Below are 115,343 nucleotides of genomic sequence, written 5' to 3'. Positions count from 1 at the left end.
AGTGTGGTCGCAACGTAATCAGCTGTCTTTAGGTTAATAATTGCTGACTCGTTAGGCTCGGCCAACGCTTTTTCAAAAAACGCTTGCTCGCTCATTTCACACGTAATTTTGTCAGTGCAACGATAGGCGTGATTTAGCGGTTGATAAGCTAACCCCATAATTCCGTCAGCTTTTTTAAAACAAGATTCTTTTGTCTCTTGCGATTCTTTCGCTATTGCCACATAAGTTTGCGGCAACGAAATGCTGTGACCGAAAATGCCCAGGCGCACCGTGGTCTTAACAACAGGGCCATGCCAACTTCCTGCAGCATATTTAATTGATTGAGAGTAGTAGGTGGACCTCACATCACCATCACGTTCAACATGATAATGAATGTCGCCTAGTACTAAGGTTGAGCTTCCCGTATCTAAAATAAGATGAACGGTCTGCTGATGCGCGCCTATATGTGCTCTCACACAATAGCCGCCATCAGCGAAGGTATTGGTAATTGGCAAACGTAGAGAGCGAGTCACGTTGGCTACCTTAAATTAGCTATCGCTATAAACAGTCGGTCAAAACTACTTGTCTCTTAAAAGCTGACCATCATCCGCTTTTAACAACATCTGTTTGCTGTCTACTAAACACTTCTTCGCATAATCTCCGAACCACGCGCCGACCTTCATGAACTGTTCTACAAAGCCTTTTTTGTCGCCATTCTCAAGTAATGACAATGCAATCCCAAAACGTTCGTAAAAGCGACGTAGAAGTGCAAAGTTATCAGGGTTATTGAAAATAATATCGGCATAAAGTTGTGGTGACTGAGCGAATAACCTGCCTACCATTGCGAGTTCTAAACGATAAATAGGTGAGCTAAACATGGTGAGTGATTCCAGATTAGGATCTTCACCTTTTAAGTGTTGCCCGTACACAAACGTGTTGAAGTGACGCATTACCTGAATATAAGCCATGGCTTGGTCATGTTCTTGTGCGCTGGAGTCGTGAATGGTAGCACCCCAAATTCGCATTTGCTCAATGAGCCAACTGTATTTCTCACTGCCACGTCCGTCGCACACTACCACTACCTGTTTAATCATGCCAGGCGCGTCAGGACCAAACATGGGGTGCAGTCCAACAACCGGACCATTGTGTGCGGCAAGCATCGCCTCAAGTGGCTTAGCTTTAATACTGGTTATATCTGCAAGCACGCAATCCTCTGGCAGCATAGTAAGCTTGCTAATCACGGCTTCGGTTAGATTAATAGGCACTGCAACAACAACCAGTGAAGCACAGCTCAATAACGATGTTGCTCTACCACTTTCCCAGTCGTCTTTTTCCACAACTGAAACGTTGTAATTACTTCGTTCGAACAAGCTCACAAACACACGGCCAAGTGCCCCTGCTCCACCAATTACAACAACGTTGTCGACATCAGGTTTCACACAGCGATATTTGTTGTTTTGCGTGTGATAAGACTCTCGCATTACTCGACGTAATAAGTCTTCGGTGAGATCGGGCGACACCCCAAGTGCTTCTGCCTGAGCACGGCGGGAGGCTATCAACGCTTTTTCACGCTCTGGTACATAAACGGGCATACCAGCTTCAGCCTTAATTTGACCGACCTGGGTTGTAATTTGATTGCGTTTTGCGAGTAATTCGACAAGCTGGGTATCCAGCTCGTCGATACCTTCACGCAGCGTATCTAACTTTTTTAAGTGCTGCGATAAATCGGCCATTCTGTCTTATCCTTGAATCAAATGGCACGGGGCTTATTGGCAAATTTTTACTTGCCACATTAGGCGTTGCTTGGATTTATGCCACCGTGCGCTTATTTTGGCGTAAGGGTAACACAGTTATTAACTTATCTCTGGTTTGAGATATTAAGTTCTCTGTTGTTTCCCAATCAATACATCCGTCTGTGATTGAAACACCATACTCAAGTTCTTCTGGCTTTTTACCTTCAGCTTTTTGATTACCGGGTTTCAAGTGACTTTCCAACATAACGCCAATGATAGACTGATTGCCTTCTAGAATTTGATTGACCACGTTCTGTGCAACCAATGGCTGACGGCGATAATCTTTTGAAGAGTTCGCATGGCTGCAATCTACTACTAAGCCCGCTGTTAAACCAGCATCCTGCAACTCAATCTCGCACTCTGATACGCAAACCGAGTCGTAGTTAGGCTGCTTTCCACCGCGCAAAATAATGTGGCCATCTGGATTACCGCTGGTCCCGATAATACTTACCTGGCCTTGCTTATTGATTCCCATAAAGCGGTGACCCGATGCCGCCGATTTAAGGGCGTTTATGGCAATATCTAGGCTTCCATCTGTACCATTTTTGAATCCTACAGGCATAGACAGGCCGCTGGCCATTTCACGGTGGGTTTGCGATTCAGAGGTACGCGCACCGATAGCAGCCCAGCTAAATAGCTCAGCAAGATATTGTGGACTAATTGGATCCAGTGCTTCTGTTGCAACAGGCAGCTCTAATTCTGCAAGCCAAATTAACAACTCTCTTGCCTTACGAAGACCTGTTTCAATATCAAATGTACCGTCGATATGCGGGTCGTTAATTAAACCTTTCCAACCTGTTGTGGTACGCGGCTTTTCGAAGTACACACGCATAACGATAAATAGTGTGTCTTTGCATGATTCATGAAGCTCTTTAAGCTTAAGTGCGTACTCTTTCGCGGCTTCAACGTCGTGTATAGAACATGGTCCACACACTACAAGCAATCTATGGTCGCGACGATGAATGATATCTGAAACAATCTTTCTAGACTCAGAGATAGCCGCTAACGCTTTGTCTGACACAGGCAATTCAGCACTAAGCGCTTCAGGGGTTATAAGTACATCTTCGGTACTTACGTGAACATTATTTACGGTGTCCTTGATCATGGGAGCTCTCTTACTCTCTTAACTACAAATAAAAAACGGAAAATTAAACGCCAAAAGAGTGTGCAATCTGCATGTAAACTTTATTGTACAACCAGCTTTTTCTATATTTCTTTAACGTCATTGACTTTTTAGCAACTCAAGCGTAATAGCGCAAGTAATAACGAATAATACTTTAATCTAGGGTAGATTCGAAGCGAATGAGCATGACTGAATGGCAATAGTGCATAGGGATAGCACAATTTTTAATCGACAGTGAGGCTTGTTCCGAATTACCTCATTAGTCAAACGCTTTGTAGTGACATCCCGCCCTTACGTTTTCAAATGATCCACGAATTTAATGGCGTAATTGACCAACATAAATAAGCTAAATTTCTCATTTATTGTCAGGATTTTGTATCATTGCGACAACGGAATAATAATGAGAACACAATGCAAAATTTAGCCCTAACCTACACTGGCGACGTCGCCATTCTAACCATGCAAAATGGAGAAAACCGCCACAATCCTCTCTTCGCAAAGGAGATGCTTTCAGCGTTAAATACCATTAAAAGTAATGAAAGCAGTAAAGCACTAGTGATCACATCAAATGATGAGAAATGCTTTAGTCTAGGTATAGACACAGACTGGCTAATGCCAGCGATGAAAGCAGCTCGCACTGAGGAAATAAAGCAATTTATGTACGGTATGGATGACGTGTTTAAAGCGCTGCTTCTTTTCCCTCTTCCCGTTATTGCTGCAATCAACGGACACGCCTTCGGAAACGGAGCAATTTTGGCGTGCGCTTGTGACTTCAGATTTATGCGCGCAGACAAAGGCTTCTTCTGTTTCCCTGAAGTAGATTTATCAATCCCCTTTCTGCCCGGTATGATTGAGTTTGTTAAAAAAGCGATGCCGTATTACAGATTTAATGAAATGAAGCTTTCCGGAAGGCGTGTATCTGGTAAAGAATTAGAGCAAGATCACGTGGTAGAAAAGGCGTACGATACACAAGAAAGCTTGATGGAAGGTGCGCTGAATTACGCTAAGACCTTTGATAAAAAGCGTGGCATTTTTGGCGAACACAAAAAGCGTCTACACAAACATATCATCCACACTATCGATAACGAGAACAAACCGTTAATAGAATCGCTTTCACTCATGGCATAACAATAATAGGCACTATGGTGAAGCGTCACTTAAGACGCTTCACCGATATTTGCTAATAAGTCTTTTCATGGGCATATCGATGTTGGGCTCTACACTGTTAGTTAGGCCTTGGTGTTCTCTTCCTAAAAAGATCGACTTTAACCCCCCAGTGCAACGATGCAATTCTCATTAAAACTGTTACAGAGATAGAACCTAAAATGCACCAAATGTAAGGGATGTCTAGGGCAAAAAAGGCGGCGTAAGTGAGACCACCTGCAAAACATGCACTCGCGTAAACATCTCCACGCATAACGTAAGGTACTTCTCTGCAAACCACATCGCGCATCAAGCCCCCGAAGATACCGGTTGTCATACCCATCGTTAGGGCGACAATCATTCCGGTTCCACTAATGAGTGCTTTCTCGATGCCTATGACATTAAAAATAGCAAGCCCTATGGTGTCGATAAGTATAAAGTAAAAATTGGAAGGAGAAGGCATATAGCGAATGAATAAGACTGTCGCGAATATAGCTGAGTAGGTTGCTAGTAGATACTCTGAGGTTTCTACCCAGAAAATAGGTTTTCCTAATAGGAGGTCTCTTAAAGTACCTCCGCCAAGGGCTGTCATCACGCCGACAACGACGATGCCAAACCCATTGATACTTTTGTCATGCCCCAGTAATGCGCCCGATACAGCAAAAAATGCGACGCCAACAACGCCTAACACGATAAAGTATTCTGTACTCATCCTTCTCTCTATTAAGAAACCTTAATGTTTGTATTAAAAAACAGGTTGAATGGATCGAATTTCAGGCACAAAAAAGCCCGCTTAAAGCGGGCTTTTTCGAAGTTAACAATAACGCAAGGATTAGTAATCTTAGTTAAGCTTCTCTTTGATACGTGCAGATTTACCTGAACGCTCACGTAGATAGTAAAGCTTAGCACGACGAACCGCACCGCGACGTTTCACTTCAATTGAAGAAACTGCCGGGCTGTGTGTTTGGAACACACGCTCAACGCCTTCGCCGCTAGAAATTTTACGCACGGTAAAAGACGAGTGCAGACCACGGTTACGTTTAGCGATAACAACACCTTCATAAGCCTGAAGACGCTCTTTGTCACCTTCGGTAACGCGAACTTTAACAACTACTGTGTCACCTGGACCAAACGCAGGAACATCAGTCTTTAGCTGTGCTTCTTCGATTTTTTTGATGATATCTTGACTGACTTTGCTCATCATATCCTCTCGTCCTAGTTAACTGTCATCTTGCTGCAGTTGCGCTTGGAATAATTCAAGCAAACGCTGCTGCTCCTCAGTCAGAGCTAGGTGATTTAACAATTCAGGGCGACGCTGCCAGGTTCTACCTAATGATTGCATCAATCGCCACTGCCTAATTTTTTCATGGTCCCCACTTAACAACACATCAGGTACCTTTTGACCATCAAGTATTTCGGGCCGCGTATAATGCGGACAATCCAAAAGACCGTCAGTGAAAGAATCTTCAACTGCTGAGGCTTTATGCCCCAACACGCCAGGAACTAATCGAGCAACCGCGTCCATAAGAACCATTGCTGGCAGTTCACCGCCGCTTAGCACGTAATCACCAATAGAGACTTCTTCATCTACATGGCTTTCGATTACTCGCTCGTCGATACCTTCATATCGGCCGCAAATTAAAATTGTGCGGTCAATGTTAGCAAGGCGCTGTACGCCTGCTTGGTCAAGGGGTTTCCCTTGTGGTGATAAGTAGATCACCTTACTTTTTTCGCCACCAACTTTCTTGGCAGCTTGTATTGCGTCGGTTAGCGGTTTTACCATCATCAGCATACCGGGTCCGCCTCCGTAGGGGCGATCGTCTACTGTACGATGGCGATCATGTGTAAAGTCACGGGGGTTGAAGGTGTCAACCGATAACGTTCCAGACTTAACTGCTCGACCTATAACACCCTGTTGGGTAAAAGGGGCAAACATATCTGGAAACAGGCTAACAACGCCGAACCACTTTTCCGGTGTCACTTAAAACCCCGGGTCCCAGTCAACTTTAATGACCTTCGCTTCCTTATCCACCTCTTGTACGACTTCGTCGAACACAAAAGGTAATAGTCTTTCTTTTTGACCAAAAGCATCGCCTACATTCGCTTTAACGTGAATCACGTCGTTAGCACCTGTATTAAACACTTCTTTCACCACACCCAAGTCGTAACCTTGCGTTGTTACTACTTTCATGCCGGTGAGCTCACGCCAATAAACCCCTTCGTCGCCTAAATCAGGCAGCTGTGAAGCATTTATGTTGATATCCAAGTTTTTGATGCGCTCAGCATCATCTCGACTATCAACGCCCACAATTTTTGCAACGAGGCTTTTACCGTGCGGTCGCCACTGGTCAATTTGGTATTCTTTTTCATCGCCAAGAAACCATGGCGCGTAATCAAAAATACCTTCTGGCGTTTCTGTATAGCTGTTGATTTTGACCCAACCTTTAACACCGTACGGTGCACCAATTTTGCCAACAATCACTTTGTCAGACGCTAGACTCATCTATACCACCAGTTAATAACAGCTTACGCTGCAGATTTTTTCGCTTCTTTTACCAAGCTAGAAACGCGATCTGATAAGCTCGCGCCTACACCAACCCAGTATTCAACACGTTCTAGATCTACGCGAAGACGTTCCGCTTGACCTTGTGCAGTTGGGTTGAAGAAACCGATGTTTTCAATGAAACGACCGTTTCTTGCACGACGGCTATCAGCCACCACTAGTTGATAAAATGGACGCTTTTTCGCGCCACCACGCTGTAAACGAATAGTAACCATAAATGCCTCAAACTCGTTGTAGCGTTACCGTTAACTTAAGCCTTCAAACTACGACTAAAAATTAGACGCCAATTAGAAGGCCGCCGAATTATACGGATATCGCCACTCAATGCAAGTAAAAGTCTTGCTTAACTTATAATTAGCGCGTGCTCGGTGACATTACTTTAATCATTGTCGATAGCAGCACTTTAATCATCGTCGAAAGGAGCACCACAACTAGCAAGGCTCAACAAACAAACAATTAACGGCAGCGTTTTTGTTGTCTTCGTATTGGGGAAAGGTAATCTCGTGAAATTTAAAGACGAAGCAGGGTTACACTTGCGTCGTTATAGTCGTAGGGAACGTTTTGCCATTGTGGCTTTTTAAGCTCTTGTGATTTTGTCTCTTCTACCCCGGCAAATTTGTTTGATTTGAGTATTAAACTGGGAAAGCCTTGGGCGCCGATGCTGCGTGACATAGTGATTTCATTATTTAACTTCTTTTCTGTGCTTTCACTATTGAGATCCAATTCGAATTGCTCGGCATCAAGCCCTATTTCTTTAGCAAATGCTATCAAGGTATCAAAATCCGAAGGGTTTCTTGCATTCAGGTAATACCCTTCTTGAATTGCTTTGATCATTGCCTTCTCTAATGCTTTTGCTTCATCGCTATCTCTAGCCTGCGCTTTTGCTGCAAGAACTGCTCGACACGAAGGATAGGTCGAACGACGAGGCTGACACTTTGTCCAAAAATCATAGTTGAATTGTGTTCCAGGCACACGATCTTGAATAGTTTGCCAATAGCCTGCAATAGTAAGTTTCATTTGTTCCGGCATAGGTAAATCACTATCCGGTGCGAGCCCGCCAAGCAAGTAGACAACCTCAATGTCGTTGGGTAACTCACGCTGTATTTGCTCCCAAGTAGGAACGAATGCCCAACACCAACTGCACATTGGATCATGAACATAATACAAAGTACGTGTTTCACTCATCGTTATTTTCCCGTTTTAACTATTTTGCTTTGCTTCTGCGACGTTAACTTTCATCCCAGCGTAAATACTGCCGCTGTAATCGCATTGCCTACGTCCAATGTACATGCTTTGCCGTATAATCCAAATAATGAATTTTAATAAGCGTAGCGAAATCAACGCTATGAATTAGTTATGCGCATGAAGAGGTAATTTTGACAACACCACTCGCTAGTGTATCAACCAAACAAGTCTTACAGTGGATTGGCTCACATTTACTTCGCTACAAAGCGCGCGTTGTAGGTGCAGTTATAGCACTTTTCACGGCCGCAGTTGCATGGCTTTTACTTGGGCAAGGCATTAAGTACGCTATCGACAGCGGCTTCATAGAAAACGCAGCGGATACGTTAAACAAAGCCACAGTATTGGTGCTAGCCATTACTATCGTGGCCTGTTTAGCGACATATGCGCGCTTTTACTTAATGACTTGGCTTGGCGAGCGGGTTAGTGCTGATATCAGAAACCAGGTATATGCGCACTTGCTGTCTCTTCCGCCTTCATTTTTTGCAGAACTTAGAACTGGCGAGGTCATTTCTCGATTTACCAGCGACACTACAATTATCCAGACTGTAGTGGGAATGAGTTTGTCGATGACCCTTCGCTCGGTCGTGACTTTCGTTGGTGCACTGGCACTTATGACGTTTTCTAGTCCCCTTCTTACCTTCTGTGTAATTGTTGCAGTACCCGCTGTGCTGGTTCCTATCAAAGTACTGGCGCCTCAAGTGCGCCGTTATGCCAAAGAAAGCCAAGACAAAGTGGCAGACTTGGGTGCTCGCATTGATGAAAGTCTCCATGAAATTATGACCGTACAGGCCTATACCGCTGAAAATGCCGAACGAATGCATTTCTCTAAAAAGGTAGAGCTTGCCATGGACGTAGCTAAAAAGCGTATTCACTATCGCTCACTACTTATTGGCTGCATCATGTGTATCAGTATGACGGCCATCATCTTTATTGCTTGGGTGGGGGCAAGACAAGTATTAGACGGCACTATGACCGTAGGTGAACTCTCCGCTTTCCTTTTCTATGCCGTAATGGCTGGCGGCAGTGTGGCCACAATCAGCGAAGTCATTGGTGAAGTACAGCGAGGTGTTGGTGCAAGTGAGCGTTTGTACGAGCTATTTACCACTGAGCCTTCTATTCGATCTTTGAATGGTGACACAGCTGAAGCCTCTGCTTCTTCAACGTACTCAGCATTAAAAGGAGCAAGCGCTAAACCGATAATCTCCAAAGCGGCACCAAAAATAGAATTGGAAAATGTCAGCTTTGCTTACCCCAACAGCAAACCTTTGTTTGATAATTTAAACATTAACATTCAAGCAGGAGAACGTCTTGCTCTGGTAGGAGCAAGTGGCGCAGGCAAAACAACGCTATTTCAATTATTAATGCGCTTCTACGACCCAAGTGCCGGACAAATACTGTTCAATGGTGCGCCTATCAACAAAATGCCTGTAGACGTTCTGCGCCAACATATTGCGATAGTTACCCAAGAGCCCGTCGTCTTTGCTGATACCGTGTTGGAAAATATTCGCTACGGCAGCCCACATGCAAGTGACGACGCCGTGATAAATGCAGCGAAGCAGGCATTTGCCCACGAATTTATCGATAACCTAGATGAGCGCTACAACACACAGTTAGGCGAACGAGGCGTAAAACTTTCTGGCGGTCAAAAACAACGTATTGCTATTGCTCGCGCTATTTTGGCCGACCGCCCAATTTTACTCCTCGATGAAGCAACAAGTGCGCTTGATGCGATGAGTGAGCGTATGGTTCAACAAGCGATAGATAGATTAATGGTAGGTAAAACCAGCATTGTGATTGCTCACCGACTTGCGACGGTGCAGCACGCCGATCGCATATTAGTTATGGATAAAGGTCAGGTCGTAGGAAGCGGCGACCATGCATCGTTAATGAAAAGCGATACCCTGTACAGGGAATACGCCGAACTGCAATTGCTTAGCTGAACCGCCTGTGGTGCTATACGGTACAAACAACGAGGTCGACCAATCGACTACAAAACATACGTTTTGGTAATACAAAAATAAAGGGCCAGCAGCTTTTTCTGCACAGGTTCCAATAACGCTACGGGTTTAAAATGAAAAATTCATTCTATGGTGCAATGAAGACATGGACAGGTCTTTGCGCTCTTTTTTTAATGATGGTGCCAACTGCAAATGCGCAGTTTATGGGAGACAGGCAAGCAAAGCTTGTAGTAACCAAGCCCATTGAATTTATGAACGAAACGCGAAAAGTGGAAGCAGTAGGTAGTGCTGAAGCCGTTCGTTCAATTGTGTTGTATCCTGCCGTCGCTGATGAAGTAACAGAAATTAACTTTGTCCCTGGGCAAACAGTAGAAAAAGGAAAGGTGCTTGTTCGTCTTGATGATAGACGTCAGCAAACGGCATTAAAACGCGCCAAACTCACTTTGGAAGACGCTCAGCGCACCGTAGAACGATTAGCATCAAGCTATAAGCAAGGCGCTGTGCCGGTCAGTGAATTGGACTTAGCACGCACTCAACGTGACCTTGCAGAAGTTGCATTGGAAGAAGCTCAAGCCGATTTACAAGACAGACACATCGTTGCGCCTTTTGACGGTGTGGTGGGCATAACTGACGTTGAAGTAGGCGATCGCATTAACGAGCAGACGGTTATCACTACACTGGATAACAGAAGCAAACTCTTTATTAACTTCAGAGCGCCTGAAGCAGCATTGCCCGTTTTACTGAATGCGCCAAACGTAACGCTTGAGCCATGGAGTGACAGAGAGAAACTAGTAAGAGCCGAAATAGCTCAGGTTGATTCTCGTATCAATGAGGCAGATAGAACGCTTCGCGCTAGAGCATTACTCGACAACTCTTCTGATCAATTTCGCCCTGGCATGAGCTTTCGGGTTAATTTAAGCATTGAAGGCGATCGCTTTGCTGCCATTCCAGAAGCCGCACTTTTGTGGGGAGCTACTGGCGCTTACATATGGCTTGCCGAAGACGGTAAGGCTAAACGTGTTGACGTGAGTGTTCACCAACGTCTTAGAGGAACTATCCTTGTTTCGGGCGACATTGAAGAAGGTGACACACTAATTTCTGAAGGTGTACAACGCTTACGTACCGGACAAGAGATTACTACCGAACTGGCCGGAGGGCCTCAAGGTGAGTGATCCAAACCTATCTTCGTCAGTTAGCGACTTACCATCGCTATCTATTCGACGCCCGGTTCTTATTGTTGTACTAAATCTACTTATTGCTATCGCTGGGTTTGCTGCATTGAGCGGTCTTGAAGTGCGCGAACTGCCCGATGTAGATACACCTCAGGTAACCGTTACAGCAGAATTTCCCGGCGCATCTCCTGAAACAGTGGATGCCGAAGTAACTGGTCGCCTTGAAGGTGCGGTTGCACGTGTGAGTGGCGTCAAAGACATCTATGCGCAAAGTGAAGAAAACTCGGCCCGTGTTCGGGTTGAGTTTCGCCCCGGCGTTAACTTGGAAGACGCGGCTAACGAAGTACGTGAGTCGGTCAGTCGAATTCAGCGACAGCTTCCGGAAGATGTCGAACAAGTATCGATCATTCGAGCCGACAGCGACGCTCAGGCGGTCGTAAGCCTTGCTATTTCAAGTGATACCTTGGACATGGAGACGCTCACCGAACGTGTCGACACCGATGTAGCACCATTGTTTTTAAGCATTCCTGGCGTTGCCGACGTTATGTTAGATGGAGAAAGAGAGCGTGTGCTGCGCGTTTCTGTAGATCCTCTACGATTAACCAGTTTTGGCCTATCGATGAGTGACATTGCTAATGCACTATCGCTTGCGCCTTTTGATGTACCCGCTGGCAGTATTCAATCTGCCGAACAAGCCTTAATCGTGCGAGCTGATGCAACTTCGGTATCGGCAGAAGATGTGGGTAACATTGTTGTAAGCGGTGACATTCGCATTAATGATGTTGCCAGTGTGTACTTCGGCCCTGCCGACACCACCAGCGTAGTTCGTTTGGATGGAACGCCAGTCATAGGCGTTGGCGTAATACGTCAAGCAAGCTCTAATACGATCGAGATTTCAGATGAAGTGCTGGCCATGGTCGCAGACCTCGACAAGCGTTTTACTGATATGCATATCGTAGTAACGTCCGATGATGCAGAGTTTATCCGCGACTCGGTTAAAGAAGTAGTCGTCTCTCTCAGCCTGACCGTGGCGTTAGTCGTGGTCACACTCTTAGTGTTTATTGGTTCATGGCGTGCCACCATCGTCCCAGCCCTTTCGATACCCGTTTCGCTAGCGGGTGCACTGGCTATTATTTGGGGCATGGGCTTTTCCATTAATATTCTTACCCTCCTCGCTCTTGTATTGGCCACGGGTATGATAGTAGACGACGCTATTGTGGTTTCTGAAAATATACAGCGTCGTAGAAGTATGGGTCTAGGTGCCCGTGCGGCTGCCGTGGTGGGCACACGAGAAGTATTCTTCGCAGTGGTAGCAACAACCGCTGTACTCGCCTCAGTATTTATTCCCATCGCATTCCTTCCTTCTACTGCAGGGCTTTTATTCAGGGAGTTTGGAGGCGTATTAGCTGGCGCTGTTATAATCTCATCTTTCGTCGCCCTTTCCTTGGTTCCTGCACTTACCGCCCGACTTAAGGTGAAAGAAGCGAAAGAAAGCGGTTTGTTTAGCAGGACCTTTGGCCGTTTTGGCAACGCTTGTTTGCGCCTGTATCAGGCGTCATTATTAAAAGCGCTCAAATATGGCTGGGTAGTTGGTGTGTTAAGCTTAGCAGCAGGCGGTGGCGCTTATATTTTATCGCAAAATATCGATAATGAATTACTGCCAAGCGAAGACAGAGGCACAATTCGTATTTTTGCACGAGGTCCAGACGGTGCTGGCCTAAACTTTATGGACAGACAAGCTGAAAAGATGGAAGAACTGCTGCTTCCCTATGTGGATAACGACACCATAGATTCCATTTACACGGTAGTCGGTTCGTGGGATCCCAACATCGTCTTTATCACAGCGCCTTTGAAGCATTGGGATGACCGAGACAAATCTCTGCAAGAAGTAGTAAATGAAATACGCCCTAAGCTTCAGCAAATTCCTGGTGCGCCAGGCAGTGCCTTTGGCGGCAATAGTTTGAACCTTCGCGGTCAAAGCGGCGGGCTTGAAATAGCTTTAACTGGCGACACTTATGAAAACATTTTCGAAGCTTCACAAGCGTTCTCTCGTCAGATTGAAGATGCACTACCCGAACTAGGTAGACCGAGAATAAGCTACGACCCTACCCAACCTCAGATGAGAGTAAATATTGACAGACGCCGTGCTGAAGAACTGGGCGTGCCGCTTACCGATATAGCAAGTACCCTGCGCGCCGCTGTGAACGGCGATGATATCGCAGATTTGAATGTGGGCGACCAATCTATCCCTATCATGCTGCAAACTAATAACCGCAGTACATTAGATCCATCTGAGCTTACTAGCTTATATGTGAAAAGTACCGACGGAAACTTGGTGCCTCTTTCTAGCGTAGCTTTCATCAGTGAAGAAGGTGTTGCCGCTGAATTAGAGCGTCAGGCACAGCGCCGCGCAATTAAGCTGGAAATGGAATTGCCCGAAGACGTAGCGCTTAGTAATGTAGTAGAGAATATTCGCAATCTAGCGGCAGAATCATTACCGAACGGTATCGGACTTGTGTTTCTTGGCGAAGCACAAACTTACGAAGAAACGTCTAAGCAAGTAGCGCTTACCTATGTGTTGGCTTTTGTTATTGTACTGCTTGTATTGGCTGCACAATTTGAAAGTGTGAACAGTGCGGTTGTGGTTATGCTTACCGTTCCTTTTGGTATTGCAGCCGCGGTCTATGCCCTGTTTTTAACGGGCACCAGTATCAACATTTACTCTCAAATTGGCTTAGTAATGTTGATAGGTCTTCTTGCTAAAAACGCTATCCTACTGATTGAATTTGCCGACCAGCTTCGCGATAAAGGTTATGATATTTACGATGCTATCGTTGAGGCTGGTAGAGTGCGATTACGCCCTATTATGATGACGCTGGTTTCAACAATCCTAGGTGGCCTGCCGCTCATTCTGTCCACAGGCGCTGGCGCAGAAGCTCGTAATGCTATTGGCTGGGTCGTATTTGGTGGGTTGGGTATAGCCGTGGTATTTACTCTATACCTCACGCCAGTGTTATATCTCGCTCTTGCCCGCTTCACCAAGCCTCGTGCAGACGAAAGTGCTAAACTTGAAAGGGAAATGGAAGAAGCGAACGCACAGCATTCCTAGGATTTACCCGCTTAAGTAGGCGCTATGCCTATTTAAGCGGCACCTAAACGGCGACTGTGCGCTAGGTTTGCTTTGAGAATTAAGAGAGACGCCCAAGCTACGTGTGTTGTAACAACAAGTGTTACTACCCGCGTTAAGGCTTGGGCGTTTTTTTATTAAAAAACGGCTGATGCTAGAGCTTTCAAATGGATTAAGAACCTACTGCCCTAGTAGGTTTTACAGAACGCTTTGACTTTGGCTTTACCTGTAAAGGCGAGTAGTTGATCGACCATCCTATCAAAGTAAGGGTTGTAGGTTAGCCTTGCATACACCTTGTCTTTCTTATTAGTTGCTAACTCTTCATCAGCGTTATCGGGCTCAAATCCCCACGGCCCATACCACACTTCTTCGCCGGCTTTGCAGCGCGCTTCAGCGTCACTACCTTGACCGTTATCACATATGCGAAAGTCACTCGCAGTACCATATAGCGGGTTCTTATCTGAAAAAAGTGTACTCATATGAGAGGCTGCGCTAATACGCTGCTCCGGGACTTTCATGGTTTGCATGATGAGTGTATTTTCAGGTACATCGGGTTCGTCCTCACCCTGCCACAATAAACACTTGTGTGGATGAGTAAAATTATCTCTAAACTGTTCAGCTACTTTTTTTGTGTCAACCACACTGTCTTTTTCTGCCACCACCATAAGCACAGGTAAATTCAACGCACGCTTTTCTTTTTCCGATTTAGAGAATAAATCTTGAAGCACATTTACGCTTTCTTGATAGGCAGCGAACCCTGGCATTGCAGTGGAGTTATAGCGGCTTGGGTTATCTTCTTCTTCAACATTAGGCCAGGGAAATAATGAGTCAATATAAGGCGCTAAACGGGACACAAAGAAGCGTGATTTAAAGGCTGGTGAAAAATGCATTAGCCCTTTTATATCAAGCTCTTCAGCCATCGAAAAACTTGCTATTGTGGTCAAGTTAGCGCCCGTCGAAAAGCCACCAATGTAGAGGTTGTCTACTTCTTCGGAAAATAGTCGTATGTGATGATTAGTTTCTGTCTGCCACTGCTGATAGCTAACATTTAGCATGTCTCCGGGTTTTGAGCCGTGTCCCGGCAACAAGATGGTTCTAACGTGAATGCCCTCACTGCACATGGCGTTGGCAACATCACGAAAAAAGTAAGGTGAATCGCCCAATCCATGAACTAACAAGGCGCCAATATTGCGGTATTGTGTGCCGCATTCAAATGGCATATTCATGGACATTTCTTGTGCTTTGTCGTCAGAAACAAATGCCCTATGTTCAAGCAAGTAACGTTCAACTTCATTTAGGTAATTATCGAAAGGCTGCACACCAACCGGGAAGGCCTGTGCACTGGCGCTAAACTGAGAACTGTGCGACGAATGGCAGCCGCTCAATAAGAACAGCGCGAGAGAAGCAGCACATGCGTGTGCTGCTTTAACGGTAAAATTTGGCATTGTTAACGTTTAGGTCTGTGGCAATAAAAAAGCGATTATTGCAGTGTATCTTTACCCGAAACTAAAGCTTTGGCGAGTAATTTATGGGTAAGTAATGATAGCAGTTCGGTTTCTTCCTCGCTTCGCTCGCCATCAACGCCTGTGATCGCCATCGCCACTTCTAGTGTTTTCTCAGCATCAAACGACAAGTCATGTTTTAAGCTGCGTAAAAACGTAATGGCATCACCGGTGTCAATGGCCTTTCGGGTTTGGTAGATAGTATCGTTAAGAAATGCTTCGCGGCAGATTGGACTTTGCCAGTCTAAAGACTCAACCATTGCATTCAGGTAGTCTTGTTCAGACAGCGTGACCATTCCATCGACTTGATAAAGTAAAACTGAAAGCTTGATAAGGGCTTGGTTAAAACTTTGTTGTTCTGATAATTGCATAACACTCTTCCTCTTCGTACTGTACGCGGCAGTACCACAACATGCTCTGCATCCTAGCAGTAGCGATAATTTTCAGTGTCTACATTGCGCTATTAAACATCGAAAACACTTTAGCCGCTGATTAACTGCAATAGGACCTGTAAACCTTTACTTTGGTTCCAAGGATTAACTGGACCAACAATGTAGACCGCAGAATTGACGGTAACATTACGCAGCGATGAAGCTTTTAGTTCACAATGTTAAATAAGTGTAAACACCTATTGCATTATAGGTGTTTTTTGACAGGTTCCAAGTGTCATACATCTCAAAATCTTGTGTGATGATGATGTAAACATGGGTTAAAAAAGGCAGTAGCTTATGTTTAGATTTGAACAACTAACGTTGTATGAAAGCCTGGCACACCCTTAATAAACGTGGGCCAGACTTACTTTTACAGGCGATGGGTAAAATTAAGAAATGACGTTAACGCAAGCCCAACGTGATGTCGTTGATGTAGAAATTACCAGTATAGACTTTATCGTTATTACCGTGGGATTCTAATGCAAAAAACTGCTTATCTTCATCGTTTAGGGCTTGATACCCCCCGATCACCTGATAAATCCACACTTCAGGGTCAAAGTCTAAAGCCCGTTCTTCAAAGTAATCCAGCGCCGTTTTAGGCTGACCAGAATCGATGACTTCACAGAAATACGCTTCTACCGCTTGCTGCAATGGATCTTTTTCAAGTGACAAGGTCGATTGCTCAGTCACATCAATGTCGACTGGTTTCGTGTCTTCGTGCTTAGTCTGACGTTTGTGTACGTGGGTTAACGACGCCACTATATTGTGGTAATCGGCTTCATGCTCAACGTTGTTCACGTCTGGAGCAGCGTTAGCAATAATCGCGTCCGATTGGTTAAACAACACAGGTACGTTAGTCAGGTTAGCGTAGTTGCCTGGCGCAAAATCAGGCTGCTGCTCCATGTGTAGCAAGAAGCCTTTAAGCAAGCGTGTTCGACCTTGGAACTCTCTGAACCGACCCAACAAGTCTAATAAGCGTGCTTGTACTACTGACAGCTCCTGTGCGGCCTTGGCAAATCGCTGTTGTAGCGACACCACCAGCAAGTGACGAAGTTCGCGGTTAGAACCTGCCAGTTCACTTAATTCATCGAAGCGGAAACACTCAAGCTGGGCAAGTAAGTCGGTTACCTGTCCTTGCGCTAGCTCATTTTCGCGAATTTTAGCTTCAACCGAAGACACGTAGCCAAACTCATTGTTAATACGGCCAAACATGACACGCACGCTATTACTCAATGATTCTGAAAGTTGATAGACATGCTCGGTCAAATCGCCCATGTGGGCTGCCGCTTCATTGTACTTGTTGTAGTGAAGGGCTTCTTTATAGTGCTCGGTTAGGGTTTTAAGGCTTGCCAGCGACGCACCGATATTAGCGTTGATAGTCCGGTTGCGCTCGTCTTGTAAGCTCCCCTCTAAAAGCGTTCTCACCGCGCTTTTCAAACGCAGTTCGCTTTGCGCTTCCGGACGCCACAATACGCCTAGTTGAACAAGCTGTTCCAACACCTTAGGGCTGTGATCGCGCTCTTTTACTGAACCATTAATATACGCCTGCATGATCAGGTCGCTGTGACGACCCAATGCGTTTAATAGTTTAGTTCCTGCCTGAATTAACACCTGACTCATATCAAGCTACCTTGCGAAATAGCGGCCTCCGCCTGCTCAGATAAACTCAGCGCTTCGGTTTCATCAATGAAACGTAGCATTTCGTAAAGGTGTTCAATTTTGCCAGTGCCCAAATAAATCTGTTTATCTGGGTTTGGCTTAATCAGATAACCCATTTCAGTTAAGCGTTTAAACACCTGCTTTAGCTGACCATCCAAATTCACACTGGTAGAACCAAACATGCGATAGCGCGATATTTTCTCTAACTGCTCAGCATAGGCGGGGGTGTCTTCAATGGTAGTTTGCAGCTCGTTTAATCGAATCGCGCTACCCATGGTAATGGGCATATCAGATTCATTGGCTTGCTGAACTAGCAGCAACCACTCTACCAGAGGCACTAGGTTAGATGCTGTATCTTGGAACTGCTGTGTAAGCACTTTGCGCTCGTTCTCACCAATGGTAAGAAAGCTAGCAAAGAAAACATCACCTTCTGCAGTAGTTGAAAGTGTGCGGTTCAGCAAGGCTAGGTGAGGCTCTAGCTGAGCTGCGTTATCTCTTGATTTAAGAAAACGCCACGCTTCTTCATCGGTCACCTGACAAATAAACGCGCCTTGTAAAAGTGCACTTAGTACACGGCCTTGTTCTGTCATCATGCTGATGTCTCCTTGCCTGCTACTTCATTGTTCTTGTCTGCTTCTTTTTTGAGTTTTATGCGGGCGCCTATTGAGCTTGCTTTCGGCTGAACCACCTGCAATTGACGCGTTACCTTATCTATCAAGTAGCGGTTTTCAAACAACGTCAATACTTCTGACTCTGGGTTAGGGAATGCGCCGACTACACTAATGTTATTGTTTTGACACGCTTCAAAGATTTTCTTCACGTTGTTTTGGTGAAGTGTACCTAGTTCATCGATCGGCCAATGCACTGTGGCGTCGGCATCGCCGCGCAGCAGACGGGTGAAAGCGAGTAAGAATTTACACAAAATTAGGTAGGCCATACCGTGGCTTGATGACTCGTTAAGCTGACGGTCGGTACGAATAACAAGGTCACTTTTACCCTCACGTAGGTGTAGCTCGATATCAAGTAGCTTGCTAATGCCGCCCGTAAGCGCTGCACGGCCAAGAATATCAAGAACCCGACGCATACTTTGACCGTATTCTTCTTCCGGTAACTCGTTAGCCCCCTCTTCCATCCAGTGTTCATAGAGCTTTCTGAATTGCTCAAGTTCAGGCCAGAATTCAAGTTCACTAATACGTGAGCGAATTTTAACAGCCGAGTCTGATACACCATCAAGAGAAAGGTCGCCGTCGACCTCTTGGGTAATACGGCGGCTTTGCGACACAATGCGTTTGTCGATATCGGCAAGTACAAAATAGTATTGCGAAAGATCGGCACCAAAGATACGACCTTGCTCACGCAAGCCCTGTAGCTTCTGCGGAACAATCACGTTTAGAAGCTGTGCTAGATGCGACACCATACGGCGATGATCAAAGCTCTTCACGCCGTGGGCGTTCAGCGTTGCACACTCTTCACGGGCGCGCTCCCACGTATCAGATAGCCCTGTGCCCGCTTGCGCGGCAATAAGCTGATCGAACCGCTCTACATAGGCGCGAATATCGCTTAGTAAGTTTTCGCGCTCTTGAAGCTGGCTTTGCACTTCTGAAATACGCTGACCAATACTTACATCGTCGTGCTTAATTTCAGCCGTTTCATCACCTGCCTGAAGCGTAAGCTTGGCAAGAGATTTACTTAAGGTTTTAACCTGTTCCAAGTGCTCACTGGCAGTTTTAAGCGTAGTTTCGAGCTGCCCGTGCTGCTCTTGAAGCTGTTCGCGGTTAGCTTTATAGGTTGCTTGTTTGCTGGCTAAATTACGCTCAGATTCGCCCAATAACTTACGCGACTTAGACAAGCCTTCCTGCCATACCACTTTTTGCTTGGTAAACACGTTAGTGTACCAACGCTCGTAGTCGGCTACTTTATGACGGTGGGTTTCAGTGCGCGTTATGTCTTCTTTAAGCTTATTGATTTGCTTTTTAAGCTGACCTATTTCATCAACATCCACACCGCGATTGCTCAATTCGCTTTCTAGCCAATCCTGCATATCTTTGCGATCTTGGGCAGCATTGTCTTTCGCCTTACGCATGTCGCTATCAAGCTGAGATATACGTGCTTCACTGTCAGCGATAAGCTGCTGCCAATGGAATTTGTGTTCGGTTTCCGCTTCGCGCTGCTGATCTTTGATTTCGTCACGACTAAGCTCAAACTGAGCCTTCGCTTGCTTTTGCGACTGCTGATTCGCTTCAAGCTTAGTTTTGGCTTTTTGCTTACGTGCAGAAAGCGCCTGCTGATATTCGCTAAGTACCGTATCGCGGTCTTGCTGTGCACGTTTACGGCTGGCTTCGGCACTCTTAACAGCGTTGTCTTTTTGGGTAACCACAAGCTCGGCGTTGCGCACATCTTCGTTCGCTTTCGCCAAGCGCTGTTCGCATTCGTTTTGCGCAGCAAGGGCAGCGGCTTGACGAATTTCAGCTTCTTGCAGTTGCTGCTTAAGCGCTTGCTCGGTAAAGGCATAGTCTGGGGTATCAAGTTCAGTAAGTGCTAACTTAACGCCCATAAAGGTATGGCTGTCGCCTTGTGCATCCTTTGCCATAGCAGGCGCTAAATCAGTGCGCTCTAGTAGCTCAGGACGCACAACTTTACCTAAGGATAACTCCCAGTCATCGACATTGGCGCGCAAGAACTCAAGTAGCGAGCCTTCGCCAGGGTAAAGAAGCGCATTAATCTTGTTAACCGCTTTTTCTTCTTGTTGAAAGGCGTTGCGTGCTTTATCTAACGCATTTGAACATTCTTTGCGAAACTCAACTGATTTACTGTGCGTCTGCTGCGCTTGTCGCAGCTCACCGCGCGCTGCATCTTCATTGATAGATGCTTCTTTAATGGCCGCATCAAGAATATCTAGCTGAGATTGTTCAAACTCGTTGTAGCCTGCATTGCTAAGTGACGCTTTAAGTTCAGCTTCAGCAACTTTTAGCTCGTTCAAACTATTTTGGAAATCGTTCTGAAGCGCGCTTAGCTGGCTATTGTAGTCGCTCTGAATGCGACTTAATGCTTCACGCTCGCTCTGCTGCTGCTCAGCTTTATTTTCTGCGGCTTCTTGGCGTGCGGCTGACATTTCTTCCAGGGTAATTGACAGCTTTTCACCTAGCTCAGCCAAGCGCTTGTTGTAGGCCGACTCAATATCTTGGTGTTTTTCAGTAAGCAGTACATAGCGACTATCGGCCATGGCCTTTTCATTTTGCCACTGCGCTAGATTTGCCACGTCTTCTTTAAGCTGCTCAATATTTTCGTCTTGCCATTTATCGAATTCACGCTCTACCGTATCAAGTTCACTGGTGAACTTCTCAACATCAGCGCGAGCAGATGAAATTACCTGGTTTAGGTGATCACGGGTATCACCCCACTCGCTGTCCGTTTGTTTGCGCTGGAAGCTATTCTCATCCAGTTCATTCTTTGTGGTTTCAACGCGCGCAGCCAAGTAGGTCTTATCAAGCTCGAAGCTATGCTTAAGGTTAGCAAGCACTTGCTCTGTTGTGGTTAGCGCCATGTCAGCTTGTTCGAGTTTAGAAAATTCAGGGCGAATTTTGTCGAACTGTTTAATTAAGTGACATTCTTTAATCCAGTCATCGACGCGGTGGCGGCTTAGGCCTGAAGTAGGTGGCGTAACACCATCCTCTTCTAAAATGGCGGCAATCATGGCCTTGATAGTTTCCATCTTGCCTTCTTTAGAGTGAACCGCTTTAGCCAACTTCTCAATGTGGCGCATGTGTTTCGACGGTTCGCAAAGACTAAAGATTTTGGCGTAACCTAATAGCTCACGGGCATTGTTACTCTGGTTTAGCACACCGTGATCGTTTTGAATGATTGCACGGAAGTCTTTCGTATTAAGTAAGCTCGTAACCAATATGTTGTTACGCTTCATGGCACGTGCAAGCTCGGCGCTGCTTACACTGGCGTGTTTGCCGTTCTTTTGCTCTATCAAATAATCACTGATTTCAAATGGCTTGCCAATTAAACGATAATTAACGCCAGTTCCATTTGAGCTTAACACTGCTTGGCACAGGTCACCTTCGGCACGCGTGTATTCATAAATAATAAAGCTAGATAAACGAGGCAAATACCAGCGTTCAAAGCTGTCACGGGTTGCCGGTACCACGCGGCTAGGATATTCACCGTAAAACACGGGAATAAGTCGTTGAAGCGTGGTTTTACCCGACGCATTGGTACCACAAATATTGGTGTGTCCATCAAGCTTTAGCTCGACCACGCCTGGTAAATGCGTGTCGATAAGAATAATACGTTTTAAGCCTGCCATAGTGTTCCTGTATTAATAACTCTGCCGCGTGAACGCTCACACAGCACAAAACTGTACCTGCTTTGATAGGGTAAAAGTTGCATACCTGAAAGAAAGCGAGCACATGCGCACGATGTAGCCCGTCAGTGTATTATGAATTCACGAATTTGCACAGATGCGCGGTGATTTGTTGGTTATAAAGCATGCTATTGTTTAAAAGTTAGTTGGCAAAGCTTTTGAATATCCCAAGAACGCCAAATAAATATAAAGCGGCACGTACTGATTAGGTACGTGCCGCTTTAGCGAAAGCATTGAGGTTTCATAGAACAGCGATGAAATGAACTGTTTCTACAAGGCTGTTCATCAGTTGTTTTACTTCACTGACAATACATTTACCGACTCTGGTGCGGGATACATAATGCTAAAGCTGGGCGTAATATCACCCGAGGCTGCATTTAGAATATTGTCAAAACGCAGGATCATGCCATTTGATTTTTCAGCAACATATACATGACCATTGCTGAGCATCAAGTCTACCGGATTACCCAACATTGAGTTCGGTCCTGCAATATTGACGGATACATCCGTTATGCCATCGGCACTGCCTGCGCCAGGAATCACGTACAATTTACCGTCAGTAGCATCCGCTGCGCTGCCTACATCAGAAATGACCAAACTATCGCTTTGGCTATCATAGTCTATGCCATGGATGTTGGTTGGCGCGGCAAATGCTGTCCCACCACTTGCAGGGACAATCAGCCTATCTTCACCCGTAATTACGGTTTCACCGCTTTTCATTTTGCGCATCACTTCTTCAAACACGGCAACCGAACCGTTAGTTAACGCCAGATACGCGCTATCAGTTGATGGGTCGTAATCCACATCCCAAGGGCGCGCCCCGTTGGCCGCTTCAAGTGTTAATAGAGGCGCAACATTGCCTGACGCACAAGGCGAGAATACGCGAACGGCAGGAGTAGCTTCGTTAACATCTGCCACAAATACCACACCTGCTTCTGAGGCAATATCTAACCCTTTAGGTGCAATCAAGCCTGTATCGCCACCCGCAATCATGTGGTCGAAACTATCGCTATACATCATACCGTCTCGCATGGTTTTGAGGCGATTAATCACGAGTAAACCACCCGTTGAGGTTTCAACATCATCGAAAGTAATGACGCCATCACCGCTAGCCGTGAAAGCGGCACTCTCAATGCTCATACCAGCGTCAAAAGTGCTTAGCTCACTGGAAAGTACAGCGCTGTATTGCGCTACTTGCCCCGTGGTTGCACCTTCGCTTGCAGGGTTACTTGATACCGAAAGGCCCATAATAGGCATGGTAGTTATGCCATCGTCCGATGCGTCTTTCATCTCGTTCAGCTGAGTTAACTCGGCCAACGACTCTGGTTTTACTGAAGGCGTTGATAGCGTTGGTGCAACGTCGCCGCTCGCACCGTTAAATATGTTTGAGAACACCAAAATGGCGTCATTGGATTTTTCCGCCACGCGAAGATCAGAACCGGTTAAAACAATGTCTACCGGATTACCAAGCTGGGTCGATGCGCCGCCAATAACTCTGCTTGGTACGACAGCGCCATCAGCTGATGAAACATTTTCTAAAACAAAAATTTGACCATCATCAGCAATTGCAGCATCGCCAACGTCTGACAATACCATACGATTAGACATAGGCTCGTAAGCGATACCGTGCAGATTAATCGATATTTGATTTCCGTCTGCATCTGAAGGCACCACTGAACGCATAACTGCGGGCGCAAAATCAGAACCAGCGACATTATCGTAAACCGCAAGTGTCCCATCGGTCAGTGCAACAAACAATCTATCGCTTTGTTCGTCATAGGCCACATCCCATGGTTTTGCTGAGGTCATTATTTCTGCAATCGGTGCAACATTGCCTACTGCTTGGCTACCGAATACGCTAACCTTTTGACCGTTAAAGTCAGCCACCATAACTAAACCTGCATTTTCAGCAAAGGCAATACCTTTCGGGTTAACAAGGCCCGTAGCTGCGCCCGTTATCTCGTGCCCTGCACTCATCATGTAGTCGGCTTGAGCTTCAAAATTACAAAGCGTTCTTAATAACGGTAAATCACTGTCGCCAGCTTGTACTAAGCTTCCGCTTTGCGTGAATACAATCCCCTCATTGGCTCCTGTGGTTACCGTGGATAAGACGTTCGCGTTTTGGTCAATCGAGGTAACAGTATTGCGGTTGTCATCGCCATTGTTTGCGACCAAGAAAGTCGCTGACGCAAAGCCTGGGGCTCCATCCTGACCGGGTGCACCATCTTGGCCAGGCGCGCCATCAGTCCCATCGACACCATTTGTTCCGTCGTCACCGTCGCAGGCACTTAGCGCGAGAACCATTGCCGTCGCCAACAGTGACAGTTTTAATTTTTGCTGTGATGTTTTATTGAATTCCATCTTCATCTCCGTACTTGTTGATTCGTGAAGAGACGTCACTTAAACGCGCGATGCGATTAGTACTGCTCACGTCCTGTTCAACAAGCCAAACGATTGATGAGTGATACTGGATGCAAAAAAATAAAAAAACCTCAATGCATTGCTGCGATTGAGGTTTTTAAGCATTGCTAAGTAATGCGACAGCCTTTTAACGAGGTGGGAAGCCACCGCCTCCGCCAAACCCGCCAGGACCGCCGAATCCACCCGGGCCGCCTGGGCCACCAGGGCCTCCAAAACCGCCACCCGGAGGCATCATGCCTTTCATCTGGCGCATCATCTTCTTCATGCCGCCGCCAGACATCTTTTTCATCATTTTCTGCATTTGCGTAAACTGTTTAAGTAAACGGTTTACATCTTGAATTTGGGTTCCTGAGCCTGCTGCAATACGGCGCTTACGCGACCCTTTAATCATATCTGGACGTGCGCGTTCGGCCGGTGTCATTGAATTAATGATGGCTTCCATTTGGTTAAACTGCTTGTCGTTTGCCTGATCTTTGATTTTATCAGACATACCGCCCATGCCAGGCAGCTTATCAAGCATTCCCATCATGCCGCCCATGTTCTTCATTTGCTCAAGCTGATCTTTAAAGTCTTGCAGGTCGAAGCCTTTTCCTTTCTGTACCTTCTTGGCCAGCTTTTCCGCTTTCGACTTATCTACTTTACGCTCAACCTCTTCGATAAGGCTAAGCACGTCACCCATGCCCAAGATTCGAGACGCAACACGCTCAGGGTGGAAAGGCTCAAGTGCATCAACCTTTTCGCCCATACCGATAAACTTGATAGGTTTACCCGTGATGTGACGAACCGACAGTGCAGCACCACCTCGTGCATCACCATCTGCTTTGGTCAGTATTACACCGGTTAGCGGTAGCGCGTCGTTAAACGCCTTTGCCGTATTCGCAGCATCCTGACCGGTCATGGCATCAACCACGAACAGAGTTTCAATTGGCTTAACAGCAGCGTGAAGCTCTTTAATTTCGTCCATCATGTCGTTGTCGACATGCAAACGACCTGCTGTATCCACTAATAGTACATCGAAGAAATTCTTCTTCGCTTCAACAATGGCATCGTTAACGATATCAATGGGCTTTTGTAAAATCGTTGACGGATGAAAAGCGACATTCACTTCACCGGCAAGGGTTTCAAGCTGCTTGATAGCGGCCGGACGATAAACGTCGGCACTCACTACCATTACTTTCTTTTTCTCGCGCTCAGTTAGGTATTTCGCAAGTTTACCTACAGACGTAGTTTTACCCGCACCTTGTAAGCCCGCCATAAGCACAACAGCCGGAGGTTGAGTTGCGAGGTTAAGCTTTTCGTTCGCCTCCCCCATCACCGACTCTAGTTCAGACTGAACGATTTTAATAAATACTTGGCCAGGCTTGAGGCTTTTGGTTACTTCGGTACCAACTGCACGCTCTTTTACCTGTGCAACAAACGCTTTTACTACGGGTAGCGCAACGTCGGCTTCAAGTAGCGCCATACGCACTTCGCGTAGCGTTTCTTTAATATTGTCTTCAGTAAGACGCCCTTTACCGCTGACATTTCGTAATGTCTGGCCTAAGCGTTCTGATAAATTCTCAAACATAGTATGAAACTTCTTTTTATTTCAGACGTAATGCCCGCATTGTAACGTAAAAGCGAACGGTAACGTACCCACAATTGCGGTTAAATTTTTAAACTTTTGCGTCAAGGGTTGTCGAAATCTGATGTACGAATTTCGAAGTCGATATGGAGTAAAAATTGTCCTTCCATGATCCTATACCCACACTAAAAGTGGGTGTGAAACAAACAAAATCAAGGAGATGGTTGAATTTACTTGCAAGTTGCAGTATCAATACCGACTCAGTCGGTGAAGACGTCACCTACCTATTACAGGACGCATCATGAACACCCTTTTCGCCATTTCTGCTGCTTTACTCTACGCATTAGCTGCGGCAGTACTTATTGGCAAATTCGTACACCAAGACGGCCCGAATAAGCGATTAGGGCTATCCATCGCTAGTGTTGGGGCAATTGCACATATCGCTTTTCTCACCAACGTTATTATTGTCGCGCCTGGGCAAGACATGAGTGTAACCAACGTGCTTTCATTAGTGTCGTGGATAATCACCGTTTCCATGCTTATATTTGCCCGCGCCATTCCTAATCTTATTTTACTACCTGTTGTTTTCGGCTTTGCAAGTCTTACGGTACTCGCCTCACAGTTTATTCCCGTGTCGTACATCATGCACATAGAGCTGCAGCCGGGCTTAGTTATCCATATTAGTTTGTCATTGTTTGCTTACTGCACTTTGGTCATTGCATTCTTATACGCACTGCAAATGTCCTACATTACCTACCGGTTAAAGCAAAAAGGTGCTGCGCTACTACATTCATCACTACCGCCTTTAATGCTTGTAGAAAACATTTTGTTCAAGCTGTTGCTTGCGGGAACTTGTTTACTAACCGTCTCACTAATTAGCGGGTTTGTTTTCTTAGAAGATATGTTTAACAAAACTTACGCGCATAAAACGGTGCTATCAGCGGCCGCTCTCGTTGTTTTTCTCATTCTTTTAATAGGCCAGAAACTTCGGGGTTGGCGCGGGCGACAAGTTATTGTGATGACAGTCTTGGGTGTGACGCTACTGTCCCTTGCCTATTTTGGTAGCAAATTAGTTCGCGAATTTCTTCTTTAAAACTCCCTGTATTTATTGCTGAGCTCGCTGCCGGGCTTGCTTTTTAGGCGGCTCGGCGGCGCTTGTCACTTTTTGGTGTTATCTAGTTAATTAGGGGCATATCAACAATTTTCCCTTGAAACTCGCACCTCAAATCAATACATTTGAAGCCTAAGTTAAGACAGGAACCCATTAATTGGACGACATATCAACGAGTACGCTGTTTATCGCGCTCGGCGTACTCATATTACTATCTGCGTATTTCTCTAGTTCAGAAACTGGCATGATGTCGATTAATCGTTATCGACTCAAGCATTTGCAAGGAGAAGGCAACCGCTCAGCTATACGTGTTGCTAAACTTCTAGAACGACCTGATCGCCTTATCGGCCTTATTCTCATCGGAAACAACTTAGTGAATATTGCAGCATCCTCGCTTGCAACCATACTTTGTATTCGTTTATTCGGTGACTACTGGGGGCTGTTTGCTGCTACCTTTGGCTTAACGCTGGTCCTACTTATTTTTGCAGAAGTAACGCCGAAAACACTGGCTGCGCTGTATCCAGAAAAAGTGGCATTTCCGAGCTCCATTATTCTGCTTCCACTGCTTACCTTGCTGTACCCTTTTGTGGCAGCGATTAACGGTATAACAAACGGCATTCTAGCTTTGCTAAGAATTAGTCCTGCAAGTGGAAGTGACGACTCGTTAAGTCGAGAAGAGTTAAGAACCGTGGTTTTTGAAGCTGGTGCCATGATCCCTAAGCGACACCAAGATATGTTGGTGAGTATTTTGGACTTAGAAAGTGTAACGGCCGAAGATATCATGGTGCCACGTGCTGAAATTTTTGCTATCGACATTAACGACGATTGGAAGAAAATTCAAAAAGCGTTAACCCATGCTCAACATACCCGTGTTTTATTATACCGAGACAGTGTCGACGATGCGGTAGGCTTTGTGCATGTGCGTGACGCCCTGCGCCTACTATCAAAAGACCAGTTTACTAAATCAAGCTTGCTTCGCGCTGTTCGTGAGATTTACTACACGCCTGAATCTACCCCGCTGCACACGCTGATGTATAAGTTTCAAGCGGAAAAAGAGCGCATTGCTTTGGTTGTTGATGAGTATGGAGACATTATGGGTCTAGTCACTCTTGAAGATATTCTTGAAGAGATTATCGGTGACTTTACCACCAGTATGGTTCCAGACCACAGTAAAGAAGCACACGTACAACAGGATGGTTCAGTATTGGTTGATGGTAGTGCCAACGTCCGGGAATTGAACAGAGAAATGGATTGGAACCTGCCTACGGAAGGCCCTAAAACCCTTAATGGTTTATTACTTGAGTATCTTGAAGATATTCCTGAGAACAAAGTAAGCGTGCGTTTGGCGGGTTATCCGTTAGAAATTGTAGACATTTCAGAAAGCATGATAAAAACCGTCAGAATCATGCCGGAATACTATGTTGCACCTAAAGAGTCGAATAACGACCACTAAGCGTTTTGGTGGTTAACCTGCCTTTCGGCCTTATCAGCTAACCTTTTGATTCGTCAGCTAGACGCTGTGCTCTATTTGCCAGCGCTCTAGCTTTCGCAGCAGCGACCTTATCTGACAATTCAGATAATTTGGCAATAATATCCTGCGTCTCCTTATCTTCACGTAAATCAGCCTCCGCCATATGCGATTGCAATGAACGTTTAAGGAGCTCAGGAATAGATTTGCTGTCCATTTCCCAACCCTTCAATAGAATAAACTTTGACACTCTCAAAGAGTCTATCGACCATGTGGGAATATACTTAACGATTAATTGTTCAATTTCCGAAATTAATCGCTAAGAAGGAGCAAGGCGTTTACAGTCCTTGATAATGCGTTACCAGCGTGCCTTTGTGCTCTTTTAAAGAATACTTGATAACAGCAATTGAGGCCGTAGAAAACAAACTTGTGGTGTAAGACTGGCACAGTTCATCAACGAGATAGCTAACTAGCGGCATGTGACTAACAACAAGAAGTTTTTTGATTGGTTTTTTGGAATTGACCGCGGCGTGAAGAAGTCCATCAATATAATCACTCACCAGTCTTGGCGAGCCTTCCGGAACGATATCTTCATTATTTTCAACTTTGTTCGCAATGATATCAAGCGATACCATATCATGGGTCTGTTTGGCTCGACGATAAGGGCTCACAAGCGCTAAGTCCACAATGCCTTTCTGGCAATACTGATCTTTTAACCATAAAGCTGCTGTTTTGGCTTGCTCTCTACCTAATGGTGTAAGTTGCCTGCTTTTATCATCGAGTCTGGGCGCTTCTGCTTCACCGTGACGCATAATGAAAAGATAAATGTCGTCGTTGCTACTTTGACCTGACATAACATTGCGCATAGTATTAATGAAAGTATGCTAACGATATCAGAGAGCTGATACTACGCCTAGCGCTAAACCGCGAATAGTGAGAATTTTCGTACATTATTTAACGTTTTGTGAAGTTTCTCTTTATAGACGCTCCAGCAGTAAGGTGCTCTTGACCAAAAACGAGACAATGTGAACAACACCATAAATTTAGAAAACGCACATCACGTTACTTTACCTAATGGGTTGCGTGCCATGTTATGTCACACGCCAGAAGCAAGTGAATCTTTTGTTTCAATGGCGGTAAGAGCCGGACACTTTTATGACCCAAACGATTGCCAAGGGTTAGCCCACCTTCTTGAACACATGCTTTTTATGGGTAGCCGTCATTTGCCCAAACCCAATGCTATAAATGGATTCATTGAGCAACACGGCGGCACAATCAATGCGTGGACAGGTACCGAGTACACAAATTACCATTTCAATTGCAGCGGTGACGCTATTGCGCAAACATTGCCTGCATTTGCAGATATGCTTAGGCAACCCTTATTTGAAGAAGACGCACTAACCAACGAAATAAAGAACATTCATGCTGAATTTGAGTTTAAGAAAAAAGACGACCTTCGCCGCCTTTATCAAATTCATAAAGAGACATGTAATCCAGAGCATCCTTTTGCAAAATTTTCTGTAGGCAATTGCGATACCTTTTCTCAACACGAATGTACAGAGCTTAAACGTCGCCTGAAGTCACTGCACCAATCGTATTACTGTGCGCTTAATATGCGCTTGTGTATAGCCAGTCCTATGCCAATACGTCAACTAGAGGCGTTAGTGAATCAGTGTTTTGGGACATTGCCAAGTGGACAGTTAGCCTCTGACGACTGGCCTTCGCTTTACACAGAAAATGAACTGGGCATTCAAATCAACATTCATCCGCTGCAATCTGCTAGACGTATGATAGTGACATTTGCCCTCCCCGCTTTACAGAACGACTACAAAACCAAACCGCTGAACTACATCAGCCATTTGATTGGTGACGAAGGTGAAGGAAGCCTACTTGCCTATTTAAAAGAAAAAGATTGGGCGTTAAACCTGATAGCGGGCTCTGGAATAGAAGGCGATAAATTTAAAGATTTTAACGTGAGCTTTCAGCTTACCCAGGAAGGCCTTAAACACAAAGCGCAGGTGTTAGAGGCACTATTTAGCTACATCGAATTAATTAGAGAAGCATCGACTGAAGAGTGGCGCTTTCACGAAAAGTCGCAGCTAAACGCGCTGGCCTTAGAGTACGAAGAAAATGTGAAGCCGCTTGGGATCATAACTGAGTATGCACAGCATCAATTTATATTCGAACCTGACGAATTAAATAGACTTCGCTCTACTATTGGTAGTTATGACAGAAGCATAATTGAGCATGCATTATCTTTTTTCACGCCCAAGAACCTTCGTTTAAAGGTTATATCAAAAGATGTTAAAACCACTCAGGTTTGCGCATTTTATGAGGCTGAATATAGCGTTGAAGACATCGACGATGCGCTAATACATTCACTTGAAAGCGCAAAGAAAATCCCAGAATTGTGTCTTCCCCCACCCAACCCTTATTTGGCGAGCGAATACACGCTTATCCTCCCTGAAACGGGGTTTAATGTTCCAAATAGGTTGGTAGATAATGGTGGCTATCGGTTTTGGTTCGCTCAGGACCAACAATTCCATAGCCCCAAAGGCGATATTTATATCTCTTTCGACGCAGCTCAGTTTTCAGACTCTTTGACCTCTGTTGCGGCCAAGCGAATTTGGCTCGGCGCACTTAACGATCATCTCCAAGCTAAATACTACCGAGCTGAAATAGCAGGACTTCACTATCGGATTTATGGGCATCAAGCTGGATTTACCCTACACACCCGTGGTTTTACGAATCAGCAGACATTATTAGCAAGTCAACTTCTTGACGCCGTTCTCGGTTTTATTCCTGACGAAAGAGCCTTTGAACATCACAAAGCACTTCAAATTCAAAGCCTTCATAATTCACTGTTAAATAAGCCGACTAACCGTTTATTCTCTCGTTTAAGTGTTCTTATTCAACGCAACACGCAAGCGCCAGTTGAATTATTAGACGTGATAGAAAACATCTCTTATAACGAGATGCTAGGCTGTCGCAGTGCAGCCTTTGAGCATTATTTTGTAGAGGCATTTATGCATGGCAACTGGGCAAGCGAAGAAGCAAAGGCGTTTTCGACATCGCTTCATAGCCATTGTAAAAATGCAGGGGGAGCTCCTCTTTCTCGTGCGGTATCTAAGCTGCCTGTGGGCGGCACTCTTTATCACGAAGTGTTGTGTAATCACGATGACTCAGCGGTCGTACTTTATTTACAAGCACCTTCTCCTAGCCTCACCGACACCGCATTATGCATGGTTCTTGAACAGATGCTGGCAGCACCGTTCTTCAATTCGTTAAGAACAGAACAGCAATTGGGATACATAGTCGGTACAGGCTATGTGCCACATAATCAACACCCCGGAATGGCATTCTATATACAAAGCCCGCAATGCAGTCCAAAGCAGTTGCTAGATGCAATGACCGCCTTTTTATTCCAGCAACTCAATGAAATAGAGTTCTATCGTTTTTATTGGCCAACTATCCAACAAAACCTTATTAAGCAGTTAGAAGAGAGAGACCTTACTCTTTCGATGAAGTCACAGCGTTTATGGGTAAGTTTGGGTACGCAAGATTTAGAGTTTAATAGAAATGCAAAGCTTGCTGAAAGAATCAAAGGCTTGAGTTTCGAAGAGATTCAAGACTTCGCGCATCAACTCGCTAAACGAGAGCGCTGCGGGGAATTGGTGCTGTTCTCTCGAGGAAAATTTGAGAGTATTCCCACGCAGGAAAAACGAACGATTAACAGTATTTCTGAATTCAAAAAAGAAATTCCTTACTACTAAAGCTGCATGATAGGCACGTGCCACGGTCGTTAAGATTTTAATCAATCTGCCGATACCCAGTGGTATTCGCAGACAAGGTTGGTTAATAAGTAAACCATCATTCTTGTTATTACTAAAAAGTCCTTGTAGAGGCTTAGTTAATTCGGCATATTTATTATTCTGGCTGTTAGGGATGCCGCCAGTGAAATAAAAAAATAATAAATGGCGTATGCCAAAGGTGTGTAGGTGCGCTCAACCCTAATTTATTCAATTTCTCTTCTTTTGTTGGCTTTGTCAGGAATTCTTTTTTCTTCTGCAAAGGCGATAGAGGTTTCTGATCTTCATTTCAATGAGCTAAATAAACAGCAAGGACTCTCTGACACTGCGGTATTGGATATCGTTGAAGACAATAAAGGATATATTTGGATCGCGACCTCCAATGGTTTAAATCGCTATTCTGGTTATGAGGTGAAGCAATACCACCCTTCAGATGTTGACCACAATTCACTTCCGTCCGGCTATACTCAAAATCTATTCTTAGATTCTCATGGCGAGTTATGGGTGGGAACACAAGCAGGTCTTGCCAAGTATCAACCTGAAAGCGACAACTTCAAAGTTTTCAATAGAGAAAATAGTGTAATTAAAGTTGATTTTATTACTGGCATCGGAGAATCGTACGATGGTGACATTCTATTCGCTGATCTGAAGTTTCTTTACAAGTTATCGAAAGAGAGTCATCAAATTGAGGTTGTAAAACAGATACACAAAGACCAGAGTTTTATAAAGGTCATTTATGATGAAGCGAACCGCACCTGGTTAGGTTCAAATGAGTTTGGGCTTTCGCTTATAGACAAGGCTGACGAGTCACTTTATTCCGCAACAAAAGTAAATCCATGGGGAATCAACTTGGATGTTCGTTCTCTTCACGACATCAAAGTAATCAACGGTAACTATTGGCTTGCAACCAATGAGGGCATCTATGTCATAACTGCTTCGGGTAAAATACTTCAACATTTTAAAGACGCATTCACTTCTAAGTCTGATGAAGCGCTTAATACCCTAACAATCTATGAGAAAGATGACGACATCTGGATTGGCACTCAAGCAGGCCTATTCATATTTAGTGATGCAGCAACGTCAGAGATAAATGGCAGCTTCCAGCCGAGGGTCATCTACCTTGATCACGACAATCAAGAGCTGACAGGCTTGCCTACAGCAACAATCATGAACCTAGTAACAGATAGAGTCGGTGGTATCTGGGTTACGACAATAAAGAGCGGTGCATTTAGGTATCACCCAGACTACGCTACAACTAGGTATAAATCTGTTTTTAATTCTTCGAACTTATCCGAGGATGACTACTCCTCAATATGGGGATTTGCAGAAGACTCCGCCAACGACATATATGTTGTTTCTCAACAAAGAGGACTTGGCGTTATTAATAGCTCTAGCGGAGAAGTAAAGTTCTCAGAAACCTTCTCTGATTTTGCGAACTCAATAACTTACTGGGATGTTGAAATAGATACCAAAGGTACATTCTGGGTTGCATCCTCTAATGGCATCTATGTTTTGAGGCAGGTGGAAGGAAAGCTTCAATTAATAGATCATGTGTTCGAAGGGTTATTTATCGATTTTCTCTATACCAAAGGGGACGAAGTTTGGATCTGGGAGGATACACAGGGACCGGTAAAACTATCTCTTGGTTATGATTCGTCTAAAGCATCCGTTGAGCCAATAAAAATAGAGATAGACTCATCTCGTTTAGTTCCGATCTATAAAGATAATGATAATCGACTTTGGCTGAGAAGCGAGTCAGGTGTAAGTATATACTCGCTGAAGAACAGGGAGTTGATCAAAAACTTAGATCAGAGCAATGGTTTCGATTCACTCGTTTACGGCGTTTACGAAACACCAGACTCATACTGGTTAACTACTCGCTCGAAAGGAATTTTGCAGGTCGACAAGCATTCTCTTGAATTTGTCAAAAGGCAAGTTCGTACAGAAAACTCTGGGCTAATAATATCATCCGTAGGTATCGATAACAGTATTTGGTATGCAGATACTACGGGAGTTCACCAAATCAAACTTCCCGAACTTGAAGAAGTAAGTTCGGTTCCAAATTCAGAGCTTAACTACAATTCTTTAGGCGAGAGCTCAGCTTTCGCATCCTCAGAAAAAACTATCTATTTTGGTGGGATGACTGGTTACAACATAATAACGAGTAAGAAAACTAGCTCAAAAGATGATTTGACGAAAACACTTATCCCAGAGCTTTCTGAATTAAAAGTTTTTGGGGTATCTAACAATAGGTCAAATGTAATTCAGAGGGAAAGCAGTGGCGAAACAAGTTATTTCTCATCGGCACAAAATATAGGAACTAAAAAGTCGATTGCGCTAGATTACAATGAGTCTAGATTCAGCATATCTTTCAATTTACTCAACTCTGTTTACCCGCAACACGTGGTTTACCGATATCGGTTAATCGGTTTTGACGACAACTGGATTGATAATGGAGACGACAGAGTTGCTCAATTTAATAATATAAGCTTTGGAAACTACGTTTTCGAGGTACAAGCAAAAGCGCCAGGAAGGTTGTGGTCTGACAGCAGAAATCTTTCAGTTCAAATCGCAAGACCACCTTGGCTTCATACTGTTGCTATTGTTTTTTATTGTATTGTCGCATTCGCTATTTTTGCATTCATCGTTCGCCAATATCAGATAAGGAAGGCAAACCAGCTTGCCATTAAAGAGTCCGAAGAACGCCTTAAACTGACGCTATGGAGTTCTGGAGATGAGCTGTGGGACTGGGACGTATACAGAGGCCAAGTTTACCGTGCAAATACGTGGGGCACACTTGATTTTCCACAAGATGATATACGCACTACAGGCGCTTACGATGCAAACATTCATCCTAACGACGTAAACCGTGTTAAAACTGCCCTAAGAGACCATCTTGAAGGTAATAGCGACTTCTACGAGCTTGCATACCGCGCAAAGACATTTAAGAATCAGTGGATTTGGATACTTGACCGCGGAAAAGTGGTTGAAAGAGACCACAATGCTCAGCCGGTACGAATGACTGGTACGCTTAAGAATATTCATCACTTAAAAGAAGCTGAAGAGCAGCTGAATCTATTTAAGCGTTCAATTGAGAATATTTCTGAAGGTGTATTCATAACTAATACCCAATTTAAATTCATAAGTGTAAACAATGCATATTGCGGTTACACCGGCGAGACCCGCGATCAAGCGTTAGCAAGCTATATGCACTTCCATCTATATCCAGACGCGTTTACCGAAGAAATTAAGAAAACGCTAAAAGCAAAAGGTAACTGGTCAGGTGAAGTAGAAAGTGTGCGAGTGAACGGCGAGCGCTATGAAATGGAATTAAATATAGACGCCGTCCATGACGATGACGGAAAAATAAGCCATTTTGTAGGCGTATTTAGTGATATCACGTCAAGAAAAAGTACTGAAAAAGAACTATTGAAACTAGCTAATACTGACCCGCTCACAGAGCTTCCGAATCGTTCGTTCTTCCAAGCTAGCCACCAGAACTTGGTGCGGAAAGGAGCACAACATACTCTGCTCTGTTTAGATATGGATAACTTTAAGAAAATAAACGATTCTTTAGGCCACCAAACGGGCGATATATTAATTAAACAAATAGCAAAGCGCTTACAGAGAATTACGGGTAAGAGTGCGACCTGCTATCGTTTAGGTGGTGATGAATTTAGTGTGTTAATGGAAGACAATGCCGATATCCACACGGTAACGCATTACGCACAGAACCTATTAGACACATTATCTCGCCCCTTTATCATTAATAAGCAAGAGTTTGTATTGGGTGCCAGTATTGGAATCGCATTCTTCCCTGACGACGGCACTTCTCCCCAAGAAATGCTGAAAAACGCCGACACAGCCATGTATTTCGCTAAAAACAATGGCGGTAACAGCTATCAGTTCTTTAGCGGAGAGATGAATCAAAACGCCGTTAGGCAACTGCAAATTGAAAACCTTATAAGACAAGGTATTAAAGATGACTTGTTTACGGTTTACTACCAGCCGAAAGTAGATATAGCCTCAGGTAAGCTAGTTAGCATGGAAGCTTTGGTGCGCTTTGAGCACCCCCAAAAGGGCATAGTAAGCCCTGGGCAATTTATCCCTCTGGCAGAGCAAACAGGCCAGATTATAGAAATTGGTGAACAAGTGCTAAGAAAGGCTTGTGCAGATACCAAACGCTGGGTAAACCAAGGTTTGTTTAGTGGTCGTGTAGCTGTGAATATATCTGCGAAGCAGTTCGAATTACCTGACTTAGACGACAGAATAAACAAGATTTTAAGCGATATCGGTTTGTCACCACTACATTTAAAGTGCGAAATAACTGAAGGTACGCTAATGGAAAGTCCTGAAAACGGCCTTCAAATGATGACTCGCCTTCGCGAAAGAGGTATTCACCTAGCGCTAGACGATTTCGGTACAGGTTACTCGTCCCTAGCCTACTTAAAGCGATTCCCGCTAAACACGCTAAAAATTGACAAAGCATTTATTGACGATATTGCAAAAAGTAATGTAGATCGTCATATGGCGGCTGCCATTATAAATATCGCCCACAATTTAGGCTTAAAAGTTGTAGCGGAAGGCGTTGAAGAAGAAGCTCAGCTAGATATTTTACGTCGCTACGATTGTGAGATGTTGCAAGGCTTCTTATACAGCCGACCATTAAATGCAGAGCGCTTCGAGAAGCTTCTCACCGAGAATCAAAAGCTTCATACGCTGCTTGGCCACTCTAACTTTTAATAGCCCTTACCTTTTACTTGCGTATAGGGCGCGTGCTTTCCCCTGCCTAATGCCGCTCATTGCAGCTTTAGGCAAAGTCATGCCTATTCAACCTTAGTTTATTAGACTTTAGTGCCATTAAAATGGCGCTTGTGAACATCGACAATCCTCCGCATTAAAACGAAAAGCTAACCGACTGATTATATTGGATATTTTAAAAAATATTATTTTTGGCACACATTTAGCTAAGTATTAGATACCGATGACAAATATAAAAAATCGGTTTTGTTTGTTCGTTCAAAATAATCAGAGGAAATTAACATGTTAAAAGAGTACGCAGTTGCACTAGTACTTTCTACCGCTACCCCAGTTGCTGCCGACAAGCAAGAAGGCGCTAAACAAGCTCCTGAGTCGCAAAAAGAGACAGTAACTCAACCACAAACAGTTCGCCCTAAGACGGGTGGTGGCGGTTACGGTATTGGTCTTTAAGAGATACCTTAGAATTTCCAAAAAAAGAGAGCAACGCTCTCTTTTTTTATACCTGTATTTTACGCCACACTTACTTATTTCAGCAGACCGCTAGGAAAGACTACGCAGAAATATAAAGGTTATTAAACCCTACTGCATTTCGCCAATGTATATGGCGAGAGATGGAAAACATAGGCAGTAAGACTGGACCTAACACAAAACCCGCTATCGCCCACTTTTTCGCGCTCATTCCCCATTTAAACGCTTCTACATAAAAATATAGAGAAAAGATAACGCTTAATACTACGAGTGAAATCACACTGCCTCCGCCTATTTGACCTAATTACGTGGGATTACTTTTCCCCATCAATTATTCAATTTAACTTACTGATAATTGACGCCAACAATTTGACACGTTCATTTTTTAACCGCAGGAATTCTACCCAAAATAGAACAATAAACCAGCAAAAATACCCATTAGACATAAAAAAACCGGGCAATGCCCGGCTTTTAACATTTTATAAACTTAGATGTAAAACTTTTGATCGTTTTCTGCCATTTTTACTAACACTTCAGCAGGTGCAAATTTATCACCTACAGCAGTAGCATAATGGTTTAAACGAGCAACAACGTGTTTAATTCCCAGTGTATCCATATAGCGGAACGGGCCGCCTAAGAATGGAGGGAAACCAATACCGAAGATAGCACCGATATCGCCGTCACGGGCACTGCGGATAACGCCCTCATCCAAACAGCGTGCCGCCTCGTTAAGCATCATTAATACACAGCGTTCAGCAACTTCTTTTTCGCTTAACTTTGCAGAAGGTGAAAGACCCAGTAGTTCGTAGATTGACTCGTCCACTTCTTTACCTGGTTTTTTGCCTTCATAAGAATAAAACCCTTTTTGGTTTTTCTTACCCTTTCTGCCGTCTGCAAGTACTTTATCGAAAGCACTTGGCGCAGTGAAGCGCTCGCCGAATGCCTCTACAAGAAATGGGATGATCTTGGTGCCAACGTCAATGCCCACTTCATCAAGTAGCTTCACAGGACCTACAGGGAAGCCAAACTTAACCAACGATTTATCGATATGCTCAATAGGCTCACCGTCAAGAATAAGGTTTGCCGCTTCATTCATGTAAGGTGCCAAAATACGGTTTACGTAGAAACCCGCACCGTCTTTAACAACAACCGGTGTTTTGCCTTGCTTTTTAGCAAATTCAACCGTCGATGAAATGACTTGGTCAGACGTTTTATCGTGAGCAATTACTTCGGCCAAAGGCATTTTGTCTACTGGAGAGAAGTAATGCAGACCAATCACGTTTTCAGGACGTGCTGCTTTAGCTGCAATTTGTGTAATTGGAATAGACGACGTATTAGACGCGAAGATCGTGCTTTCTTTGCAGTTCTCTTCAATATCCGCCACCATTTTCTGCTTAAGGTCTAGATCTTCGAAAACCGCCTCAACCACGATATCAGCATCTTGGTAGCCGCTATAATCTAGCGTACCGGTAAGAAGCGCTAACTGTTTCTGCATTTCACTATTGCGCATGAAACGCTTCTTCACTTTTTTATTTAAGATGTCATAGCTATATTTCATTGCATTGGCAATGCCTTCAGCACGCACATCTTTGATACGGACAGGTACACCGGCTTTGGTCGACGTTACATAGGCGATACCACCACCCATTAAACCACCGCCAAGCACACCGACTTTCTTCATTTTTTCAGGTTTAACACCTTCAACGCCGTTTTCTTTCTTCATTTCTGTCGTAGCGAAGAAAATCTGACGTAACTGGAAAGATTCCGGCGTCATAACAAGCTTACCAAAGGCTTCAGCTTCGGCTTTAAGCCCCGCTTTCATCCCTTCGTTCATGCCCGTTTCAATTACATCAATAATGTAACTTGGCGCTGGATAATTACCTTTGGTTTTGGCAAATGTCGCTTCGCGCGCTTTTTTGAACATCATGTTACGGCCCGGGCCGGTCTTCTCTAACACTTTGTCCATCACACTCTTTTGCGGCGCTTCCCTTTCTGGTTTGCGTTTAAGCGCAAACTGTTCAGCTACCTTCAACAAAACACTGTGAGGTACCACATCATCTACAATACCGTACTTTTTAGCTTGCTTAGCGCGTGCAGGAGACCCAGTAAGCATCATTTTCATCGCTTGCTGAATGCCAATTAGGCGAGGAAGGCGCTGAGTACCACCGCTGCCTGGCAACAAGCCAAGCTGCACTTCCGGTAGACCTACCTGAGTACTAGGTGAATCGGTACATACGCGATAGTGACATGCAAGCGCAAGCTCTAAACCACCACCTAGCGCTGGGCCATGGATAGCCGCAACGAAAGTAACCTTCATGTTCTCGATTCTATCGAAAATAGCTTGGCCGCCAGCGGCGATAGTTGTGGCGTCTTCCGCAGTTTTACACGCTGCTAGCATGGTGATATCGGCACCTGCTACGAATGAGCTTGGCTTGCCGCTTGTTAACACCACACCTTTGATGCTGCTGTCGCGTTCAATATCATCAAGCATGGCAGATATCTCATCGCCAAACTCAGCTTTAAGCGTATTCATGCTCTCGCCAGGTACGTCCATGCTAAGAATAGCAACGCCATTATCTTGCTTGGTTAACGTAAATGCGCCTGATGTTGGCTGAACTTCATTTGTCATTTCTTGTTCCTGACTCATATTATTCTGTCTCCACAATCATTGCGGCACCAAGACCACCCGCAGCACATGCAGTAAGAAGGCCTGTACCACCGCCACGGCGATTTAGTTCGTTAAGCATTTGCGTAATCATACGTGTACCGGTTGCGGCAAAAGGGTGACCGTAGGCAATTGAACTACCCATCACGTTGAACTTGTCCATGTCAATTTCGCCCGTCGCTTTGTCGCGGCCGAGTTTCTCTTTGGCGAACTTGTCACTTGCAAACATTTTAACGTTTGCCAAGGTCTGCGCTGCGAACGCTTCGTGCATTTCGATTAGCGTTAAGTCGTTTAGCGTCATGCCTGCGCGGTCTAGCGCAATAGGTGTCGCGTACGACGGCCCCATTAGCATGTCTTCCCACACGTCGATTGCCGAGAACGCGTAGCTCTTAATGTAACCAAGCGGCGTATAACCTAGCTCTTTCGCTCGGCTTTCTGTCATCATAAGCACTGCAGAAGCACCGTCAGTAAGCGGTGTAGCGTTTGCCGCAGTTACCGAGCCGTACTTTTTATCGAATACTGGGCGAAGTTTCGCGTAGCCTTCAAGCTTAGAATCGAAACGTACGTTGTTATCGCGCTCAAGCGCACCTTTATACGGTTCAGCATAAGCGGTCATCACTTCGCTAGACAGCTTGCCTGCTTCCCAGCTTTCAGCAGCTAGACTGTGCGAGCGATGTGCAAGTTTGTCTTGTTCTTCACGAGAAATTTGATGCGTTTTCGCCATTTGCTCTGCTGTCTGTCCCATCGACAAACCGGTAGAGTACTCTGCTACCGCAGGAGGAACAGGCGCTAGGTCTTTTAAGCTTAAACGCTTGAAGATGTTTAGCTTTTGGCCAAGGGTCTTGGTTTTCTGTAAATCAACCAGCGCACGCGCAAGATTCTTAGAAACCCCAATAGGTGATACCGACGTTGAATCAGCACCACCAGCAATGCCTACCTGTACCGTACCAGCCATCATGCTTTCTGCGATGTTTACCGTTGACTGGAAGCTCGTCGCACATGCGCGAGATACGCTGTAAGCGTCGGTATGAATATTCATGCCCGTGCCAAGCACGATTTCGCGCGCAATGTTAGGCGCTTCAGGCATTTGTACTACTTGACCGTAGACAACCTGGTCAACCCACTCTTTTTGAACACCATGGCGAACGAGAAGTTCGTTTACGACCATTTTACCTAGATCAACAGCCGGAACACCGTGGAAATATGTAGCCATTTTCGCAAACGGAGTACGCAACCCCGCGACAATGGCGATGCGATCACCCTCTCGGGTAGTAACTGATTGTTTTGTTGCCATAATGCACCTAAATTAATGACCGACTTCCGTTTGAGCTTATCGCCCCAAAGTGGTCTGACCTGTAATAAACCCGATTTTTACAAACAATGAACAAAATAGCAAATAATGCAGGGTTAAGGGCAACATAAATGAAACTAAAGTTTGCCCTGTTTACAAATTTTGACCGTTTTATGCTATCGAAATTTAAAAAGTTTGCTTTGCATCCAACCGCATATCGCATTTTTATTACTGTTTGACGACTTGAAGAAAGATAGAATGAACCTTATATGGAAATGAAAGTCTGTTTTGTGTCATTGTGACGGGCTAGAGCTATCTAAATTAATATGTAATTTACTTTTTAGCTAAGCGATCACTTTATAAGATATTTAATAAATCTATCGTTCAAATGACACTTCCTGATAACGAGAACTCAAACGGAAATTTTGCATTATGGCAGCAGCGCAATTTCAACAGTTACACGCTTATTTAGACCAACAGATTATCGGTCAGCATGCGTTAACCAAAAGCCTTCTAATCGCTCTTTTGGCCGACGGCCACCTTCTGGTAGAAGGTCCTCCAGGGCTTGCAAAAACACGCGCAATCAATGCACTTGCTAATGGTATTGACGGCGACTTTCATCGCGTACAATTTACCCCAGACCTTTTGCCTGCCGACTTAACTGGGACAGACATATACCGCCCCGAGACTGGCGAGTTTGTTTTTCAAAAAGGGCCGCTTTTTCATAACCTAGTGCTAGCCGACGAAATCAACCGTGCACCTGCAAAAGTGCAGTCGGCCCTGCTCGAAGCCATGGCCGAACGTCAGATTACGGTAGGCAGTAAAACCTACCCTCTTCCTCCGCTATTTTTAGTAATGGCGACGCAAAACCCGCTAGAGCAGGAAGGAACTTATCCATTACCTGAAGCACAGCTAGACCGATTCTTGATGCACGTGGACATCGATTATCCTGGCGCTGAGACAGAATTGGAAATATTGCGCTTAACGCGAGGTGAGGCTCTCTCTGAGCCACCCGTTACGCCACCAACGCTAACTCAAGACGATATTTTTACGTCGCGTAAAGAAGCGTTGTCTTTGTATATGGCGCCTGAGTTAGAACAGTATTTAGTTCAATTGATTATGGCCACACGTCAGCCTGCAAATTTTGACGCGGAATTAGGCCAGTGGATAGCGATGGGAACAAGCCCTCGAGCAACCATCAGTCTAGATCGCTGTGCACGCGCTCACGCATGGCTTAGCGGCAGAGATTTTGTTGGACCTGATGATATTCAAGCTGTGGTTCACAACGTGCTTCGCCACCGTATTATTCTGTCATATCAAGCCGAGGCTGAAGGCGTAACGATTAACGACGTACTTGATAAGATTGTTGCAACTGTCGCAGTCCCTTAAGCTATGGTGAATGTACAAGCGCAGCTAAACAAGCTGCAAAGTAATGGCGTCTCGTTGTCTACAGCAGAATTATTACGCTACCAGCAGTTAGCTAAGCTGTTTAGTTTGGCGCCTAAACGTATGCCACAAGCTAAACTCGCTGGAAGTTATCTCACCAAGCACAAAGGCCGAGGCATGGAGTTTGATGAGGCCCGGCATTATCAGCCCGGTGATGATATTCGCGCTATTGATTGGCGCGTTACTGCGCGCACGGGTAAAACTCACACTAAAGTGTATCGGGAAGAGCGAGAGCGCCCGGTTTTTCTATTCTGTGACTACCTACCTTCAATGGCATTTGGCACGCAGCTGCTTACTAAAGCGGTGCAAGCCGCTCATGTATCTTCATTAATTAGCTGGTCTGCTGCCGCTCGCGGCGATAAGGTAGGCGCGCTAGTATTTAATCAGCAACAGCACAAAGAAATTAAACCACTAACACGCAAAAAAGCCGTGTTGCACGTGTGTCATGAACTTATGGCATTGCACGAACAGAGCGCGCAATCTGAGCCGGACAAAGACAAAGACGAACAAGCTTTTGCCGATGCGTGTGCTAGGGCAAGGCGACTAGCAAGGCCGGGGAGCCTGGTTTATCTCGTGTCAGACTTTCAGCATTTAAGTACCCAAGCTATTCAACACTTAAGTCACTTAACTCGACACTGTGAAGTGAGGGCTATCGTGATTAACGATCCAATAGAACACGCTTTGCCGCAAACCAGTTCATTACAAACCGTCAGCGTTTCTGATGGTCGAAACCAACAACGTTGGGTGTTAGGCGACAATACCGAGCAGCAGCACTATCAAAAATGGCGCAGCGAACACAACAGCGCGATTTATAGCACCTTGCGCAAAAACAATATCGCTCGATTCAGTGTTTCAGCGGGTCTTCCCCTAGACGAACAGCTTCAAAGTATGCAGCAAGAACAACGGTTGGAGCTTAATTAATGCAGAGCAACAATCTTTTATCAAGCCTTTTATCCAGTTCAGCTCAAACGACATCGGCTAATCAAATGCCAGTGCCACCTCAGCAGCAAGACCCACTTGCTCAGCTGCGCGATATACACGTACCTACAGAGGTCAACGTTTGGCCATTAGATTGGGGTTGGTGGGTCGCTATCGCAGTGTTTTTACTTGCCCTATTTTGCCTGTATAAAGCTATCACTGCTCACATACGTCACAACAAGGCGCGTAAGCAAGCTTTAGCCTTGCTTGAATCGATTTCAGCACAACAAAGTAATTGGCCCGTGGCGTTAAACTCAATTCTAAAACGCACGGCTATGAGCTATTACCCAACTCAGCAAGTAGCCGGGTTATACGGTAAACAGTGGCAAGCGTTCTTAACCTCTGCATTGAAAAGTAGTGATAGCAAACTTGAAAGTGATTTAGGTTTGTTAGTAAGTAATGTTTATCAAGCCACCCCCAGCCCTAGTGATTTTGAAACCTGCAAAGGGGCAGTAAAAAACTGGCTTTTAAAAGCCAAACTGCCAAAAAACAAGGGGGCTTACGGCGGTGTGAATGATGGCGGTCTAAACGATGGTAGCGCTCATGATAAGCAAACCAAGGAGCCGCATCATGCTTAATTTTGCTTGGTGGTGGGTCTTTTTCGTACTCCCCTTGCCTATTATCGTACGCCTGCTTTCTAAAAAAGCACAAGACATGCCCATGGCTGCATTGCGGGTACCAAGTTTACGACCTGGCGATGTGTCAGAGCAAATCCAGTTGAAACAAACCAAAATACCGCTGTTGGTAAGTAGCTTGATATGGCTGCTGCTAGTGACGGCTGCCGCGCGCCCTCAATGGTTAGGAGAGCCTGTCAGCATACCGAATGAAGGTCGAGAAATGATGTTAGCGGTGGATTTATCTGGCAGTATGAAGATAGATGACATGCAGCTTAATGGCCGACAAGTTAACCGTTTAACCATGACTAAGTCGGTGGTTTATGACTTTATTCAGCGTCGCGTTGGCGACAGAATTGGCCTTATCTTATTTGCCGATACCGCGTACGTTCAAGCGCCGCTTACCTATGACAGAGATACCGTTTCCACACTTCTGAGTGAAGCTGTCATTGGGTTGGTTGGCGAACAGACGGCCATTGGCGATGCGATAGGTTTAGCGGTGAAGCGCTTTGACGAACGGGAAGAGTCTAATAACGTGTTAATTCTTCTTACCGATGGGCAAAATACTGCAGGGAATATTACACCCGAACAGGCGAAAGAGTTGGCAATTAGTAAGGGTGTGAAGGTATACACTATAGGTGTGGGCGCAGATAAAATGCTGATCCAGAGCTTTTTCGGCAGCCGACAAATAAACCCATCGCAAGAACTTGATGAAGGCATGTTAACCGACATTGCGACTAGCACTGGCGGCCAATATTTTAGGGCTCGAAACGCCCAGGAACTTCAAGCTATTTATCAACAACTTGATGCGCTTGAGCCTATTGAAGGTGAAACGCGTAAGATGCGTCCATTGAGCGCACTGTTTTACTATCCCCTTGGTGCGGCAATATTACTGTCAGCACTATGGGCATTCTTGACGGTTCTTTTATCAACATTTCGTTGGTTCGCACAAAGACGAATTAACTCGTCCCAGCCACACCCGAACTCAGCTGATTCTATACAAGCAGCTCAAACAAATAGGGAGACGAAGTAATGGAATTCGACTTCTTAAACCAATTTCATTTTTTACGCCCCGAATGGTTTATCGCGCTCGTTCCCCTGATGCTGCTTGTGTTTTTAATTAGAAAAACCACGGCTAAGCAATCTGGCTGGCAATCTGTGATCCCTTCTCACCTATATCAATACATGGTGATTGGAAAAAACGAAATGGGCGCAAAACCTCCAATGTGGATGCTTGCTTTTGTGTGGATTATAAGTGTGATAGCACTCGCTGGCCCAACGTGGGAGCGCCTGCCGCAGCCGGTATACCAGTTAAAAATGGGACACGTTATTGTCATAGATATGTCGCTTTCAATGCGCGCTACCGATATGACGCCAGACAGGCTAACGCGCGCTAAATATAAAGCGATAGACCTAGTCAACGCTATTGGTGAAGGTGAAATGGGCTTGGTTGCTTACGCTGGCGATGCGTTTGTCATTAGCCCTTTAACCGAAGACGCAGGAAATATTACAACCCTTATCCCAAGTCTTTCACCGGAAATTATGCCCGTGCCGGGCAGCGACCCACTCCTAGGCATAGAGAGTGCGTCTGAGCTTCTCACGAATGCCGGATATAACTCAGGCATGATCTACTGGATTACTGACGGTATAGAGTTAGAACAACAACAAGAACTTCAAGAGTATGTGGCCTCTATTCCTTTTACAGTAAATGCACTTACCGTTGGAACGTCTGAAGGCGCGCCTATTCGCCAGCAAAGCGGCGAGCTCTTAAAGGACTTCACTGGCAGCATAGTTATACCCAAGTTAAACGAAGGCGCAGTGAAAGGCGTGGTTAAAACCAGCGGCGGACGCTTTGAATCCTTTACATCAAACGACGCCGACATTGATGCCCTCGCCTCGGTATCTCTACTAGATAAAAGCGACAGCGAAGAGAACGAAGAAGAGAGTAATTTACAAGGAGACCAGTGGAAAGAAGTTGGCCCTTACTTGCTGCTTATACTTCTTCCGTTTGCCGCTTTTGCATTCAAACGCGGGTTAGTTTTCATCGTGTTAGTGGGTTTACTTAGCCCCTCTATGATTAAAAACGCCCATGCTTTGCAACGTGCCCAACCCTCAGAAATTGCTGGAACGTCACAAGACATAGACGCACCGGAAAGCGCAAAGGAGATGGCAAATAAACCCGATTCACTTTCATGGTGGCAAATGCCATTTATGAATGACAACCAAGAAGCATTGAACAGCTACCAAAGAGGTAAATACAAAGACGCCGTTAACAAGTTTAATGATGAAGCGTGGAAAGCATCATCACTTTATAAATCAGGTGACTACGAAGGTGCGTTAAATGCCTTCAGAAGCATTCCTGGTCCCGAGAGCCTTTACAATCAAGGCAATGCACTGGCAAAACTCGGTAAGCTTGAAGACGCTATTAATAAATATGATCAGGCGTTAAGCGAAGCCCCCGATTTTGACGATGCAAGAACCAACAAAAAGATCGTCGAGGATTTGCTGAAACAGCAGCAACAGCAAAATCAGGAGCAAAACCAGAACGAAAATGGCGATGATGGCGAACAGAGTGACTCGCAGGATAATGGCCAAGATAACTCTGATAGCCCTAATAGCAAACAGCAATCAGGGGACCAGAACAATCAGGAAGGTTCAAATGAGCAGAATGGTCAGCAAGACGATAATGAGGGTCAACAGTCTGACCAAAGCCAAGCTAACGATGAACAGCAAAGTGGCGGAGATAACTCACAACAGCCTGATGATTCCGAGATAAACAAACAGAACGAGTCATCAGACTCTCAGCAGCAAAATGCAGAACAAGAGCAGTCTGACCAAGGTGATGGTGCGCAGCAAGACGGCGCGCAAGCACAAAAAGATGAACAGCAAGCAGAGCAGGAAGCACAGGCAATGCAAGGTCAAGAAACCGAGCTTACCGACGCAGAAAAAGAAGAGCTGCAGCGAATGGAGAGTTTAATGCGCCGCGTGCCAGACGACCCTGCATTCCTACTAAAACGAAAAATGCAATTAGAAGCACAAAAACGTCAGCGTCAACGTATGCCTTCAAACCGGAGTGATTGGTAGATGAGAGCCTTATTACAGTCTACACGTATAGTTTTTTTATTAACCCTACTCTTAAGTACGGCGGCTTATGCCGATGTAAATTCGCTGGAAGCCACCATTGATAGAAACCCTGTTATGTTGGATGAAGCCATTCGCTTAACGGTTACCGCAGACGGCAGCGCGGACAGAGATGCATTCGACAGCTCTCCTCTTCTTAAAGACTTTGTGGTAGGAAGAACATCAGTAAGTAGCCAAACCTCAATCGTCAATTTTGACACCAAGCGCACCACCGTTTGGACCACTACGTTATTTCCTCGTAAGGAAGGCACGTTCACCATTCCTTCATTAACCATTGAGGGAAAATCTACCCAACCTATTCAGGTCAAAGTTATTCCGGTTCAAGAAAAAAGTAATGTCGCCCGAGACTATTTTGTTACCACTGACATCGACGTGAAAGAGGCCTATTTAAATCAACAGCTGCTTTACACGGTTAAGCTGTTTCTTTCTAGCAATATTGAGCGCGGCAGCCTACAAGCGCCAGAAATGCAAAATGCGGAAATCACCCAGCTAGGAGAAGATAAACAGTATACAGATATAGTAAATGGAAGACGGTATCAAATTATAGAGCGTCAATTTGCTGTTGTGCCTCAAGCATCCGGTGAATTTACGCTAAGAGGCCCTATTTTCACTGGCGAAGTTATGGCTGCCAATACTAACCAACGTTTTGGCTTCTTCAACCGCACCCAGCAAATTAATCGGGTTGGGCCCGACATTACGGTGAACATTAAGCCCATTCCTCAGGGGATAGATTACCCTTGGTTGCCTTCTGCAATGGTGCGAGTGGATGAAGAATGGCCACAAGGTGATAGTTTTGTAGCAGGTGAACCAGTCACCCGTATTGTTACGCTAACCGCATTGGGCGTAGTAGAAGAGCAGCTTCCTGATATTCCTGAGTTTTATCCGCCAAACTTTAAGCTGTACCCTGATCAATCTAATACTACGACAGTCGAAAAAGACCAGAGCTTAATTTCACAGCGCCAAACGTCGCTGGCGATCATTCCAACGCAGCCTGGTAACTTTGTCTTACCTGAAATTACTATTCCTTGGTTTAATACGCTTACTCAGCAAACAGAGTATTCCACTATTCCCGCCCGTTCAATTACGGTAGCGCCAGCGTCTGGCGCAAATAATGCCAATACTCCGAATAGCTTAGACACTCCATCAATCAGTAGTGCAAGCAATGAAGATATTCAAAATGATATACCGACAACTGCGAAACAGCCTAACGCTAGTGCTAGCAATGAGGATAAACCATTAGACAGCGCTTCAGGTGACGTCAGTACTGACGAAAGTACCCAGCTTAATTGGATGGTAACTTGTGCATTACTTGTGCTGTTCATCATTGCGCTTACAGGATGGTTAGTTACCTACAGAAAGCTTAAACAGGCTCAGTTTATGGGACCTGGGCTCACTAACAAAACCGGTTCTGCACAGCGCCCCCACTCTTATGCTCAGTGGGATGAAAAAGCACAGTTTCAAAACCTAATGTCAGTAATAAAGGCAAAGGACACACGTTTACTTACGCCTGCTCTTAAGCAGTGGATAAACGCGTTAACTTCGGGTAAAGCGCAACTTTCGCAGTTTGAAGGAATCAACGCAAGTGTTAATGAGCTCTATGCACTGCGCTTTTCAGCCAATAAAGCTGACGCTAACACCCAATCTAAACAGGTCATGAAAGCTTTAGATAAACTTTCACATGAAGCTAAGCTTGCCCGCAGCGAATGGAAGCAAAAAAGTGAAGGGAACAATAACACGCTATCTGCCTTATATCCTGCTTCATAAAACGCATTTCATTTGCCAATACACTAGAATTTGCGTAATGAAAGCCCTTGCAACTAGCTAAATCTCAGTGGCAAGGGCTTCGTAACAGAAATGTTTGCGTTTGAGAAACAGTCGAGCCTTTGGGCCTTATTGTCCTCTTTAAGGCTTATTAATCTTTGAAGCTTTAGCTTATAAAAATAATCAATTAAACGCGACGGGGAATATAATGAAGAAAACACTAGTAAAGCTAACGCCAATTGCGTTGGCCATTACCACGCTTACGGCTTGCTCTCCTGCAAGTGAAACCGCTAAAACAGCGCCAGAACCTATTAAAACAGAACAGCCAGCCGGGCAGTCTGAATCAGAGCGCCTTAATGCGTTCTTCGAACGTACTTTTGAAGAAGATCTTAAGCGTTCGCCATTATTTCAAAGTTACTTGGGTAAAAAATGGGACTATGACAAATGGGATGACATCAGTGACGAAGAAGCTGATGCTCGCATTGCCATCGCCAAAAACCGACTAGAAAAGCTTAATAGTTTTGACACCAGTCAGTTAAGTGAACAGGAACAGCTAAGCTTGCGCCTGTACAAACTAGGTATTGAGCGCGATTTAGCTAACGACGAATTTCGACATCACCGTTACATTGTACATCAGTTCCGCGCCGCACATACACAGGTGCCTAGCTTCCTTATCAACATTCACAGCGTAAAGAGTAAAGAGGACGCTAAGGCATACATTGGACGACTAGACAATGTACGTACGTACTTTGATCAAGTTATCGAACAAATGAAAGTTCGCGAAAAAGCCGGCGTATTCCCCCCTGCATGGGCCTACGATCAAATGATTGATGCGTCAAAAAACGTGATTACCGGCGCACCGTTTGATTCTAGCGAAATACCTTCAACTATCTGGGAAGATTTTCAAAATAAAGTAAATAGCCTGGATATTACAGAGGCGGAAAAAACGACGTTATTAGGTGAAGCGAAAGCCGCTTTGGTAACTTCAGTCATGCCGTCATACGAGAAGTTTATCGAAGAACTCGCTCATCAAAGGGAAATCACGCCTGAAGGCGATGGTGTGTGGCGCTTACCCAATGGTGATCAATGGTATCAGAATCGTCTAAACTGGTTTACCACTACAGACCTAACCGCTGAAGAAGTCCATCAAATTGGCTTAGACAATGTAGAGCGCATACACGATGCAATGCGCGACATTATGAAACAAGTGAAATTTGAAGGCACCCTTCAAGAGTTTTTCGTTTTCATGCGTGAAAACGAGCAATTCTATCTACCTTCAACAGATGAAGGTAGACAGCAATACCTTGATATGGCGAAAACAGCCATAGACGACATGCGAGAAGCTATCCCTGAATACTTCGGTATTCTTCCAGAGGCGCCCATGATTGTTAAACGGGTTGAAGCATTCCGCGAACAGTCTGCGGGCAAGGCGTTTTATCAAAGCCCGGCGCAAGATGGCAGCCGCCCAGGTATTTATTACGCAAACCTTTATGACATGAAAGCAATGCCTACTTATCAGTTAGAGGCGCTGGCGTATCACGAAGGCATCCCAGGTCACCACATGCAGCGCGCTATTGCACAAGAGCTAGAAGGTGTACCTCAATTCCAGAAATTCTTGAGCTTTACCGCATACACAGAAGGTTGGGGCCTATATACCGAAGAACTTGCAAAAGATATGGGCTTTTATAAAGACCCTTATTCTGATTTCGGTCGTCTAGCCATGGAACTTTGGCGCGCTTGCAGACTTGTGGTTGATACGGGTATTCATGCGAAAAAATGGACGCGTGAAGAAGCCGTAGATTACCTTGTTGAAAATACGCCAAACCCTAAATACGACGCGCAAAAAGCCATTGAGCGCTACATTGCTATGCCAGGTCAGGCTACGGCCTATATGATTGGTAAACTGAAAATTATGGAACTTAGAGAGCATGCCCAAGCTGAACTTGGTGACAAGTTTGATTGGAAAGGCTTCCATGACGAGGTATTGAAGTACGGTCCAGTCCCACTTTCTATTTTAGAAGAAAACATTAATGCTTGGATTACTTCCCAAAAACGTACCTAGTTTTTCGAACTAGGTGCTCTGATCACTGGAAATAAAATGAAAACGCGCCTTTCGGCTAACGAAATGGCGCGTTTTTTATGCCATAGTGAGAAAAAATTAAGTTTTTGGATTTTTTTATGTTTGGGCGAAATAAATCCGATAGTGCTCAGGTCTTATCGGGTATGAAAGCAAAACACCAAAGATATGAAGCATTAGTAAAGGCATTTCACGCCGACATCTACCGCTATGCATTTTGGCTTATCAAAGACCAGAGCATTGCTGAAGATGTTGTTCAGGAAACCTTTTTACGTGCTTGGCGCTCATTAGACGCCCTAAATGATGAAAAAGCAGCAAAGTCATGGTTAATTACCATTCTTCGCCGCGAAAACGCCCGTCGGTTTGAACGCAAACAGTTCGACACAGTAGATATTGATGATTGCCATATTCAAGATGACACACAGCATGCTGATGGGGACTTGAAAGATAGAGAGCTTCAGCGACTATTAGGTGGATTGAGTGTGGAGTATCGTGAACCCTTAATACTCCAGTTGATTTTCGGTTTTAGTGGCGAAGAGATCGCCAACCAGTTAGGGCTTAACAAAAACACGGTAATGACTCGCCTTTTCAGAGCGAGGAATCAGCTAAAAGAGGCATTAGAGAAGCAAAATGAACAGAGAGGTCGTGTAAATGGATGAGTTAGAATTTAGGCGTCGTATCTACGCCGATCCAGAAACGACTGACAGTGATGTTGTAGAAGCGGCAAAAGCGGATGAAAGTAAACGCAGTTTCTGGAATGAACAAAAGCAGTTAGATAAGCAATTAAAGCAAGCATTGAAAGTCGATGTACCAGAGGATCTCGCAAGCAAGCTAATATGGCAGCAGTCTGCAGACGAATTCACCCGTTATAAACGCAGAAGTCGCTGGTATTTAGCCATGGCTGCATCGGTTGCTTTCACTGTAGGTATCGGACTTACCATGTGGTACCACCAACCGCTTAGTATTGGCGGACAAGCACTTGCCCATATGCAGTACGCAGAAATGGAACACGCTCATTCGTTGCTTCCTGTTGATTTGAACATGGTTAACGCAAAGCTAGCAAGCTTTGGTGGCAGCTTTAGCGAAATGCTCGACGGTGTAGAGGTCGCAAACTATTGCCATTTGAGCACAGTTAGAAGCCTTCATCTGATTGTGAATACGCCGCAAGGCAAGATGTCGGTATTCGTAGTACCTGAACGTGGAGATGTCTCCGTTCCAAGCGAGTTTGCCGATGGTCAGTACCACGGAGAGAGCATTAAAATGAAACACGCCAATGTAATGATTGTTGGCGATAAAGATGCTGATTTAAGCGATATGAAAAAGGCGGTGTCAGAAAGGATTCAATTCTCTGCTTAACACACGTTATGTAACTGTAAAGCGTTCCAAAAAAGTGCGTATCTTTAGCACTTCCCTTCGTCGGCCCCCTATGGGCCGATTTTTTTGCCCAAAATTAAGATGAAACCCTGTTCAATAAAACTTATACTCCGACTTAAAGGTTAAAACGTCCGTTTTAATTTCAGTTAATCACTTCATTCAATTACCCGCAGTAAAGAGGTCTCCATCACAATGAGCGCTTGGTTTCGTTTTACAAGGCTAATGATTTGCCTTTTGATTCCTGCAATAGCTTGTTTCACTGTCTTTGCTCAAAGTATAGATATTCCCAACGCACTTAGACTAAAAAAACTTGATAATTATAGTCATATAGCTGCAACGGCAATTTATCATTGGAATACACCTAGCGAGGTGAGCAATGAGAATATCATTGCTATGTTAACGAGCGCCGGTTTGCAGAATGACACGCAAAGTGAAGGCGTGATATTTAGACACTTGTTGGCCACTTATACTGCGAATGATGCTGACTCGCCGAGAATCCCACTTTTCGTTAAAGAGCCTCTATTAGATAAGCATTGGCAAGAGCTTAAGACAATTAAGCCTGAGCTTTTCGCTGCTGCGAAGGCATATTACATTTATGCTAGAGCGGTAAATGATTTTAAAGGCTCTGACCATAGGGTAAATTTTTCTGTTCCTGAACTGCGCCGTTTACAGCGAGAAGCGCTAGAAACTGGGAGTCGACGAGCCACTGCTATAGCTAGCATATGGTTAGCGATGGAACTCACCCTTGCGAACCCAATACAAGCAATTAATGAAATCGAATATGCGTTACCGCACCTTCCTCGATACTCATCAGACAAAAGCTTAGAAAATGCGTTATCAAACGTAATTGCACATGATTGGCTGAGAGGTGCTTACCTGGAACTCTTCGTTCCAAGCAGAGCATTTTTCCACTCAAAAGAGATCATTGAAAGTAAAACGCAAGATAACAACACCATGGTAAAGACTTGGGCCTACTTCTCGGCCATCGATTCATTGTTAATTCAAAATAAGTTTGAAGAAGCATTGGCTATGTCAAACGACGCAATAGAGCATTTGTCCACAGTAACGTCAGTGCACGAAAAGTTGTTGACGTATGTCCAAAGACTTCGTGTAGTAGTGTTTCAAAAAAGCGAAGGATATGAACTGCTAGCGCAAGAAGTCATGACGCAAATCAGGCAGCTTGATACCACAGAGGTAAAACAAAGAACTGAGGAGCTTTCAGCTTACGCAGATGCACTTTACGCAGCGGTATTGAACGATGATGCTAAATTTCAAGACTCCCTTCAGCGTTACCGCAATATCGTTCTGGCTACTATTCCAAATTCGGGTTTTAAAGAAAAAATCAAGCTTAGGTTAGAGCGGGAGCTTTCTAGGCTTTACGATGCTTCGGGTGACTACGAAAAAGCATATGAGCATTCGAAAACCTACAATAGGCTTCTTGTTGAAAAAAACACTGAGCAATTCAAGTTATCAAATTCTTCGTTTACCGACGGCATTGCGAAAGATATCGAGTTAGCGCGATATCGACAAAAAGAACTCACTGTGCTCAGAAGTGAAAAAGATGGCCTTTCTACCGACAAAGAAGCAATGAAAACCACCATTTTTGCGTTGATTATCACAATTCTCATCATTCTTGCACTTTGGCTATGGATTTCAAAACGACAGAGCGACTTGCTAGCAGAGCGTGACTCACTTACCGGTGCTCTCACGCGACGAGCCATGCTAAACAGTTTGAAAAAAGCACTGAAAGGCAATAAAGCGTCCTGTATTGCTCTACTTGATGTCGACAACTTTAAAAAGATTAATGACAAATACGGCCACGTTGTCGGTGATGAAGTGTTGACTACCTTTACGCAGATTATCAAAAACCGAATTCGTAAGTCAGACAAGCTCTGCCGATATGGCGGCGAAGAGTTTTTGATTTACTTTTCCGACTCCGACCAAAGGTCTGCTAAGCGAATTCTGGACGAGCTGAATTTCGCGCTTTCTCGCCAGAAACACTGGAGCAATACAAAAGAAATGTTTTCCGTGAGTTTTTCTTCGGGTCTGTTAGACGTCAACGGAGAAACCAACCTAGACACCATTATCAAGATGTGCGATGAGCTTCTCTACAGAGCCAAAAGAGAAGGTCGAGCGCGCGTTGCATCTTTTCCAATTTAACCTTTCGCCAAACTTTATTTACGAATTACCGTATAGAAAACATGCAAGGTCGCTGACTGACATAGAGACTCTATGTCATAGGTGTTAGCATGAAAGAAAAAACATAGGGAATTTATATGGCTACTGGCACGATAATCTCGTTGGGTTTGTATTTTGTTGTAATGTTAGGGATAGGCCTTTTCGCTTATCGGCAGACAGACACCAACGTAGAAGGCTATATGCTTGGCGGCCGCCAACTAGGCCCCGCGGTAACCGCGCTTTCAGCAGGTGCATCGGATATGAGCGGATGGATGCTCATGGGCTTACCCGGTGCAATGTATGTATCAGGCTTATCTGCTGGCTGGATTGCCGTTGGTTTGACACTCGGTGCTCTGGCAAATTATATGTTAGTTGCTCCACGCCTTCGCGTTTACACTGAAGTAGCCAACAACTCCATTACCCTCCCCGACTATTTTGAAAATCGCTTCGCTGACAACACGCGTTTATTGCGCGTTATAGCCTCTGTGGTTATCGTTGTCTTCTTTACGCTTTACACCTCTTCTGGTGTGGTAGCTGGCGGAAAGCTCTTTGAGACATCATTTGGATTAACTTATGAGACCGGCTTATACGTCACCGCGGGTGTCGTCGTAGCTTATACCCTCGTAGGCGGTTTCATGGCAGTAAGCATGACCGACTTCGTTCAGGGGTGCATCATGTTTGTATCTCTCATTATGGTACCTGCCGTTGTTATTAGCGAGTTGGGTGGAATCGGCGCGTCAATTGACGCCTTAGATACCATTAATCCGGCGCTTTTCGATGCATTTATGGATGCGTCTACCAATGAAGCACTAAGCGTAATAGGCATTGTTTCACTGATGTCATGGGGCCTAGGTTATTTTGGTCAGCCTCATATCATTGTGCGTTTTATGGCGATACGTTCTGTTAAAGATATACCAACTGCGCGCAATATCGGTATGAGTTGGATGATTGTGTCGATTATTGGTGCGTTAATGACGGGGCTTTTCGGCCTTGCCTATGTAACAGGTAACGGAAACGAAATCGATCCAGAAACCGTCTTCATCTACTTATCTCAAATTCTATTCCACCCGCTCATCGGTGGCTTCCTGCTCGCTGCGATTTTAGCGGCGATCATGAGTACTATTTCTTCTCAGCTGTTGGTAACCTCAAGTTCACTAACCAGTGACTTTTATCAAGCCTTCCTAAGACGTGATGCGTCAGATGGCGAGCTCGTTATTGCTGGTCGAGCCAGCGTAGTAGTTGTCGCGCTCGTAGCAATCTATCTAGCTTATGATAGAGACAGCACCATTTTAACGCTTGTAAGTAATGCTTGGGCTGGCTTTGGTGCAGCCTTCGGACCGCTTGTACTATTTAGCCTGTTTAAGCGTGAAATGACTCGCCGTGCTGCATTAGGTGGTATGATCGTTGGTGCAGTGACGGTGTTACTGTGGATTTATCTTCCTATTGAAATCGGCGGCCAAAAGCTTGGTGACTGGATGTACGAAATTGTCCCTGGGTTTATTTTATCTAGCTTAACCATCATGATTTTAAGTAAATCTGGCTCGCCAAGAGAAGGTGTGGTTGATACGTTCGACGCTTTCCAGACCAAATTGACTGAAAGGTAAGCGAACGATACGAAATAAGTCATTCGCAACGAAAGTGAATAACAAGCCCTGTTTATGTTACTAAACAGGGCTTTTTTCTTTTTATAGGCCTTGAAAAAAGTGGCTTATGCTTCAATTGCATGACAGTTTTATTTATTGGAATAAGATAGCTATTTTAAATAGCAAAATCGCATACTACTTTTGAAATTAAATATGTTATCGTTCTATGCAGAAAAATAACCCATATATAACTTTTTTGTATATAACATAAAATTCGGACTTCAAAATGACTGCTAGTATCCCGTCTGTAACGCATTTGAAACAACTCGAAGCCGAGAGTATCCAGATTTTCCGTGAGGTTGCTGCTGAGTTTGAAAACCCAGTTATGCTTTACTCTGTAGGAAAAGACTCTTCTGTACTGCTTCACCTTGCCCGTAAAGCGTTCGCGCCCGGCAAAATTCCTTTCCCATTATTACACGTAGATACCACGTGGAAGTTTGGTGAAATGATTAAGTTCCGTGACGAACAAGCTAAGAAACACGGTTTTGATTTGCTTGTTCACATCAATGAAGAAGGTGTTGAAGCTGGCGTTGGCCCATTTAGCCACGGTTCAGCAAAACATACTGACATCATGAAAACCCAAGCACTTAAGCAAGCACTGAACAAATATAAGTTCGATGCTGCATTTGGTGGCGCTCGACGCGACGAGGAAAAATCACGTGCCAAAGAACGTGTTTACTCATTCCGCGACAGCAACCACCGCTGGGACCCAAAAAACCAGCGTCCAGAGCTTTGGAATATTTATAACTCTCAGGTTAATAAAGGCGAAAGCATTCGTGTATTCCCAATGTCTAACTGGACTGAGCTAGATATCTGGCAATACATCTACCTAGAAAACATCGATATTCCGCAACTTTACCTTTCTAAGCCTCGCCCTGTCGTTGAGCGCGACGGCGTTCTTATTATGGTTGACGACGACCGTATGCCGCTAGAAGAAGGTGAAGTACCAGAGATGCGCTCTGTGCGTTTCCGTACTCTTGGCTGTTACCCACTGACCGGTGCGGTAGAATCAGAAGCAGCTACCCTACCTGAAGTTATCCAAGAAATGCTGCTTACCAAGACGTCTGAACGTCAGGGCCGAGTTATCGACCATGACAGCGCAGGCTCTATGGAGAAGAAGAAAATGGAAGGGTACTTCTAATGGCCACCGACAACGTTGTTTGGCATAAACACGAAGTAAACAAGACCACCCGCTCTGAAAAGCTTGGTCAAACGCCTCGTGTATTCTGGCTAACGGGTTTAAGCGGCTCTGGTAAATCGACATTAGCCAACCTGCTTGAGAAAAAGCTTCACGAGCAGAACAAGCACACCTATCTGCTTGACGGCGACAACGTGCGCCACGGTCTGTGTGGCGATTTAGGTTTCAGCGATAAAGATCGCGTTGAAAACATTCGCCGCATTAGCGAAGTCGCTAAACTTTTTGTCGATGCCGGTACCATTGTGCTTACCGCTTTTATCTCGCCTTTCAAAGCCGACCGCGATTATTGCCGCAGCTTAATGGAAGACGGAGAGTTTGTAGAAGTGTTTATCGATACACCTCTTGAAGTGTGTGAAAAACGCGACCCGAAAGGGCTATACAAGAAAGCGCGTAGCGGTGAAATTAAGGACTTCACAGGTATTGATTCAGCCTATGAAGCACCTGAAGCGCCAGAAGTACACTTAACCTATCAGGATGAACCAGCAGAGCAAACCGCTGAGCGATTGTATGCTTTGCTTCAAGAAAAGGGATTGGTGTAATGACACAGCCTTTAAATAGTCTTGCACAGAAAGTGCTAGCTATCGCCAAAGAAGCCGGCGATAAGATAATGGCCATTTACGAGAAAGACTTCGCCATTTATGAAAAGCAGGATACCAGCCCGCTAACAGAAGCTGACCTTGCCGCACATAACGTAATCGTTAACGCCCTTGAAGCTGAATCTGACCTGCCGATTCTTTCTGAAGAGTCAGCAGATATTTCATGGGAAGAGCGCAAAACGTGGTCGTCTTACTGGCTGGTAGACCCGCTAGACGGCACTAAAGAGTTTATTAAGAAAAACGGTGAGTTTACGGTAAATATTGCACTTATCGAAAACGGTAAACCGACCATGGGTGTGGTTTACGCGCCAGCACTAAACAAAAGCTATGTAGGTATTGTTGGTGAAGGTGCGTGGACTGAAGTAAATGGCGAATTTACCGCTATTTCTGCGCGCAAGCACGATGGTGCCGAAGTGTGGAAAGTGGTAGGTAGTCGTTCTCACCAAAGCCCAGAAATTCAGAATTTATTGGCACAGCTTAAAGGTGAAACCGAGCTTGTGGCGATGGGTAGCTCACTGAAGCTTTGCTTGGTGGCTGAGGGCGAAGCACATCTTTACCCTCGATTAGGCCCAACATCTGAATGGGATACAGGTGCAGCGCACGCAGTCGCACTAGCAGCAGGCGCAAACGTAACCGTACTTGACCCTGAAAACCCATTAGATGACAACGCTGACGCTCTTACGTACAACCAAAAAGAGTCTGTGTTAAACCCCTTTTTCCTTGTGAGCGCATAACATGAACAATGAAAACGAATTACTAAGACAGGACATTCTGTCTTACCTAGAACAACACGAAAAGAAAGACATGCTACGTTTCCTTACCTGCGGTAGCGTAGACGACGGTAAAAGTACCCTAATTGGTCGCTTGCTTCACGATTCTAAAATGATTTATGAAGACCAACTTGCAGCTATCACTAAAGACAGTAAAAAAGTGGGCACTACCGGCGAGAAAGTTGACCTTGCCCTTCTTGTAGACGGTCTTCAGTCTGAGCGTGAGCAAGGGATTACTATCGACGTAGCATACCGCTACTTCTCTACTGACAAGCGTAAGTTTATTATCGCAGATACTCCTGGGCACGAGCAGTACACCCGTAACATGGTAACCGGTGCGTCAACGTGCGACCTTGCTATTATTCTTGTTGATGCTCGCGGCGGCGTTAAGGTACAAACGAAACGTCACTCGTTCCTGGTTTCTCTTCTAGGTATAAAACACGTTATTGTTGCTATCAACAAAATGGACTTGATGGACTATTCAGAAGAAGTGTACAAGCAAATTCAGGAAGACTACCTGAAGTTTGCTGAGCAGCTTGATATTCCTGACATTCAGTTCGTACCTATTTCAGCACTTGAAGGCGACAACGTAGTAGGCAAGAGCGAAAAGACACCATGGTTTGACGGCACGCCACTTATGGAAATGTTGGAAAACATTGAAATTGGTGAAGACGACAACTTAGAAGATTTTCGCTTCCCTGTACAATACGTTAACCGCCCTAACCTAGATTTCCGTGGCTTTGCGGGTACCGTGGTATCTGGCCAAGTTGCACCAGGTGATGAAGTAACGGCACTTCCTTCTGGTAAGAAATCAAAGGTGAAGCAAGTCGTTACGTTTGAAGGCGACCAAGAGCGCGCTTATGTACCTCAAGCAGTAACGTTAACGCTAGAAGATGAAATTGACATCTCTCGTGGCGATATGATTGTAAAATCAGACAACTTGCCACTGCTTAACACGCAATTTAAAACTCACCTTGTGTGGATGTCTGAAGAGCCGCTAATGCCAAACAAGCAATACTTGTTTAAGTTCGCGACTAAATCAACGCCAGGGGTAGTTGCTCATATCGATAATCAAATTGATGTGAACACGTTGGAAGAAACGGATGCCATGCACTTAAATCTTAACGAGATTGGTGTAGTAGACGTTAAGTTTACTCAACCTGTTGCCTGCGACCCGTATAAGCGCAACCGCCCTACCGGTTCATTCATCGTTATCGATCGCTTGACCAACGGCACTGTTGGTGCTGGTATGATCATTGACGAAATTGCGGGTGACGCACAGCATACATCGCCAAACTTCTCTGAGTTCGAGCTTGAATTCAATGCACTAGTACGCAAGCACTTCCCGCATTGGAACTCTGTGGATATCAGTAAACTTTAAGCAGGACTGGAGCAATATGGATGTGACCCAGTTCATCGTACTGGCAGTATTTGCCAGTACGATATGCGCGCTGATATTTACCAATCAGCGCCCTTCCACTGTGTTTTCTGGTGCAGTGTTAGCTTTACTGGTTACCCAGCAGTTATCTCTTGATGACATCTTGCTAAATTTAACAAACAAGGGTCTTATTACCCTTGTTTTGTTGCTTTTGGTGAGCAGTGCAATTGATAAAACAGCGTTAATAAAACGCCTAGGTAGGAAACTAGTAAGTGCTAACTTTACTCAATCCTATTGGCGCTTGTTTTCACTGACCTTTTTATCGTCTGCGCTTTTGAACAATACTGCTATTGTGGCAAGCCTTATTGGTCCAATTAAGCAAAACCAATATCATCCTGCCTCTCGATTACTGATCCCGCTCTCGTACGCAGCTATTTTAGGCGGTACGGTCACCTTAATCGGTACGTCTACCAACCTGATCGTAGACAGCTTTTTGCAAGAGCACGGGCATCCAGGCTTTAACTTTTTTGACTTCACACTTTATGGCACCGTAGCGGGTTTAAGCTGTGGTCTACTCATGTTTTTATTACTGCCTTTGCTACCTCATATTGGCAATAAGAGTAATAACTATCACGAGTATATGGTTGAAGCCGAAGTGGAGTCTGGTTCAGAACTCATAGGCAAAACCGTAGAACAAAACCATTTACGTAACTTACCAGAACTCTTTTTGGTAGAAGTGGTGCGCAATGGCAACCTGATATCTCCTGTTGGGCCTGACCTGGTCATTCTGGAAAACGACAAACTGATCTTCTCTGGCAACGTTCAAAAGCTTGATAATCTTAGCCACATAAAGGGGCTAAGCATGTTTGCTGAGACCGATGGGGTATTGCGTGAGAGCTTAACCGAGGTAGTTGTTGCCAATCGCGCTCAAGTTATTGGGCAAACCATTAAAAAACTTGGCTTTAGAGCCCTGTTTGATGCGGCCGTTGTAGCCATTCGCCGCGATGGAGAGCAGCTGTCAGGCAAGTTAGGAGAAATTAAGCTTCAAGCAGGTGACTTCTTACTTTTAGCTACAGGCCCAGACTTTGCGACTCGTCAAAATTTAAATAAAAACTTTTTTATTTTGTCAGAGCAAAAAATAGCCCGCCCACTAACCAACAAGCAAGAGTGGATTACCCTTGGCGGCTTCCTTTCCACGGTGTTATTGGCTGCAACTAATGTCATTTCACTGGCTATTGGTCTGCTGTTTTTAGCCGCTGTGCTAATTGGCGTAAGGGTAACGTCAAACGGCGAAATGAAACGAAATTTACCATTGAATTTGATTGTTGTGATTGTAGGCGCGCTAAGCCTGGCAACCGCATTAGAAAATTCAGGGGTTATTAATATAACCTCCGAGGCACTTATGCCGGTGTTGTCGGGTACTGACTGGTTCATAGCATTGTTAGTCATCTACTTGCTAACACTGGTTTTAACAGAGTTCGTTACCAACAACGCTGCTGCAGCGTTAATGTTCCCGTTTGCCTACGGGTTAGTGCAAATCATTGGCGCACCGCTAATGCCATTTGCATTAGCGGTAGCATTTGCAGCAAGTGCCAGTTTTATTTCACCATTCGGCTATCAAACCAACTTGCTTGTTTATAATGCGGCGAATTATAAGTTTTCGCATTTTATAAAAATTGGACTGCCTATTTCGCTGTTGTATAGCACCATAGTTTTGACACTGCTTAATATTACTTATTTGTAAGGTCTTGCGGCGCGTTTTGAGAGGACATAGAAAATCACCAAAGATAGAGCAGCAATCAGCAGTATTACGTAAAGGGAAGCGAACGCTTCCCTTTTTTTATTTATAACCTTTCAATACATTCATTTTCTCTTACAAATATCAAGATGTTGTGCTGTACAACACCTGTAGCCAACAGTAATCTATAACTCAATTTATTGCCTGCCTGTTGGCAAGCTAACAATGACTCATGGCTTTACCCAGAGCCAGAGTAATAAGAAAAATGAAATAGGAGCAAGGGATGCACAATGTAACGAACCCCTTTCAAGCGTGTAACGATATTTTCTTCAAGCCTAATGGCGTATTTAAAGCAGTAGGTGAAAACAACAATTGGAGCTGGATGCCATTTATTTTGATCATGGCTATTTCACTTGTTTCCCAGTACTTGTATGTAAACTTCGTTGACATTGAATGGTTCGCTCAGATGAATATTGCCGCGCAAGGGGATATGAGTCCGGCAGAAGAAGAGCAAATGAAGGCATTCTTCACCAGGGATGCTTTGCTTTGGTCATCGGTTATAGGTGCCTTTTTTGTTCCTATTATCGTAAACGCCATTTACGCCGTGTACGTGAATTTAATGACCCGGTCTGACGACAGCCATGTGTATGGCTTTACTGACTGGTATGGTTTCGCTTGGTGGCTTTCAATGCCTTATGTGCTTACTGGTTTAGTGGGTGTTGCTTTGCTGTTGTTCGCAGGCGACCATCAAGTAGCGCCATCAATTTTATCGCCAGCGTCCCTTGGGTATATTGCGAATATCCCTATGGACTCGCCTTGGTACGCTTTCGGCCAGGCGTTAAGGGTAGAGCTATTCTGGGGCATTTATTTAGCCACCGTAGGCATTACTCAATGGACCGCCTTTTCTCTTAAAAAAGCGGCATTAATTGCAAGTGCACCTTATATTGTCATCTATGGCATCTGGTTGATTGCCCTCGCCTTGTTCTAATTAACCTTGCGAATGTAACGCGCCCGCTATACGAAAAGTGCGCTGTGCTATTAATACAGTAGTTATGAATATAATGATTGTGATTACAGTGTTTTAGTACAGCGTTTCTATAAACTGGCCGCGCAGCCTCACCTTAAAAAGACGCCCCCTTTCATTTCTTTCACTACCCATGAATAGCATCATTGCCGCTTTTGTCGTCACAAGAAGTATCATTATACCAATCCGCATAGATCATTACCCACTCAGCAAGAGTTAAAATGTTCGTAATCGCGGCGTGCTACCGCAGGTATAGTGGTTCTACATCAAGGTGACACAACAAAGACTACGGACATTTTAAACTCGCCCTTCGGGAAGGTCTGGCAAGCTTCCTAGCTTCGTTCTGGGAATTTGAAAGGGAACAGCCATTCCTGCATTCCCACGCTTTGCTAGGAAAATTGCCAGCGCCTTCTGAGTGGGTAATGATCTATGCGGATTGGTATTACACCCACAGCGGCAGCTGTTTCGTTGGCTTAGACCCTTGTCGTAACGGCCTGAAATAATCTTTATTTTGATAAAACTTCGCATCCTGCGGTGAATGCCATAAAGGCACGCCTAACAAAGGAAGGGGCTTTAAGAGTGGTGTGATCTGAAAAGCATCGAGTGCTGAAATTCGGGCTGACATTGCATCGTCGAGTACGGCGCGTTGTTGCCATTTATCGAGCTCATTAAATCCTTGAGGCACTGAAACCGCGAGCCACTTTCCAGTAAGCCCAATAAACGGGTTCAGCATCATTTCTAAATTCGCATGCCCAAATACATAGGGCGTTACTTCAGCATGCCAACGCCCTCGATTTGCTAGAAATACCTGTTCCCATTCATGGGTGGCCAGTTGCTGTAGGAAAACTTCTAGCGATTCAACGCCACTTGGTCTGGGCTCTTCTATCGCCAGCACCACGCCACATTCATCAAAGTGGGTAATCCGATTGCGACGTGCGGTGCGAGGGTTTACGCCGTACGCCTCGATATCGCTTATATGCAGTTCATTTAATAAGGATTTTGTTTTGGGAAATTGCAGCCAGATCAGTGCATTAAACAAATCGTGCCAGCTTTGCTCTCTGGTAGGGACAACCCCATCTTCACTAATAATCGTTTCATAGTAACGCTGTTCATTTTCTGAAAACTGACTCTGTCCTTTAAATACAGGCCCCGTCCATTGCTTGCGATATCTAGATGTAAGTTCATTAAGCACATCAGGAGATGGAAACTTACTATGACTCGTTAAACCGAGTTCATCTAAAAGAATGGTTACAGGATAACTTGCGTGTTTTTTTAAGTAGTCTTTACAGAAAGGGATTGAGTCTGATTGCATATCAACTATTGGTTCGCTCTGGGGTTTTCTCTATACTGAGCAAGTATTGTAGAGCAAACAGAGACTAACAATGAAAAAAATGTTTTTGCCATTGCTTGTACCTACCCTTCTGGGCGTAAGTGCTTGCACACCTAACAACGACAGCGCGTCACAAAATCAGTCTGCGAAAAAAGAGATGCCTGTGGCGTCTAACTTTGACAGTGTTTACAACAATATTTCAGACGCCGATATTCGCGAGCCATTAAAGGTACTGTCTTCAGATGAGTTTGAGGGCCGTTTACCGACGACTGAAGGCGAAAAGAAAACCATTGAATACTTGGTTAGTGAATTTACCAAAGCGGGACTTAAACCGGGTAACGGGGATAGCTTTTTACAAAAAGTAGCCCTTATGGAAATTACTGCTGACCCAGATATGACCATGACTATTGGCGACAATAACTTCGCGTATAAAGAGCAAATGGTTGCCTCTTCTAAGCGAGAACAGAGCTCAGTTTCCCTTGAAGATTCAGAATTAGTCTTCGTTGGCTATGGTGTGAATGCACCAGAGTACGACTGGAACGACTACGAAGGGTTAGATGTTGAAGGCAAAACCGTCGTCATGCTAATTAATGACCCGGGATTTGAAAATCCAGAAAGTGGTAAGTTTCAAGGCACAACGATGACCTACTACGGTCGTTGGAGCTACAAATATGAAGAAGCGAGCCGTCAGGGTGCTGCTGGCGCCATTATTGTTCACGAAACAGCCCCTGCCTCTTACGGCTGGTCAGTTGTTGCTAACAGCTGGAGTGGTCCGCAGTACGGCCTTGTAAGCGCCGACAAAGGAGCAAGCCGTGTGGCTGTTGAAGGTTGGTTAACGTTAGATGCGGCGAAAAAAGTGTTTGCTGATGCAGGGCTCGACTTTGACCAAGAGAAAGCAAACGCCATGCAAGGTCCTTACAACAAAGCAATGGATATCAAAGCATCGGTTACGGTTAACAACACCTTCAAAAAGTCAGAGAGCAACAACGTTATCGCGACTCTGCCGGGCGCAGAGTTTCCTGATGAGCATATTATCTACACGGCACATTGGGATCATTTAGGTAAAGATGAGAGCAAAGAAGGCGACCAAATCTATAATGGCGCTCATGATAATGCCACGGGCACTGCGGCTATTCTAGCCATGGCCAAAGCATACTCAGAGTTGACGCCTGCACCAAAACGCTCGGTATCATTTTTAGTAGTAACTGCTGAAGAGCAAGGGCTGTTAGGCAGTAAATATTATGCAAGCAATCCTGTTATTCCGATTGAAAATACGGTTGCTAATATCAACATGGACGCAATGAACGTATTAGGTAAGACCAAAAACGTTGCCGTTGTAGGCATGGGTAAGTCAGAAATGGAAGACTATCTTGAAGCCGCTGCGGCTAAGCAAGGTCGTACACTGACTCAAGAAGACAGACCAGAAGCTGGGTACTACTACCGCTCAGATCACTTCAGCTTTGCCAAGCAAGGTGTTCCAGCACTGTACGCTGAAGGCGGAAATGAACCAGCAGATGAAGAGACAGCCAAATACAGAAAACGTATGAATGTCATTGTTACGGGCTGTTATCATCAAGTGTGCGATCAGTATCGTGACGATTGGGATTTAAGCGGTATCGTGCAAGACACACAAATGCTGTTTGATGTGGGTGTAGGTGTTGCAAATGCAGAGGCTTGGCCGAAGTGGAATGAAGCAAGCGAGTTCCAGCGCCAAAACTAAAACACTTTGACGTAAAAACGCAAAGAAGGCCGCGTCTTCTTTATCGTTAATAAAGGGTTTCTTCGTGAAACCCTTTTTTATTGACCTGCATTAATTTACTACCCTCTACATTTGAACTCACTTCCCTCTATATTAAGCACTGCTTACCGCATTCATAAGCTTACCTTTGCATGGAATTAGGATAAAAATGTTAATAAACGGCTATTTTGGGATAAATGGAATAAGAATTTCCATTTTCTCATCATAATGTACTTGCAATTTCCTGTCAGACTGGCACATTCAGGGGCACGCGAATAAGAATAACAACAAATCATCGCCCACTCGTACGCGAGTACCGACAGAAAAAACTTCTATTATTTTTTTCAACAAGTGAACAGAGAGAATCCGTTATATGTGTGGTATTTTCGGTATCCTTGATATCAAAACCGATGTGTCTGAACTCAGAACCCAAGCCCTCGATTTATCAAAACTTTTGCGCCACCGTGGCCCTGACTGGTCGGGTATCTGGAATAATGACAATACCATTCTTTGTCACGAAAGATTGGCGATTGTCGACGTTGATACAGGGGCGCAGCCTCTTATCAGCCAAAACGATAAACAAATTCTTGCCGTTAACGGCGAGATTTACAACCACAAGCAACTTGCTGCTAATCTAGATGAGCCGTACCCATTTAAAACCCGTTCTGATTGCGAAGTTATTCTTCCGCTTTTTCAGCAAAAAGGCATCGACTTTATCGATGAACTAGAGGGTATGTTTGCGTTCATTCTATACGATGAAGAACAAGACGCTTACCTTATTGCCCGCGACCATATTGGTATTATTCCGCTTTATACCGGTTACGATGAACACGGTAACTTCTATGTTTCATCTGAAATGAAAGCGTTAGCAGGCGTATGTAAGACAATCAGTGAGTTCCCTCCTGGCCACTACCTGTGGAGCAAAGAAGGTAAAATCACCAAGTACTACAAACGCGACTGGATGGAATACGACAACGTAAAAGACAACACCAGCAACCTAGAAGAGCTACGTGTAGCATTCGAGAAAGCTGTGAAGTCACACATGATGTCTGACGTTCCATACGCTGTACTTCTATCGGGCGGTTTGGACTCTTCACTGGTTTCAGCTGTCGCTGCGCAGTACGTTGCAAAGCGAGTTGAAGACGAAGACAAGACAGATGCATGGTGGCCTCGCCTGCACAGTTTTGCTGTAGGTCTTGAAGGAGCACCTGACCTTAAGGCAGCGAAGAAAGTGGCCGACATGATTGGCACCGTACACCATGAAATTCACTTTACCATTCAAGAAGGTTTAGATGCCATCCGTGATGTTATCTATCACTTGGAAACCTACGATACAACAACGATCCGCGCCGCTACTCCAATGTACTTAATGACACGCAAGATTAAAGCGATGGGCATTAAAATGGTGCTATCGGGTGAAGGTTCTGATGAAATTTTTGGTGGTTACCTGTATTTCCATAAAGCGCCAAACGCCAAAGAATTCCACGAAGAAACGGTACGTAAACTTGATCGTCTACATATGTTTGACTGTGCGCGTGCTAACAAAGCCACATCGGCATGGGGTGTAGAAGCTCGTGTTCCATTCTTAGATAAGAACTTCATTGACGTAGCTATGCGTTTAAACCCACAAGACAAAATGTGTCTAGATGGAAAAATGGAGAAGTGGATCCTTCGTAAAGCGTTTGATAACGGCGAAACCCTTCCAGCAGAAGTACTGTGGCGTCAAAAAGAGCAGTTTGGTGATGGTGTAGGTTATTCTTGGATTGATTCAATTCGCGATTTCGTTGAAAACGAAGTGACTGATCAGCAACTTGCAACAGCGGAATTCCGCTTCCCAGTTAACACACCAGACACCAAAGAAGGCTACTACTACCGCACTATTTTCGAGAGCTACTTTCCTCAAGAAAGTGCAGCGCGCTGTGTGCCAGGCGGTAAATCTATTGCGTGTAGTACAGCAGAAGCACTTGAGTGGGATGAGAGCTTTAAAAACAACGCAGATCCTTCTGGCCGTTCGATGAAAGGCGTCCACGCTGGCGAGTCTTAATAGACAATCGTACAAGCAGAGCTAACATTTCAAAAAAACGCGGCCTAAGCCGCGTTTTTTATTGTCTATTTATTCTTTTGAAGCTTCTGTTTTTGGTTTATACCATAAAGCAGAATTAGTAAGAGGGGTCTCAATGGGTAATAACGGATTCTCGAGAGTGAAAATTTTACGCTCATTAACCCCTAAAGAGGCTAAAATTGGGGCGTACGTAGATTCAAATAACGCATCAAAAGACCCATCTTCAATGGCTCTGTTAAGGCCTGTTTCAATAAGATTCGCTAACGTCTTGTTACTTGAACTTACAAAGTAATACATAGCGGTGGGGTAATACAGCGCCATTGAAGGCTCAAGGTAAAGATTGTTACGACGACCTTCCACCTCCAGCTCTGCGTCCACTTCCATAACAGAACGAGGAAAAAAGTCCCCTTTACCTTGTTTAATCATGTCATACGCTTCGCGAAACTCAGGCACAGTAAACACGTTAAACCCGTTGGCTTGAAGAATTTTGGTGTCCGGCCATTCTTCACCCTGAATGGGTATAAGTTTACGCATATCGGTCAGCGATAATACATCGTCGAACTTCGTCTTTTTATTTTCGTTAATAACGAAAACACGAAGACCTATAAGCCCTTTTGCGATTGGAATACGAATGGGGGTCAGTTCCTTCTCGCGCTGGCTGTCCGTCATACTCCATACTACGTTAACTTCTCTGTTTTCACGCAGCTGACGCATCGCTTTGCCCGTCAGCAATATGCGATCAGAAGGGCGTAGCTCATAATTTACGCCGGTTTTATCGAGCGCAAGTTTAAGCAGTGCTATCGGATATTGAGCACGGGCATCTGAGTCGTCAATCGGACGCGGATAAGTGATTGTCCAAGTAGCGGCCTCAACCATTGATGCAGCAGTAAAAGAACATAAAGCGACGGCCGCTATCACGGCTTTTTTTAGCAGATTAAAGCTATGCATCTTCTTTATGTCCTTTGTTAATTTGATTACTTAAGCGCAAGACGTGTTTGCCACAAAGGCGGAGCATTTCAAACACTTATTCAATACCAATGTATTTATGTGTTTGTAAAGATAGCCGCCAGTTACGTTCAATACAAGTACGCACTGCAAGTTCTGTGGCTCTCTTTTGCTGGCTAATTGGTTGTAAACAAACCTGTTTTCCGTCTAATGACGATACATTAGCAAGCAGCGCATCAAGCTCGTCAATATGCTTTTGCATTGCGATGGGGTGCTTGATTTCATTCGCTCTTTCAAGCGCACTTACTAAGACGTCATATCCGCCTTTCATGTTTATTTTAGGAGAAACCGTCACATACGTACGCGTGTCACAAAGTACTTCAAAAGTACCGCTGGTCTCTATTTGTGTTGTGTATCCGTTGTCGTGAAGTAGGCTCGTCAGAGGACGTAGGTCGTACATACATGGCTCACCGCCGGTAATAACCACATGCTTTGCCACATAGCCTTGTTTCCCAAACTCAGCCAGCAAAGCCTCCTCACTGGAGATGAAATAGGTTTCAGACTCTTCGCCTTTTGTGATCACAGCTTGTGGCGACACACTCAAGTCAGGCTTAATTTCCCACGTATGTTTTGTATCACACCATGGACAGCCCACAGGACAGCCTTGTAAACGAACAAAGATAGAGGGAATACCAGTGTGAGCTCCTTCACCCTGGATAGTTTCAAACATCTCATTGATGTTTAATGTGGACATTACAGACAATTTGACACCCTTTAACGATTGTATGTTGGGATTTTACCAAGGATCACATAAAATTCGGGCATAATTTCTTAAATCTTCGAAAAACTATGTCAGAAAACGTTGTTGTTATCTATTCAGGAGGCATGGACTCCTTCACAGTGTTGCATAAGGCGCTAAAAGCAGGCAAAAAAGTTCATGCACTGAGCTTTAACTACGGACAACGCCACAAGAAAGAACTCGATTATGCTGCCAACGTGTGTAACTCGCTTAACGTTCCTCACAAAATTGTAGATATTAGCGCCATAAATACACTCATAGGGGGTTCAGCGTTAACCTCAGATATCGAAGTGCCAGAAGGCCACTATGAAGAGCCAAGCATGAAACAAACCGTGGTGCCCAATCGCAACATGATTTTGTTATCGCTCGCCGTTGGCTACGCGGTCAGTTTAGACGCTAACGAAGTATACTATGGCGCTCACTCTGGCGATCATGCCATTTACCCAGACTGCCGCCCTGAGTTTGTTCATAAAATGAATGATGTGTGCGGCATTGCGAATTATACACCGGTTACGATTATGACGCCTTATATCGACGACAGCAAAACCGCTATCTTGACCGATGGTCTGTCAATGGGACTGGATTACGGCCAAACGTGGACCTGTTACAACGGCAGAGAAAAAGCATGCGGAAAATGCGGTGCGTGCGAAGAGCGCTTAGAGGCGTTCAAGGAAAATAACGCCGTCGATCCTCTAGAATACGAATAGCGTAATCTGAAATAAAAACACCTCTTATTGTTTATAAACGCTTTAATCCAAGCATTTATAAACAATAAGAGGTGTGATCGCAGGTGCTTGCTGCTACTACTTTTGACTCTCTGAAATGAAGTAGCTCAATTCTTTAATACAGTGACGTAATACTGGGTTTAATCGCGTATTTTTTCCATTCATTACAAACAGTTCGTGACTAAATTTAAATAAGCTCCCTTTTGCAATAGGTACGAGCCCAAGTGCAGCGCCCTGCTCTTTCGCCATATAGTCTGGCAGCAAACCAACATATTCGCCGGTCATAATCGCAGACATCGCAGCATCAAATGAGTCTGAAAAAGTTTGAATCGATAATCTGGTTTCATCTTCAATGTAGTTTGCCGACGACAATCCAGAAATACCAATGGCAGGATAATCACCAATTTTCACGCCTTCTGGTAAATCAGTATCGCGATACTTTGCCAGAGGATGTGTAGGCGCACAGTACAATCGCCCTTCAGTTTTAATGCCGACAGGATGAAAAGTTACTGATTCCGGTTTGACCATGTCATAGGTTGAAACAACGAGGTGGCACTCACCAGATAAAGCGACATGCTCAACTTCATTATATAAACGAGTTTGGATATTAACGTGAATATCGTCAAATTTCTTCATTGTACTTTTAACCGCTTTACTTACGGCTAAGTGCATAGAAAGTGGAAGGCCAGCCATTAAGACCAAAGTGATATGGCCTGAGTAGTCATCATGCAGCGATTTCAGATTGAAGACAAAATTGTCGAAGGCATTAAAGATGCGTTTGGTTTCTTGGAAAACCACCTCACCCTCTTTTGTCATTTGAAAGCCACCACGACCGCGATGACATAACACCAAATCTAAACGTTCTTCCAGTTTTTTGATGGCTGCACTGATGTTGGGTCGTTGCATACGCAACACGGGTTCTGCCGCAGTAAATCCGTTGCAGCTCGCTACAGCGTAAAACACACGCAGTAGCTTTATATCTGACTCCTGAAGACGATTAAGCATATTAGCACCTGTTTATAGGTATAGTTATCGATACTCAACTTAGAACTATATTCAACTAATTGTGCTATTACAACGACATTTTGCGGCTTTTCATCTCATTTTTTATTAAAAATTTGAGTTTTGTGCTACCCAAAAACTGACGTCAAGTCGTATTGTCCACAGGAAAAAAGGGGGATTTTCTTACATCAAAAGGAAAAGTGCTGTAGTGAGTTATCCGGTTTTATACGGAAAGAACCCACATACAGCCTCTGCTAGCGGGGCACATAGCCATTTTTAAGAGAGTGTAACAACTTGCTTTCGAAGTGCTTCAATATCGTCACGCAATGATGCTGCTTTTTCAAACTCAAGCTCGCGCGCATATTCAAACATCTGCTTTTCAAGCTCCGTGATTTGGTCCATTAATTCAGTAGCACTTGCTGTTTTCTGTTGCTTCTTCTTCTCTTCAACTTTGCGCAGTCTGACTTTTCCAGACGCAGGGTGCGCGCTGTCGCCTAAGTCCATAATATCGGTAATAGGCTTATTAAGTCGCATCGGCGTTATACCATTTGCCTCATTATGCGCCATTTGCTTCTCACGACGGCGCTCAGTCTCGTCCATCGCTTTTTTCATCGACTTGGTAATACTGTCAGCGTACAAAATAGCTTTACCATTCACGTGACGCGCGGCTCTACCAATAGTCTGAATTAATGAACGCTCGGCTCGCAAAAAGCCTTCTTTATCGGCATCTAAAATCGCCACCAGCGACACTTCCGGCATATCTAAACCTTCACGTAAAAGGTTAATACCTACCAACACGTCGAATTTACCCAGTCGCAAGTCTCGGATTATTTCAATTCGCTCTACGGTATCGATATCCGAATGCAGATAACGAACTTTAACGCCGTGCTCATTTAAATACTCGCTTAAATCTTCAGCCATACGCTTGGTTAAGGTAGTAATAAGCACACGTTCGTCAAGCTCTACCCGTTTTTGTATTTCAGACAGGACATCATCAACTTGAGTGGCTACAGGACGTACTTCAATAACAGGGTCTAGCAGGCCCGTTGGACGCACAACCTGCTCTACTATCTCACCGTCAGTTTTCTTTAATTCATAATCGCCTGGCGTCGCAGAAACATAGATGGTTTGGGGGCAAATCTGTTCAAATTCTTCAAACTTAAGCGGACGATTGTCCAACGCCGACGGCAGCCTGAAACCAAATTCCACCAAGGTCTCTTTTCTAGAACGATCCCCGCGATACATTGCCCCTACTTGAGAGACAGTTACGTGAGACTCATCGATAAACATTAGGCCATCTGCTGGAAAATAGTCCAATAAGGTTGGAGGTGGTTCGCCCGGTGCTCTTCCTGAAAGATAGCGAGAGTAATTCTCGATCCCAGAACAATAGCCAAGCTCCATCATCATTTCGATATCGAACTGGGTGCGCTGTGAAATACGCTGCTCTTCAATCAGCTTATTCGCCTCTTGAAGTTGCTTTTTGCGATCGCCAAGTTCTTCCTTGATATGCTCAATAGCATTGAGGATTTTCTCTCGAGGGGTTACATAGTGCGTTTTAGGAAAAACCGTTGCTCGAATAACTGACTTATCGACAGCCCCGGTTAGCGGGTCGAACAGACTAATTTTATCTATTTCATCGTCAAAAAGCTCGACCCTTACGGCTTGCTTTTCAGAGTCCGCAGGGAAAATATCTATAACATCGCCACGAACACGGAACGTACCCCTTTCAAACGCTAAATCGTTACGCTTGTACTGCAGTTCTGCAAGGCGACGTAAAATGTCACGTTGGTCCATGGTGTCGCCCTGGCGAAGGTGCAATAGCATCTTCATGTAGGATTCAGGGTCACCCAAACCATAAATAGCCGACACACTCGCTACAATGACTACGTCTCTGCGCTCCATCAACGCTTTAGTGGCGGACAGTCGCATTTGTTCAATATGATCATTGATTGACGCGTCTTTCTCAATAAAGGTATCTGTACTTGGAACGTAGGCTTCTGGCTGATAATAATCATAATATGAAACGAAGTACTCTACGGCGTTATTGGGGAAGAATTCTTTCATCTCACCGTAAAGCTGAGCCGCTAATGTTTTGTTGTGTGCAAGAATAAGCGTTGGTCTCTGCACTTCTTTAATGACATTAGCCATGGTAAAGGTTTTACCCGACCCCGTAACACCAAGCAGTGTTTGGCCGGCCAAGCCACTTTCTAGGCCATCCACCAAAGCTTCTATTGCTTTTGGCTGGTCGCCTGCTGGCTTGTATTTAGAATGAAGCTCAAACCCTCTACTCATTTACTTAACCTTTTCTTTAGCTTACTGCTTAACATCTTGCTTGCGGTCAAACTACTCAACATTAAAAACGCACAGCCTTAGATAGCCGCTCTGGTATTAGCTGTGCTCAGACGTTTCTTTATCTAATTCAAACTGAGTAATCGCACGTTTGAAAACAACAAATGAAACACACGCCATTGCAATATTGGCAATGACCGTTCCTGCAAATAACCCTTTCAGTTCAAATAGAAAACTACCCGCAACGCTGATAGGTACGAAGAAAACAAATAAGCGGATGACACTTAACGTTAATGCCGTCATTGGGCGATGCATGGCATTCAACGATGAGTTAGTCAGAATGATAATGCCTTGCATGCCATAACCCAGCGGTACAATCATAAGAAACAGCTGTATTAGTACGCTTACCTCTGCTTCATTAGCAAAGGCGACGGCTATCCAGCTAGATAGTCCCCACATGACAAGAAAAATGGCGAACTGCCAAACCAGAACAAATTTCAATGTAAGCGAATATGCCGTTTTTACCCGTTCTACTTGGCCTGCCCCAACGTTTTGACTGATAAATGGAGGCAGTGTCATGGAAAGTGCTAGCACAACAATACTTGCAATAGACTCCATTCTATTTCCCACTCCCCACGCTGCAACCGCTTCGGCGCCGTAACCAGCAACTACAGCTGTCATCACGCCACCGGCAACGGGGGTAAGCATATTTGCACCCGCCGCAGGTAGTCCTATTTTAAGAATTTCACGGCTGCTATCACGCAACTCGGCAAGTGTCAGCAGTCGAGGCAACATCAACTTTCGACGAACGGCTAAAATATAAAGAATCCATAATGCACCAACTATCCACGCTATAAAGGTAGCGAGTGCCGCACCTTTTATTCCCATTGCCGGAATGGGCCCAAGTCCGAAAATGAAAATAGGATCAAGCAACGCGTTTAATCCGCCGCCTGCCGCCATAACAATACTGGGTGTGCGGGTATCGCCACACGCTCGCAGCACACTATTGCCAACCATCGGCATGGCAAGAAAGATGCTCGACAAGTACCATAGCCCCATATAGTCAGAAATGTACGGCATTAGATTGTCTGTTGCATTAAGCAACTTAAACACAGGCTCTATGGTGAAAAAGCCAATTGCAGCTAGTGCACCCACAAGCAAAACGGACAGCATTAATGAACCCGTCGCATAATGTTGAGACTTGGTTATTTCTTTACTGCCCTGTAACTTGCCTATAATTGCAGAGGTACCAATACCTAAACCTATGTTTAGGCTTATTACGGTAAAAGTAACGGGAAAGGTAAAACTAATAGCGGCTAAAGGGTCGGTGCCCAGCAAGCTCACAAAAAAGGTATCGATAAGTCCAAAGCTCATCATCATTACCATTCCCAGTATCATGGGAATAGTCATACGCTTTAACGTAGTACCTATATCTCCTTCCAATAAGTCGGAAGTACGTTGTTTAGCGTTACTTTTTATCACTTGAGCTCCGGCAAACTAAAATCCCCTCATCAATTGCGCGTTAGTGTAAAAGAGTGAACACTATTTAGCTATGTGTATTCGACAAACAAAACAAAGCATAAGAGGGTTGTATGAAAAGCGATGTTTTTGACAAAAGTACGTGCGATGACCCATTTCGCTGGCTACGCCACAAAACTACGAGTTTTTGTAAAAATAAATCAAAACACGTGCGTATGTGTTCATTACAGTTTAATTTCTATCCTGTTTCACTTTTAATATGCAGGCAAAACGTCTCGGGCGCATCTAGCTATCCAAATAGAGCGTTTAAAAGACACACAAAAATGTTAACAAAATGTAAGGCATTGAGAATTAAGATGGATTTCATTGAATAGCATTTAGGCATTCGTTGAATTAACACACAAGCTACTTTTTGTTCAACCGATCTATTCCGATCGAGAAACAAGATCAAAAAAAACACCCTAAACCCCTGTATTAAAAAGATTATCCACTCAATAACGCCATAACCTGATTAGATCAATACGTACGCGATCTCGTAAATAACTACAGCGATTCTAAGCTATCAACATAGTTATCCACAGATTTAGTGGATAACTAACGCCAGACCATATTCGGCGGGATTTCGTGCTCGATTAATTTCTCAGCACGTAAGTGGTGACTAACCTTTTAATCCTCAGGTACAGGTTACAGATTTATTAAAGCCTGTACATAATACCAGTATGGAAGCGCTTTTTTATTCTATTTAGTTATACCCTTTAACTTTAGTGAGATATATAAGAAAACGAGATGGGTAAAACTATCAATTACTAAAACAACCTCTTGTTCATAAGCAATGAGGGAATAATGTGCAGTTATTAACCATCATTTTCTCAGCATTGGCGACAAAATGAACATAAAAGCCGTAAAAAGCTATTTTTTGCGCAGTCAGCACAAATATTTCATTTATGTTGTTGACAGTTCCTAAGTACGTCTTTAATATTCGCCTCCGTTGAAGCACAGGTCCCCCTTAGCTCAGTTGGTTAGAGCGACGGACTGTTAATCCGCAGGTCCCCCGTTCGAGTCGGGGAGGGGGAGCCAACTTCAGCAAACAACTTAGGTGTCGATTCCCCCTTAGCTCAGTTGGTTAGAGCGACGGACTGTTAATCCGCAGGTCCCCCGTTCGAGTCGGGGAGGGGGAGCCACTTAGTTGGCTCTTAATCGCCTCACCCACTTCATTCTATTTTAATTCCTAAAACAACGCGTTTAGACATTAAATAACCCTAATTCAATCAAGTTGTTAAACCCGTTCTAAAAAGGGATAATAGACCTAATCTGTTTTTCTTTTTAATTCGCGGGCATTGTCCGTCAAAATTCCTCGAAGGAATTGCGTTATTCATGACTGAATTTTTACTGCTATTGATTGGTACAGTACTGGTTAACAATTTTGTGTTGGTTAAGTTTCTCGGCTTATGCCCGTTTATGGGTGTGTCTGGCAAACTTGAAACTGCCATGGGCATGTCTATGGCCACCACATTTGTACTCACCCTTGCCTCTGCATCGAGCTACCTAGTGGAAACCTATTTACTTGCTCCACTGGGCATCGGTTACCTTAGAACGCTTGCTTTTATTCTTGTTATCGCGGTGGTGGTTCAGTTCACAGAAATGGTCGTGCACAAAACCAGCCCTACCTTATATAGATTGTTAGGTATTTTCCTTCCTCTTATCACAACCAACTGTGCAGTGCTTGGTGTAGCGCTATTAAACCTTACCGAACAGCATAATTTCATGCAGAGTCTTATTTATGGTTTCGGCGCTGCTGTGGGGTTCTCTCTTGTACTGGTGTTATTTGCGGCCATGCGTGAGCGTTTAGCTGCAGCTGATGTACCTGTATCTTTTAAAGGTGCCTCAATCGCTATGATAACCGCTGGTCTCATGTCCCTAGCATTTATGGGCTTTAGTGGACTGGTGAAAGTGTAATGACGATATCTACCGCAATTATATTCGCCGTTGTTGCCATTGGCGTACTTGCGCTTATTTTTGGCTTGGTTCTGGGCTACGCGAGCATTCGCTTTAAAGTTGAGGGCGACCCGCTTGTTGAGCAAATAGATGCTGTACTACCACAAACTCAATGTGGCCAATGCGGATATCCGGGCTGTAAGCCTTATGCTGAGGCAATTGCTGAAGGTGATGATATTAATAAGTGCCCACCCGGTGGCGAAGCAACGATTAAAAAACTCGCAGACTTGATGGGAGTTGAACCTAAACCCCTTGATGCAGCTCATGGCGAAGAAGACGTTAAAAAAGTCGCGTTTATACGCGAAGACGAATGTATCGGCTGTACCAAATGTATTCAGGCCTGCCCTGTCGATGCCATTTTAGGTGCCGCCAAACACATGCACACGGTTATTACTGATGAATGTACAGGGTGTGACCTATGTGTAGATCCCTGCCCTGTCGACTGTATCGACATGGTGCCAATTGCTCAAACAACTTCTACATGGAAGTGGGATTTTGAATCATCGCCTAAAGGTGATATCCCCATCAAAATGGTGTCGTAATTGTGATGTACCCAAGTTTTGATTCAATTATAGAAACCCTTGAAGCGGGAAAGATGTACTCATTTCCAGGTGGCGTACATCCCGACGATAAGAAATCTCTATCTAATACATCAGTAATAAAGAAACCGTCGTTACCCGAATTATTGATTGTTCCTTTAAGGCAGCACATTGGCTCAGACGGTATCTGCTGCGTAGAAGTTGGCGATACCGTATTGAAAGGCCAAATTCTTTCGCAAAGCTCATCGCCTTTTTCTGTGCCAGTTCATGCGCCAACCTCGGGCGAGGTTGTTGCGATTGCTCCGCATGTTGTAGCGCACCCTAGCGGCCTAACAGAAATGTGTATTTCGATACGTCCTGACGGTAAAGACACATGGTGCGACCTATCTCCAATAGCAAATTATAGCGACATAGATAAGAACAAACTTATAGAAGCTATTTGCCAAGCAGGAATTTCAGGAATGGGTGGTGCCGGCTTCCCTACTCATATAAAAACCTCAACGTCAAAACCTGTTGAGTTTCTTATTTTAAATGGGATTGAGTGCGAGCCTTACATTACTTCTGATGATCGATTGATGCGTGAGCACGCCTGGCAAATACGCCAGGGTCTAGACATTCTTACTCACCTTATTGGGCCGAAGGCCATTGTAGTTGCGGTTGAAGACAACAAGCCAGAGGCTTTCGAAGCACTTAATATTGCCTGCCAGGATAAAAAAGACTATCGCGTTGTTAGCGTTGAGACTAAATACCCTGCCGGCGGCGAAAAACAGCTGATTCAGGTACTGACTGGCCGAGAAGTTCCAAGAAATGGATTGCCTGCCGACGTAGGCGTGATGATGTTCAACGTTGGTACCTGCTATGCCATTGCAGACGCTATTTTACACGGCAAGCCGCTGATTGAACGGGTTGTTACCGTAACTGGTGAAGCCGTTGAATCACCAAGCAATTTTAGAGCGTTGTTGGGTACGCCCGTCTCTCATCTATTGGATGAAGCAAACTACAACCCGAAAAAACAGAAAGCACCTAAAGTGATTATGGGCGGGCCTATGATGGGCTTTACCTTATCAGACGCTACGATCCCCGTGGTTAAAACCACAAACTGTTTGCTGGTTCCTGCAAAAAAAGAGCTGGTAGACGACAATGCAGAGCGCCCCTGTATTCGCTGTAGCGCATGCGCCGACGCATGCCCTGCGTCATTGCTCCCCCAACAAATGTTTTGGCACGCCAAAGCAAAAGAATACGATAAAGCCGAAGAATACGACCTTTTCGACTGTATAGAGTGCGGCGCATGTGCTTACGTTTGCCCCAGTGAAATCCCACTGGTGCATTACTACCGCCAGGCTAAATCCGAAATACGCATTCAGCGTGATGAAAAGAACAAGGCCGAGAAAGCTAAACAGCGTTTTGAAGCACGTAAAGAACGTTTAGAGCGCGAAAAACTTGAGCGCGAAGAAAAACATAGAAAAGCAAAAGAAGCACGATTAGCCGCCAACAAAGCCAAAGAAGAAAGTGCAGTAGCCGATAATGCGAATAGCGCTGTCGATGCTGGCGCAACTGAGGCCAAGGACAAAGTAGCGGCGGCGCTTGCGCGTGCGAAAGCAAAGAAAGCGGCTATGCAGGCCAACGCAAAGGATGAAAGTAATACAACAAATACCAACGAACCAAGCACTGCGGCAGACGATAAAAAAGCACAGGTAGCAGCAGCTATTGCCAGAGCTAAGGCGAAAAAAGCCGCACAAGCCCAGAATGAAGCTCAACTTGAAAGCGCGGATAAGCAAGTTGAGCAAGCGTCATCGCCAGAAGATGATAAAAAGGCAAAGGTTGCTGCAGCAATCGCCAGAGCAAAAGCGAAAAAAGCCGCGCAAGCTCAAAACGAAACGCAAGATGAAAGCGCTGTCGAACCATCAACCACAGAACAGCCAAGTAACCAGTCATCATCACCAGAAGATGAGAAAAAAGCTAAAGTTGCTGCCGCTATCGCTAGAGCAAAAGCAAAAAAGGCCGCGCAAGCCAGCCAGTCTGAAGCATCTTCAGCAGAAAAAACTGCGGGCTCTCAAGGCGAAAAGCATACTGAACTTTCCGATACTGAAGCTAATTCAGAGCTAAACGCTGAAGCGCAGAAAAAAGCGCGTATTGCCGCGGCAATCGCTAAAGCTAAAGCGCAAAAAGCTGCTAAAAATAGCGAAGACGGTCAGCCTGACAAGTCAGTTTCAGAGCAAGGTGCGCCAACTCAATTAGATGAGCAACCAGACAGTCACTCCAAAGAACAGCTAGATGAAAAGCAGGCTAGGATCGCAGCGGCGGTAGCGAAAGCGAAAGCTAAAAAGGCCGCTTCGCAAAAAGCGCAAGCATCTAGCCCTGATGGCGAGGCTGGTATTGAGATTCAAGACGGTAACTCGCCAGAAGAAGCCAGTTTTCAAAGCGTCAGCGAACAAAACAATAGTGCTCAGAGTGATAGCGCATCAGATTCAGCTAACAACTTGAGCGAAGCGGATGAAAAAAAAGCGCGCATTGCTGCTGCGGTGGCGAAAGCGAAAGCCAAAAAAGCGGCTAAGCAGGAAGAACATCAAGGAAGCGAGCAAACTGATGCTGACGACGCTGCCTCGACAAATGAAGCTGACGAGAAAAAGGCGCGCATTGCTGCCGCAGTGGCAAAGGCTAAAGCAAAGAAACTTGCTCAAGACAGTAATGGCAATGTAGCGACCTCATCAAATACTGCTGAACAGGAAAGTAGTAAAGCACATGAGCAGAGCGAATCGTCTAGCCGTGTAGGTCAAGCAACAAGCACGCAAGCTCCTTCTCAACCGACGGCACAAGATGAAAAGAAAGCGCGCATTGCAGCTGCAGTAGCAAAGGCTAAAGCAAAAAAAGCAGCAGCTGAACAAGAGAAAGAATCATAATGAAGTTAAGTTTATCGAGTTCACCACACCAACGGGTTAAACGCGATACTGGCCAAGTCATGCGTATGGTTATTTATGCCATGCTCCCTGGCATGATTGCACAATCCTTCTTTTTTGGCTGGGGAATGCTCATTCAAGCCATTATTGCAGTAGTGAGTGCACTGGTCATTGAAGGCGTGATTTTATTTTTAAGAAATCGCCCCATCGAGCGCACATTAACAGATTACAGCGCAGTATTAACCGGCTTACTCATCGCAATTAGTATTCCTCCTACCCTACCTTGGTGGATGACGGTAACGGGTGTTTTCTTCGCTATTGCGGTGGCTAAACAGGTTTACGGCGGGCTTGGCTTTAATATTTTCAACCCTGCCATGATAGCGTATGTGGTGCTGCTTATTTCATTCCCTGCGGCTATGAGCCTATGGCTGCCTCCTGCGACTCACGCTGGCATTACGCCAAGTTTCTTTGATTCGGTATCACTTATATTTACTGGTTTTACTACTAGCGGATACGATGTCACTCAACTCAAAACCATTGCCGATGGTGTAACCATGGCTACACCGTTAGACACATTGAAAACCGACCTAACGCAAGGCGTAACATACTCAGAGTCATTGGCGAAGCCAATCTTCGATGGCGGGGTATTCGAAGCTGCTGGAGCAGGGTGGGGAATGGTGAGTCTTGCGTATTTACTTGGTGGCCTCTACCTTTGGAAGACCCGCGTTATCAGCTGGCATATCCCGGGAGGTATGCTGCTAAGCGTTTTTGTTTGTGCATCACTGCTTCATTTAGCAAACGCCGATTACTACGCTTCACCGCTATTTCACCTGTTTAACGGTGCAGTAATGGTAGGCGCCTTCTTTATCGCCACCGACCCGGTTTCAGCATCAACAACACCAAGAGGCCGCATTATATTTGGTGCAGCGATTGGCTTTTGGGTGGTAATAATCCGTACCTTTGGTGGTTACCCTGATGCCGTAGCGTTTGCGGTTATTATTATGAATATGGCGGTGCCTTTGATTGATTACTATACCCGTCCTCGCGTGTACGGCAAAAACGTTAAAGGTCGAGGTAAACACTAATGATGAAAGAAAGCCTGGCCAAAAACGGCCTTATGTTAGGTGCGTTTGCCGTTGTTACCACAGCATTAATAGCACTCACATTTTTTGGCACCCAAGATAAAATTGAGCAACAAAAGCAGCAAAAACTGCTAAGCGTACTTAATGAAGTCGTGCCTAGCGAATTCCACGACAATGCCCTTTACGCCAACTGCACAGAGGTCAATGCACCTGAACTTGGCAACAAAAAAGCCCACAAAATATATCGTGCGACGTTAAATGGCCAACCTAGCGCATTAGTATTAGAAGCCACTGCTCCAGACGGATACAGTGGAGATATCGATATCGTTGTTGGTGTTAAAGTGGATGCACACGTTGGTGGAAACACACAAGGCGGCTCGAGTACTGACTCGCTCGACGGTGAGAGCGAAAATCTCAATATCACCGCGTTAGCGCTCTCGGAGTTGGCCGAGCTTGACTCAACACCTCAGAAGTCATCTGAGCAAGACGAGAATGCGTCCGATATTTCTGCGCCCAACACTAATAGAATCAGTATGAGGGTGCTTGGCGTGCGCGTTATCGAACACAAAGAAACCCCTGGGCTTGGCGATAAAATAGAGCTTGCCGTTAGCAATTGGATAACGGAGTTCAGTGACAAGCCTTTTTCACCCGACAATTTGGCGCCTTGGCAGGTCAAAAAGGACGGTGGTGAGTTCGATCAGTTCACTGGCGCTACCATCACGCCGAGAGCAGTAGTAAGAGCAGTACGCGAAGCCTTGCTTTACGCACAGGCCAACCAATCTGCACTTTTCAACGCTCCAAACACCTGCGCAATTACAGATTCCGTTGAAACAATTGATGCGATTAACGTGAATGAGGCTCAACCTCATAGTGTAGAGGAGCTATAACGTGACTGATTTTCGCGACCTGTCTTTACAAGGGCTTTGGAAGAACAATCCTGCGCTGGTACAACTGTTAGGTTTGTGCCCGCTATTGGCCGTTACCGCGACGTTTATCAATGGTCTCGGGTTAGGCCTTGCTACCATGTTGGTACTTATTGGCAGTAACGTTACCGTTTCACTCGTTCGTAATGTGGTAAGAAACGAAATCCGCATTCCCGTTTTTGTTATGATCATTGCTGCGTTCGTTACCATTGTTCAGCTATTAATGAATGCATACACCTATGACCTTTACTTAGCGCTAGGTATTTTCATTCCGCTGATTGTAACTAACTGCGCCATCATAGGCCGCGCAGAAGCCTTTGCGTCGAAAAACGGGCCGCTCGCCTCTGCCTACGACGGATTCATGATGGGACTGGGTTTTACCGCAGTGCTGGTCATTTTAGGTGGTATGCGTGAGATATTGGGTGCAGGTACATTGCTAGCTGGTGCAGACAGACTGTTTGGCTCAATTGCTGAGAACTGGACCATAACGCTTTTCAACACTGAAAATCCGTTTTTGCTTGCGATACTGCCGCCTGGTGCCTTTTTAGGTATGGGTCTTCTCATTGCTATCAAAAACAGTATTGATGCAAAGTTAGCCGCTAAGCAAACATCGCCTGCAGTGAAGGCTGAACGGGTACGCGTTACAGCTGAAAGCTAAACGCTAAAAATCAAAAACAAAAAAGTATTTAGAAATGAATGATGTAGTTAAGCCGGCCAAGCCGCTTTCTAAGCAGGAAAAAGTAAAAGAAATCATGCGAATACTGGATGACCTTTATCCGGAAATTCCTATCTTTTTAGATCATAAAGACCCATATACGTTACTCATTGCGGTTCTCCTATCGGCGCAATGTACAGACGAGCGCGTTAACCAAATTACGCCAAAGCTCTTTGCTCGGGCAGATAACCCTTACGACATGGTATTGATGAGTATTGAAGAAATTCAAGACATTATCCGTCCTTGTGGTTTATCTCCCATGAAGTCCAAAGGCATTTGGCATTTGTCTGACATGATCATCAAGCAGCACAACGGTGAAGTGCCTGCAAACTTTGAAGCGCTGGAAGCCATGCCCGCAGTGGGTCACAAGACTGCCGCTGTGGTTATGTCTCAAGGCTTTGGCATTCCTGCTTTTCCCGTAGATACTCATATCCACCGATTAATGTATCGCTGGGGTTTGTCGAACGGAAAGAGTGTTGAGCAGACAGAGCGTGACGCAAAACGCTTATTCCCAAAAGAAAGGTGGAACGATTTGCATCTGCAAATCATTCTATATGGCAGAGAATACTGCCCTGCCCGCGGTTTCGACTTAAACAAGTGTGTTATCACACGTGAGTTCGGCAGAAAGAGTTTTATTAACGAAGTACTGAAAGAACAAGAGAAAAAGCAAAAGTTGGCGCTTAAGAAGAAGCGTAAATAGAAACTTTCAGAAAGGAGCCTTAGGCTCCTTTTTTATTCTCCATTTATTTTCTCTCAAGAGGAATTTTGCGACTAACACACGACTTACGCTTGTGGTTTGCCTCGAAAGGGACAACCAAATTGGCTATGATGGATGGGTTAGAGTTTTGCTCGCGCAAATAAAAAAGAAATATAAAAATAAATCCATGGAGAACACATGTCTCGATTGAATACTATCGCTAGAAGGCTGGCGTTTGGTGCATTAGTAAGTGCATGCAGTTTTGGTGTTTTTGCAGAAACTTCCCCCATTACTGACGAGCAAAAGAAAAATGCGGAAGCATTAATTCAAAAAGCCCTGAAAAGTGATTTAGGCTATAGCATTGTTGAATCACTAACCACTGAGATTGGCCCTCGCCTGGGCGGCTCTGAAGCAGAAAAGCGAGCTAGAGATTGGGGCGTGGTGGTAGGAAAGCGTCTAGGTTTTGATAAAGTCAGCATAGAAGAATTCACTATGCCATTTTGGGATAGAGGTCACCTACACATTTCACTCACGGCGCCTTATGCCCAACCGCTTTACGGCACAGCCCTTGGCGGCGCAGCGCCTTCTGAAAGCGAGATCAATGCAGATATCGTTTATTTCAGAGATATTCACGCGCTAACCGCAGTTGAAGATGGTGCCCTTAAAGGCAAAATTGCATTTGTAGACGGCGACGCCATGGTAAAAAGCCAAACAGGTGCAGGCTATGGTCAAGCGAACCAACGTCGCCGTATTGGTTGGCAACATGCTCAACGCGGCGGCGCTGAAGCGCTGGTCGTGCGCTCAGTAGGATCTGACTCTCATCGTTTTCCTCATTCAGGCATGATGAGCTCAGACGGCGATAATTGGGCAGATATCCCCGTAGTCGCTATCTCTAACCCTGACGCAGACCATTTACGACGTTTACATAACTTAGGTAAACCGCTGTCATTGTCGCTCCACTCTGAATCGAAATGGAAAGGCGAAGTAAACAGCGGCAATGTAATACTGGATTTAGTGGGCAGTGAGAAGCCCGAAGAAATTATCCTTATTGGCGGCCACCTAGACAGCTGGGATTTAGGAACGGGTGCAGTTGATGACGGCGCAGGCGTTGCTATTACCACGGCAGCGGCTGCGTTAATTGCTTCTTTACCAGAGCGCCCAAAACGCACCATTCGTGTGGTCATGTTTGGCGCTGAAGAAGTGGGCCTATTAGGCGCCTTTGCTTACGCTAAACAACACGAAAAGAACCTTGAAAATCACGTTCTGGCCACAGAGTCTGACTTTGGTGCGCAAACTATCTGGCAAGTAGTGTCAAATGTGAATCCCGAGGCGACTGTGCTAGTCGATGAAATCGCGAAGATTTTATCACCGCTAGGTATAGTGCGTGGCGGTTCAGACATTGCTGGCGGCGGCCCTGACATTATTCCGCTAGCAGCGAAAGGCGTACCAACGATTAGGTTAAATCAAAACGGTAGAGATTACTTTGATCTTCACCATACGCCAGATGATACCTTAGATAAAATTGACCCCGATGAGCTTGCGCAAAACATTGCAGCCTACGCAGCAAGTATATACTTGTTAGCCGATTCGGACGTTGACTTAAAAGCTAAACAGTAGTTACACGTTAGTAATCATCAAACATTGGTCAGTGCATCTCGTGCTGGCCAATGCTTACCAGTGCTCTGCTTACCCTCGCCTCTGCTAATACCCATTCTGCATTCCCACGCTCCGCTAGCAAACTTGCCAGCGCCTTCTGAGTAGGCAATGATCTATGTGGATTGGTAAATATACCTCGTCCGAAATACTCAGGCTTTATTGCGCTTGAATAAGCTGGGCAACAAATCGCTTCGCCTCTTGCCTTGATGGCAGCTCTACATGCCGATACGTATTCGCATGTTTAAAAGCAACGGTTGTTTTATTTATGGAGATATTTGAGATTAACGCACCTGACATGGCGCTATTAAAGGTAGAGATAGAATCTTGAAATTGCATAGTAAATACTTCTTTATTAATGTTGTTTGTTTTGAATTCCTCGCAGGTTGGGTAAAGAAATCGAAAAACGATAATTAGGCTCTAGCGTGAACATAGCGTTTCAGAAAGAGCCCACTTTTTTGAGGTCACTTCAGAAAAGAGAAATGACCTTAGATAAGCATAGAGGTCTTATCGAACTACTACGTTAGCAGCTTGAGGACCTTTTTGGCCTTGTTCAACTTCGAAGCTAACTTCTTGGCCTTCTTTCAACGTTTTGAAACCGTCAGAAGCAATTGAACGGAAGTGTACGAATACGTCTTTGCCGCCAGCTTCAGGAGTGATGAAACCAAAACCTTTTTCTTCGTTGAACCACTTAACTGTACCGTTTACAGAATTAGACATAATAAAAACCTTTTAAAAAAATTGATGTAATGGTGGAAAACCACCGAATAGCTATAGACATCTCCAAGCTAGTAAAGCAGTTGTATATCTATATAAAACTTCAATTTGAAGGATTTAAAAAAGAGGTACAGCGCAGTATTAGGTAAAGCAAATAACATATCTAGAGCGATGCGAAAGGTACAGGTAATTGCGAGCAATGTCCACTAGTTTTCAGTTTATTTTTTGACCAAAACACAGCTTTTTTACATATTTTTTTGGCGAAGCTGAATACGTATGTTTGTTCAAGGCACTTGAAAGCTAGGTTAACCTTGCTTTTTTGCTATAGGTTTAAATTATGACAGACACGTATGCGTTAGAAGGTAAAACAGCCATTGTTACTGGAGGCGGAAAAGGGCTAGGTAAAACTCTCGCTCAATTTCTACTAGAAGCAGGAATGAACGTGGCCATTTGTGGGCGCACTGAAACTGCGGTCAAGCAGACTGTAGAGCAGTTCGACGCCCTATTCCCAGGCAATGTCATTGGCCAAGTTTGTGATGTATCGAAAAGCGCTGATGTTGCCAGTTTTGTTAGAAAGGTCAAAGATACATTTGGCGAGCTACACGTCCTAATTAATAACAGTGGCTTTGGTAAGGAGACCCTTATTTGGGAAACCTCAGAGAAAGCGTGGGACGAAGTAATGGATACTAACGTAAAAGGGACTTTTCTCATGTGCAAAGAGGTCGTGCCTCACATGATTAACAACAAGGAAGGCTACATTATCAACATCGCTTCTCAGGCGGCATTGAACGGCTATGCCAATGCAGGCGTTTACTGTGCATCAAAATTTGCGATGGTGGGGCTTGGAAAAGCGTTGCAAGAAGAGATTCGCCCCTACGGTATTCACGTCCATTCCCTAAACCCTGCACTGATACAGTCGCAGAAAGCAGAAACAGAGAAAGTGGACGATGGCCTAATTCAAAATGAAGACTTAGGCAACATGGTGGTTTACCTATTGAGCCAACCTCGCCGTCTTAAAATTGATAATATCGGTCTATGGGGCTATTAATACCAGTCCGCATAGATAATTACCCACTCAGCGAGACTTAAAATGTTCGTAATCGCGGCGTGTTACCGCAGGTATAGTACGTTTAACTAGAATTGTAATATTGTCTTAAAGCGTTAACATTTCCTAATTAACATAAAAGCGTGTCGTTTGCGTTTACTCAAATAAAGTACTCATCGTATTTATGTGTACAAAAAGTAACGGCCAACACGCAATCACAGTGCAGTGTGCCATCGAGTAATTCCGATGGCTCAAAAAAGGAATCTCTTATGCGAATGCTTCACACTATGCTTCGAGTTGAAAACTTAGAGGCCTCTCTTCACTTTTATACCTCACTCATGGGCATGCGCCTTCTTCGCCAGTCTGAAAACAAAGAGTATGAATACACGCTAGCTTTCGTGGGATATGGCGATGAAACCGAGAGTACCGTCTTAGAACTTACCTACAACTGGGGCGACAACACCTACGATAAGGGTTAAACCGGGGCCAGTAAAAGGCGGCTCCACAGTTATTGCTTTTGTTCGCGACCCCGATGGGTATGCAATAGAACTCATACAAAATAAATCCATTTCGCTATGAAATGGTTCAAAAACAAGAACTGAAGATACAGCCAGCGTAGTCAAAGCGATTTGAACGCTTAAGTCGCCAAACTATCAACTTGAAAACGTGCGGCACTGGAAAAAACCGATGAAAAACCACATGGAGTGACACGACATGCTACGTAACCGCTTATTATTTTCGCAGAATGATAAAAACAAAAGCCAAGCTAGAACAGCGATAAGTCGGAAACCTCGAGCAGCGCACAATATAAGCTTGCGCAGTAAGCCAAAAGCAAAACTGGCCGCTATTCTGCCAGCGTTGGTTGTCGCTTTTACCGGTACAGTTGCTGCTGGCAGTACGTTTTCGGCCATGGCTGCAAATAACGAGAATGGACAAATACACGCTGACACAAAAGAAAATGTTGAAACGCACTTTACCGTGATAGCCCATCGCGGCGCGTCGGGCTATTTACCTGAGCATACCCTTGAAGCAGCTACCCTCGCCTTTTCTCTGGGCCCCGATTTTATTGAGCAAGATGTTGTTATCACCAAAGACGACATACCCGTTGTGCTACACGACATCCACTTAGAAACGGTCACCAATGTAGAAGATGTGTTTCCTGCACGCCACCGCGATGACGGACGCTATTACCCGCGTGATTTTACTCTTGAAGAACTGCGACAACTGCGGGTACACGAGCGCGCTAACAGTGACGGGAAGCAAGTTTTTAAAGATAGGTACCGCGGCACACATGCTAATTTTAAAGTGGCCACGTTAAATGAACACTTTGAGCTAATCAGCGAGCTAAATCGCCAATTTGGAACGTCTGTCGGGGTTTATCCTGAAGTAAAGTCCCCTGCCTTTCACATTAAAGAAGGCGTTGATGCCAGTAAAATCGTTGTAGATGCTTTGAATGCTTACGGGTTTGGTGGAGAGAGCGGTAATAGCTACCTGCAATGCTTCGATTTTAACGAAGTTAAGCGCGTTCGTGAAACCCTGGGCTATAAAGGCAAAGTTGTGATGCTGATTGGCGAAAACGACTGGGGCGAAAGCGACACAGATTATAACTGGCTGCGCACTCAGGAAGGCATGCAGCAGGTTGCGTTGTATGCCGATGGCATAGGCCCTTGGTTAGGCCATTTACTCGATAATGAAGCGATGACTCAAGGAAAAATAGAAGCCGCGGCATGGATTGCCTACGCCCACGAAAATAACCTGACAATCCACCCCTACACCTACCGACATGATGCACTACCAGCAGGTATGAGTTCAGAACAAGTCTTGGAAGTTTTAGACAAGGTGGTAGGTGCTGACGGTGTTTTCACCGATCATTTAGTACCGGTATTAAGGTGGCGAGAAAAATTAAACTAACGCATTTTAAAGCGAGTGTAGGCGCGACAATTAGCGCCTAGGATTTTGAAAGTCGCACCACCACGCGTCTGTTTTGGGCGCGGCTTTCTCGTGTATCGTTTGGCGCAATATGGCGTTTCTCACCGTGGCCTGTCAACTGAATTCGATCTTCAGGTACACCTAGCGTAGTCAAATAGCTTTTTACTTCGTTAGCACGTCGAATAGACAACTGTTCATTATTATAGCGACCGCCGTAGCTATCGGTGTAACCATCAAGAAGCACAAGCTCAAGTTCGCTGTCTTCTTTTAAGTATTCACCTATCATGGTTAAGCGCTTCTGCGAATATTTGGTTAGCTCTGTACTGTTGTTTTGATACGACAATACCGTGTAGGCAATGTCATCAAAGCCGAAGGGCAATAAGTTCGATACACACTTCACAAATTCACGATACACACCAGAGAAGTTGCTAGCGTTTAATGCCACACTTACTTGGTCGTATTTGTTATACCAATCTTGGTAATAGATTGTGGGCCAAAAGCCTTTTTCTAATTCAGACAACATAGTCCAAGCCGCATCCTGCGGAAGGTCGCCATTGTACTGTTTACGAATAGACATGTCGGCAATGGTTTTAGGCGCAACGCCGGGCATCCATTTAGGTGGTACAGAATAAACAGCAGCCATATCAAATTTGCTTGGCAGCAAATACATGTCCAGTTCAAATTCCATATTAAGCTGCTTCGACGCTGAGCTCGTGAACATGGCTTCGCCATAACCGGGTAGTTCGTGGTTCAAGGTACACTGAAGTCGGGTGTCTTTGTCTATTCGCCAGTTGGAGCTTTCTATGGTTGCAGAATATTGCCGCATGGCAGCGTGGGAAGACAATGACCCCAGCATCCCCAATAAAGCGATGTATTTTAATTTCGACACCATTTCGACACCATAACGAAAATCAGACTAACACAGGTAAAAGACAACACTACGTGCACAAATTACCGAACATAATGAATCAAATTAGCTCACACAAAAAGAAGAAATGTGCCTAATGATTTTTTCACGCTTAATTTGATTATCGTCCAAATTGTAGAAAAGTTTAGCGTTTAATACCATTCGCGTTTTGTACTTTTGCTAGCCCCCTGATTTAACAGTTTATAAATTGCAACTGGCAACTCGAGAGTATCCTTGCGATAATTCTTTTACGCAATATGCTTCGCAGGTTGGTACGCATTTTAGTCACCAACCAATTAACGCAATCGAGTCTTACAAGAGTGTTTATGTCTGCCAACCCGCCCCTTCTCTCCCAGCGCTTTCGAGGTTACTTTCCCGTTGTTATCGACGTTGAAACAGCCGGATTTAATGCAGGCACTGACGCCCTGTTAGAATTAGCCGCGGTAACGGTGAAAATGGATGAAAACGGTATACTTCATCCTGATCAAACTTTTCATTATCACATTGACCCCTTTGAGGGCGCTAACCTAGAGCCAGCAGCCTTAGAATTTAATGGCATCGATCCTAATTGTGCATTGCGAGGGGCTATTGAAGAAAGCGAAGCCATGAAGGACTTATGTAAAGGCATCCGCAAGGCGCAAAAAAATGCAGACTGCCAACGTTCAGTTATTGTTGCTCACAATGCAACGTTCGATCAGAGTTTCGTCAATGCCGCGATAGAACGCTGCAATATAAAACGCACGCCGTTCCATCCGTTTGTTTCATTTGACACCACCAGCCTTGCTGGATTGGCCTTAGGCCAAACGGTTTTGGTAAAAGCATGCCGTGCAGCGGGGATCGCATTTGACCAAAGTGAAGCGCACAGTGCGCTGTATGACGCCCAAAAGACCACCGAGCTATTTTGCTATATGGTAAATCGCTATAAAGCGCTAGGCGGATGGCCTGTAGAAAATAAAGAGTAGTTTTATTCAAACTGATATAAACAAAAACAGCGCCAAAAGGCGCTGTTTTTTTATAATCTTTAAACAGTTTAGCTTATAGCTTGTCTGCTTCTTCAGATAGGTACTTAGCAACACCTTCAGGCGACGCATCCATACCAGCTTTACCTTCAGTCCAACCCGCTGGGCAAACTTCACCATGCTCTTGGTGGAATGCTAGTGCATCAACCATGCGTAGCATTTCATCAACGTTACGGCCAAGTGGAAGGTCATTGATTACCTGATGACGTACCATACCTTCTTCGTCGATTAGGAATGAACCACGGAACGCAACGCCATCTTCTGGGTGCTCAACATCGTATGCCTGGCAGATGTCGTGCTTAACGTCAGCAACAAGGGTGTACTTAACCGGACCAATACCACCTTGATTTACCGGAGTGTTTCTCCACGCATTGTGTGAGAACTGAGAGTCGATTGAAACACCGATCACTTCAACACCACGCTTTTTGAACTCGTCGAAACGCTTGTCAAAGGCGATAAGCTCTGACGGGCAAACAAACGTAAAATCTAGTGGGTAGAAGAATACAACAGCTTTCTTGCCCTTGATTGCTTCACTTAGTGTGAAAGTGTCAACAATTTCACCACTACCAAGTACCGCTGCTGCAGTAAAGTCAGGTGCTGGACGGCCAACTAATACACTCATGAGTCTCTCCATTTATATTTGGATTGTAATAATAGAAGTGATTACGTTGCGTAACCACTTTGATAAGAAATTTCTTTCAAAGAAAATAGGTACGAATATGGAAATAACAATATTAAACAACGAGTTTTTTTACTGATCATACCAATAACCGCTTAACATCCCCCCACACTGTTCAGTCTTTCTTCAATTACCTTGTATTAAATTTGTCATTATCCACTTGCTAAAGCAAAGAATAACAATTATTATCATTTACAGATTCATTTGGAGTACGTTTAATGTTTGTTTGCATGTGCTATGGGGTAACTGATAAAAGCATTCGCGCAGCGGTTGAAGAAAACGGTGTGGGAAATATGCGAGAGTTACGTCAACATTTAGAGCTTGGCTCACAATGCGGTAAGTGTATCAACATGGCGCAACAGATCATTGACCAAACTATCGTCGATGAGTCCCTATTCAAAGACGTTGGCTAGACAATTAGCCAACCCGCGTATTCTTAACACGCAACGTCATCGCTCTTAGCATCCTTGGCTAGACTTAAAACACCATATTTATTATCACGATTATTTCTTTAAGTGACCTAAGTCATATCCTAGTTTAAATACCTAAGTAATATTTACATCGTCACCTAAAACGATAGGTTGTTGTCCTTTCAAACTCAGAGCTAGGCTCATTTTCTTACTTTCAATGAGTGCAGCGCGCCATTTAACTACGTAGCTTTGCTAAAGCATGCCCTAGTTAAAGGTGTACTCAATGCCTGCATAATAGAAAGCCCCATTGATACCGCTAGGCGATGTAGGTGGGTAGAGTGCGCCAACTTCACCTTGAAAAGGGTTTTCATTAGGCAGCGAATCAAACAGATTTTGGGCGCCAAGGGTAACTTGTGTTTGAGGCAGTACTTTCCATGCAACTTGGGCATCGAATGTGGTTAACGCATTGCCGTATATGTCCATCCCTGCGGACGCATCAAGATGGTCTTCATAAAACTCACCGTAATAGTTAAGCCGCCAAGTAAATGCCCAATTTCCTTTCGATTGCTCCAGCGTGATACTGCCTCGATGAGCAGGCAAGTTATCTTCCAGCATACGAATTCTTGCCTGTGTTAGATTAGGTAGAAGCCGTATTTCGTCCCCCACTTGCGCAGGATAAAGCGTAACCCGCTCTACTTGTGTGTCTGTCCAGTTGAAGGCAAGAAGTAAAGAATTTGACCAATCAGCTAGCGCAAAATTGTAGTTAACGACTAAATCAACACCCTGAGTTTTTGTGTCAAAGTCATTTGTAAAATACTTTGCAGCATTATATTTCGCCGCATCTGGACGCCCTTGGGCAATAAGCGCACTAATGTCGTCGTCGGTTAACGGGATTGCAGATGTCGTACTAATGCGATCAGAAAGGCGAATATTGAAATAGTCGAGCGTCGCAAAAAAGTTCTCGCTTGCCTGCATAACAAGCCCGAGGCTAAAGTTCACCGATTCTTCAGGCGTAAGTGGAGTTGCGCCTAGTTGCAGTGAGATAAGATCAGTTGGAGGCAGCGTTGCTTGGTCTTCCAAACCGTTAACACCGTAGGCGGTAGTTACGTTGATAACATTACTCTGCCCTACTGTTGGCGCCTTAAAACCGGTGTTTACAGATCCGCGTAATGCAAAAATATCATTTAATTTATAGCGAGTACTCAATTTCCCATCGAATGTCGAGCCGAAATCACTGAAATGCTCTACACGAGTGGCCACGCCAAACTGCCATGCTTCGGTAACATAAAATTCCAAATCGGCGTACACAGCCCAATTGCTTCTGCTCCAGTGCCCAGCACTTTGAGGCTGATACCCCGGAAAACCGTTGGAACCGATGGAAAAGCCTTGGTTCAACCCAAGTGGCGGCTCTAGAGCGAAAGGGCCTGCAATATATGACGCTTCATCGCCGGACTTTTGAAAATAGGTTTCTTTGCGCCATTCTAAGCCCACGGCAATGCTAACCGGATCGTCGAAAATAGTTTGAATGAGTTTGTTAAAATCTAAGTTAAGCGTTCGCTCTACTTGCGACACACCACCGGGCGAAAACGACGTTGGCGTTTGTGGCCCTAACGATGGATTAACCGTATTGGAGATGGTGTACTCAATGTCACTGTAGCCCAATGTCGCACTGGCATCCATCGCCCAGCCATTAGGTAACTCATGTTTAACGCCCATCGCAACAGAAGCGTCCGTTATCGTACCCCCAAATTTTGGTGTGAAACCGCCAGGGAACCACTCATTGAAAGCAAAACAGTTGGCACCAAGCGCCGTTGTGTTATCTGCAATTAGTTGATACGAGGGGTCCAGCAATACACTATTGCTGGACAAAGTTATAGAAGGGCAAGCAATTCCACTTTCCAATCCATCGAGATCGGCTACAATCAGACGACTTTCCCCTGTATTTGGGTCGGTACGGCTGAACACCCCTTCTCGAGTTTGCGGATTTCGAAAGTAAAAACCACCGTTTATTTCTCTTCTTGCTGCAGTGGCAAAGCTGTAAAATTGTGATTTAGACGAAATGTCTGCGCCTGCATTTAGCGCAAGTTTAATATCTTCGTTAACATCAAGCGCTCCCCATACTTGGGACGGTGACGCGATGAACACATTCCCTTGGTCAATCAAGTTCTGCGCATCAATCCGCTGTACAGAGCGCGACGTGCCATTTTGCTGACGATACTCTGCCGTTGCATTTAAAAAGCCGTTTTCTCCAATAGCAAAGCCTTTATTCAACTGCACTTGAAACAGTTCGCCGTCGCCTTCACTGTATCCGCCAACTTTCAGCGCAACATGCCCTCCTTCACGAGCATCCTTAAGTACGAAGTTAATCACGCCTGCAATGGCGTCTGAGCCGTACTGGGCTGCTGCACCATCTCGCAATACTTCGACTTGCTTTAACGCATAGGCAGGAATAACCGATATATCAGGCCCTTGTGCACCGTCAGATAAACCTCCGCCTAAAAACGTGATTACCGCAGAGCGATGGCGTCGCTTTCCGTTAAGCAGCAAAAGCGTGTGATCCGAGGACATGCCTCTAAGGTTCGCCGGCCTTACCAGGCTACTGGCATCATTGATGGGCTGATCGTTTACGTTTAACGAAGGAACCATCACGCTTAACATAGAAAGCACGTCTGAATTTCCCTGTGAGTTAAGGGTTTCAGAACCAATCACATCCAAAGGAACTGGTGAGTCAACAGCACTTCGAGGCGAGTTACGAGTACCGACGACCGCAATTTTTTCAAGTCCATTGCCTCCCTCGTCTGTTTTCTTTTCGGTATCTTGTGTCTGTGTTTCCTTCGCCACTAACGATGAACGAGAACGAATACTTACCGCACCGCTTTCATCAGTCACTACCGCCAATTCTGTTCCTTCAAGAAGCTGTGCCAGCGCTTCATTCAGTGTGAACGTACCTTCCAATGCGTTTGTTTTCACTTTTTTTGCTAAATCAAAAGGAAAAAGCAATGTGGTATTTGCCTGTTTAGCTAGTTCGGTTAGCGCTTCATTAGCATTTTGTGCGGGTATTGAAAAGCTGTAAGCACCCAATTTTGGTTCGGTTTGGTCGGGTGATTGCGAAGGGCTGTCTGTTTGTGCATGAAGCGTTGGCGCTGGTGCTATGAAAAGAAAAAAGCCGGACGCTATGTGTAGTGCCGAGAGGGACAAAATACGGGAGAATTTGCACATTCTTTTTTGCGAAAGGCATTGGGCCGAACACGCTAGGGCATGCAGCTTTTCTATTGCCTTTTTGGTTTGCCTGCTTATCGCAAAATTGCTGTATTGCAAGATATAAAATCGATGTGCTTATTATTTTAATTATATTGTCACATTAAAGAAATTGATGCCAACTACGAATAGTAGAAAGCACCTATCTTTCAGAAATATTTAACTTTTCGCTAGCTTAAGCTCAATACTTGTTTCTGTGACTTTCTCGTAGTTGATGTTAAAGCTGCTCTTAAGTGCAGACAACAAACCGTCTATATCGCCTACCTTAAAGTAGCCCGCTACACGTCGCTTGCGCAGACTTTCGTCCGAAATGTTAAAGCGAACGGGTGTATAGCGGCCAATCTCAGCTAATACGGCCTCTAGCGGTTCACCTTTAAATACAATCATACCTTGTTGCCACGCTAAATCGTCATCAATGTCATTTTGAGACATGCTTTCACGGGCTTCCACTTTACCTTGTACAGTGGCTTTTTCACCCGCGAACATAAGAAGCCCTTCTTCAGCAACAGGACGTTTAGTGAAGAGCGATTCATTTGAGGATGAAGCCTTAAAGCGGTCTTTCACCAATACCTTTCCGTCGGTAACCACTAACTCAAACGCATTATCATCCACATATTGCATATTAAAGGCAGTTCCAACAGCGGTAACGGTGTTGTTGCCTGCGGTCACAGAGAAAGGGCGAGACGTGTCGTGAGCCACTTCAAAGTGTGCCTCCCCTTTCAATAAAACGATATTGCGCGCCGTTGATGAGAAATCTACGGTAACTACAGAGTTTGTATTTAGATGAAGTTTAGAGCCATCGGCTAGCGTCACGTTTTTCTGTTCGCCAACACCGGTTTGTACCTTTTGCGTTACCGCTGCGAATTCAGGGGTGCTATTTAGCCACGTGCGCTGAACCACTACCCCAACAGCAATTGCCATCACTAAAAATGTGGCCGCAATGCCCCAAACCGCTGTTTTAGGCATATTGCGTTTTTTCGACGACTGACGAGAGGTTGGCTGCGGGAATAAACCGCTCAATTCATTTAATACCGACATGTCGTCCCACAAGCTAGCGGCGTCTAGCAAAGCTTGACGATGCGCATTACTTTCCGACAACCAAGCATCTAGCTCCGTCTTTTCGTCACTGTTTAAGCCGCGATCGAGACGGCTTATCCATAAGCACGCTTGCTCTTGGATATCTTCTTTGCTTGAAAACTGGCAAATATTATTCATGTTAACTACGGCTTATGTCCTGAGTCGCGTTAGCAGTGGCACGGGGGGATGCACTGTCCTTTGACAGCTCGGCTAAGTACCTAGAGCACATCATTAAACCTTTGGCGACATGCTTCTCAACGGTGCTTTCGCTTAGCCCCACAAGCTCTGCAATCTCTTTTTGTCGCATGCCATATACTTTTTTCAGCAAAAATACGCGTTTTACATCAGCAGACAATGTATCTGTCGCTCGGCAAAAATGAATAAAACGCTCTTTGCTTTCTACATTTTTTTCTAAACTGTGCCCTACAAGTTCATAAGGCAAAATATCCATGTCATCGAGCTGCTGCTTATTTTTGTTTTCAGCTTTCGCAACATGGTTCAGCGCTAGATTACGCGCTGTCTTGAGCATATAGGTACGCTCATACTGTATTTCTTGTTTTAACTCTGCTTCGTAGCTTTTAATAAAAGCTTCTTGCACGATGTCTTCAATGTCGTCGGCGCCAACAATAGAACCTACCGCACGCATTAGCTTTGAGCGGTATTTTAAAAAGGTTTCAGCTACTGTCGACTTTCTCGTCATAATATTAAATGTTGTGTGTTTCGATTTGCTTACATTGGCATCAATAATGCCTGCTTTTTCGTTCTTTTTCACCTAATAAAATAAAAGGGGGCTAATGCCCCCTTAACTTTGAAACATTAAGTGAAAGTTTGGTTTATAGGTAATTGCTTACCTATTAAAAAGTGTAAACACCTCTTAGGTAGTAGAAGCCACCGTTAATACCAATTGGAGATGTTGTCGGATACGCTGAACCGGCAATCTGTGCGTAGGTGATACCACCTGCATCAGTATTGTTTTCGTCAGGGTATTCATCAAACGCGTTCTTAGCACCAACAGTTACTGTGAAATCTTCAGTGAAGTTATATGCCACTTCAAAGTCGAACGTAATTTCAGAACCTACTTTGTCAATCGGCAATGCAGAGTCTAGGTGATCTTCGAAGATGCTACCGTAGTAGTTCATTCTCGCAAGGAAGCGCCAGTCGCCATTAGTGTGGTTAGCTGTTGCACTGTAACGTACCGCTGGAAGGTTATCTTCTAGCATGCGAATACGAAAATCAGAGATATTGTCCGACGCGCGGTCAACTTCTGTAGACGTCCAGTTATATGCAAGTGAGAACTTAGTTTCACCGCCCATCATATCCATCGAATAGTTCGCTACTACGTCTACACCTTCAGTGGTGGTGTCGAAGTCATTAGTAAAGAAGCTGATTTCAGAGAAGCTAGACGCATCGTTGATACCTTGCTCAAGCAGCGTGGCAATGTCTTCTTCAGTCAGCGCAATACCAGAGGCAGTACTGATACGGTCAGTCAGTTCGATGTTGTAGTAGTCTGCGGTAATGAATAGACCATTATCGAAATCGGCTACCACACCAAACGTGATACTTTCTGACTCTTCAGGCGTTAACTGCTCACCACCTTTAAGTTGAGACACTGGATCTGTCGGAGGCAGTGTTGCACGGTCAATAAGTTCACCACCTGTACCAAACGCGGTAGTTACGTTACGCACGTTGCTTTGACCAAGGGTAGGTGCTTTAAAGCCTGTTGAGAACGCACCACGGAAAGCAATGTTCTCAAGTGCTTGCCAACGGAAAGCAATCTTACCTTTCGTTGTGTCACCGAAATCAGAGAAGTCTTCATAACGTAGCGCACCGGCTAACATGAAGTTTTCAGTGATATACGCTTCTGCGTCAATGTACAGTGCGATGTTGTTGCGGGACACACGACCTTGGCTATTGGCCGCCAAGCCAGGGAAACCATTTGAGCCAATGCCAAAGCCTTGTGTCGCCAGCGGACCTATTTCATAAGAGGCAGTATCACCTGCAAAGCTCTCATAACTTTCGTTGCGATATTGGAAACCAGTTGCCACGAATAGTGGTTCATATAAACCAACATCGAACGGCTTAGTGAAATCAATATCAAGGGTTTGCTCAGACTGCGTATAGCGACCTGGGCTAAATTCTGTAGGTGTTTCTGGACCTAAAGACGGGTTGATGGTGTTGCTAATAGCAAAGTCAACTTCGTTTTGGCCAAGGTTCAAGCTCACGTCATACGTGATATCGTGGTCAAGTTCGCCTTTCGTACCAAAGACAAGTGACATATCTGTAACCGTACCACCGAAACGAGGTGTGAAACCACCTGGCAGCATTTCGTTGAACGCCCAACAGTCAGGATTGTTCTGAACTTCGTTAATATAACGCGGGTTCTCTAGTACGTTATCACCAACTACGATGTCGGTTGGACAGTTACCTGACATATCGCCGGTTAAATCACCAACAAGCAGTAGTTGCTCGCCATCGTCATTTGTACCACCATCGTTCACACCACCACGATTGTGTGGGTTACGGAAGTAGAAACCACCTTCAACTTCACGCTCGGCGTAGTTACCAAACATGTAAGCTTCTGAGGTAGCAGAAAGCTCTATACCTGCATTAGCGAAAAGTTTGATGTCGTGTTTGATCTCAGGTGAGCCCCAAATTTGCGCAGGATCTGCTACAAAAGTGTTCCCAGCCGCTATCAATGCAGCAGCGTCTGCACGCTGTACACTTCGAGATGTGTCGTCTGCAGTACGGTATTCAGCTGAAAGGTTAATAAAGCCTTTGTCAGATAGAGGAAGACCTACGTTACCCGACATCTGAATCATGTCGCCGTCGCCTTCGTAGAAAGAGCCGTAACGGGCTTCAAACGAACCGCCTTCTGATGCATCGTTAAGTACGAAGTTAATTACGCCCGCAATCGCATCAGAACCGTATTGTGCTGCTGCACCATCGCGAAGTACTTCCACTTGCTTTAATGCCGCTGCTGGGATAACAGAAATATCAGGACCTTGTGCACCGTCAGAAAGACCACCACCAAGGAAAGTGATAACCGCAGAACGGTGACGACGTTTACCATTTACAAGCACAAGCGTGTGGTCTGATGCCATACCGCGAAGGTTAGCAGGACGAACAAGCGTTGAAGCATCGTTGATCGGCTGGTCGTTTACGTTAAAAGACGGAACAACAGTCTGCATCATAGATACCATATCAGTGGCACCCTGCTGCTTAAACTCTTCGTCAGAAATAATATCAATTGGCACCGCTGAGTCAGCGACCGAGCGAGGCGCTGCACGTGAACCAACTACCGCAATTTGTTCAAAATCTTCGGCCTTAGCACTCTCTTCAGCTTCTTGCGCATAAACAGGTGCAGCGGCCATTACTGAAAACGCAGCTGATGCAGCTAATACGCCACGCACGTTTTTGGTCAATAAAGACAAGGTTGTATTCATGGTGGTTTCCCGGAGTTTCTCTAAGACACCTTCAGCGTTTTAAACACATTAAAAAAATGCTCAGAGTAGTTGTTATTTTTTACCTTCAACACTGACTCATTTGCGGTCAGATGGTGTTTTTTATAGAACGCAAGATATTAAAAAACAAACCTTTTTCGACAAAATAAAAATATTTTTTCACTCCGTAGAGGATTTTAATTTCTGACCTGTCTATATAATTTTTACGGGAATAAAAGTGCGGGATTTTTGGCGGGTTTTAATAAAAAAAGCCGACTATAAGCCGGCTTTTAAATCGTTTTTTACAAACCTAAAAATTTGTACATGGAAACAAGATTTACTCTGCTTCTTTGTACTTTGCAGCCGTTTCTTTAATAAGCGGTTGAAGCTCGTTTTGTTGGAACATTTCAATAATGATATCGCAACCGCCTACAAGCTCACCTTCAACCCATAGTTGCGGGAATGTCGGCCAGTTTGCATATTTTGGTAGTTCTGCGCGGATGTCTGGGTTTTGAAGAATATCTACATAAGCAAATGGTTCGCCACATGACATCAACGCTTGCGATGCTTGTGAAGAAAAGCCACAGCTAGGTAGTTTAGGAGAACCCTTCATATACAACAAAATTGGGTTTTCTTCGATTTGCAGCTTGATTCTATCTAGCGTTGATTGATTTTCAGTATTATCCATTTGATTCCTCTGAGCACAAAAGTGTATTCCCAGTTAGATGGGAATGCATGAATGATTTATCAAGGGAAAGGGTATCATAATTTTATGTTTAATTACCCATAGCTAAATTGATCTTTTCAACTTCTGAATCGTTATCTACCCATACATTGCAATACAAATTAGTGTCACATTTTAACTTTTGAAAAAAAATTCACATTTTTGTCATTGAGTTATAGGACTTTATCCCCACATTTGGGATATGCTTTAGCGTCTAGAGCAGTATATTGAACATAGAATTAATATGCACTTATTGAACAGGCGAAGATAAGTGGGCTTTAGACTACAATACTAAACCAACATGGAGACCGTCATGGCTTTTGAATTACCAGCATTACCATACGAACAAAATGCACTAGAACCGCATATTTCTGCTGAAACGCTTGAGTACCACTATGGCAAGCACCACGCTACTTATGTAACTAAGCTTAACGGCCTAGTTGAAGGTACTGACATGGAAAACAAAAGCCTAGAAGAAATCATCAAATCTTCTGACGGCGGTGTTTTCAATAACGCAGCGCAGGTATGGAACCACACGTTCTACTGGCACTGTCTAAGCCCGAATGGCGGCGGTGAGCCAACAGGCGCGCTAGCAGAAGCTATCAACGCGAAGTGGGGCTCATTCGCAGACTTCCAAGCAGCATTTAACGATAAAGCTGTTAACAACTTCGGTTCAAGCTGGACGTGGTTAGTTAAAACTGCAGACGGCAGCCTAGATATCGTTAACACAAGCAACGCGCAAACGCCTATTTCTGGCGACGACCTTACGCCAGTGCTTACTGTTGACCTTTGGGAACACGCTTACTACATCGACTACCGCAATGCGCGTCCTAAGTACCTAGAAAATTTCTGGGCGCTGGTTAACTGGGAATTCGCAAGCAGCAACTTTGCATAAGCAAAAGACTGAAGCGTTAAGCGCCTTGCGCTCTTAACAGCGTAAAGTATCAGTTATAAAAAGCCCCGCTTCCAAGCGGGGCTTTTTTTATGCACTGTTGTTCATTAAGTGACACTAAATTCTTATTAAAGTTGCATTTTTCATTAGACGAAAAGATTAAAAACTATACACAATAATTACTATCGTTTTCCCAAATACCTACTAAGCTGAAATTACGGGGTTCCGTATTTAAGGGGTATTCATGGGTATTTTTGAACACTATCAAAGTCGCTATGAAGAGCGAAAACAGGAAGAGTTCACCATTGGGGAGTTCCTTGAAATTTGTAAAGAGGATCAAACCGCTTATGCAAATGCAGCAGAACGTTTGCTACAAGCTATTGGTGAGCCTGAATTAATCGACACTGCCAACGACCCGGCACTTAGCCGCATTTTCTCAAACCGCGTTATTTCTCGTTATCCAGCTTTTTCAGAATTCTATGGCATGGAAGAAGCCATAGAACAAATCGTTTCTTACCTTAAACACGCCGCACAAGGTCTTGAAGAGAAGAAACAAATTCTCTATTTGCTCGGCCCAGTGGGTGGCGGTAAATCGTCTCTGGCAGAGAGACTTAAAGAACTTATGCAGCACGTACCTATTTACATGCTGAAAGGCTCGCCTGTTAACGACCATCCATTCTGTCTGTTTGATGTCAAAGAAGATGGCGACATTTTACAAAAAGAGTACGGCATTCCTAAGCGCTACTTAAAAACCATTATGTCGCCGTGGGCACGCAAACGCCTGCATGAATTCAATGGCGATATTACCCAGTTCAAGGTGGTTCGCGTTTATCCATCAGTGCTCGACCAGGTGGGTATCGCTAAAACCGAACCCGGTGACGAAAACAACCAAGATATTTCATCTTTGGTGGGTAAAGTTGATATTCGCCGCTTAGAACAATATGCACAAAACGACCCTGATGCTTACAGTTATTCAGGTTCACTATGTAAGGCCAATCAGGGCTTAATGGAATTTGTGGAGATGTTCAAAGCACCGATTAAAGTGCTGCATCCACTTTTAACTGCTACACAAGAGGGTAACTACAACCCAACAGAGGGCTTCTCTGCGCTTCCCTTCGATGGGCTTATACTTGCGCATTCAAACGAATCTGAGTGGCAATCGTTTAGAAACAATAAGAATAACGAAGCCTTCCTAGACCGTGTCTATATAGTAAAAGTACCGTACTGTTTGCGAGTACGTGAAGAAATTAAGATCTACAAAAAGTTACTAGACAGCAGCGAGCTTAACGGCGCGCCCTGTGCGCCAGACACGCTAGAGTGTTTAGCGCAGTTTACTGTGTTATCGCGCTTGAAAGAGCCAGAGAACTCCAGTCTATTTTCTAAAATGCGCGTGTATGATGGCGAGAGCCTGAAAGACACCGACCCGAAAGCCAAGTCTTATCAAGAGTACCGCGACTACGCCGGTGTCGATGAAGGCATGGAAGGGTTATCCACCCGCTTTGCATTTAAGATTCTCTCCAGGGTTTTTAACTTCGATCATCAAGAAGTGGCGGCAAACCCAGTCCATTTGTTTTATGTACTGGAGCGTCAAATTGAACGGGAGCAGTTCCCTCAAGAAACCGCTGATAAGTATTTGGAGTTTTTGAAAGGCTACCTCATTCCTCGCTACGTGGAATTCATTGGTAAAGAGATTCAAACGGCTTACTTAGAATCGTATTCTGAATATGGGCAAAACCTGTTTGACCGCTATGTAACCTATGCTGATTTCTGGATCCAAGACCAAGAGTATCGCGACCCAGAAACCGGACAGCTGTTCGACAGAGCGTCACTGAATGCTGAGTTAGAAAAGACAGAGAAGCCTGCGGGAATAAGTAATCCGAAAGACTTCCGTAACGAAATCGTTAACTTTGTTTTGAGAGCCCGTGCAAATAACGGCGGCAAAAACCCAGCATGGACCAGTTACGAAAAACTTCGCACCGTGATTGAGAAGAAAATGTTCTCTAACACGGAAGACTTACTGCCGGTTATTTCTTTCAACACCAAAGGCTCTGCAGAGGAGCAGAAAAAACACGACGACTTTGTAAATCGTATGACCGAGAAGGGATATACGCAAAAACAAGTTCGGTTGCTGTGTGAATGGTACCTGCGCGTACGTAAAGCGTCTTAGCGCTAAACGCATGTGGTGCTGAAGCGCGTGTAATGCGTGCTTCAGCACGGGTATTTGTAGTTCACAACAAGACAAGCAGGTGTGTATGGCGCATTTTATTGACCGAAGGTTAAACAGCAAAGGTAAGAGTACGGTAAACCGCCAGCGCTTTATTAAGCGTTACAAACAGCAGATAAAGCGTGCTGTTTCTGATGCAGTGGGTAAACGTTCTGTTACCGATTTAGATTCTGGCGAGCAAATTAGCATTCCAGCCAGAGATATCTCTGAACCTATTTTTCATACCGGCCGCGGCGGCAGTAGAGATATTGTCCACCCCGGCAACGACCAATTCACAGCGGGTGATAAAATTGATAGGCCGCCAGGCGGCGGTGGCAAGGGCGCAGGCGAAGGCGACGCTAGCAATGAAGGCGAAGGCCAAGATGAGTTCGTATTTTCTATATCCAAAGACGAATATTTAGACCTACTTTTTGAAGATTTAGCGCTTCCCAACTTAAAGAAAAATCAATTTGATAAAGTCACCCAATACGAAACTTATCGCGCAGGTTATCAGACCGATGGCGTGCCAAGTAATTTAGATATTGTTCGCTCACTCAAAGGCTCTGTGGCAAGGCGTATTGCCTTAAGCGGAAGTGATAGAAAGAAACTGAGAGAGCTTGAAGAAAAACTTGCACTGCTTATAGAAGACAAGCACGACAATACGTTAGCCATAAATGCATTAAAAGAAGAAATTGAAGCACTTAAAGCCAAAATAGCCCGAGTGCCTTTTATTGATACTTTCGATTTGCGCTTTAAGAACTATGACAAGCGTCCGCTTCCCTCAAGCAAAGCCGTAATGTTTTGCTTAATGGATGTATCTGGCTCTATGGACCAAGCCACCAAAGACATGGCTAAACGGTTTTATATCTTGCTGTATCTCTTTTTGACGCGAACCTACGAAAATGTAGACGTGGTGTACATTCGTCATCACACGCAAGCAAAGGAAGTAGACGAGCACGAGTTTTTCTACTCTCAAGAAACCGGCGGCACTATTGTTTCAAGTGCATTGAAGCTAATGGATGAAGTCGTTCGCGAGCGCTACAGCGATGGAAACTGGAATATCTATGCAGCACAAGCGTCAGATGGCGATAACTGGGCTGATGACTCGCCACAGTGTCGTGACTTGCTTACCGCTAAACTGCTACCCGCAACCCGTTACTATGCCTATATAGAGATAACCGAGAGGCAGCACCAAAGTTTGTGGCGAGAATACGAGAAAGTGGCCGCCACTCACGACAACTTTGTATGTAAGCACATACAAACACAGGCCGACATCTATCCTGTGTTCAGAGAGCTATTCAAACGCTCTGAACAAGATGCGCAGCAAGGAGCCTAATATGACAACCGACGCTATGGCAAAAGAAAACAGCAAGCCTGAAACATCAAAACGCCACTTATTAAGCGATGGGCCCGACTGGACGTTTCCACTTATCGAAGAGTATGAGCAACATATCGATCGCATCGCCAAAAAATTTAAGTTAGACACCTATCCCAATCAAATTGAGGTGATCACCGCAGAGCAGATGATGGATGCTTACGCCAGCATCGGCATGCCGCTTAACTACACGCACTGGAGCTTTGGCAAAAAGTTTATTCAAACTGAGCAACAATACCGTCGTGGACAAATGGGGCTGGCTTACGAAATCGTCATTAACTCTGACCCCTGCATTGCGTATTTAATGGAAGAGAACACCATTACCATGCAAGCGCTCGTTATGGCTCATGCGTGCTACGGTCACAACTCATTCTTCAAAGGCAACTACTTATTTAAAACCTGGACCGATGCCAGCTCTATCATCGACTACCTGGTCTTTGCTAAAAACTACATTGCTAAATGCGAACAAAAATATGGATTTGATGAAGTCGAAAATATGCTCGACTCGTGCCACGCGCTAATGAATTACGGCGTTGACCGATACAAACGCCCGCAGAAAATTTCGTTACAAGAAGAGAAAAACAGACAAGAAGAGCGCGAGGCCTACCTGCAATCGCAAGTGAACGAGCTTTGGCGCACCCTGCCAAATAGCCCGCATAGCAAACACAAAGAAAAAATTCGTTTTCCACAAGAACCGCAAGAAAACCTGCTTTATTTTATTGAAAAAAACGCACCTTTACTTGAACCTTGGCAACGTGAAATTGTGCGTATTGTACGGAAAGTTTCGCAGTATTTTTATCCGCAAAAACAAACCCAAGTAATGAATGAAGGATGGGCCTGTTTTTGGCACTACCACATTCTAAATGAGATGTATGACGAGGGTTTGGTCAGCGACCGCTTCATGATGGAGTTTTTGCACAGTCATTCAAGTGTCGTAATGCAGCCAGAGTACAACAGCCCTTATTACTCTGGCATCAATCCGTATGCGTTAGGCTTTTCCATGTTCATGGATATTAAACGGGTGTGTCAGTCTCCCACTGAAGAAGACTATAAATATCTTCCAAGTATTGCGGGAAAAGACTGGCTTGAGACCGTGCATTTCGCCATGGAAAACTTTAAAGACGAAAGTTTTATCAGTCAGTTTTTATCGCCTAAAGTTATTCGCGACTTTAAGTTATTCGCCCTTGAAGATGACACCACCAAGCCCTTTATTGCGGTGAGCGCTATTCATGACGAAATGGGTTATCAAATTATTAAAGAGAAGCTGTCTGCTCAATACAATTTGAGTAATTTAGAACCCAACATTCAGGTACATAACGTTGATGTAAGAGGCGATCGTTCGCTTACTCTTCGCTATATTCCTCAACGAGGAATTCCGCTAGGCGATTCAAAAGATGAAGTTATGCGCCACCTGCACAGGCTGTGGAAATTTGATGTACGTTTAGAGCAAGACAATGGTGATGATGGTACTGACGTGATATCAGAGTGTAAACGTGCACCGCAGGCGTAAGCCTGCGGTCAGCCATCAGAACAAGATTTTAAGCCGCCTTTGCACTTTCCATTTCTTTTCTGGAACACAGTAGCAGTGACAGTGCGCCTATTGCTGCAAAAACGGCTGCGGTAACGAACGTCTCATAGGCGTTAGTGCCTTGCTGCCACTGCTGCCCTGCCAAGTAGTTTCCAAATGCGCCACCTAATCCAAACGCTATACTGATGTATACCGCTTGCCCTCGGCTTTGATACGCCTTCGGCAGGAACTGGTGGATAAAATGCACCGATACCGCATGCGTTAAACCAAAGCTTAACGCATGAATAAGCTGACTCAACACAATCACCATAAAGGTATCAGCGAATGCCGCCATGACATACCAGCGAAGCCCTGTCAGTGCGATGCTCACAAACAATAAATTCCACACGCCAAACTGGCTAATCAGACGGCGGGCAATAAGAAATATCCCCACCTCGGCAAGTACCCCAAGCGCGATAAAGATGCCAGTTTGTTGGCCGCTGTAATCAAGGTCGCGCATGTAAAGTGCGAAAAATCCGTAATACGCACCAAAGCTAATTTGCAAGCACGCTGAAGCGAATATAAAGATGGCGAAAGGTTTTTGTTTGGCGTATTTCCAAATACTTCCCGCCGTAGACGTTTCAGGTGCAGCTTCTTTGGGCGCACGTATGAACAAGGTACTGATGAACAGTAACGCGAGTACGCCAATACTGGCGTGCACTGGCGTGTCGTTAGAAAAAATATCTAGGGCCTTTCCTACACCGACCGTCAAACAAATAAAGCCAACGCTCCCCCATAGCCTTACCTGCCCATACGTGGCATTGGTTTTCGCCACCGTGTTCATCGTGATAACTTCAAGTTGAGGCAACACCGCTGTCCAGAACATCATCATCAACCCGAAAGCCAACGTAAGCCCCCAAAAACTGGTGAAGTAAAACACCGAACTGAAAGTTAGTACGGTGAGCAAGCAGCCTAAACGCATTACGCCAATGGCATTACCCGTTTTATCGGCCACGCCAGCCCACAGGCCTGGCCCTAAAATACGCGCTAGCGTTATAACAGCAAAAAGTTCACCGATTTCGGCAGAGGAAAATCCCCGCCCATCAAGGAAGATACCTAAATAAGGCACAAGCACGCCAAGCTGACCGAAGTAAAGCCAGTAGGTGATAGCAAGAATAAAGAGGCCGGTTTTGCTGCTTGCTGGGCTCGCCGCAGTATTGTTGGCATCGTTTAGGCCATTTGGTGACAATTCACATCTCCATATGCAAAAACGCCACTAGCGCAGAACCGGCAGTGGCGAATGATAGAATTAATTAGCGCAACATGCGCTCATGCTGCGTGTATCTTTAATCCGCGTTAACGTCGCAGTCTTGGCATTGCGGTCTTGCGATTTAAAAAACTGCTATGCCTGACCCGCAATTGGTTTCGTGGTCGACTGCACACCGGCATTTTGCGCGCGGTGGCGTAGCAGATGATCCATCAATACCAGTGCCAGCATGGCTTCAGCAATAGGTACAGCACGGATACCCACACACGGGTCGTGACGACCTTTGGTGACGATATCGATTTCTTCATTGTCTTTATTGATAGTTTTACCGGGAACCGAAATACTTGAGGTCGGCTTAAGCGCCATGTGTACTTCAATATCCTGACCGGTAGAGATGCCGCCTAGCACGCCACCTGCATGATTAGATGTGAATCCTTCAGGAGTAAGCGTATCGCGGTGTTCACTGCCTTTTTGATTAATAACATCAAAACCATCACCAATTTCCACGCCTTTCACTGCGTTAATTCCCATCATGGCGTGGGCGATTTCAGCATCTAGCCTATCGAAAACAGGCTCGCCTAGGCCTACAGGCACATTCTTCGCAACAACCGATACCTTCGCGCCAATGCTGTCGCCTGACTTTTTAAGGTCTCGCATGTACTCGTCCAGCGCGTCTAGCTTAGACTCATCAGGACAGAAAAACGGGTTAGTGTTGGTTACGCTGTGATCAACCTTATCTACTGTTACCGGCCCAAGCTGAGACAAATAGCCTAATACTTCAATACCGTGCACTTCTTTAAGGTACTTTTTCGCAATACCACCTGCGGCTACGCGAATAGCCGTTTCACGTGCAGACGAACGACCACCACCGCGATAGTCACGGCTTCCGTACTTTTGATCGTAGGTATAGTCAGCGTGGCCTGGACGAAAGCGGTCCTTGATATTGCCGTAATCTTGGCTTCGCTGATCTTTATTTTTAATCAATAAACCAATACTGGTGCCAGTAGTTTTACCTTCAAATACGCCAGATAAAATTTGTACTTCATCGTCTTCTCTTCGCGCAGTAGTATAACGAGAGGTGCCGGGCTTACGTCTGTCTAAATCGACCTGAAGATCTTCTTCAGTGATCTCAAGTCCTGGAGGGCAACCGTCTACTACACCGCCAATTGCAATGCCGTGGCTTTCACCAAACGTGGTTACAGTGAAAAGTTTTCCGAAGCTGTTACCTGACATAATTAACTATTAATCCTTACTACTAAAATACTGTACTAGTGTGTCTTTGCGCACGGCGAAAATACCTGAACCACCGTTATCGAATTCAAGCCAAATCACTTCTAACCCGGGGAACCTTTCGCTCATGTGCACTTCGCTATTTCCAACTTCAACGAATAACCAGCCACCGTCATTAAGGTAAGTTGGCGCCTCTTTAAGCATGATATCAACCAGTTCCAGACCGTCTTCACCTGCGGCAAGGGCAAGCTCAGGCTCGTGGTGATACTCTTCAGGCAAGTCAGCCATGTCCTCTGCGTCAACATAAGGCGGATTAGACACGATAAGGTCGTATTTCTGCCCTTCTAAACTTGAAAACAGGTCAGACTGAATGGGATAAACACGGTGACTAAGACCATGCTCCTGAATATTAATATCGGCCACTTCCAATGCATCTGTGCTGATATCAACGGCATCTACCTGCGCTTCTGGGTATGCATGAGCAAGCGCAATAGCAATACACGCACCGCCCGTGCACATATCAAGAATACTGTTAGGCGTCGATTCTACAAATGGCGCAAACTCTTTTTGAATAAGTTCAGCAAATGGAGAGCGAGGAATGAGCACTCGCTCGTCTACGTAGAACGGCATACCGCAGAACCAGGCTTCGTTTGTGATATAAGGTAATGGCATGCGAGTTTGCACGCGCTTTAAAACAAGCTCTGCAATCTTCTCTCGCTCGCTTTTCGTTAAGCGAGACGTCATTACGCTGTCCCCAACTTGTTCCAATATAGGATGAGGCAAATGTAAGGCTTGCATAACTAGGCTTGTCGCTTCATCCCATGCATTGTCAGTACCATGACCAAAGTACAAGGCCGCATCGTTAAAACGGCTGGTTGCCCATCGTGTCATATCTAACAGGGTATGCAGATCTTCAATGGCTTCTTCAAGGTAAAACTTATCGGTCATGGCGTTTGGGTACATCAAAAATTTCAAAGCTGGTATCATACCCAAACTTCATACCGATTCACATAATTAACTACGTACCGAATCTTTCTATTCGTTATAATTTAGGCGTTTTGAATCGTTAAACTCGAGTGTATTTACCCAAGCTATCGTTGATGAAAACCTTTAAAAAAGAACTTAAAGCATTAAAGAAGCAACTTTCTGAACCTCATCGCCATAAAAGTCAGGCGAGACAGGAAGGTTCCCGTAATGGAAATATGTCTACGAATACCAAGGAAGAGACTTTTTCATTTGCCGATGCAATGCAGGGAGTGACGCCTTTATCACAAGATAAAGTTGAGCCTGATAAGCAAGTTGAGTTATTTAAGAAGTCACAGCAGGTAAAAGGTAAACATCTAAAACACAGTAAGCAATTAGCGGCAAGCTTCGACTTTTCTGATATGTACCAGGCAGCGTTGCCGCAAGAAGGGCCCATGCGCTTTTGCCAAGAAGGTGAGTCTACGCATATTTTGAAGCAGCTGCGCCGTGGCGACTACTCGCCAGAAATGACTTTAGATTTACATGGCCTTACCCGAGAGATGGCAAAAGCCGAGCTTGCCGCACTTATTCACACGGCGAGAAAAGAACTGATAGATTGCGTGTGTGTAATGCATGGTTTTGGTCAGGGCGTGCTAAAAGCCGCCCTGCCCCATTACTTAGTTCAGCACCCACACGTACGTGCATTTCATCAAGCGCCCCTCGAATACGGTGGACAAGCAGCACTATTGGTACTCATCGACATACCGCTTCAAAACAACAAGCGTTAATTTGCACCTGGACAGCCATACATGGTGACTTATTTGTCTTCATCTGCACTGTTGTGCATAAACAAATAAGTGTAATACATCATCATCGCTACAATAATGCCTATACCGAGTAGTGAGCCCCATACTACGGGGTCTTTCATCATAGTCCACAACATAAGTAATCTCCTCTTCAACTAAGTAAATAGTAGAAGAGGCGTTAGATAGAGGATGTGATCCAGATCAAATTCGATTTCTAGTCGTTAGCTGTCGGCCTAATTATTTGATCCAGGTCAACATACAGTTAATACCAATCCGCATATTTGTCGCGCCATCACAATTGGGGCTTTGCCATACTTAGTTGTAACGATTGAATATGTTCAGGTTTCCCTCATAACCAAGCAACGCCTCCGCATTACGGCACAGCTGCTCCATCGACTCACTAACTTGTATATCAAAATTGGGGGGTGTTGCTCGAAGACTGTGTTGAAAGATTTTGGCGTTTACATGGTTCGCAAGCAAAAGAAAACCCAAACACCCATACGTTCTCAGAAAGGGAAGCCGTGAGCAAAGTTGAGATGCGGCAGTATGTGTAATCGTTAAACTTTTGTCGGGAATAGATAGAATTACCCACTTATCAAGTTTCTGACCCTCTCTTGCGATATTCCTAAACCATCCGTCGACAACGCTATCGTCGTATACATTGCTTGGTATATCAAATAAAACATTGTTGACGTTGAAAAAACGGTATTGATGCTGACTACCTACCATGGCTACCTCCTGTTATGCCTTCATTCAATTGGTAGAGTGGAGCACTGAGCAAAGATCAGTTTAGACAGGGCGAGTTCGCCTAGTTAGGACTGTTATGGCTATCGTCTGGCATTATTGAACTGATTAACATTGTGGGCCTGCAGACAAGCAAGTACTTTTTCACTCAACCACAGTGTTGCCTGAGCAGTGTCGTCAAAGTATTCGAATGCTAGTGTTGAAGATTCATAAACACGAGACCAAAACTTCTTTTGCATTGCCACACCTTCTGGTTCATGAAGCACCACTGCCGTGGCAATTAGCCCCAATGCTACGGCTTTACTAACAATTTCTTGCCCAGCGTTAGTAGCCTCCATGGGCGCAAGTGCCAGACCATGCACATTTACTAAGCTTCCCCAACACGGTGTATCAATATTCTTTCTTTGTGCGCCAACCACACGCTCATACTTTTGCATGAACTCAAGATTAAACGGACCTACTAAGTCTATATGTAGAATATTTTGCTCTGCTTGAAAATGAGCGTGAACTTCTCCATGCGCACTAAACTTGTCTATATCCATACGTTCCTCCACTTGAAAAGTATAGAACAAGATTAGGGCCAGATAAATTTGTTGCATATTGAGGGATAAAATTAATTCACAAAAAAGGTATTGCAAATCATTCTCATTTACACTATCTTGTAAATGCCTGTTCGACGTTGGGTAAAAAACGGTCTTGGCTTAGCGTCGCTGAGGGATAGACGCCCGTCTATCCCTCAATTTTTTTCTTCAATATATTTTTCTACTTATCTTAATCAACGTTCATAGACGCATAAAAAAAGCGACTATAACGTCGCTTTTTCTCGCTTCTTTAATTTAGCTAAACAGCTTCATAAACCAACCTTTTTGAAGATCTTCCTCGCAGGTTTTAAGTTGCGTAGCATAGCGCAGCGAGCGCGCTTTAACTTTTGACGCCACTTTCTTCAGCCACGGCTTTCTATCATAGCTTCTGCGTTTGTACCCGCCCCATCCTTCGTGATAGTTAAGGTATTGCGCGTAGGCGTCCCATTTAGAAATACCGTTCACTTTTTGCGACTTGTAAATAAACCATCCCATAAAGTCGATAGCGTCCTCGAAATCATCACGATCCGCACCACTGTTATCTGTTTCTCTCATATAGTCAGACCAGGTAGGTGTTTTCGCTTGTGAATAGCCATAAGCCGAACTAACACGCCCCCAAGGAATAAGCCCGAAGAAAACGTAATCACGCGGTGGAAGCGCATCGTGGCGGAAGGAACTTTCTTGATACATCATGGCCATTGGAACATGTATAGGCACACCCCATTTATCGCGGGCATCAGCAGCTGCATCATACCAATCGTCCTTTTCGTAGAATATTTCGCACAAATTACTGATGTCTTTAGGAGGCGTAGTTGCACACCCAGCGATAAACAGCGGAAAAAGAACGATGAGAGTTGATAAAAAAACAACCAATTTTTTGAACTTTTGGTTCATAGCTTGTCTTAACTAATGTTCTAGTAAAATGTGTGTTTCCCTGGAACCCTTCGATGCCTGACCTATGTCAGGCATTTTTTTTTGCTGGGGCCTCAGCGAAATAATCACGAATAAATGTATCAAAGTCTTTCACATCAGCAGCTTCTATTTCTTTTTGAGCAGCAAACGACACGTCAGCTTGGGCAGCAAAACCAGCAGCATCCGTATCCGTGTATTCAAAAGACTTCATCTCAGCTTGATAAGCTTGTGCCAGTTCTAAGCCCAACACGCCATTATCTTTGTCGCTTTCTAGCAAAGTAGCAAGTAGTTTACCTGACGGCGTTAGCGCCGGATCCGCCACTTTTTCAGCCTCGATGTTCACCGCTTGTGTATAACGCGACGTATCATTGGCCAAATCGAGTAATTCGGCCGCTTGCTCGAAGGACTTAAACAGCGAGGCACACCAGCTAGGTAGTGAAATATTTTCTCCGCCATTTTGCAGGAGCAAATCAGGGTTTCGCCCTTCTAACACCACTTTATTCATATTCTCTTTAGCTTCTTTAAGCTGCGCTTCGTCAAGTTCTGCACTTGGCATTAGTAAGCACGCAACTAAGAAAACATCTAAGAAATCGAATTGCGTCTGTGAAATACCAATTGCCGAAAATGGATTTACATCTAGAGCGCGCACTTCAATGTAGCTGATACCGCGTCTAACCAAAGCGTCTGTTGGCTTTTCCATTGACTGAGTGGGCTGCTTAGGGCGTATAGGCGAGTACAGTTCATTTTCAATTTGAATGATGTTGCGACTTAACTGTTGATAATTGCCCTCTTCGCCTGCAGCAAACTGGCTGAACCGGGATGACGGCGTATTCATCGCATCGCGCAGCAAGGTGACATAGTTGTCTAGCTTGTTGTAACAAATCTTAAGCGATGATTGCTCTGCACTTGTGTAGCCTAAATCACTCATGCGAAGTGATGTCGCGTATGGCATGTATACCGTGCCCTTACCAACCTTTTTAAAAGGTAACGCATGCTGCTTTCCTTTTAAAAACGATCCACATAATGCAGGGGATGCACCGTACAAATAAGGAATAAGCCAACACAACCTGCGGTAGTTGCGGATAAGCCCAAAATAATCGGCTGAAGTCTGCTCTTGAGAATGTTCTTTTCCGTTCAGTTCAGCCCATAGCTTCCAAAACGTTTCGGGAAGAGAAAAGTTGAAATGCACGCCGGCAATTGCCTGCATCATACTGCCGTAGCGGTTTTTAAGACCAATGCGATATACACGC

At 44.8% G+C, this 115,343-nt stretch carries 90 protein-coding genes, 2 tRNA genes and 1 pseudogene (2 of these 93 cut by a window edge); 49 read left to right on the top strand and 44 right to left on the bottom strand.

Annotated elements, in window-relative coordinates:
• From AC0J2X_RS15320 to AC0J2X_RS15310, 3 genes are all read right to left on the bottom strand, one after another.
• Positions 1-512, bottom strand: partial view of a pepsin-like aspartic protease gene (locus tag AC0J2X_RS15320; protein WP_239245633.1) — the 5' portion only. Its footprint begins 781 nt before the window's first position; only the first 512 of its 1,293 coding nucleotides appear in the window; the start codon lies at positions 510-512; the stop codon falls past the left edge of the window.
• 45 nt (positions 513-557) lie between these two features.
• Entirely contained in the window at positions 558-1,712 is a 1,155-nt protein-coding gene (tyrA, locus tag AC0J2X_RS15315) for a bifunctional chorismate mutase/prephenate dehydrogenase (protein WP_014976023.1), read from the bottom strand.
• Between the two features lie 76 nt (positions 1,713-1,788).
• Positions 1,789-2,877, bottom strand: a complete 1,089-nt coding sequence (locus AC0J2X_RS15310) for a 3-deoxy-7-phosphoheptulonate synthase (RefSeq protein ID WP_014948838.1) — start codon at positions 2,875-2,877, stop codon at positions 1,789-1,791.
• A 429-nt stretch (positions 2,878-3,306) separates the two neighbouring features.
• Between AC0J2X_RS15310 and AC0J2X_RS15305 the strand changes: the two genes are divergently transcribed.
• Positions 3,307-4,023: an enoyl-CoA hydratase/isomerase family protein gene (locus AC0J2X_RS15305; RefSeq protein WP_069943971.1), complete on the top strand. Its 717-nt coding sequence runs from the start codon at positions 3,307-3,309 to the stop codon at positions 4,021-4,023.
• A gap of 97 nt (positions 4,024-4,120) precedes the next feature.
• Here the strand turns inward: AC0J2X_RS15305 and AC0J2X_RS15300 are convergent, their stop codons facing one another.
• The 6 genes from AC0J2X_RS15300 to AC0J2X_RS15275 all read right to left on the bottom strand — a co-directional run bounded on the left by AC0J2X_RS15300 (position 4,121) and on the right by AC0J2X_RS15275 (position 7,786).
• Positions 4,121-4,750, bottom strand: coding sequence for a trimeric intracellular cation channel family protein (locus tag AC0J2X_RS15300; protein WP_069943970.1), 630 nt, complete (start codon positions 4,748-4,750; stop codon positions 4,121-4,123).
• A 129-nt stretch (positions 4,751-4,879) separates the two neighbouring features.
• Positions 4,880-5,239 (bottom strand): 50S ribosomal protein L19, encoded by a 360-nt coding sequence (gene rplS / locus AC0J2X_RS15295; RefSeq protein WP_024015986.1) that lies wholly within the window; start codon positions 5,237-5,239, stop codon positions 4,880-4,882.
• 18 nt (positions 5,240-5,257) lie between these two features.
• A complete protein-coding gene (gene trmD, locus AC0J2X_RS15290; protein ID WP_014948834.1) occupies positions 5,258-6,019 on the bottom strand; it encodes a tRNA (guanosine(37)-N1)-methyltransferase TrmD in 762 nt (253 codons plus the stop codon).
• Positions 6,020-6,541: a ribosome maturation factor RimM gene (gene rimM, locus AC0J2X_RS15285; protein ID WP_014948833.1), complete on the bottom strand. Its 522-nt coding sequence runs from the start codon at positions 6,539-6,541 to the stop codon at positions 6,020-6,022.
• Positions 6,542-6,564: 23 nt separating this feature from the next.
• Positions 6,565-6,816 (bottom strand): 30S ribosomal protein S16, encoded by a 252-nt coding sequence (rpsP, locus tag AC0J2X_RS15280; RefSeq protein ID WP_014948832.1) that lies wholly within the window; start codon positions 6,814-6,816, stop codon positions 6,565-6,567.
• A gap of 295 nt (positions 6,817-7,111) precedes the next feature.
• Positions 7,112-7,786 carry a DsbA family protein gene (locus AC0J2X_RS15275; RefSeq protein ID WP_069943969.1) on the bottom strand — a complete coding sequence of 225 codons (675 nt, stop codon included), beginning with the start codon at positions 7,784-7,786 and terminating at the stop codon, positions 7,112-7,114.
• A 191-nt stretch (positions 7,787-7,977) separates the two neighbouring features.
• Between AC0J2X_RS15275 and AC0J2X_RS15270 the strand changes: the two genes are divergently transcribed.
• The 3 genes from AC0J2X_RS15270 to AC0J2X_RS15260 all read left to right on the top strand — a co-directional run bounded on the left by AC0J2X_RS15270 (position 7,978) and on the right by AC0J2X_RS15260 (position 14,085).
• Entirely contained in the window at positions 7,978-9,786 is a 1,809-nt protein-coding gene (locus tag AC0J2X_RS15270) for an ABC transporter transmembrane domain-containing protein (protein WP_039227269.1), read from the top strand.
• Positions 9,787-9,917: 131 nt separating this feature from the next.
• The gene (locus AC0J2X_RS15265) at positions 9,918-10,976 is read left to right on the top strand and encodes an efflux RND transporter periplasmic adaptor subunit (protein ID WP_014948828.1); all 1,059 of its coding nucleotides are present in this window, start codon (positions 9,918-9,920) and stop codon (positions 10,974-10,976) included.
• Positions 10,969-14,085, top strand: coding sequence for an efflux RND transporter permease subunit (locus AC0J2X_RS15260; protein ID WP_069943967.1), 3,117 nt, complete (start codon positions 10,969-10,971; stop codon positions 14,083-14,085). The genes AC0J2X_RS15265 and AC0J2X_RS15260 overlap by 8 nt, the downstream gene beginning before the upstream one ends.
• 206 nt (positions 14,086-14,291) lie before the next feature.
• Here AC0J2X_RS15260 and AC0J2X_RS15255 read toward each other — a convergent pair whose 3' ends face one another.
• The 7 genes from AC0J2X_RS15255 to ffh all read right to left on the bottom strand — a co-directional run bounded on the left by AC0J2X_RS15255 (position 14,292) and on the right by ffh (position 26,052).
• Entirely contained in the window at positions 14,292-15,548 is a 1,257-nt protein-coding gene (locus tag AC0J2X_RS15255; RefSeq protein WP_069943966.1) for an alpha/beta hydrolase, read from the bottom strand.
• A gap of 35 nt (positions 15,549-15,583) precedes the next feature.
• The gene (locus AC0J2X_RS15250) at positions 15,584-15,976 is read right to left on the bottom strand and encodes a TerB family tellurite resistance protein (RefSeq protein ID WP_014948825.1); all 393 of its coding nucleotides are present in this window, start codon (positions 15,974-15,976) and stop codon (positions 15,584-15,586) included.
• A 462-nt stretch (positions 15,977-16,438) separates the two neighbouring features.
• Positions 16,439-17,656 carry a phosphoenolpyruvate carboxylase gene (locus tag AC0J2X_RS15245; RefSeq protein WP_069943965.1) on the bottom strand — a complete coding sequence of 406 codons (1,218 nt, stop codon included), beginning with the start codon at positions 17,654-17,656 and terminating at the stop codon, positions 16,439-16,441.
• Positions 17,653-18,288 carry a condensin complex protein MksE gene (locus tag AC0J2X_RS15240; protein ID WP_014978725.1) on the bottom strand — a complete coding sequence of 212 codons (636 nt, stop codon included), beginning with the start codon at positions 18,286-18,288 and terminating at the stop codon, positions 17,653-17,655. The genes AC0J2X_RS15245 and AC0J2X_RS15240 overlap by 4 nt, the downstream gene beginning before the upstream one ends.
• Entirely contained in the window at positions 18,285-22,007 is a 3,723-nt protein-coding gene (locus AC0J2X_RS15235; RefSeq protein WP_069943964.1) for an ATP-binding protein, read from the bottom strand. The genes AC0J2X_RS15240 and AC0J2X_RS15235 overlap by 4 nt, the downstream gene beginning before the upstream one ends.
• A gap of 351 nt (positions 22,008-22,358) precedes the next feature.
• Positions 22,359-24,425 carry a YncE family protein gene (locus AC0J2X_RS15230; RefSeq protein ID WP_069943963.1) on the bottom strand — a complete coding sequence of 689 codons (2,067 nt, stop codon included), beginning with the start codon at positions 24,423-24,425 and terminating at the stop codon, positions 22,359-22,361.
• A 187-nt stretch (positions 24,426-24,612) separates the two neighbouring features.
• Positions 24,613-26,052, bottom strand: a complete 1,440-nt coding sequence (gene ffh / locus AC0J2X_RS15225) for a signal recognition particle protein (RefSeq protein ID WP_069943962.1) — start codon at positions 26,050-26,052, stop codon at positions 24,613-24,615.
• A 298-nt stretch (positions 26,053-26,350) separates the two neighbouring features.
• Between ffh and AC0J2X_RS15220 the strand changes: the two genes are divergently transcribed.
• Entirely contained in the window at positions 26,351-27,142 is a 792-nt protein-coding gene (locus tag AC0J2X_RS15220; RefSeq protein WP_014948818.1) for a cytochrome C assembly family protein, read from the top strand.
• 175 nt (positions 27,143-27,317) lie between these two features.
• Complete coding sequence (locus AC0J2X_RS15215; protein WP_014948817.1) at positions 27,318-28,613, top strand: HlyC/CorC family transporter; 1,296 nt, start codon at positions 27,318-27,320, stop codon at positions 28,611-28,613.
• A 37-nt stretch (positions 28,614-28,650) separates the two neighbouring features.
• On the opposite strand, the gene AC0J2X_RS15210 is transcribed toward AC0J2X_RS15215, so the two are convergent.
• Together AC0J2X_RS15210 and sixA are read right to left on the bottom strand one after the other, a co-directional pair.
• Entirely contained in the window at positions 28,651-28,845 is a 195-nt protein-coding gene (locus AC0J2X_RS15210; protein ID WP_014978722.1) for a hypothetical protein, read from the bottom strand.
• Positions 28,846-28,966: 121 nt separating this feature from the next.
• Positions 28,967-29,482, bottom strand: a complete 516-nt coding sequence (sixA, locus tag AC0J2X_RS15205; protein WP_014976012.1) for a phosphohistidine phosphatase SixA — start codon at positions 29,480-29,482, stop codon at positions 28,967-28,969.
• 171 nt (positions 29,483-29,653) lie between these two features.
• Between sixA and AC0J2X_RS15200 the strand changes: the two genes are divergently transcribed.
• The 3 genes from AC0J2X_RS15200 to AC0J2X_RS15190 all read left to right on the top strand — a co-directional run bounded on the left by AC0J2X_RS15200 (position 29,654) and on the right by AC0J2X_RS15190 (position 37,648).
• Positions 29,654-32,401 carry an insulinase family protein gene (locus AC0J2X_RS15200; RefSeq protein ID WP_069943961.1) on the top strand — a complete coding sequence of 916 codons (2,748 nt, stop codon included), beginning with the start codon at positions 29,654-29,656 and terminating at the stop codon, positions 32,399-32,401.
• A gap of 225 nt (positions 32,402-32,626) precedes the next feature.
• Positions 32,627-37,180, top strand: coding sequence for an EAL domain-containing protein (locus AC0J2X_RS15195; protein WP_472996184.1), 4,554 nt, complete (start codon positions 32,627-32,629; stop codon positions 37,178-37,180).
• Positions 37,181-37,480: 300 nt separating this feature from the next.
• Positions 37,481-37,648, top strand: coding sequence for a hypothetical protein (locus AC0J2X_RS15190; protein WP_168532690.1), 168 nt, complete (start codon positions 37,481-37,483; stop codon positions 37,646-37,648).
• Positions 37,649-37,748: 100 nt separating this feature from the next.
• On the opposite strand, the gene AC0J2X_RS15185 is transcribed toward AC0J2X_RS15190, so the two are convergent.
• The 3 genes from AC0J2X_RS15185 to fadI all read right to left on the bottom strand — a co-directional run bounded on the left by AC0J2X_RS15185 (position 37,749) and on the right by fadI (position 41,625).
• A complete protein-coding gene (locus AC0J2X_RS15185) occupies positions 37,749-37,946 on the bottom strand; it encodes a hypothetical protein (protein WP_080760023.1) in 198 nt (65 codons plus the stop codon).
• A gap of 207 nt (positions 37,947-38,153) precedes the next feature.
• The gene (gene fadJ / locus AC0J2X_RS15180; protein ID WP_472996183.1) at positions 38,154-40,295 is read right to left on the bottom strand and encodes a fatty acid oxidation complex subunit alpha FadJ; all 2,142 of its coding nucleotides are present in this window, start codon (positions 40,293-40,295) and stop codon (positions 38,154-38,156) included.
• 19 nt (positions 40,296-40,314) lie between these two features.
• On the bottom strand, positions 40,315-41,625 hold the full coding sequence (gene fadI / locus AC0J2X_RS15175; RefSeq protein WP_014948809.1) for an acetyl-CoA C-acyltransferase FadI: 1,311 nt from the start codon (positions 41,623-41,625) through the stop codon (positions 40,315-40,317).
• A 429-nt stretch (positions 41,626-42,054) separates the two neighbouring features.
• On the opposite strand from fadI, the gene AC0J2X_RS15170 reads away from it, so the two are divergent.
• The 17 genes from AC0J2X_RS15170 to AC0J2X_RS15090 all read left to right on the top strand — a co-directional run bounded on the left by AC0J2X_RS15170 (position 42,055) and on the right by AC0J2X_RS15090 (position 63,502).
• Positions 42,055-43,011: an AAA family ATPase gene (locus AC0J2X_RS15170; protein WP_014948808.1), complete on the top strand. Its 957-nt coding sequence runs from the start codon at positions 42,055-42,057 to the stop codon at positions 43,009-43,011.
• Between the two features lie 3 nt (positions 43,012-43,014).
• Positions 43,015-43,989, top strand: coding sequence for a DUF58 domain-containing protein (locus tag AC0J2X_RS15165; RefSeq protein ID WP_110287762.1), 975 nt, complete (start codon positions 43,015-43,017; stop codon positions 43,987-43,989).
• On the top strand, positions 43,989-44,624 hold the full coding sequence (locus AC0J2X_RS15160) for a DUF4381 domain-containing protein (RefSeq protein WP_069943958.1): 636 nt from the start codon (positions 43,989-43,991) through the stop codon (positions 44,622-44,624). Before AC0J2X_RS15165 ends, AC0J2X_RS15160 begins: the two co-directional genes overlap by 1 nt.
• A complete protein-coding gene (locus AC0J2X_RS15155) occupies positions 44,617-45,693 on the top strand; it encodes a vWA domain-containing protein (RefSeq protein ID WP_069943957.1) in 1,077 nt (358 codons plus the stop codon). The genes AC0J2X_RS15160 and AC0J2X_RS15155 overlap by 8 nt, the downstream gene beginning before the upstream one ends.
• Positions 45,693-47,744, top strand: a complete 2,052-nt coding sequence (locus tag AC0J2X_RS15150; protein ID WP_069943956.1) for a vWA domain-containing protein — start codon at positions 45,693-45,695, stop codon at positions 47,742-47,744. The genes AC0J2X_RS15155 and AC0J2X_RS15150 overlap by 1 nt, the downstream gene beginning before the upstream one ends.
• A complete protein-coding gene (locus tag AC0J2X_RS15145; RefSeq protein WP_069943955.1) occupies positions 47,745-49,565 on the top strand; it encodes a BatD family protein in 1,821 nt (606 codons plus the stop codon). It abuts the gene before it with no gap.
• Positions 49,566-49,770: 205 nt separating this feature from the next.
• Positions 49,771-51,624 carry a DUF885 domain-containing protein gene (locus AC0J2X_RS15140; RefSeq protein ID WP_069943954.1) on the top strand — a complete coding sequence of 618 codons (1,854 nt, stop codon included), beginning with the start codon at positions 49,771-49,773 and terminating at the stop codon, positions 51,622-51,624.
• A gap of 116 nt (positions 51,625-51,740) precedes the next feature.
• A complete protein-coding gene (locus AC0J2X_RS15135; RefSeq protein WP_014976004.1) occupies positions 51,741-52,298 on the top strand; it encodes a sigma-70 family RNA polymerase sigma factor in 558 nt (185 codons plus the stop codon).
• A complete protein-coding gene (locus AC0J2X_RS15130) occupies positions 52,291-52,995 on the top strand; it encodes a DUF3379 family protein (protein WP_014948800.1) in 705 nt (234 codons plus the stop codon). The genes AC0J2X_RS15135 and AC0J2X_RS15130 overlap by 8 nt, the downstream gene beginning before the upstream one ends.
• A gap of 429 nt (positions 52,996-53,424) precedes the next feature.
• On the top strand, positions 53,425-55,173 hold the full coding sequence (locus AC0J2X_RS15125) for a GGDEF domain-containing protein (RefSeq protein WP_231515013.1): 1,749 nt from the start codon (positions 53,425-53,427) through the stop codon (positions 55,171-55,173).
• A 116-nt stretch (positions 55,174-55,289) separates the two neighbouring features.
• Positions 55,290-56,795 (top strand): sodium/proline symporter PutP, encoded by a 1,506-nt coding sequence (putP, locus tag AC0J2X_RS15120; RefSeq protein WP_472996182.1) that lies wholly within the window; start codon positions 55,290-55,292, stop codon positions 56,793-56,795.
• 265 nt (positions 56,796-57,060) lie between these two features.
• Complete coding sequence (gene cysD / locus AC0J2X_RS15115; RefSeq protein ID WP_014948797.1) at positions 57,061-57,975, top strand: sulfate adenylyltransferase subunit CysD; 915 nt, start codon at positions 57,061-57,063, stop codon at positions 57,973-57,975.
• On the top strand, positions 57,975-58,571 hold the full coding sequence (cysC, locus tag AC0J2X_RS15110; protein ID WP_014948796.1) for an adenylyl-sulfate kinase: 597 nt from the start codon (positions 57,975-57,977) through the stop codon (positions 58,569-58,571). The genes cysD and cysC overlap by 1 nt, the downstream gene beginning before the upstream one ends.
• Positions 58,571-59,362, top strand: coding sequence for a 3'(2'),5'-bisphosphate nucleotidase CysQ (gene cysQ / locus AC0J2X_RS15105; protein ID WP_014975999.1), 792 nt, complete (start codon positions 58,571-58,573; stop codon positions 59,360-59,362). The genes cysC and cysQ overlap by 1 nt, the downstream gene beginning before the upstream one ends.
• Position 59,363: 1 nt before the next feature.
• The gene (gene cysN, locus AC0J2X_RS15100) at positions 59,364-60,779 is read left to right on the top strand and encodes a sulfate adenylyltransferase subunit CysN (protein WP_014948795.1); all 1,416 of its coding nucleotides are present in this window, start codon (positions 59,364-59,366) and stop codon (positions 60,777-60,779) included.
• 16 nt (positions 60,780-60,795) lie between these two features.
• A complete protein-coding gene (locus AC0J2X_RS15095; protein ID WP_069943953.1) occupies positions 60,796-62,520 on the top strand; it encodes an SLC13 family permease in 1,725 nt (574 codons plus the stop codon).
• 277 nt (positions 62,521-62,797) lie between these two features.
• Positions 62,798-63,502, top strand: a complete 705-nt coding sequence (locus AC0J2X_RS15090) for a YIP1 family protein (RefSeq protein ID WP_069943952.1) — start codon at positions 62,798-62,800, stop codon at positions 63,500-63,502.
• A gap of 478 nt (positions 63,503-63,980) precedes the next feature.
• On the opposite strand, the gene AC0J2X_RS15085 is transcribed toward AC0J2X_RS15090, so the two are convergent.
• The gene (locus AC0J2X_RS15085) at positions 63,981-64,850 is read right to left on the bottom strand and encodes a DUF3025 domain-containing protein (RefSeq protein WP_069943951.1); all 870 of its coding nucleotides are present in this window, start codon (positions 64,848-64,850) and stop codon (positions 63,981-63,983) included.
• 70 nt (positions 64,851-64,920) lie between these two features.
• On the opposite strand from AC0J2X_RS15085, the gene AC0J2X_RS15080 reads away from it, so the two are divergent.
• Together AC0J2X_RS15080 and asnB are read left to right on the top strand one after the other, a co-directional pair.
• Entirely contained in the window at positions 64,921-66,588 is a 1,668-nt protein-coding gene (locus tag AC0J2X_RS15080) for a M28 family metallopeptidase (RefSeq protein ID WP_069943950.1), read from the top strand.
• Positions 66,589-66,979: 391 nt separating this feature from the next.
• Positions 66,980-68,650, top strand: coding sequence for an asparagine synthase B (asnB, locus tag AC0J2X_RS15075; protein ID WP_014948790.1), 1,671 nt, complete (start codon positions 66,980-66,982; stop codon positions 68,648-68,650).
• 69 nt (positions 68,651-68,719) lie between these two features.
• Here the strand turns inward: asnB and AC0J2X_RS15070 are convergent, their stop codons facing one another.
• Both AC0J2X_RS15070 and queE read right to left on the bottom strand, forming a co-directional pair.
• Positions 68,720-69,616, bottom strand: a complete 897-nt coding sequence (locus tag AC0J2X_RS15070; RefSeq protein WP_014975996.1) for a type 2 periplasmic-binding domain-containing protein — start codon at positions 69,614-69,616, stop codon at positions 68,720-68,722.
• A 76-nt stretch (positions 69,617-69,692) separates the two neighbouring features.
• Positions 69,693-70,367 carry a 7-carboxy-7-deazaguanine synthase QueE gene (gene queE / locus AC0J2X_RS15065; protein ID WP_014948788.1) on the bottom strand — a complete coding sequence of 225 codons (675 nt, stop codon included), beginning with the start codon at positions 70,365-70,367 and terminating at the stop codon, positions 69,693-69,695.
• Between the two features lie 95 nt (positions 70,368-70,462).
• Here queE and queC point away from each other — a divergent pair, with 95 nt between their 5' ends.
• Complete coding sequence (gene queC, locus AC0J2X_RS15060; protein WP_014975995.1) at positions 70,463-71,119, top strand: 7-cyano-7-deazaguanine synthase QueC; 657 nt, start codon at positions 70,463-70,465, stop codon at positions 71,117-71,119.
• Positions 71,120-71,215: 96 nt separating this feature from the next.
• On the opposite strand, the gene AC0J2X_RS15055 is transcribed toward queC, so the two are convergent.
• The 3 genes from AC0J2X_RS15055 to AC0J2X_RS15045 all read right to left on the bottom strand — a co-directional run bounded on the left by AC0J2X_RS15055 (position 71,216) and on the right by AC0J2X_RS15045 (position 75,910).
• Positions 71,216-72,142, bottom strand: a complete 927-nt coding sequence (locus tag AC0J2X_RS15055; RefSeq protein ID WP_014948786.1) for a LysR family transcriptional regulator — start codon at positions 72,140-72,142, stop codon at positions 71,216-71,218.
• Positions 72,143-72,415: 273 nt separating this feature from the next.
• The gene (uvrB, locus tag AC0J2X_RS15050; RefSeq protein ID WP_014948785.1) at positions 72,416-74,431 is read right to left on the bottom strand and encodes an excinuclease ABC subunit UvrB; all 2,016 of its coding nucleotides are present in this window, start codon (positions 74,429-74,431) and stop codon (positions 72,416-72,418) included.
• Positions 74,432-74,527: 96 nt separating this feature from the next.
• Entirely contained in the window at positions 74,528-75,910 is a 1,383-nt protein-coding gene (locus tag AC0J2X_RS15045) for an MATE family efflux transporter (RefSeq protein ID WP_044583734.1), read from the bottom strand.
• A 997-nt stretch (positions 75,911-76,907) separates the two neighbouring features.
• On the opposite strand from AC0J2X_RS15045, the gene AC0J2X_RS15040 reads away from it, so the two are divergent.
• The 10 genes from AC0J2X_RS15040 to AC0J2X_RS14995 all read left to right on the top strand — a co-directional run bounded on the left by AC0J2X_RS15040 (position 76,908) and on the right by AC0J2X_RS14995 (position 86,372).
• Positions 76,908-76,984, top strand: a tRNA-Asn gene (locus AC0J2X_RS15040).
• Between the two features lie 27 nt (positions 76,985-77,011).
• A tRNA-Asn gene (locus AC0J2X_RS15035) sits at positions 77,012-77,088 on the top strand.
• Between the two features lie 193 nt (positions 77,089-77,281).
• The gene (rsxA, locus tag AC0J2X_RS15030) at positions 77,282-77,863 is read left to right on the top strand and encodes an electron transport complex subunit RsxA (protein ID WP_014975993.1); all 582 of its coding nucleotides are present in this window, start codon (positions 77,282-77,284) and stop codon (positions 77,861-77,863) included.
• Complete coding sequence (gene rsxB / locus AC0J2X_RS15025) at positions 77,863-78,444, top strand: electron transport complex subunit RsxB (RefSeq protein WP_014975992.1); 582 nt, start codon at positions 77,863-77,865, stop codon at positions 78,442-78,444. Before rsxA ends, rsxB begins: the two co-directional genes overlap by 1 nt.
• Positions 78,445-78,449: 5 nt before the next feature.
• Positions 78,450-81,341 carry an electron transport complex subunit RsxC gene (gene rsxC / locus AC0J2X_RS15020; protein ID WP_069943948.1) on the top strand — a complete coding sequence of 964 codons (2,892 nt, stop codon included), beginning with the start codon at positions 78,450-78,452 and terminating at the stop codon, positions 81,339-81,341.
• Positions 81,341-82,423: an electron transport complex subunit RsxD gene (gene rsxD, locus AC0J2X_RS15015; RefSeq protein WP_061485157.1), complete on the top strand. Its 1,083-nt coding sequence runs from the start codon at positions 81,341-81,343 to the stop codon at positions 82,421-82,423. The genes rsxC and rsxD overlap by 1 nt, the downstream gene beginning before the upstream one ends.
• Complete coding sequence (locus AC0J2X_RS15010; RefSeq protein WP_069943947.1) at positions 82,423-83,307, top strand: RnfABCDGE type electron transport complex subunit G; 885 nt, start codon at positions 82,423-82,425, stop codon at positions 83,305-83,307. Before rsxD ends, AC0J2X_RS15010 begins: the two co-directional genes overlap by 1 nt.
• A gap of 1 nt (position 83,308) precedes the next feature.
• Positions 83,309-84,001 carry an electron transport complex subunit E gene (locus AC0J2X_RS15005; protein ID WP_039233136.1) on the top strand — a complete coding sequence of 231 codons (693 nt, stop codon included), beginning with the start codon at positions 83,309-83,311 and terminating at the stop codon, positions 83,999-84,001.
• Between the two features lie 34 nt (positions 84,002-84,035).
• Entirely contained in the window at positions 84,036-84,758 is a 723-nt protein-coding gene (locus AC0J2X_RS15000; RefSeq protein WP_014975990.1) for an endonuclease III domain-containing protein, read from the top strand.
• A gap of 195 nt (positions 84,759-84,953) precedes the next feature.
• Positions 84,954-86,372, top strand: coding sequence for a M20/M25/M40 family metallo-hydrolase (locus AC0J2X_RS14995; RefSeq protein ID WP_069943946.1), 1,419 nt, complete (start codon positions 84,954-84,956; stop codon positions 86,370-86,372).
• A gap of 195 nt (positions 86,373-86,567) precedes the next feature.
• Here the strand turns inward: AC0J2X_RS14995 and AC0J2X_RS14990 are convergent, their stop codons facing one another.
• Both AC0J2X_RS14990 and cspE read right to left on the bottom strand, forming a co-directional pair.
• Positions 86,568-86,747, bottom strand: a complete 180-nt coding sequence (locus AC0J2X_RS14990) for a hypothetical protein (protein WP_039233139.1) — start codon at positions 86,745-86,747, stop codon at positions 86,568-86,570.
• Between the two features lie 168 nt (positions 86,748-86,915).
• Entirely contained in the window at positions 86,916-87,128 is a 213-nt protein-coding gene (gene cspE / locus AC0J2X_RS14985) for a transcription antiterminator/RNA stability regulator CspE (protein ID WP_014948776.1), read from the bottom strand.
• A 334-nt stretch (positions 87,129-87,462) separates the two neighbouring features.
• Between cspE and AC0J2X_RS14980 the strand changes: the two genes are divergently transcribed.
• The 3 genes and pseudogenes from AC0J2X_RS14980 to glpQ all read left to right on the top strand — a co-directional run bounded on the left by AC0J2X_RS14980 (position 87,463) and on the right by glpQ (position 90,081).
• Complete coding sequence (locus AC0J2X_RS14980) at positions 87,463-88,173, top strand: SDR family oxidoreductase (protein ID WP_069943945.1); 711 nt, start codon at positions 87,463-87,465, stop codon at positions 88,171-88,173.
• A gap of 266 nt (positions 88,174-88,439) precedes the next feature.
• Positions 88,440-88,749 (top strand): annotated as a pseudogene (locus AC0J2X_RS14975) (VOC family protein).
• 135 nt (positions 88,750-88,884) lie between these two features.
• Complete coding sequence (glpQ, locus tag AC0J2X_RS14970) at positions 88,885-90,081, top strand: glycerophosphodiester phosphodiesterase (protein WP_069943944.1); 1,197 nt, start codon at positions 88,885-88,887, stop codon at positions 90,079-90,081.
• A gap of 37 nt (positions 90,082-90,118) precedes the next feature.
• Here glpQ and AC0J2X_RS14965 read toward each other — a convergent pair whose 3' ends face one another.
• The gene (locus AC0J2X_RS14965; RefSeq protein WP_014975986.1) at positions 90,119-90,991 is read right to left on the bottom strand and encodes a flagellar protein MotY; all 873 of its coding nucleotides are present in this window, start codon (positions 90,989-90,991) and stop codon (positions 90,119-90,121) included.
• Between the two features lie 341 nt (positions 90,992-91,332).
• On the opposite strand from AC0J2X_RS14965, the gene rnt reads away from it, so the two are divergent.
• Entirely contained in the window at positions 91,333-91,968 is a 636-nt protein-coding gene (gene rnt, locus AC0J2X_RS14960) for a ribonuclease T (protein ID WP_014948771.1), read from the top strand.
• Positions 91,969-92,041: 73 nt separating this feature from the next.
• Here the strand turns inward: rnt and AC0J2X_RS14955 are convergent, their stop codons facing one another.
• Positions 92,042-92,647 carry a peroxiredoxin gene (locus AC0J2X_RS14955; RefSeq protein WP_014948770.1) on the bottom strand — a complete coding sequence of 202 codons (606 nt, stop codon included), beginning with the start codon at positions 92,645-92,647 and terminating at the stop codon, positions 92,042-92,044.
• Between the two features lie 275 nt (positions 92,648-92,922).
• On the opposite strand from AC0J2X_RS14955, the gene AC0J2X_RS14950 reads away from it, so the two are divergent.
• A complete protein-coding gene (locus AC0J2X_RS14950) occupies positions 92,923-93,117 on the top strand; it encodes a bacterioferritin-associated ferredoxin (protein WP_014948769.1) in 195 nt (64 codons plus the stop codon).
• Between the two features lie 261 nt (positions 93,118-93,378).
• Here the strand turns inward: AC0J2X_RS14950 and AC0J2X_RS14945 are convergent, their stop codons facing one another.
• The 5 genes from AC0J2X_RS14945 to AC0J2X_RS14925 form a co-directional block, all read right to left on the bottom strand.
• Entirely contained in the window at positions 93,379-96,312 is a 2,934-nt protein-coding gene (locus AC0J2X_RS14945) for a TonB-dependent receptor (protein ID WP_278711807.1), read from the bottom strand.
• A 219-nt stretch (positions 96,313-96,531) separates the two neighbouring features.
• The gene (locus AC0J2X_RS14940; protein ID WP_069943942.1) at positions 96,532-97,587 is read right to left on the bottom strand and encodes a FecR family protein; all 1,056 of its coding nucleotides are present in this window, start codon (positions 97,585-97,587) and stop codon (positions 96,532-96,534) included.
• 1 nt (position 97,588) lies between these two features.
• On the bottom strand, positions 97,589-98,221 hold the full coding sequence (locus AC0J2X_RS14935; RefSeq protein ID WP_014948766.1) for an RNA polymerase sigma factor: 633 nt from the start codon (positions 98,219-98,221) through the stop codon (positions 97,589-97,591).
• Positions 98,222-98,303: 82 nt separating this feature from the next.
• Entirely contained in the window at positions 98,304-100,892 is a 2,589-nt protein-coding gene (locus AC0J2X_RS14930; RefSeq protein ID WP_014975983.1) for a TonB-dependent receptor plug domain-containing protein, read from the bottom strand.
• Between the two features lie 334 nt (positions 100,893-101,226).
• On the bottom strand, positions 101,227-101,577 hold the full coding sequence (locus AC0J2X_RS14925; protein WP_069943941.1) for a Grx4 family monothiol glutaredoxin: 351 nt from the start codon (positions 101,575-101,577) through the stop codon (positions 101,227-101,229).
• A 349-nt stretch (positions 101,578-101,926) separates the two neighbouring features.
• Between AC0J2X_RS14925 and sodB the strand changes: the two genes are divergently transcribed.
• The 4 genes from sodB (at position 101,927) to AC0J2X_RS14905 (ending at position 107,593) form a co-directional block, all read left to right on the top strand.
• Positions 101,927-102,508, top strand: coding sequence for a superoxide dismutase [Fe] (gene sodB / locus AC0J2X_RS14920; RefSeq protein ID WP_014948764.1), 582 nt, complete (start codon positions 101,927-101,929; stop codon positions 102,506-102,508).
• Positions 102,509-102,749: 241 nt separating this feature from the next.
• Complete coding sequence (locus tag AC0J2X_RS14915; protein WP_014975982.1) at positions 102,750-104,672, top strand: PrkA family serine protein kinase; 1,923 nt, start codon at positions 102,750-102,752, stop codon at positions 104,670-104,672.
• An 85-nt stretch (positions 104,673-104,757) separates the two neighbouring features.
• The gene (locus AC0J2X_RS14910) at positions 104,758-106,044 is read left to right on the top strand and encodes a YeaH/YhbH family protein (protein ID WP_014948762.1); all 1,287 of its coding nucleotides are present in this window, start codon (positions 104,758-104,760) and stop codon (positions 106,042-106,044) included.
• A gap of 1 nt (position 106,045) precedes the next feature.
• Positions 106,046-107,593, top strand: a complete 1,548-nt coding sequence (locus tag AC0J2X_RS14905) for a SpoVR family protein (protein ID WP_014975981.1) — start codon at positions 106,046-106,048, stop codon at positions 107,591-107,593.
• A gap of 28 nt (positions 107,594-107,621) precedes the next feature.
• Here the strand turns inward: AC0J2X_RS14905 and AC0J2X_RS14900 are convergent, their stop codons facing one another.
• The 3 genes from AC0J2X_RS14900 to prmB form a co-directional block, all read right to left on the bottom strand.
• Positions 107,622-108,839, bottom strand: coding sequence for an MFS transporter (locus AC0J2X_RS14900; protein WP_472996181.1), 1,218 nt, complete (start codon positions 108,837-108,839; stop codon positions 107,622-107,624).
• Positions 108,840-108,992: 153 nt separating this feature from the next.
• Positions 108,993-110,090, bottom strand: coding sequence for a chorismate synthase (gene aroC / locus AC0J2X_RS14895; RefSeq protein ID WP_014948759.1), 1,098 nt, complete (start codon positions 110,088-110,090; stop codon positions 108,993-108,995).
• A 9-nt stretch (positions 110,091-110,099) separates the two neighbouring features.
• Positions 110,100-111,035 (bottom strand): 50S ribosomal protein L3 N(5)-glutamine methyltransferase, encoded by a 936-nt coding sequence (gene prmB / locus AC0J2X_RS14890; protein ID WP_039226525.1) that lies wholly within the window; start codon positions 111,033-111,035, stop codon positions 110,100-110,102.
• Between the two features lie 152 nt (positions 111,036-111,187).
• Here prmB and smrB point away from each other — a divergent pair, with 152 nt between their 5' ends.
• Positions 111,188-111,838, top strand: a complete 651-nt coding sequence (smrB, locus tag AC0J2X_RS14885) for an endonuclease SmrB (RefSeq protein WP_061485145.1) — start codon at positions 111,188-111,190, stop codon at positions 111,836-111,838.
• A gap of 29 nt (positions 111,839-111,867) precedes the next feature.
• Here the strand turns inward: smrB and AC0J2X_RS14880 are convergent, their stop codons facing one another.
• The 5 genes from AC0J2X_RS14880 to gshA form a co-directional block, all read right to left on the bottom strand.
• Positions 111,868-111,993: a hypothetical protein gene (locus AC0J2X_RS14880; protein WP_012517787.1), complete on the bottom strand. Its 126-nt coding sequence runs from the start codon at positions 111,991-111,993 to the stop codon at positions 111,868-111,870.
• 178 nt (positions 111,994-112,171) lie between these two features.
• Complete coding sequence (locus AC0J2X_RS14875) at positions 112,172-112,585, bottom strand: hypothetical protein (RefSeq protein ID WP_014948756.1); 414 nt, start codon at positions 112,583-112,585, stop codon at positions 112,172-112,174.
• Between the two features lie 98 nt (positions 112,586-112,683).
• A complete protein-coding gene (locus tag AC0J2X_RS14870) occupies positions 112,684-113,142 on the bottom strand; it encodes a hypothetical protein (protein WP_014948755.1) in 459 nt (152 codons plus the stop codon).
• 294 nt (positions 113,143-113,436) lie between these two features.
• Positions 113,437-114,075, bottom strand: a complete 639-nt coding sequence (locus AC0J2X_RS14865; protein WP_014948754.1) for a transglycosylase SLT domain-containing protein — start codon at positions 114,073-114,075, stop codon at positions 113,437-113,439.
• Positions 114,076-114,142: 67 nt separating this feature from the next.
• Positions 114,143-115,343 carry the 3' portion of a glutamate--cysteine ligase gene (gene gshA / locus AC0J2X_RS14860; protein ID WP_472996180.1) on the bottom strand. The gene runs 398 nt beyond the window's last position, so 1,201 of the gene's 1,599 nt are visible here — the last part of the coding sequence; the start codon falls outside the window, past its right edge; the stop codon is at positions 114,143-114,145.

Source organism: Alteromonas sp. R7 (assembly GCF_055755235.1).
Note: the sequence above shows the minus strand (reverse complement) of the source record. Positions and strands in the feature narration are given on the sequence as shown.

Excerpts from the sequence above, each read along its gene's own strand:
- AC0J2X_RS15245 (WP_069943965.1), bottom strand. The coding sequence starts at position 17,656 with ATGAGTCAGGTGTTAATTCAGGCAGGAACTAAACTATTAAACGCATTG.
- AC0J2X_RS15085 (WP_069943951.1), bottom strand. The coding sequence starts at position 64,850 with ATGCAATCAGACTCAATCCCTTTCTGTAAAGACTACTTAAAAAAACAC.
- glpQ (WP_069943944.1), top strand. The coding sequence starts at position 88,885 with ATGCTACGTAACCGCTTATTATTTTCGCAGAATGATAAAAACAAAAGC.
- rsxA (WP_014975993.1), top strand. The coding sequence starts at position 77,282 with ATGACTGAATTTTTACTGCTATTGATTGGTACAGTACTGGTTAACAAT.
- AC0J2X_RS15220 (WP_014948818.1), top strand. The coding sequence starts at position 26,351 with ATGAACACCCTTTTCGCCATTTCTGCTGCTTTACTCTACGCATTAGCT.
- AC0J2X_RS15135 (WP_014976004.1), top strand. The coding sequence starts at position 51,741 with ATGTTTGGGCGAAATAAATCCGATAGTGCTCAGGTCTTATCGGGTATG.
- queE (WP_014948788.1), bottom strand. The coding sequence starts at position 70,367 with ATGTCCACATTAAACATCAATGAGATGTTTGAAACTATCCAGGGTGAA.
- ffh (WP_069943962.1), bottom strand. The coding sequence starts at position 26,052 with ATGTTTGAGAATTTATCAGAACGCTTAGGCCAGACATTACGAAATGTC.
- fadI (WP_014948809.1), bottom strand. The coding sequence starts at position 41,625 with ATGGCAACAAAACAATCAGTTACTACCCGAGAGGGTGATCGCATCGCC.
- sodB (WP_014948764.1), top strand. The coding sequence starts at position 101,927 with ATGGCTTTTGAATTACCAGCATTACCATACGAACAAAATGCACTAGAA.
- AC0J2X_RS15255 (WP_069943966.1), bottom strand. The coding sequence starts at position 15,548 with ATGCCAAATTTTACCGTTAAAGCAGCACACGCATGTGCTGCTTCTCTC.
- AC0J2X_RS14965 (WP_014975986.1), bottom strand. The coding sequence starts at position 90,991 with ATGGTGTCGAAATTAAAATACATCGCTTTATTGGGGATGCTGGGGTCA.
- AC0J2X_RS14905 (WP_014975981.1), top strand. The coding sequence starts at position 106,046 with ATGACAACCGACGCTATGGCAAAAGAAAACAGCAAGCCTGAAACATCA.
- AC0J2X_RS14865 (WP_014948754.1), bottom strand. The coding sequence starts at position 114,075 with ATGAACCAAAAGTTCAAAAAATTGGTTGTTTTTTTATCAACTCTCATC.
- AC0J2X_RS15240 (WP_014978725.1), bottom strand. The coding sequence starts at position 18,288 with ATGATGACAGAACAAGGCCGTGTACTAAGTGCACTTTTACAAGGCGCG.
- cysC (WP_014948796.1), top strand. The coding sequence starts at position 57,975 with ATGGCCACCGACAACGTTGTTTGGCATAAACACGAAGTAAACAAGACC.
- AC0J2X_RS14880 (WP_012517787.1), bottom strand. The coding sequence starts at position 111,993 with ATGTTGTGGACTATGATGAAAGACCCCGTAGTATGGGGCTCACTACTC.
- AC0J2X_RS14955 (WP_014948770.1), bottom strand. The coding sequence starts at position 92,647 with ATGAGTGTATTAGTTGGCCGTCCAGCACCTGACTTTACTGCAGCAGCG.
- putP (WP_472996182.1), top strand. The coding sequence starts at position 55,290 with ATGGCTACTGGCACGATAATCTCGTTGGGTTTGTATTTTGTTGTAATG.
- AC0J2X_RS14950 (WP_014948769.1), top strand. The coding sequence starts at position 92,923 with ATGTTTGTTTGCATGTGCTATGGGGTAACTGATAAAAGCATTCGCGCA.
- cysD (WP_014948797.1), top strand. The coding sequence starts at position 57,061 with ATGACTGCTAGTATCCCGTCTGTAACGCATTTGAAACAACTCGAAGCC.
- AC0J2X_RS15010 (WP_069943947.1), top strand. The coding sequence starts at position 82,423 with ATGATGAAAGAAAGCCTGGCCAAAAACGGCCTTATGTTAGGTGCGTTT.
- AC0J2X_RS15150 (WP_069943956.1), top strand. The coding sequence starts at position 45,693 with ATGGAATTCGACTTCTTAAACCAATTTCATTTTTTACGCCCCGAATGG.
- queC (WP_014975995.1), top strand. The coding sequence starts at position 70,463 with ATGTCAGAAAACGTTGTTGTTATCTATTCAGGAGGCATGGACTCCTTC.
- AC0J2X_RS14910 (WP_014948762.1), top strand. The coding sequence starts at position 104,758 with ATGGCGCATTTTATTGACCGAAGGTTAAACAGCAAAGGTAAGAGTACG.
- AC0J2X_RS15235 (WP_069943964.1), bottom strand. The coding sequence starts at position 22,007 with ATGGCAGGCTTAAAACGTATTATTCTTATCGACACGCATTTACCAGGC.
- tyrA (WP_014976023.1), bottom strand. The coding sequence starts at position 1,712 with ATGGCCGATTTATCGCAGCACTTAAAAAAGTTAGATACGCTGCGTGAA.
- AC0J2X_RS15145 (WP_069943955.1), top strand. The coding sequence starts at position 47,745 with ATGAGAGCCTTATTACAGTCTACACGTATAGTTTTTTTATTAACCCTA.
- prmB (WP_039226525.1), bottom strand. The coding sequence starts at position 111,035 with ATGACCGATAAGTTTTACCTTGAAGAAGCCATTGAAGATCTGCATACC.
- AC0J2X_RS15165 (WP_110287762.1), top strand. The coding sequence starts at position 43,015 with ATGGTGAATGTACAAGCGCAGCTAAACAAGCTGCAAAGTAATGGCGTC.
- rimM (WP_014948833.1), bottom strand. The coding sequence starts at position 6,541 with ATGAGTCTAGCGTCTGACAAAGTGATTGTTGGCAAAATTGGTGCACCG.
- AC0J2X_RS15305 (WP_069943971.1), top strand. The coding sequence starts at position 3,307 with ATGCAAAATTTAGCCCTAACCTACACTGGCGACGTCGCCATTCTAACC.
- AC0J2X_RS15275 (WP_069943969.1), bottom strand. The coding sequence starts at position 7,786 with ATGAGTGAAACACGTACTTTGTATTATGTTCATGATCCAATGTGCAGT.
- sixA (WP_014976012.1), bottom strand. The coding sequence starts at position 29,482 with ATGTCAGGTCAAAGTAGCAACGACGACATTTATCTTTTCATTATGCGT.
- AC0J2X_RS15140 (WP_069943954.1), top strand. The coding sequence starts at position 49,771 with ATGAAGAAAACACTAGTAAAGCTAACGCCAATTGCGTTGGCCATTACC.
- AC0J2X_RS15155 (WP_069943957.1), top strand. The coding sequence starts at position 44,617 with ATGCTTAATTTTGCTTGGTGGTGGGTCTTTTTCGTACTCCCCTTGCCT.
- cspE (WP_014948776.1), bottom strand. The coding sequence starts at position 87,128 with ATGTCTAATTCTGTAAACGGTACAGTTAAGTGGTTCAACGAAGAAAAA.
- aroC (WP_014948759.1), bottom strand. The coding sequence starts at position 110,090 with ATGTCAGGTAACAGCTTCGGAAAACTTTTCACTGTAACCACGTTTGGT.
- rnt (WP_014948771.1), top strand. The coding sequence starts at position 91,333 with ATGTCTGCCAACCCGCCCCTTCTCTCCCAGCGCTTTCGAGGTTACTTT.
- AC0J2X_RS15310 (WP_014948838.1), bottom strand. The coding sequence starts at position 2,877 with ATGATCAAGGACACCGTAAATAATGTTCACGTAAGTACCGAAGATGTA.
- AC0J2X_RS14980 (WP_069943945.1), top strand. The coding sequence starts at position 87,463 with ATGACAGACACGTATGCGTTAGAAGGTAAAACAGCCATTGTTACTGGA.
- AC0J2X_RS14870 (WP_014948755.1), bottom strand. The coding sequence starts at position 113,142 with ATGGATATAGACAAGTTTAGTGCGCATGGAGAAGTTCACGCTCATTTT.
- cysN (WP_014948795.1), top strand. The coding sequence starts at position 59,364 with ATGAACAATGAAAACGAATTACTAAGACAGGACATTCTGTCTTACCTA.
- AC0J2X_RS15070 (WP_014975996.1), bottom strand. The coding sequence starts at position 69,616 with ATGCATAGCTTTAATCTGCTAAAAAAAGCCGTGATAGCGGCCGTCGCT.
- AC0J2X_RS14940 (WP_069943942.1), bottom strand. The coding sequence starts at position 97,587 with ATGAATAATATTTGCCAGTTTTCAAGCAAAGAAGATATCCAAGAGCAA.
- fadJ (WP_472996183.1), bottom strand. The coding sequence starts at position 40,295 with ATGACAAATGAAGTTCAGCCAACATCAGGCGCATTTACGTTAACCAAG.
- AC0J2X_RS15265 (WP_014948828.1), top strand. The coding sequence starts at position 9,918 with ATGAAAAATTCATTCTATGGTGCAATGAAGACATGGACAGGTCTTTGC.
- AC0J2X_RS14915 (WP_014975982.1), top strand. The coding sequence starts at position 102,750 with ATGGGTATTTTTGAACACTATCAAAGTCGCTATGAAGAGCGAAAACAG.
- AC0J2X_RS15250 (WP_014948825.1), bottom strand. The coding sequence starts at position 15,976 with ATGCAATTATCAGAACAACAAAGTTTTAACCAAGCCCTTATCAAGCTT.
- AC0J2X_RS15300 (WP_069943970.1), bottom strand. The coding sequence starts at position 4,750 with ATGAGTACAGAATACTTTATCGTGTTAGGCGTTGTTGGCGTCGCATTT.
- rsxC (WP_069943948.1), top strand. The coding sequence starts at position 78,450 with ATGTACCCAAGTTTTGATTCAATTATAGAAACCCTTGAAGCGGGAAAG.
- AC0J2X_RS15230 (WP_069943963.1), bottom strand. The coding sequence starts at position 24,425 with ATGGAATTCAATAAAACATCACAGCAAAAATTAAAACTGTCACTGTTG.
- AC0J2X_RS15210 (WP_014978722.1), bottom strand. The coding sequence starts at position 28,845 with ATGGACAGCAAATCTATTCCTGAGCTCCTTAAACGTTCATTGCAATCG.
- rsxB (WP_014975992.1), top strand. The coding sequence starts at position 77,863 with ATGACGATATCTACCGCAATTATATTCGCCGTTGTTGCCATTGGCGTA.
- AC0J2X_RS14925 (WP_069943941.1), bottom strand. The coding sequence starts at position 101,577 with ATGGATAATACTGAAAATCAATCAACGCTAGATAGAATCAAGCTGCAA.
- AC0J2X_RS15080 (WP_069943950.1), top strand. The coding sequence starts at position 64,921 with ATGAAAAAAATGTTTTTGCCATTGCTTGTACCTACCCTTCTGGGCGTA.
- AC0J2X_RS15170 (WP_014948808.1), top strand. The coding sequence starts at position 42,055 with ATGGCAGCAGCGCAATTTCAACAGTTACACGCTTATTTAGACCAACAG.
- cysQ (WP_014975999.1), top strand. The coding sequence starts at position 58,571 with ATGACACAGCCTTTAAATAGTCTTGCACAGAAAGTGCTAGCTATCGCC.
- asnB (WP_014948790.1), top strand. The coding sequence starts at position 66,980 with ATGTGTGGTATTTTCGGTATCCTTGATATCAAAACCGATGTGTCTGAA.
- AC0J2X_RS15160 (WP_069943958.1), top strand. The coding sequence starts at position 43,989 with ATGCAGAGCAACAATCTTTTATCAAGCCTTTTATCCAGTTCAGCTCAA.
- AC0J2X_RS15055 (WP_014948786.1), bottom strand. The coding sequence starts at position 72,142 with ATGCTTAATCGTCTTCAGGAGTCAGATATAAAGCTACTGCGTGTGTTT.
- smrB (WP_061485145.1), top strand. The coding sequence starts at position 111,188 with ATGAAAACCTTTAAAAAAGAACTTAAAGCATTAAAGAAGCAACTTTCT.
- AC0J2X_RS15090 (WP_069943952.1), top strand. The coding sequence starts at position 62,798 with ATGCACAATGTAACGAACCCCTTTCAAGCGTGTAACGATATTTTCTTC.
- AC0J2X_RS15000 (WP_014975990.1), top strand. The coding sequence starts at position 84,036 with ATGAATGATGTAGTTAAGCCGGCCAAGCCGCTTTCTAAGCAGGAAAAA.
- rsxD (WP_061485157.1), top strand. The coding sequence starts at position 81,341 with ATGAAGTTAAGTTTATCGAGTTCACCACACCAACGGGTTAAACGCGAT.
- AC0J2X_RS15095 (WP_069943953.1), top strand. The coding sequence starts at position 60,796 with ATGGATGTGACCCAGTTCATCGTACTGGCAGTATTTGCCAGTACGATA.
- AC0J2X_RS14875 (WP_014948756.1), bottom strand. The coding sequence starts at position 112,585 with ATGGTAGGTAGTCAGCATCAATACCGTTTTTTCAACGTCAACAATGTT.
- uvrB (WP_014948785.1), bottom strand. The coding sequence starts at position 74,431 with ATGAGTAGAGGGTTTGAGCTTCATTCTAAATACAAGCCAGCAGGCGAC.
- rplS (WP_024015986.1), bottom strand. The coding sequence starts at position 5,239 with ATGAGCAAAGTCAGTCAAGATATCATCAAAAAAATCGAAGAAGCACAG.
- AC0J2X_RS14990 (WP_039233139.1), bottom strand. The coding sequence starts at position 86,747 with ATGCAATTTCAAGATTCTATCTCTACCTTTAATAGCGCCATGTCAGGT.
- rpsP (WP_014948832.1), bottom strand. The coding sequence starts at position 6,816 with ATGGTTACTATTCGTTTACAGCGTGGTGGCGCGAAAAAGCGTCCATTT.
- AC0J2X_RS15130 (WP_014948800.1), top strand. The coding sequence starts at position 52,291 with ATGGATGAGTTAGAATTTAGGCGTCGTATCTACGCCGATCCAGAAACG.
- AC0J2X_RS14995 (WP_069943946.1), top strand. The coding sequence starts at position 84,954 with ATGTCTCGATTGAATACTATCGCTAGAAGGCTGGCGTTTGGTGCATTA.
- AC0J2X_RS15190 (WP_168532690.1), top strand. The coding sequence starts at position 37,481 with ATGTTAAAAGAGTACGCAGTTGCACTAGTACTTTCTACCGCTACCCCA.
- AC0J2X_RS14930 (WP_014975983.1), bottom strand. The coding sequence starts at position 100,892 with ATGAATACAACCTTGTCTTTATTGACCAAAAACGTGCGTGGCGTATTA.